General features: G+C 63.4%; 106 protein-coding genes and 3 tRNA genes (1 of these 109 cut by a window edge). 52 read left to right on the top strand and 57 right to left on the bottom strand.

The features are described 5' to 3' along the window. Nucleotides 1-125, top strand: the 3' portion of a protein-coding gene (locus JST30_08350; protein MBS1714333.1) for a hypothetical protein. Its footprint begins 79 nt before the window's first position; the window shows 125 of its 204 coding nt (coding positions 80-204); its start codon lies off the left edge, out of view; it ends in the stop codon at nt 123-125. 52 nt (nt 126-177) lie between these two features. Here the strand turns inward: JST30_08350 and trmFO are convergent, their stop codons facing one another. After that, nucleotides 178-1,572: a methylenetetrahydrofolate--tRNA-(uracil(54)-C(5))-methyltransferase (FADH(2)-oxidizing) TrmFO gene (gene trmFO / locus JST30_08345; protein MBS1714332.1), complete on the bottom strand. Its 1,395-nt coding sequence runs from the start codon at nt 1,570-1,572 to the stop codon at nt 178-180. A gap of 77 nt (nt 1,573-1,649) precedes the next feature. Between trmFO and JST30_08340 the strand changes: the two genes are divergently transcribed. After that, the gene (locus JST30_08340) at nt 1,650-2,882 is read left to right on the top strand and encodes a low temperature requirement protein A (GenBank protein ID MBS1714331.1); all 1,233 of its coding nucleotides are present in this window, start codon (nt 1,650-1,652) and stop codon (nt 2,880-2,882) included. Here the strand turns inward: JST30_08340 and leuB are convergent. Beyond that, complete coding sequence (gene leuB, locus JST30_08335) at nt 2,879-3,949, bottom strand: 3-isopropylmalate dehydrogenase (GenBank protein ID MBS1714330.1); 1,071 nt, start codon at nt 3,947-3,949, stop codon at nt 2,879-2,881. The two genes, JST30_08340 and leuB, sit on opposite strands and share 4 nt — an antisense overlap. A gap of 96 nt (nt 3,950-4,045) precedes the next feature. On the opposite strand from leuB, the gene JST30_08330 reads away from it, so the two are divergent. Next, a complete protein-coding gene (locus tag JST30_08330; protein ID MBS1714329.1) occupies nt 4,046-4,681 on the top strand; it encodes an HAD family phosphatase in 636 nt (211 codons plus the stop codon). A 3-nt stretch (nt 4,682-4,684) separates the two neighbouring features. Here JST30_08330 and JST30_08325 read toward each other — a convergent pair whose 3' ends face one another. Then, entirely contained in the window at nt 4,685-5,101 is a 417-nt protein-coding gene (locus JST30_08325) for a YjbQ family protein (protein ID MBS1714328.1), read from the bottom strand. A gap of 72 nt (nt 5,102-5,173) precedes the next feature. Here JST30_08325 and accD point away from each other — a divergent pair, with 72 nt between their 5' ends. Further along, a complete protein-coding gene (accD, locus tag JST30_08320) occupies nt 5,174-5,992 on the top strand; it encodes an acetyl-CoA carboxylase, carboxyltransferase subunit beta (protein ID MBS1714327.1) in 819 nt (272 codons plus the stop codon). 28 nt (nt 5,993-6,020) lie between these two features. Beyond that, nucleotides 6,021-6,959 (top strand): acetyl-CoA carboxylase carboxyltransferase subunit alpha, encoded by a 939-nt coding sequence (locus JST30_08315; GenBank protein ID MBS1714326.1) that lies wholly within the window; start codon nt 6,021-6,023, stop codon nt 6,957-6,959. Between the two features lie 3 nt (nt 6,960-6,962). On the opposite strand, the gene JST30_08310 is transcribed toward JST30_08315, so the two are convergent. After that, nucleotides 6,963-8,546 (bottom strand): MmgE/PrpD family protein, encoded by a 1,584-nt coding sequence (locus JST30_08310; GenBank protein ID MBS1714325.1) that lies wholly within the window; start codon nt 8,544-8,546, stop codon nt 6,963-6,965. 54 nt (nt 8,547-8,600) lie between these two features. After that, nucleotides 8,601-10,844: a beta-galactosidase gene (locus JST30_08305; protein MBS1714324.1), complete on the bottom strand. Its 2,244-nt coding sequence runs from the start codon at nt 10,842-10,844 to the stop codon at nt 8,601-8,603. A gap of 88 nt (nt 10,845-10,932) precedes the next feature. Between JST30_08305 and carB the strand changes: the two genes are divergently transcribed. From carB to JST30_08285, 4 genes are all read left to right on the top strand, one after another. Next, nucleotides 10,933-12,561: a carbamoyl-phosphate synthase large subunit gene (carB, locus tag JST30_08300; protein ID MBS1714323.1), complete on the top strand. Its 1,629-nt coding sequence runs from the start codon at nt 10,933-10,935 to the stop codon at nt 12,559-12,561. A gap of 57 nt (nt 12,562-12,618) precedes the next feature. Then, the gene (locus JST30_08295) at nt 12,619-13,122 is read left to right on the top strand and encodes a bifunctional nuclease family protein (GenBank protein ID MBS1714322.1); all 504 of its coding nucleotides are present in this window, start codon (nt 12,619-12,621) and stop codon (nt 13,120-13,122) included. A 34-nt stretch (nt 13,123-13,156) separates the two neighbouring features. Then, nucleotides 13,157-13,232 (top strand) — tRNA-Arg (locus tag JST30_08290). Between the two features lie 114 nt (nt 13,233-13,346). Beyond that, nucleotides 13,347-13,982, top strand: a complete 636-nt coding sequence (locus JST30_08285) for a hypothetical protein (protein MBS1714321.1) — start codon at nt 13,347-13,349, stop codon at nt 13,980-13,982. On the opposite strand, the gene JST30_08280 is transcribed toward JST30_08285, so the two are convergent. Continuing rightward, nucleotides 13,979-14,578, bottom strand: a complete 600-nt coding sequence (locus tag JST30_08280; protein ID MBS1714320.1) for a hypothetical protein — start codon at nt 14,576-14,578, stop codon at nt 13,979-13,981. The two genes, JST30_08285 and JST30_08280, sit on opposite strands and share 4 nt — an antisense overlap. A 45-nt stretch (nt 14,579-14,623) precedes the next feature. Between JST30_08280 and JST30_08275 the strand changes: the two genes are divergently transcribed. Then, a complete protein-coding gene (locus JST30_08275; GenBank protein ID MBS1714319.1) occupies nt 14,624-16,075 on the top strand; it encodes a DUF2779 domain-containing protein in 1,452 nt (483 codons plus the stop codon). Between the two features lie 4 nt (nt 16,076-16,079). Here JST30_08275 and JST30_08270 read toward each other — a convergent pair whose 3' ends face one another. Beyond that, nucleotides 16,080-17,513, bottom strand: coding sequence for a peptidase S10 (locus JST30_08270; protein MBS1714318.1), 1,434 nt, complete (start codon nt 17,511-17,513; stop codon nt 16,080-16,082). Between the two features lie 138 nt (nt 17,514-17,651). On the opposite strand from JST30_08270, the gene JST30_08265 reads away from it, so the two are divergent. Next, nucleotides 17,652-19,895 carry a fused MFS/spermidine synthase gene (locus JST30_08265; GenBank protein ID MBS1714317.1) on the top strand — a complete coding sequence of 748 codons (2,244 nt, stop codon included), beginning with the start codon at nt 17,652-17,654 and terminating at the stop codon, nt 19,893-19,895. Between the two features lie 7 nt (nt 19,896-19,902). Here the strand turns inward: JST30_08265 and JST30_08260 are convergent. The 5 genes from JST30_08260 to JST30_08240 form a co-directional block, all read right to left on the bottom strand. Further along, nucleotides 19,903-19,978: transfer RNA gene (locus JST30_08260), tRNA-Val, on the bottom strand. A gap of 13 nt (nt 19,979-19,991) precedes the next feature. Further along, complete coding sequence (locus JST30_08255) at nt 19,992-21,785, bottom strand: hypothetical protein (GenBank protein ID MBS1714316.1); 1,794 nt, start codon at nt 21,783-21,785, stop codon at nt 19,992-19,994. Continuing rightward, entirely contained in the window at nt 21,782-22,360 is a 579-nt protein-coding gene (gene thpR, locus JST30_08250; GenBank protein ID MBS1714315.1) for an RNA 2',3'-cyclic phosphodiesterase, read from the bottom strand. The genes JST30_08255 and thpR overlap by 4 nt, the downstream gene beginning before the upstream one ends. Before the next feature lie 3 nt (nt 22,361-22,363). Next, nucleotides 22,364-23,359 carry a BMP family protein gene (locus JST30_08245; GenBank protein ID MBS1714314.1) on the bottom strand — a complete coding sequence of 332 codons (996 nt, stop codon included), beginning with the start codon at nt 23,357-23,359 and terminating at the stop codon, nt 22,364-22,366. A gap of 26 nt (nt 23,360-23,385) precedes the next feature. Then, the gene (locus JST30_08240; protein MBS1714313.1) at nt 23,386-23,889 is read right to left on the bottom strand and encodes a hypothetical protein; all 504 of its coding nucleotides are present in this window, start codon (nt 23,887-23,889) and stop codon (nt 23,386-23,388) included. A 167-nt stretch (nt 23,890-24,056) separates the two neighbouring features. Between JST30_08240 and JST30_08235 the strand changes: the two genes are divergently transcribed. Beyond that, on the top strand, nt 24,057-24,491 hold the full coding sequence (locus JST30_08235; protein ID MBS1714312.1) for a zinc-ribbon domain-containing protein: 435 nt from the start codon (nt 24,057-24,059) through the stop codon (nt 24,489-24,491). Nucleotides 24,492-24,536: 45 nt separating this feature from the next. Beyond that, on the top strand, nt 24,537-26,210 hold the full coding sequence (locus JST30_08230; GenBank protein MBS1714311.1) for a protein kinase: 1,674 nt from the start codon (nt 24,537-24,539) through the stop codon (nt 26,208-26,210). Here JST30_08230 and JST30_08225 read toward each other — a convergent pair. Then, a complete protein-coding gene (locus JST30_08225) occupies nt 26,207-26,971 on the bottom strand; it encodes an SDR family oxidoreductase (protein ID MBS1714310.1) in 765 nt (254 codons plus the stop codon). The two genes, JST30_08230 and JST30_08225, sit on opposite strands and share 4 nt — an antisense overlap. 58 nt (nt 26,972-27,029) lie before the next feature. Between JST30_08225 and JST30_08220 the strand changes: the two genes are divergently transcribed. Beyond that, nucleotides 27,030-27,117: transfer RNA gene (locus tag JST30_08220), tRNA-Ser, on the top strand. 13 nt (nt 27,118-27,130) lie between these two features. After that, nucleotides 27,131-27,742: a septum formation protein Maf gene (maf, locus tag JST30_08215; protein MBS1714309.1), complete on the top strand. Its 612-nt coding sequence runs from the start codon at nt 27,131-27,133 to the stop codon at nt 27,740-27,742. 30 nt (nt 27,743-27,772) lie between these two features. Here maf and JST30_08210 read toward each other — a convergent pair whose 3' ends face one another. Genes JST30_08210 through mtnA form a run of 3 tightly spaced genes read right to left on the bottom strand, consistent with a single transcriptional unit; the run spans nt 27,773 to nt 30,292 of the window. Continuing rightward, nucleotides 27,773-29,119 carry a thymidine phosphorylase gene (locus JST30_08210; protein MBS1714308.1) on the bottom strand — a complete coding sequence of 449 codons (1,347 nt, stop codon included), beginning with the start codon at nt 29,117-29,119 and terminating at the stop codon, nt 27,773-27,775. 4 nt (nt 29,120-29,123) lie between these two features. Then, on the bottom strand, nt 29,124-29,312 hold the full coding sequence (locus JST30_08205) for a hypothetical protein (protein ID MBS1714307.1): 189 nt from the start codon (nt 29,310-29,312) through the stop codon (nt 29,124-29,126). 8 nt (nt 29,313-29,320) lie between these two features. Then, nucleotides 29,321-30,292: an S-methyl-5-thioribose-1-phosphate isomerase gene (gene mtnA, locus JST30_08200; protein ID MBS1714306.1), complete on the bottom strand. Its 972-nt coding sequence runs from the start codon at nt 30,290-30,292 to the stop codon at nt 29,321-29,323. A 205-nt stretch (nt 30,293-30,497) separates the two neighbouring features. Here mtnA and JST30_08195 point away from each other — a divergent pair, with 205 nt between their 5' ends. From JST30_08195 to JST30_08170, 6 genes are read left to right on the top strand one after another with little or no spacing between them, the layout of a single operon-like run. Then, nucleotides 30,498-31,046 (top strand): hypothetical protein, encoded by a 549-nt coding sequence (locus JST30_08195; GenBank protein MBS1714305.1) that lies wholly within the window; start codon nt 30,498-30,500, stop codon nt 31,044-31,046. Nucleotides 31,047-31,048: 2 nt separating this feature from the next. Continuing rightward, nucleotides 31,049-31,630 (top strand): flotillin family protein, encoded by a 582-nt coding sequence (locus JST30_08190; GenBank protein MBS1714304.1) that lies wholly within the window; start codon nt 31,049-31,051, stop codon nt 31,628-31,630. 39 nt (nt 31,631-31,669) lie between these two features. After that, nucleotides 31,670-32,584, top strand: coding sequence for a hypothetical protein (locus JST30_08185; protein ID MBS1714303.1), 915 nt, complete (start codon nt 31,670-31,672; stop codon nt 32,582-32,584). A gap of 4 nt (nt 32,585-32,588) precedes the next feature. Beyond that, the gene (locus JST30_08180; protein ID MBS1714302.1) at nt 32,589-32,921 is read left to right on the top strand and encodes a hypothetical protein; all 333 of its coding nucleotides are present in this window, start codon (nt 32,589-32,591) and stop codon (nt 32,919-32,921) included. Between the two features lie 26 nt (nt 32,922-32,947). Beyond that, complete coding sequence (locus JST30_08175) at nt 32,948-33,646, top strand: CoA transferase subunit A (protein MBS1714301.1); 699 nt, start codon at nt 32,948-32,950, stop codon at nt 33,644-33,646. A 24-nt stretch (nt 33,647-33,670) separates the two neighbouring features. Beyond that, the gene (locus tag JST30_08170; GenBank protein MBS1714300.1) at nt 33,671-34,330 is read left to right on the top strand and encodes a CoA transferase subunit B; all 660 of its coding nucleotides are present in this window, start codon (nt 33,671-33,673) and stop codon (nt 34,328-34,330) included. Here JST30_08170 and JST30_08165 read toward each other — a convergent pair. Next, nucleotides 34,327-34,797 carry a hypothetical protein gene (locus JST30_08165; GenBank protein MBS1714299.1) on the bottom strand — a complete coding sequence of 157 codons (471 nt, stop codon included), beginning with the start codon at nt 34,795-34,797 and terminating at the stop codon, nt 34,327-34,329. The genes JST30_08170 and JST30_08165 overlap by 4 nt on opposite strands. Before the next feature lie 92 nt (nt 34,798-34,889). On the opposite strand from JST30_08165, the gene JST30_08160 reads away from it, so the two are divergent. Beyond that, on the top strand, nt 34,890-35,393 hold the full coding sequence (locus JST30_08160) for an inorganic diphosphatase (protein ID MBS1714298.1): 504 nt from the start codon (nt 34,890-34,892) through the stop codon (nt 35,391-35,393). Here the strand turns inward: JST30_08160 and JST30_08155 are convergent. Then, complete coding sequence (locus JST30_08155) at nt 35,388-36,776, bottom strand: Sapep family Mn(2+)-dependent dipeptidase (GenBank protein MBS1714297.1); 1,389 nt, start codon at nt 36,774-36,776, stop codon at nt 35,388-35,390. The genes JST30_08160 and JST30_08155 overlap by 6 nt on opposite strands. A 155-nt stretch (nt 36,777-36,931) precedes the next feature. Here JST30_08155 and galK point away from each other — a divergent pair, with 155 nt between their 5' ends. Then, entirely contained in the window at nt 36,932-38,143 is a 1,212-nt protein-coding gene (galK, locus tag JST30_08150) for a galactokinase (GenBank protein ID MBS1714296.1), read from the top strand. 80 nt (nt 38,144-38,223) lie between these two features. Beyond that, a complete protein-coding gene (locus JST30_08145; protein MBS1714295.1) occupies nt 38,224-38,454 on the top strand; it encodes a helix-turn-helix transcriptional regulator in 231 nt (76 codons plus the stop codon). A gap of 62 nt (nt 38,455-38,516) precedes the next feature. Here the strand turns inward: JST30_08145 and JST30_08140 are convergent, their stop codons facing one another. Next, nucleotides 38,517-39,383, bottom strand: coding sequence for a hypothetical protein (locus JST30_08140; protein MBS1714294.1), 867 nt, complete (start codon nt 39,381-39,383; stop codon nt 38,517-38,519). Then, a complete protein-coding gene (locus JST30_08135; protein ID MBS1714293.1) occupies nt 39,380-40,351 on the bottom strand; it encodes a hypothetical protein in 972 nt (323 codons plus the stop codon). Before JST30_08135 ends, JST30_08140 begins: the two co-directional genes overlap by 4 nt. 139 nt (nt 40,352-40,490) lie before the next feature. Between JST30_08135 and JST30_08130 the strand changes: the two genes are divergently transcribed. The 6 genes from JST30_08130 (at nt 40,491) to JST30_08105 (ending at nt 46,699) form a co-directional block, all read left to right on the top strand. After that, nucleotides 40,491-41,162, top strand: a complete 672-nt coding sequence (locus JST30_08130) for a VWA domain-containing protein (protein MBS1714292.1) — start codon at nt 40,491-40,493, stop codon at nt 41,160-41,162. Nucleotides 41,163-41,184: 22 nt separating this feature from the next. Next, nucleotides 41,185-41,940, top strand: a complete 756-nt coding sequence (locus JST30_08125) for a protein phosphatase 2C domain-containing protein (GenBank protein ID MBS1714291.1) — start codon at nt 41,185-41,187, stop codon at nt 41,938-41,940. Beyond that, nucleotides 41,937-43,931 (top strand): hypothetical protein, encoded by a 1,995-nt coding sequence (locus tag JST30_08120; protein MBS1714290.1) that lies wholly within the window; start codon nt 41,937-41,939, stop codon nt 43,929-43,931. Before JST30_08125 ends, JST30_08120 begins: the two co-directional genes overlap by 4 nt. Before the next feature lie 120 nt (nt 43,932-44,051). Next, nucleotides 44,052-45,140: a 4-hydroxyphenylpyruvate dioxygenase gene (gene hppD, locus JST30_08115; GenBank protein MBS1714289.1), complete on the top strand. Its 1,089-nt coding sequence runs from the start codon at nt 44,052-44,054 to the stop codon at nt 45,138-45,140. 117 nt (nt 45,141-45,257) lie between these two features. After that, the gene (locus JST30_08110) at nt 45,258-46,109 is read left to right on the top strand and encodes a GNAT family N-acetyltransferase (protein ID MBS1714288.1); all 852 of its coding nucleotides are present in this window, start codon (nt 45,258-45,260) and stop codon (nt 46,107-46,109) included. 104 nt (nt 46,110-46,213) lie between these two features. Continuing rightward, entirely contained in the window at nt 46,214-46,699 is a 486-nt protein-coding gene (locus tag JST30_08105) for a hypothetical protein (GenBank protein MBS1714287.1), read from the top strand. A gap of 38 nt (nt 46,700-46,737) precedes the next feature. Here JST30_08105 and JST30_08100 read toward each other — a convergent pair whose 3' ends face one another. The 3 genes from JST30_08100 to JST30_08090 form a co-directional block, all read right to left on the bottom strand. Further along, nucleotides 46,738-47,427, bottom strand: coding sequence for a DUF4157 domain-containing protein (locus JST30_08100; protein ID MBS1714286.1), 690 nt, complete (start codon nt 47,425-47,427; stop codon nt 46,738-46,740). Between the two features lie 27 nt (nt 47,428-47,454). Next, nucleotides 47,455-48,753, bottom strand: coding sequence for an MFS transporter (locus tag JST30_08095; GenBank protein ID MBS1714285.1), 1,299 nt, complete (start codon nt 48,751-48,753; stop codon nt 47,455-47,457). A gap of 110 nt (nt 48,754-48,863) precedes the next feature. After that, nucleotides 48,864-51,326 carry a hypothetical protein gene (locus JST30_08090; GenBank protein ID MBS1714284.1) on the bottom strand — a complete coding sequence of 821 codons (2,463 nt, stop codon included), beginning with the start codon at nt 51,324-51,326 and terminating at the stop codon, nt 48,864-48,866. A 149-nt stretch (nt 51,327-51,475) separates the two neighbouring features. Here JST30_08090 and JST30_08085 point away from each other — a divergent pair, with 149 nt between their 5' ends. Beyond that, nucleotides 51,476-52,198 carry a GDSL family lipase gene (locus tag JST30_08085; GenBank protein MBS1714283.1) on the top strand — a complete coding sequence of 241 codons (723 nt, stop codon included), beginning with the start codon at nt 51,476-51,478 and terminating at the stop codon, nt 52,196-52,198. A gap of 100 nt (nt 52,199-52,298) precedes the next feature. Next, nucleotides 52,299-52,772: a PEP-CTERM sorting domain-containing protein gene (locus JST30_08080; GenBank protein MBS1714282.1), complete on the top strand. Its 474-nt coding sequence runs from the start codon at nt 52,299-52,301 to the stop codon at nt 52,770-52,772. An 85-nt stretch (nt 52,773-52,857) separates the two neighbouring features. On the opposite strand, the gene JST30_08075 is transcribed toward JST30_08080, so the two are convergent. Next, nucleotides 52,858-54,294 (bottom strand): DUF4139 domain-containing protein, encoded by a 1,437-nt coding sequence (locus tag JST30_08075; protein ID MBS1714281.1) that lies wholly within the window; start codon nt 54,292-54,294, stop codon nt 52,858-52,860. A gap of 189 nt (nt 54,295-54,483) precedes the next feature. Here JST30_08075 and JST30_08070 point away from each other — a divergent pair, with 189 nt between their 5' ends. From JST30_08070 to JST30_08060, 3 genes are all read left to right on the top strand, one after another. Next, nucleotides 54,484-55,485: a hypothetical protein gene (locus JST30_08070; GenBank protein MBS1714280.1), complete on the top strand. Its 1,002-nt coding sequence runs from the start codon at nt 54,484-54,486 to the stop codon at nt 55,483-55,485. Between the two features lie 76 nt (nt 55,486-55,561). After that, the gene (locus JST30_08065; GenBank protein ID MBS1714279.1) at nt 55,562-57,304 is read left to right on the top strand and encodes a hypothetical protein; all 1,743 of its coding nucleotides are present in this window, start codon (nt 55,562-55,564) and stop codon (nt 57,302-57,304) included. Between the two features lie 590 nt (nt 57,305-57,894). Continuing rightward, nucleotides 57,895-58,278: a DUF559 domain-containing protein gene (locus JST30_08060; protein ID MBS1714278.1), complete on the top strand. Its 384-nt coding sequence runs from the start codon at nt 57,895-57,897 to the stop codon at nt 58,276-58,278. A gap of 235 nt (nt 58,279-58,513) precedes the next feature. Here JST30_08060 and JST30_08055 read toward each other — a convergent pair whose 3' ends face one another. Further along, the gene (locus JST30_08055) at nt 58,514-59,902 is read right to left on the bottom strand and encodes a glycosyltransferase family 4 protein (GenBank protein MBS1714277.1); all 1,389 of its coding nucleotides are present in this window, start codon (nt 59,900-59,902) and stop codon (nt 58,514-58,516) included. 100 nt (nt 59,903-60,002) lie between these two features. Between JST30_08055 and JST30_08050 the strand changes: the two genes are divergently transcribed. Continuing rightward, a complete protein-coding gene (locus tag JST30_08050) occupies nt 60,003-60,317 on the top strand; it encodes a hypothetical protein (protein ID MBS1714276.1) in 315 nt (104 codons plus the stop codon). A 3-nt stretch (nt 60,318-60,320) separates the two neighbouring features. Next, a complete protein-coding gene (locus JST30_08045; protein MBS1714275.1) occupies nt 60,321-61,463 on the top strand; it encodes a glutathionylspermidine synthase family protein in 1,143 nt (380 codons plus the stop codon). Between the two features lie 8 nt (nt 61,464-61,471). Here the strand turns inward: JST30_08045 and JST30_08040 are convergent, their stop codons facing one another. Continuing rightward, on the bottom strand, nt 61,472-63,310 hold the full coding sequence (locus JST30_08040; GenBank protein ID MBS1714274.1) for a glycoside hydrolase family 15 protein: 1,839 nt from the start codon (nt 63,308-63,310) through the stop codon (nt 61,472-61,474). Nucleotides 63,311-63,333: 23 nt separating this feature from the next. Beyond that, entirely contained in the window at nt 63,334-64,647 is a 1,314-nt protein-coding gene (locus JST30_08035; GenBank protein MBS1714273.1) for an aminotransferase class III-fold pyridoxal phosphate-dependent enzyme, read from the bottom strand. A gap of 174 nt (nt 64,648-64,821) precedes the next feature. Here JST30_08035 and JST30_08030 point away from each other — a divergent pair, with 174 nt between their 5' ends. Beyond that, on the top strand, nt 64,822-65,877 hold the full coding sequence (locus tag JST30_08030) for a methylated-DNA--[protein]-cysteine S-methyltransferase (GenBank protein ID MBS1714272.1): 1,056 nt from the start codon (nt 64,822-64,824) through the stop codon (nt 65,875-65,877). Nucleotides 65,878-65,942: 65 nt separating this feature from the next. Here JST30_08030 and JST30_08025 read toward each other — a convergent pair whose 3' ends face one another. The 3 genes from JST30_08025 to JST30_08015 form a co-directional block, all read right to left on the bottom strand. Further along, nucleotides 65,943-66,470 (bottom strand): hypothetical protein, encoded by a 528-nt coding sequence (locus JST30_08025; protein ID MBS1714271.1) that lies wholly within the window; start codon nt 66,468-66,470, stop codon nt 65,943-65,945. 83 nt (nt 66,471-66,553) lie between these two features. Next, on the bottom strand, nt 66,554-67,675 hold the full coding sequence (locus tag JST30_08020) for a M20/M25/M40 family metallo-hydrolase (GenBank protein MBS1714270.1): 1,122 nt from the start codon (nt 67,673-67,675) through the stop codon (nt 66,554-66,556). A 55-nt stretch (nt 67,676-67,730) separates the two neighbouring features. Then, entirely contained in the window at nt 67,731-68,054 is a 324-nt protein-coding gene (locus JST30_08015) for a (2Fe-2S)-binding protein (protein MBS1714269.1), read from the bottom strand. On the opposite strand from JST30_08015, the gene JST30_08010 reads away from it, so the two are divergent. Then, nucleotides 68,053-69,210 (top strand): AAA family ATPase, encoded by a 1,158-nt coding sequence (locus JST30_08010; GenBank protein MBS1714268.1) that lies wholly within the window; start codon nt 68,053-68,055, stop codon nt 69,208-69,210. The two genes, JST30_08015 and JST30_08010, sit on opposite strands and share 2 nt — an antisense overlap. Nucleotides 69,211-69,301: 91 nt before the next feature. Then, the gene (locus JST30_08005; GenBank protein MBS1714267.1) at nt 69,302-69,694 is read left to right on the top strand and encodes a hypothetical protein; all 393 of its coding nucleotides are present in this window, start codon (nt 69,302-69,304) and stop codon (nt 69,692-69,694) included. Nucleotides 69,695-69,700: 6 nt separating this feature from the next. Here JST30_08005 and JST30_08000 read toward each other — a convergent pair whose 3' ends face one another. Genes JST30_08000 through JST30_07990 form a run of 3 tightly spaced genes read right to left on the bottom strand, consistent with a single transcriptional unit; the run spans nt 69,701 to nt 74,173 of the window. After that, nucleotides 69,701-70,885 (bottom strand): amidohydrolase, encoded by a 1,185-nt coding sequence (locus tag JST30_08000; protein MBS1714266.1) that lies wholly within the window; start codon nt 70,883-70,885, stop codon nt 69,701-69,703. A 13-nt stretch (nt 70,886-70,898) separates the two neighbouring features. Further along, nucleotides 70,899-72,122: a family 10 glycosylhydrolase gene (locus JST30_07995; protein MBS1714265.1), complete on the bottom strand. Its 1,224-nt coding sequence runs from the start codon at nt 72,120-72,122 to the stop codon at nt 70,899-70,901. 2 nt (nt 72,123-72,124) lie between these two features. Beyond that, nucleotides 72,125-74,173, bottom strand: a complete 2,049-nt coding sequence (locus JST30_07990) for an alpha-L-fucosidase (protein ID MBS1714264.1) — start codon at nt 74,171-74,173, stop codon at nt 72,125-72,127. Nucleotides 74,174-74,348: 175 nt separating this feature from the next. On the opposite strand from JST30_07990, the gene JST30_07985 reads away from it, so the two are divergent. The 3 genes from JST30_07985 (at nt 74,349) to JST30_07975 (ending at nt 79,174) form a co-directional block, all read left to right on the top strand. Beyond that, nucleotides 74,349-74,633: a hypothetical protein gene (locus tag JST30_07985; protein MBS1714263.1), complete on the top strand. Its 285-nt coding sequence runs from the start codon at nt 74,349-74,351 to the stop codon at nt 74,631-74,633. A 109-nt stretch (nt 74,634-74,742) separates the two neighbouring features. Next, entirely contained in the window at nt 74,743-77,865 is a 3,123-nt protein-coding gene (locus JST30_07980) for a hypothetical protein (GenBank protein ID MBS1714262.1), read from the top strand. Beyond that, on the top strand, nt 77,846-79,174 hold the full coding sequence (locus JST30_07975) for a hypothetical protein (GenBank protein MBS1714261.1): 1,329 nt from the start codon (nt 77,846-77,848) through the stop codon (nt 79,172-79,174). Before JST30_07980 ends, JST30_07975 begins: the two co-directional genes overlap by 20 nt. Before the next feature lie 2 nt (nt 79,175-79,176). Here the strand turns inward: JST30_07975 and JST30_07970 are convergent, their stop codons facing one another. After that, nucleotides 79,177-79,788, bottom strand: coding sequence for a hypothetical protein (locus JST30_07970; protein MBS1714260.1), 612 nt, complete (start codon nt 79,786-79,788; stop codon nt 79,177-79,179). 52 nt (nt 79,789-79,840) lie between these two features. Next, nucleotides 79,841-80,305: a hypothetical protein gene (locus JST30_07965; GenBank protein MBS1714259.1), complete on the bottom strand. Its 465-nt coding sequence runs from the start codon at nt 80,303-80,305 to the stop codon at nt 79,841-79,843. Nucleotides 80,306-80,354: 49 nt separating this feature from the next. Here JST30_07965 and JST30_07960 point away from each other — a divergent pair, with 49 nt between their 5' ends. The 6 genes from JST30_07960 to JST30_07935 all read left to right on the top strand — a co-directional run bounded on the left by JST30_07960 (nt 80,355) and on the right by JST30_07935 (nt 87,684). Beyond that, the gene (locus tag JST30_07960) at nt 80,355-81,557 is read left to right on the top strand and encodes a winged helix DNA-binding domain-containing protein (protein MBS1714258.1); all 1,203 of its coding nucleotides are present in this window, start codon (nt 80,355-80,357) and stop codon (nt 81,555-81,557) included. 11 nt (nt 81,558-81,568) lie between these two features. Beyond that, nucleotides 81,569-81,964, top strand: a complete 396-nt coding sequence (locus tag JST30_07955; protein MBS1714257.1) for a DUF302 domain-containing protein — start codon at nt 81,569-81,571, stop codon at nt 81,962-81,964. Beyond that, nucleotides 81,961-82,866, top strand: a complete 906-nt coding sequence (locus JST30_07950; protein ID MBS1714256.1) for an amidinotransferase — start codon at nt 81,961-81,963, stop codon at nt 82,864-82,866. Before JST30_07955 ends, JST30_07950 begins: the two co-directional genes overlap by 4 nt. Before the next feature lie 68 nt (nt 82,867-82,934). Next, entirely contained in the window at nt 82,935-84,236 is a 1,302-nt protein-coding gene (locus JST30_07945; GenBank protein ID MBS1714255.1) for an exo-alpha-sialidase, read from the top strand. A gap of 36 nt (nt 84,237-84,272) precedes the next feature. After that, nucleotides 84,273-87,047: a LamG domain-containing protein gene (locus JST30_07940; GenBank protein ID MBS1714254.1), complete on the top strand. Its 2,775-nt coding sequence runs from the start codon at nt 84,273-84,275 to the stop codon at nt 87,045-87,047. A gap of 16 nt (nt 87,048-87,063) precedes the next feature. Then, the gene (locus tag JST30_07935) at nt 87,064-87,684 is read left to right on the top strand and encodes a hypothetical protein (protein ID MBS1714253.1); all 621 of its coding nucleotides are present in this window, start codon (nt 87,064-87,066) and stop codon (nt 87,682-87,684) included. A gap of 47 nt (nt 87,685-87,731) precedes the next feature. Here JST30_07935 and JST30_07930 read toward each other — a convergent pair whose 3' ends face one another. The 19 genes from JST30_07930 to tadA form a co-directional block, all read right to left on the bottom strand. Next, complete coding sequence (locus JST30_07930) at nt 87,732-88,289, bottom strand: hypothetical protein (GenBank protein MBS1714252.1); 558 nt, start codon at nt 88,287-88,289, stop codon at nt 87,732-87,734. A 112-nt stretch (nt 88,290-88,401) separates the two neighbouring features. Next, complete coding sequence (locus JST30_07925; protein ID MBS1714251.1) at nt 88,402-90,825, bottom strand: right-handed parallel beta-helix repeat-containing protein; 2,424 nt, start codon at nt 90,823-90,825, stop codon at nt 88,402-88,404. 32 nt (nt 90,826-90,857) lie between these two features. Then, entirely contained in the window at nt 90,858-91,673 is an 816-nt protein-coding gene (locus tag JST30_07920) for a carbohydrate ABC transporter permease (protein MBS1714250.1), read from the bottom strand. Continuing rightward, a complete protein-coding gene (locus JST30_07915) occupies nt 91,670-92,545 on the bottom strand; it encodes a sugar ABC transporter permease (protein ID MBS1714249.1) in 876 nt (291 codons plus the stop codon). The genes JST30_07920 and JST30_07915 overlap by 4 nt, the downstream gene beginning before the upstream one ends. Next, nucleotides 92,542-93,828 carry an extracellular solute-binding protein gene (locus JST30_07910; protein MBS1714248.1) on the bottom strand — a complete coding sequence of 429 codons (1,287 nt, stop codon included), beginning with the start codon at nt 93,826-93,828 and terminating at the stop codon, nt 92,542-92,544. The genes JST30_07915 and JST30_07910 overlap by 4 nt, the downstream gene beginning before the upstream one ends. A 376-nt stretch (nt 93,829-94,204) precedes the next feature. After that, the gene (locus tag JST30_07905; GenBank protein ID MBS1714247.1) at nt 94,205-96,829 is read right to left on the bottom strand and encodes a hypothetical protein; all 2,625 of its coding nucleotides are present in this window, start codon (nt 96,827-96,829) and stop codon (nt 94,205-94,207) included. Between the two features lie 54 nt (nt 96,830-96,883). After that, nucleotides 96,884-98,242, bottom strand: a complete 1,359-nt coding sequence (locus tag JST30_07900) for a hypothetical protein (protein ID MBS1714246.1) — start codon at nt 98,240-98,242, stop codon at nt 96,884-96,886. Between the two features lie 191 nt (nt 98,243-98,433). After that, the gene (locus JST30_07895) at nt 98,434-99,102 is read right to left on the bottom strand and encodes a hypothetical protein (protein MBS1714245.1); all 669 of its coding nucleotides are present in this window, start codon (nt 99,100-99,102) and stop codon (nt 98,434-98,436) included. A 2-nt stretch (nt 99,103-99,104) separates the two neighbouring features. Continuing rightward, nucleotides 99,105-101,498, bottom strand: coding sequence for a hypothetical protein (locus tag JST30_07890; protein ID MBS1714244.1), 2,394 nt, complete (start codon nt 101,496-101,498; stop codon nt 99,105-99,107). Further along, nucleotides 101,495-102,205: a hypothetical protein gene (locus JST30_07885; GenBank protein MBS1714243.1), complete on the bottom strand. Its 711-nt coding sequence runs from the start codon at nt 102,203-102,205 to the stop codon at nt 101,495-101,497. Before JST30_07885 ends, JST30_07890 begins: the two co-directional genes overlap by 4 nt. Beyond that, nucleotides 102,192-102,731, bottom strand: coding sequence for a type 4a pilus biogenesis protein PilO (gene pilO / locus JST30_07880; protein MBS1714242.1), 540 nt, complete (start codon nt 102,729-102,731; stop codon nt 102,192-102,194). The genes JST30_07885 and pilO overlap by 14 nt, the downstream gene beginning before the upstream one ends. Continuing rightward, entirely contained in the window at nt 102,715-104,001 is a 1,287-nt protein-coding gene (locus tag JST30_07875; GenBank protein ID MBS1714241.1) for a PilN domain-containing protein, read from the bottom strand. The genes pilO and JST30_07875 overlap by 17 nt, the downstream gene beginning before the upstream one ends. After that, nucleotides 103,998-105,224 carry a general secretion pathway protein GspK gene (locus JST30_07870; GenBank protein MBS1714240.1) on the bottom strand — a complete coding sequence of 409 codons (1,227 nt, stop codon included), beginning with the start codon at nt 105,222-105,224 and terminating at the stop codon, nt 103,998-104,000. Before JST30_07870 ends, JST30_07875 begins: the two co-directional genes overlap by 4 nt. Next, nucleotides 105,221-105,910: a hypothetical protein gene (locus JST30_07865; protein MBS1714239.1), complete on the bottom strand. Its 690-nt coding sequence runs from the start codon at nt 105,908-105,910 to the stop codon at nt 105,221-105,223. Before JST30_07865 ends, JST30_07870 begins: the two co-directional genes overlap by 4 nt. Continuing rightward, a complete protein-coding gene (locus tag JST30_07860; GenBank protein MBS1714238.1) occupies nt 105,907-106,284 on the bottom strand; it encodes a type II secretion system protein in 378 nt (125 codons plus the stop codon). The genes JST30_07865 and JST30_07860 overlap by 4 nt, the downstream gene beginning before the upstream one ends. Continuing rightward, nucleotides 106,281-106,760, bottom strand: a complete 480-nt coding sequence (locus JST30_07855; GenBank protein MBS1714237.1) for a GspH/FimT family pseudopilin — start codon at nt 106,758-106,760, stop codon at nt 106,281-106,283. The genes JST30_07860 and JST30_07855 overlap by 4 nt, the downstream gene beginning before the upstream one ends. Before the next feature lie 39 nt (nt 106,761-106,799). Next, on the bottom strand, nt 106,800-107,225 hold the full coding sequence (gspG, locus tag JST30_07850; GenBank protein ID MBS1714236.1) for a type II secretion system major pseudopilin GspG: 426 nt from the start codon (nt 107,223-107,225) through the stop codon (nt 106,800-106,802). A 36-nt stretch (nt 107,226-107,261) separates the two neighbouring features. Further along, entirely contained in the window at nt 107,262-108,470 is a 1,209-nt protein-coding gene (locus tag JST30_07845) for a type II secretion system F family protein (GenBank protein ID MBS1714235.1), read from the bottom strand. Further along, on the bottom strand, nt 108,467-110,014 hold the full coding sequence (tadA, locus tag JST30_07840; GenBank protein ID MBS1714234.1) for a Flp pilus assembly complex ATPase component TadA: 1,548 nt from the start codon (nt 110,012-110,014) through the stop codon (nt 108,467-108,469). The genes JST30_07845 and tadA overlap by 4 nt, the downstream gene beginning before the upstream one ends. Before the next feature lie 314 nt (nt 110,015-110,328). Here tadA and JST30_07835 point away from each other — a divergent pair, with 314 nt between their 5' ends. After that, nucleotides 110,329-110,610, top strand: coding sequence for an HNH endonuclease (locus JST30_07835; GenBank protein ID MBS1714233.1), 282 nt, complete (start codon nt 110,329-110,331; stop codon nt 110,608-110,610). A 154-nt stretch (nt 110,611-110,764) separates the two neighbouring features. Here JST30_07835 and JST30_07830 read toward each other — a convergent pair whose 3' ends face one another. Genes JST30_07830 through JST30_07820 form a run of 3 tightly spaced genes read right to left on the bottom strand, consistent with a single transcriptional unit; the run spans nt 110,765 to nt 113,069 of the window. Further along, on the bottom strand, nt 110,765-111,670 hold the full coding sequence (locus tag JST30_07830) for a DMT family transporter (protein MBS1714232.1): 906 nt from the start codon (nt 111,668-111,670) through the stop codon (nt 110,765-110,767). 32 nt (nt 111,671-111,702) lie between these two features. Then, entirely contained in the window at nt 111,703-112,203 is a 501-nt protein-coding gene (locus JST30_07825; protein MBS1714231.1) for a DUF4339 domain-containing protein, read from the bottom strand. A gap of 41 nt (nt 112,204-112,244) precedes the next feature. After that, complete coding sequence (locus JST30_07820) at nt 112,245-113,069, bottom strand: phytanoyl-CoA dioxygenase family protein (protein MBS1714230.1); 825 nt, start codon at nt 113,067-113,069, stop codon at nt 112,245-112,247. Between the two features lie 578 nt (nt 113,070-113,647). On the opposite strand from JST30_07820, the gene JST30_07815 reads away from it, so the two are divergent. Continuing rightward, a complete protein-coding gene (locus JST30_07815; GenBank protein MBS1714229.1) occupies nt 113,648-114,394 on the top strand; it encodes a hypothetical protein in 747 nt (248 codons plus the stop codon). 24 nt (nt 114,395-114,418) lie between these two features. Next, a complete protein-coding gene (locus JST30_07810) occupies nt 114,419-115,003 on the top strand; it encodes a hypothetical protein (GenBank protein MBS1714228.1) in 585 nt (194 codons plus the stop codon). Nucleotides 115,004-115,343: the final 340 nt, after the last annotated feature.

Genomic DNA, 115,343 nt, shown 5'->3' with positions numbered 1-115,343 from the left:
CGGTCGAAATGAAGGACGGTACGGTTCAACGCATGATCCACTGTCGAAGGCTCGACTGCGACAACTGGGACTACAGCACGGCCGAGGCCGCGAAAGGCGTCCAGGTCGACGAAGACGCTGCCTGACCCCGAAATCCGATCGATCGGGCGCCTTGCTTTACGGCGGGCGCCCGTCCTTTTATCCGGGCGCGACGGTCGCCACTTGAGCTTCGGCCAACTTCGACGTCCAATCCTGGAACGCAGCCCGGGCCGCAGCCAGCTTCATCTCCCGCTTGACGCCCTTGTCACGGACCGGAACGCCCGGATCGGGCAACAACCCCCAATTGACGTTCATCGGGGCGAAATCCCTCTCGGTATCGTCGCTCAAATGGCTCAAGAGCGATCCGAAGGCCGTCTCCCGAGGGGGTTGCGGAGCGTCCGAACCTTGGATCCGGGCCAAGACCGAGAGCCCGGCCCAGATCCCCATCGCTGCGCTCTCAACGTAACCTTCGACGCCTGTCAATTGCCCTGCGACGAACACGCCGGCCCTGTCGCGTAGCTCGAGCCAAGGGGTCAGGACCCGTGGGGCGTCGAGGTACGTGTTCCGATGGATGACGCCGAAGCGCACGAATTCGGCTTCTTCGAGTCCGGGGACCATGCGGAACACGCGCTTCTGCTCCCCGAACCGGAGGCGGTTCTGACAAGCGACCAACGAATAGAGCGTCCGGTCCCGGTTCTCGGGCCGAAGCTGCAGGGCCGCATACGGCCGACGACCCGTTCGCGGGTCGGTCAATCCGACGGGCTTGAAGTTCCCGAACGCCAAGGACCGCTCGCCGCGCTCGGCGATCACCTCGATCGGCATACATCCCGAAAAGTAGGCGATCTTCTCCATAGCCGCCTCGTCCGAACCGCCCTCGCCCGCACGGACCCCGCCGGCCTCGAAGGCATGGAACGGCACCCGTTCAGCCGCGACAAGTTCCCGGACGAAGGCCTCGTACTGGGCTCGGTCCAAGGGGCAGTTGAGATAGTCGTCCCCGCCTTTGTCATAGCGGCTCTGAGCGAACGCCACGCTCCGGTCGATCGTCGAGGCGTCGACGGTCGGACTGACCGCATCATAAAAGTGAAGGTGGCGGCGGCCCGTGACCTGTGCCAGCCATTCGGAGACGTCGTCGGTCGACAGCGGCCCGGTCGCTAGGACGGTCGTCTCGCTTCCCAGGTCGGCGGGCGTCCACGGTCGGCGGACGGTCTCGATCGACGGGTGCGACCGTAGCTTCTCCGTGACCGCCCGTCCGAACGCCTCCCTGTCCACGGCCAGCGCCTGCCCTCCGGGGACTTCGTGTTCGAGCGCTGTGGCGATCACGACCGATCCGAGCGCGGACATCTCGTCCTTCAGGAGACCGGCTGGGGAGTCGGGAGACTTCGATTTCAGGCTGTTCGAACAGACGAGCTCGGCGAACCACTCCGTCGTATGGGCGGGCGTCGTCGCCTCGGGGCGCATTTCGAACAGCCGGACGGCCGTCCCCCGGCTTGCCAAAGCCCAAGCTGCTTCGACCCCCGCGAACCCGGCTCCGACGACCGTCACCACGACCTCGATTGTGCCCTTCTGCGGCCACGACCAGGGGGCCCCGTCGTTTCAGACGAAGCTTGACTCTCTCGCGTAGAATGGCCGACGTGAGGTTACGGAAGGACCTGGTTCGACGGGCTGTCCTGAGGACGGCGCCGGGGGTCTTCGAGGAACGTCATGCGACGTGGCTCGAGCTGTTCTACGACCTGGCGTTCGTCGCCGCGATCGGTCAGATGTCGCTCAGCCTTTCGGCCGACTTCACTTGGAACGGCGTGTCCCGCTTCATGCTCCTGTTCATCCCCCTTTGGTGGGCCTGGGTGGGGCAAGCGTACTTTTTGTCGCGCTTCGACTCGGACGATTTGGTCCACCGTTTGTTCGCGTTGCTCCAGATCATGATCGTGGCCGTCCTTGCGGTCTACGTCCCTTCGGCGTTCGAGGGCCATTATCACGGGTACCTCCTCGCCTATGTCGGACTCCGCGTCGTGCTCGTCGCCCAGTACGTGCTCGCCGGCATCCAAGTGAAGCCGGCGCGGCTCTTGGCTGCGACGTACGCCGGAGGGTTCGCCTTAGCTGCGGGCATCTGTGCTGCGTCGCTCTGGGTGCCGAACGAGATCGTGCCGTTGGTGTGGGGCGTCGGCCTCTTGATCGATCTGGCGACGCCGTTCGTCTTCGCCGAGCAGTCCTTGAAGATCCCGCCTGACTATTCCCACATTCCGGAGCGTCTCGGCCTCTTTACGATCATCGTTCTGGGCGAGGCGATTTTGGCCGCCGTCAGCGGCATGCGCTACGAAGGCCTCGGCCCCCAGGCCAAGGTCATCGGCCCGCTCGGCCTCGGGCTGGCGTTCGCGTTCTGGTGGATCTATTTCGACGGCGTCAAGGGCCATCAGGTCCAGATTCCGGTCGAACGTCGGGACGTCAAGCGTCTCATGCTTTGGCTCTTCAGCCACATGCCGCTCGCTGCGGGGATCGTCCTCACGGCGGTCGGGGTCAAGCACGCGATGACGGAACACCACGGGGCCGGGGGTTCGAGCCAGAGCGCGGCGATCCTCGTGACCGGCGTCGCGTTGACCCTTGTCCCGTTGCACATGATCTACTTCGCCAGCTTGAACCGCAAGTTGATCGCGATCGCCCAAAAGATCAGTTGGCCGCATCTCGCTACGACCTGCATGGTCGCCCCGATCGGTGCCGTGTCGTCCGGTCTCGATCCCTCCTGGCTCGTGACGGCCCTGTGCACGATCGGCCTCGTCCACGTGGTCCTGACGTTCCGCGACCTTCCCGAACTCGACGAGCTTCTGCGTCGCGTCGAATCGGCCCGGCATCAGACGGCGAGCAACGTCTAGACCATTTTTGCGACGACGGCGTCGCCCATTTCCCCGGTGCTCACCAGCTTGGTGTTGGACTCGAAAATGTCGGCCGTCCGGAGGCCCTCGTTGAGCGCCGACTCGACGGCGGCCTCGATCCTGTCCGCCGACTCCTTCTCGCCGAAAGCGTAGCGGAGCATCATCGCGCCGCTGAGAACGGCCGCGAGAGGATTGGCGCGGCCTTGACCGGCAATGTCCGGTGCCGAACCATGGATCGGCTCGAAGAGTCCGAACGTTTTGTCCGACTTCATATCGCCGAGACTGGCGCTCGGCAACAGTCCGAGCGACCCTGTGATCATGGAGGCTTCGTCGCTCAGGATGTCGCCGAACATGTTCTCGGTGAGGATGACGTCGAACTGGGCCGGGTCGCGGACGAGCTGCATCGCGCAGTTGTCGACGAGCATGTGCTGCACGCTGACGTCAGGGTTGTCCATCGCGATGCCGTCGACGACCTCGCGCCACAGCCTGGAAGTTTCAAGGACGTTGGCTTTGTCCACGCTCGTGATCTGGCGGTTCCTGGCCCGGGCGATATCGAACGCTCGATAGGTGATGCGTTCGATTTCGTGGCGGGTGTAGACGCACGAATCGACCGCGCGCGAGCCATCGGCCGCACGGTGGCGCGGTTCGCCGAAGTAGATCCCGCCCGTCAGTTCCCGGACGACGACGAGGTCCATCAGGTTACGGCCTTCCTTGAGCGGCGAAGCGTGCAAGAGCGGCCTTAACGTCTTGGCGGGCCGGATGTTGGCGTACAAGTCGAGCTCCCGTCGCAGCCGTAACAGACCGCCGATTTCGGGCCGCATCGCGACAGGCTCGATCTTGTCCCACTTCGGACCTCCGACAGCCCCCATCAGGACGGCGTCGCTCTCGCGGCACAGTTGCACCGTGTCGTCCGGCAACGGGTTGCCGGTTTCGTCATAGGCCACGCCCCCAAGGAGCCCTTGCTCGAATTCGAACTGGAGCCCGGTGGCCCGCAAGACCTTGACGGTCTCGTCGATCACTTCCGGGCCGATGCCGTCCCCCGGCAACACCGCGACCTTATAAGGCATGGAGGCATTATGCCGGACGGTGGCGGCCGCCGGCCGGAGGTCCGGCCCGGCCCCGAAAGTCGGTGCGATGTCCCGACCCCGACCCATAATCCCCGAGTGACCGCTCCCCTCCTTCTCGACCTCGACGGGACGCTGATCGATTCGGAGCCATGGTACAAAGGCACCGAAGTCGACATCCTCAACGACCTCGGCGTCCCGATCACCTTGCCGGAAATGGAGGAGTTCACGGGTCTGACGCTGCCTGTCTGGCTGATCCGTGTCGAGCAGAGGTTCGGCAAGGCCGTGGAGCCGGCGGCGTTCCTCGAAGCCTATCGGCCTCGCATGGTCGCCCACGTGCAGAACGATATCCGGCTCTTTCCTGACGCAGAGCGGTTTCTGGAGTCCCTGGACGGTCGGCCGGCGGTTCTCGTCACATCGTCGCTCAAATGGTATGTGGACGAAGTCCTCGAGCGGTTCCCCTTGATCGCCGACAGCGTCTCGGGCGTCGTGTGCGAAGCCGACGTGACGATCGGCAAGCCTGATCCCGAACCCTACGTCAAAGCGGCCCAAAGGCTCGGTGTCGATCCGGGGACGGCGTGGGTCGTCGAGGACGCTCCGAACGGCGTCAAGTCGGGCCTCGACGCCGGTTGCCAGGTCGCGTGGATGGACCGGAACGGCCACCCGATGCCCCACGACCCGCACCTGACGGTCCACACGTTCGAGGAGTTCAGCGAAGCGCTCGCAAAAGGCTGAACGTCAGACCACGATGCCCATGACTTTGACGACGACACGTTTCCGGCGTCGGCCGTCGAATTCGGCATAAAAGACCTGCTGCCACGGGCCCAGGTCGAGCGAGCCGTCCGTGACGGGCAACACCACCTGGTGGTGGATCAGAAGGTTCTTCAGGTGGGCCTCGCCGTTGTCCTCGCCGGTCCGATGGTGCCGATAGTCCTTGGTGGGGGCCAGTCCCTTCAGCCACTCATGGATGTCTTCGATCAGACCGCTCTCCCAATCGTTGACGTAGACCGCTGCGGTGATGTGCATGGCGCTGACAAGCACCATGCCGTCGGTGACTCCGGACCGCTGGACGATCTCCTCGATCTCGTCGGTGATCCGGACGAACTCCTCGCGGTTGCGCGTCTCGAACCAGAGGTATTCGGTATGGGCCTTCATGGAGCGATTATCTCCGGACCGCGCTCGCCGCCCGCTCCGTCCTTCCGGACCCCTGGTATCCTCATCAGCCCGATGCGAGCCGGACAGCCTTCTGCAGGACGATTCGTGCAGTGCTCCCACTGCAAGAAGACGCTCTTCGCAGCGGAGTTCGAAGCGAACCTGAAGGTCTGCCCCTACTGCAGCCACCATCACCGTCTGACGTGGCGCGAGCGCATCGATTGGACGTTCGACGAGGGCAGTTTCACCGAAACGGACACCGACCTCGTTTCGGGCGACCCGCTCCAGTTCCCCGATTACGAGCCGAAACGGTCTTCGGCCGAACAGAAGACGGGCCAAGCAGACAGCATCGTCTCGGGGCTTGCCCGGCTGACCGGGGTCGCTCTGAGCGTCGCGATATCCGACTTTCACTTTATGGGCGGTTCGATGGGTTCGGTCGCCGGAGAGAAGATCGCCCGAACGCTCGAACGCGGCTGTGAACAACGGTGTCCCGTAGTCATCTTCTGCGCAAGCGGCGGTGCGCGCATGCAAGAAGGACTGCTCAGCCTGATGCAGATGGCGAAGACGACCGCAGCCGTCGAACGGTGCCGCGCCGAGGGCGTCCCTTACATCAGCGTGTTCACCGATCCGACGATGGCGGGCGTGCTCGCGAGCTATGCCTCGGTCGCCGACGTGATCCTCGCCGAACCCAAAGCCTTGGTGGGGTTCGCAGGGGCGCGGGTCAGCAAACAGGCGCAGGTCGTCAAGGCGCCGGACAACTTCCAGCAGGCCGAATGGGTCTTGGAATGCGGCATGCTCGACCGGATCGTCGAGCGCCGGGACATGCGTCCGACCCTTGGCTCGCTCGTCCGGATGCTCGGCGCCCACTTGCAGGGTCCGGCGGAGGTGGCCTGACGTGGCGGCGAAATCGTGGCGCGAATGGATGAAACCGCTCCTAGAACTCGAGGAGCTGATCACGAAACTGAAGTCGGCTGCGGCCCGGGAGACGGACGCCGGCCGCCAGGACGACCTGAACGCTCAGATCGCCAAGTTCGAAGAGCGTCACGAACGGATCATCGACCTGATGTTCTCCCGGCTCGGCGCCTGGGAAGAGGTCTTGCTCGCCCGCGCCGACCCGAGACCGTACACGCTCGACTACGTCAATTCGATCTTCACCGACTTCCTTGAACTGGACGGCGACAGGCGGAACGGTGCGGACCATGCGATCGTCGCAGGGCCGGCGATGCTCGAGGGCCGACCGGTCGTCGTGGTGGGCCACCAGAAGGGCCGCAACATCCAAGAGCGGACGTTCCGGAACTTTGCCATGGCCAAACCGGAAGGGTATCGGAAGGCTGTCCGAATGTTCTCGATGGCCGAGCGGTTCCGGTTGCCCGTGGTGACGTTCGTCGACACGCCGGCGGCCGACCCCGGTGTCGAAAGCGAGAGCCGTGGGATCAGCGAGGCGATCGCGGCAAGCATGCTCGCGATGTTCGAACTGACCGTGCCCGTCGTGAGCGTCATCATCGGAGAGGGAGGCAGCGGCGGTGCGATCGGGATCGCCTGTGCGAACAAGCTGTTCATGCAAGAGCACGCGGTCTACTCCGTGATCCCGCCCGAAGGATGTGCGGCGATCTTATGGAGAGACCCGGCCAAGGGGCCCCAGGCTGCGGCCGCGCTCCGGTTGACGTCGCGTTCGGCCCTCGATCTGGGCCTCATCGACGCCATATTGCCGGAACCCAAGGGCAGTGCTTACCGGAACCCGTTGGAAGCGGCCGAAACGGTCCGGGCCGCGGTCACGGAGGCCTTGGCCGAACTTGACGCGATGTCCCCGGAGCAGGTCAAGCGCCACCGTTATGACCGCTTCCGGGCGATGGGCCGCTGAACCCTACTCGTATCCTGGCCGGGACGCGACTTCGAATTCGTACAACCCGGCCATGGCGTACGGCTCCATAGATCCGACGGTTTCCAACTTTTCGAGCGGTTCCGAGACATCGGCACCGTCCGGAAACGCGATGGCGCCGAGCATGCCCCACTTGTGCCGCAGGATCCCTTCCAGGTCGGCTGACGTGTTGCGTGCGTGCCCTGCCGGATACATGACGAGCCCGGAATCGTGGCCGTCGATTTTGACCGACGTCGGGATGCCGTCGGGGTACTTCGCGTCGTACTCCGGACCGCCGTGCGTGAACGTGATCTTGTCCATCAGCTTGCGTGTGACGGGATGGAAGACGGCCGAGTCGTCGACCTTGTAGTCGTAAGGCGAGAGCATCAGCGCCTTCCACCAATCGTCCGACGTGCTTTCGGTCATGAGCCCGGACTTGTGCTCGAGCGCCTTCCTGACGAGCGTGGAGACGATGTAGGCCATCGAGTGGTCGGCGCTTTGCCGGGTCGTGGGGTTCTTCTTCATCGGATTGCCGATGATCCCGAACGCGGGTTCGTACGCTACGATGACGATCTCGCCGATGGCGCCTCCTTGAGGATCGTCGAGCAGGGCCGGATTCGCGGCGAGAAGGTCAATCACCGCTTGAAGGGCGCCGGCGCTCTGATGCTCGTAAAGCCCGAGCTTGAAGTGCATGCCCATCACGGCGAAGTCGTCTCCGGTGTGGGACAGGACAAGGTCGAAGGGCGCGTCGCCCTGCTCTTTCCAGCGCTCGGCCCCCTGAGTCGTCGGCTCGAAGAACCGGAAGATCGCTTCTGGGTTCCGAAAGACGTCGCGCGGGCCGACGAAACCCGCCATGGACCGCTTCACGCTCAGGACGGCCGCTTCGGTCGAAAGGGCCGCGCTCGCCCCTTTGGAGTCGGACAACTGCTTTCCGGCCCGTATCGCCCGCCACGGCACGTAATGGGCCACGACCATACCGATCGCGCTCTCGATCTGTTCGGCGGTCGCCCCCATCAGGGCGCCATACGTCGCGGCCGAGGCGATGGCGCCGTGGACGACGTGGTCGATCTTATAGCTCTTGAGGCTGAACACCTCGGCCAGTCGCCCTCGGATCTCGTCGAGCAGCACCATGGCACGGAGGGCGGTCGCTCCGTCCAGTTCGCGTTGTTGGCATGCGGCGACCACGACCGGATAGAAGTCGTTGTGCCCGAATTCGCCGGCCGTGTGGCCCGTTTCCGGCCGGTAGCCGAAGTTCGTCCCGTTGCTGTCCCATTCACGCACGGCCGAGCAGTTGGCCGCGATCGCCTTTTCCGCCCAGACTTGTTGGTTGCTGCCGAACACGAAGGCGGACCGGCCCGGATCCGCACACCGATAGTCCAGAGCCTCGTTCCTGAGGACCGTGGGAGCGTTGGTCTGTAGGGCTAGAGCCGAAAGTCCGCAGAGAACCGAGTCGGTGTGGAACCACCTCGTCCGTTTCAGGACGGCCTCGCTCGGCCCTGGCCCCAGCTTTCCGGAAACGAAATCGAGGGCGAATTGGCCCAGTCCGAGGGCTTGGTTCGAATCGCGAGGCAGTGTGACCGACGTCGACATGGAAGGCGCGAGTTTACATTCCTCGGCCCTTCTGTAGCCTTACCGACGGGGGGCCTACCTGACGAGGAGGGCCAGGTCGATGAACTGGCCGCCCGTGTCCTGGTGACAGTGGACTGCGATCAGGTTGCCTCCGGTCCGCAGGGCACCTTTGACTGCGTCGGTGACGTCGAAACCCTGGTATCCGTCGTTCCAGGCCCCTCGTGCCGAAGCCCAGACCCGTTTTCCATTGACGTAAACCTCCGCCGCATTGTCGTAGTGGACGACGAGCAAGGCCTTATTGACCTTGGACGAAGGGGCCTTGAAAGCCTGTCGGAGCCAAATGTCCGGTGTCGTCCAAGCCGTGACGATGTCCTTTTCGAACCCCCCTTTACTGCCGAACCCTCCGGGCGAGACGTACCACGACGCGTCTGCGAACGACCGTCCGGCCCAGTCGGCCGGCGGCTTCTCGGTCGTCGATTTCCAAGCCGTTCCGCCTTCGTCGCGAGCCGACCTCACAAGGACTTTCCAATCGTCCTGGGACGGTCCGACGTCCGGTCCTTGCTTTTCGATGGCGGCAGGGCGCGACAAGATGCGGTGAAGCCATTTCACGTCGAACTTAGGTTTTCTGTCGAATGTGTAGACGCCGTTCCTCTCTTGCTCCACATCGGTCAATTGCGTGTAGCAGAAACCGAACATGTTGCGGTTGTCGAGAAGCGCGTCGCTCAGGCCCTTGAAGCGCGCATAGAACTGGCCCATGGATTTCGGCGAGTCGCCGTATCCCCACCCCGCACCGGTCGCCCAACCGATCCCGCCGTATTCGCTGACCATGAACGGTACGCCCTTCCCTGTTCCTGACCCGTATCGCGCGGGGAGTCCGCTGCTTCCGACGGCACTGTCCCAACGTTGCTTGAAGGTGACCGGGTTCTGATCATAGTCGTGGGCGTCGAGGACCTCGGGTTCGGGGAGTCCGTGAGCGTAGCCGCTGCTGTCGATGACGGGCCGAGTCGGGTCCAACGTCTTCGTCATGGCGACGATCGGGTTTTGGAGCCATACGGCTTCCCCGGGAGTCTCGTTGAACGGGCACCAACCGACGATGCTCGGGTGGTTGCGGTCGCGGACGACGATCTCTTTCCACTCGTCGGTGACGGGACGCTCGATCTCCTTCTTCTTGTAGTCCAGTCCCCAGTTCGGGAACTCGCCCCAGACCAGGTAGCCCAGCTTGTCGGCCCAGTACAGGAAGCGGGGTTCGAAGACCTTCTCGTGCAAACGCGCACCGTTGAACCCGGCCGCCATCGAAAGTTCGATGTCGCGCTTGAGGGCCGCGTCCGAAGGGGCCGTCCAGACACCGTCGGGATAAAAGCCCTGATCGAGCACGAGACGTTGGAAGACCCGCTTGCCGTTGATCAGGATGGCCCGACCGTCGACCTTGATGTCCCTAAGGCCGACGTACGTGTCGACGGATTCCAAGGCCTTTCCGTCCTTCCCGAAGACTGTGAACCGGACCGGATAGAGAAAAGCCCGTCCCGGCTCCCACGATCGGGGGCGAGGCACCCGGAGATCGACGACCGCTCGGCCGCCCGAGTCGACGGGGAACGACTTTGCCGCAACGGCGGTGCTTCCTTCAAAGATCTCGGCCACGACCCGTTGTCCGACTTCTGCACGGCTCAAGGTCAGGTCGTACTTGACACGCCCCGTTTTGGGGTCGCTCGTACGCAAGTGGGCCTGCGAGACAGAACTGGCACCGACCCCCTCCAGCCACACGCTTTGCCAGATGCCCGTTGTCCTCGTGTAGAGGCACCCGTAGCTGTTCAACTCCGGACACTGTTTTCCGAGTGCTTGCACGCCACTGCGCGTATCGTCGAAAACGTGGACGATCAGCGTGTTGTCACCGGCCTTCAGAGAGTCTGTGACGTCCATGTCGATCGGTGCCGAACCTCCCGTGTGAGTACCGACCTTCCGGCCGTTCAGCCATACCATCGTGCGCCAGTCAGAGGCCCCGATATGGAGGACGGTCCGAGCCGAGAGCCAATGCTCGGGCCGCCGGAAGGACCGCTTGTACCAGACGTTCTTGACGAACCCCCTCCGCCCCAACCCGCTCAAAGCACTTTCGCGGCAAAACGGGACCGAGACCGTATCCGGGAAGTCCTTATCGCCGAGCCAACTCTGGTCGCCGTTATCGTCCGTTTCGGCGAACTGCCAAAGACCGTTCAGACTGGTCCACTCTGGCCGTCGCCAGTCCGGGCGAGGGTGCTCGGACCGGGGTGGACCGACAAGGGTCGTCGCGCTCGCGGCGCAGAGCGTGAAAAGGACCGCGGACATGTCGGGAATGTACCTTTGGTCAGGGCCGGCCGGATAGCGCCATTCGAACTCCCTGGGACGGCGGCGGATGCCATAATCCGAGCGCCCCATGAAACCCACCGTCCTTGTCCTGGGCTCCGGCCCGATCCGCATCGGACAGGGGATCGAATTCGACTATTCGTGCGTCCACTGCGTCTGGGCGTTGCGGAAGGCGGGCTATCGCGCCGTGATCGTCAACAACAATCCGGAGACGGTCAGCACGGACTTCGACACGGGCGACGGCCTGTACTTCGAGCCCGTGACCCTTGAGGACGTCCTTCGGATCGTGGCCCACGAGAAGGCGGACGGCGTCGTCGTCCAGTTCGGCGGTCAGACAGCGATCAATCTGGCTGCCGGGATCGAAGCCGCCGGAGTCAAGGTGTTCGGCACTCAACCGGCTGCGATCGCGGCGGCCGAAGACAGGGACCAGTTCGAGCGCCTTTTGACGAAACTCGGCGTTCCGAAACCGGCGGGCCGGGCCGTCAGGTCTCTCGACGAAGCGCGGCTCGTCGCGGCGGAAGTCGGTTACCCCGTCCTCGTGCGTCCCAGCTTCGTCCTCGGCGGCCGCGCGATGGACATCGTCTTCGACGAGGGCCAGTTAAGCGGGTTCTATCAGGAGGCCGAAGACGCGAACCCGGGGCAGCCCGTGCTCGTGGACAAGTACGTCCTGGGCAAAGAGGCCGAAGTCGACGTCATCTCCGACGGCGAGGATACGCTCGTGCCCGGCATCATGGAGCACGTCGAACGGGCCGGGGTCCACAGCGGCGACTCGATGGCGGTCTTTCCGCCGGTCAGCCTCAGCCTGGACGTGCAGTGGCGCATGGTCGAAATCGCCTGCCTGACCGCCCGCGAACTGGGTGTCAAAGGCGTCATGAACATCCAGTTCGTCGTCGAAAACGACGAGGTTTCCGTGATCGAGGTGAATCCGCGCGCGAGCCGGACGGTGCCTTACTTGAGCAAAGTGACGGGCGTTCCGATGGTGGCCCTGGCGACCCGGACGATGATGGGCGGCACGCTCAAAGATCTGGGGTACGGGAGCGGTTTATGGTGCCGTGGCCCGGCCGACGGGGGCGGGCCGAGGGCGGTGGGCAAGGACGAGTTCCTTGCGGGACGGTGTCGCCAGTCGAACCTCTTCGCCGTAAAAGCGCCCGTCTTCAGTTTCCAGAAACTAGCGAAGGTCGAGCCCTCCCTCGGGCCGGAGATGAAGTCGACAGGCGAAGTCCTTGGTATCGATACGTCCTACGAGTCAGCCTTATACAAAGCGTTGGTCTCTAGCGGAGTGACCTTTAAACGCAAGGGTCAAGTGATCGTGACCGTGGCGGACGCCGACAAGGCGGCGATCGTCCCGATCGCCGCCGACCTGGCGGCACGCGGCTATTCCTTAGCGGCGACGGGCGGGACACACGACGCGTTGACGGCAGGCGGAGTCAAAGCCGAGCGGCTCAACAAGATCCAGCAAGGTTCGCCGAACATCCTGGAGAGGCTGTTCCACGGCGAAGTCAGCCTGATGATCAATACTCCCGGACCGGCCAACCTTGCAACGGCCGACGCGGCCCGGATCCGGAGGGCCTGCATCGAGACGGGCGTGGCCTGTGTCACGAGCATCGATACGGCGGCGGCCCTGGCCAAGGCCCTTGCCGTCTTCGAAGACCCGTCGCTGTCCGAATGCCGGACGGTCACGGAATATTTGGCCCTTTAGTTCCGGCGGCCGAGCGGCGTGACCGGTGCCCGGTCCCGCCTGGTATCTTGAAACCAGATGCCGGACGAGCAGCCCGACGATCAAGGTGAATTCGAAAACCCGCCGTCGTTCTTCCCTTATGACGAAGAGTCGATCGTCGAAGGGCACCATCCGGGCGATTACGGCGAACCTGTCTCCGTTCAGGTCGAGGCGGTCTTCCGGACGGTCGCTGGAGACACCGAACAGCACTTCGTCCTGCTCACCGATTCCGACCGGAAGCTACCGATCATGATCGGGCCGTTCGAGGCGGCCTCGATCGCCTACGCCCTTGAGGGCCAGCATCCGGACAGGCCGATGACCCACGACCTGTTCAAGAGCCTGTTGGTAAAGCTTGACGCGACACTGGACAGGATCGTCATCGACGACCTGTGGGGTTCGACCTACTACGCCAAGATCTATATCCGACAGGGCGAAGAGGAGGCCGAGATCGACAGCCGGCCTTCGGACGCGATCGCCCTGGCCGTCCGGCTGGACGCTCCGATCTTCGTCGCGGACGGGATCCTCGACCAGGCCCAGACGTGAGCCGCCCGGCCCTCCGGGTACAATCCCTCGACTCGCGCTCGTAGCTCAGTGGATAGAGCATCAGCTTGCGGAGCTGAGGGTCGGAGGTTCGAGTCCTCTCGAGCGCGCCACTCCCCATTCCGGTACCGTTGCCGGGTTCATCCTTCCTTGGGGCACCGATAAGTCTTGTAGGTTCAGCCATGCATTTGGTGAGAAATGGGAGACTGATCCTGCCTGGCGGGGACATGGTGGCAGGCCTGGTCAAGGACTTCTTGAACGGGCAGTACGACATTTCGGCGGAGGCGCCGGAACTGGTATTGGGCGCCCGCGTCCAGGTCCAGAGCATGACGGACCGGTTCTTCGCCGTCCGTTCCGACGAGGTCAACAACCTTCCTTTGCCTCCGATGACCTCGTGGGCCCTTAGCTACGGTCTGGACGGATCGAACGTGTCGCTGACGACCGTCTGCCTGGCCCGGCTCGATGACTGCAGGTTCGCCTTGGCGTACCCCGAAGACCTTGTCATCGGACCGGCGAGACGTCATTACCGGATCATGACCACCGGCGACGACTCGTTCCAGCTCTCCGTCAACACGAAAAAGGGCAGCTTCTTCGCCGACGTGGTCAACGTCAGCTTCAGCGGGATGAAAGTCAAACCGATCGACTCGTGGCAAACGGTCGGAGACGAAAAGGAAGTGATCGTCAAGGGCCGGCACCGGGGCATCCTGTTTTCAGAGGCTGCGACCGTCGCGTGGGACGGCGACGGTACGCTCGGTCTCGTCCTCAAGGCGCCCGCCGACCAGACTTCGACCGAGCACGCCTGGAACAACATCGTCCGGCGCATGGCCTATGACAAGTTCATGGGCAACGGGCGAGCGGCCTAAAGGCCGATCCCGTCGCCACGCTTGGGTTCGCCAGGCTTGAGTTTTCCTTCCAAGTCCATTCGCAGCGAGGCGAAGAACCGTGCGGCGGCGTCCCTGGCTTCTTGCGGCCCGAGACCTGACGCTTCGAGCAGCCATTGGTCCGTCCCCTGGCCGACGACCATCAGCCTTCGAGAGACGGCTTCCCCTTCCGGCCCCGTGTACTTGACCCAGGCGTAGACGTACGGGAAATCGGACTCCAGGATCTCCTTTTCCTGCTCGACCTTAAAGTCTGGAGCTCTTTCTTTGGGCACGGCCAATCGGGCGGCAAGCGTGTCCTTCGGGTTCAAGACCGTTCCGGGTTTGGCCTTCAAACGGGTAAGGGACAGTTCGGCGTCGCCGACGTTGAAGGCGATACCGACCGACTTTTCGGTCAGAGCCGCCATCTTTCCGGTCCACTCGACGACCTCCTCGACAGGTTCGCCCAGAGCCTCGAACGAGACCTTGAGGGTCTGACTGGCGTACCGTTGCCACTTCTCTTGCTCGACCTGGGCCGATGCGGCGGCTGCGGACAACGCCAGGGTCAGGGGTAAAAACGTCTTCAAGATCGCGCGCGCCATGGCTCTTCTTATTCTTGGACGTTCCTGGCCCGGTCACGAACCGTTATGGGCGAAGAACTCACCAAGAGCCTGTTCCTGACCGGCCTTCACTGCGTCAAACGGCTCTACTTGACCGTCCGAAGTCCAGGGGCGGCCGAGCCGCCGACAGAGGCGGACCGCTACCGGATGGAGCAAGGCCGAAGACTCGGCGAAACCGCTCGGGAAGCCTTCCCTGGAGGCGTCCTCGTAGGACCAGACCCTGGATTAGCCGTCGATGAGACGCGGAAGGCCCTTGAATCCGGGGCCGACGTCCTTTTTGAAGCCGCGTTCGTCAGCGATGGTTGCTTCGTACGCTGCGACGTCCTCCGGCGGACGCACGCCGGCTGGGACGTGATCGAAGTCAAGGCGAGCAGTAAAGTGAAGGACGAGCACATCACGGACCTCGCCTTCCAGGTCATGGTGGTCGAGAGTGCGGGCCTCACGGTTTCGAAGACGTTCGTGATGCATCTGGACCGTGAGAAGGGACGGGGCGACCCAGGATCGTTGTTCACCTTGACGGACGTGACCGGTCCTGTCCGTGACGAACTGGGGGCCGTCCGCGACCAAGCTGCCGCCTTGCGCCGTGTCTTGCAGTCGACGGTTCCGCCCGATGAAAGGACGAACACTCACTGCGAAAACCCTCCGTGCCCGTTCTATGCGCCGTGTCACGAAGGGCGGCCCGACGACGACCTCGTCTTCCTTCCTGGAATCCGGAGGACCGCCGTCGTCAGGTTTCGGGACGAGGGGATCGAGACGATCCGACAGATTCCTGCCGACGCGAAGTTGACTCCCGCGCAACACCGGGCCAGGCAGGTCGTCTCGAACGGGGCTCCTTTCCTTTCAGCGGGGCTACGCGAGGCGTTGGCGGCGGTCCGGTTCCCCGCCCACTTCGTCGACTTCGAGACCGCAGCCCCTGCGGTGCCGTTGCACACCGGACTCGGACCGTACGAGAGTTTTCCGTTCCAATGGTCCGACCACGTCCTCGTTTCGCCGGACTCCGAAGCCGTCGAGCGGTCGTACCTGCACGATGGGAAGGGCGATCCCCGCGAGGAGTTCGCTCGAACGTTGTTCGAGGCCACCGAAGACGCCCAGAAGGTCGTGTTCTACTCGCCCTATGAGCTTTCGACATTGAAGGCTTTGGCCGTTGCAGGCGTTCCTTTAGCGCGCGAGTTGGTCGAGCGGTTCACGCAGAAAGGGTTCGACCTTTTGACCGTCGTCCGAGAGCACGTGTACTTCGAAACGTTCCGCGGCTCGTTCTCGATCAAAGCGGTCCTGCCTGCCGTCGTGCCGGGGCTATCGTACCAAGGGTTGGCGATCAAGAGCGGGGAGACGGCCGCGATCAAGTACTTGGAACTCACGTCGGACGGCTTGAGCAGTGCGGCCCGTCAGGAGACGCGGCGCGCGCTCCTCGAGTACTGCGCGCTCGACACCCTCGCTATGGTCCGCCTCTATAAGCGGCTGACCGAACTCGCGCCGTAACGTTTCAGTCGTTCACAAAACTGCGAACGTCGTCCCTCAGTTGCGACAGGCACGGCAGGTTGATGTACATCATGTGCCCAGCCTCGTAGTACTTGGTCGAGACGTTGCACCGGATCTCGGGATCGAGCCCCATGTGGGCAAGGGTGTACTCGGTGGCGAAGTAAGGCGTAGCCAGGTCGTAGTAACCGCTCGCGACGAAGATCTGCATGTGGGGGTTCTTGGCCAAGGCGGAGCGGAGCGCTTCGCTGGTGTCGGGATGACCCTCGCCGGCGCTTCCCCAGTCCCACGGCTTCTTGATCCCCTTGAAGACTTCGTAGGGCAGGTCGGTCTCGTAACCGAGCTCTTGGCGGACGTATTGGTTGAAGGTCGACGTGTACGGCGGCATGAGCATCGACATGCTCGGATCGTGGTCCGGCTTTTCGGCGTGGCCTTTCGTCCAGTCGTCGATACCCTTCATACGGCTGTCGAGCCTGCCGACGGTCCGCCGTTCGCCGCGTAAGAGCTCCTTACAGAACGCGTGGATGTTGATCCGGAGGTCGCACTGGTCGACGAAGCCGTGCGACAAGCCGGTGAACCTGACAAGCTCGTCGATCGTTTGCGACCGGGCCTCCCGGTCGAGCGAGTCTCCCGCAAGTAAGGCTTTGGCGTACTGTCCGTTCGCGAAAGCCTCCACTTGTCGGAGCGTGGCGGTCAGACTGTGCCTCAGGTCACCGGACAGCTTGTTGTGGAACCAGGCGGTCGCGGTGTAGGTCGGAAGGAACAAGGGGTAAGGCAGGTCGTTGCCGCGCCCGAACCGGGCTGTCTGGAAATTGAGGATCGAGGACACAAGGACGATGCCATTGAAAGCGACGCCCATGTCGATCAAATGACCGGCCAACCCGGCAGCGCGGGTCGTCCCGTAACTCTCACCGACCATGTAGAGCGGCGACGTCCAGCGACCGTTCCGGGTCAAGTACAAGCGGATGAAGTCGGCGACGCTTTCGACGTCCCCTTTGAGACCCCAATACTTTTCAGCGTCTTCGGGCGTTTTGGCCCTGCTGAAGCCGGTTCCGATCGGATCGATGAAAACGAGGTCGGCGAATTCGAGCCAGTTCGCCTCGTTGTCGACAAGCTCGTAAGGGGGCGGAGGGAGCGCTCCGTCGTCGAGCATCTTGACGCGCTTGGGTCCCAATGCGCCTAAGTGCAGCCAAACGGAGGGCGAACCCGGACCACCGTTGAAAGAGAACATCAGGGGCCGGCCCGCGGGAGCGTCGTCGAGCGTATAGGCCATGAAGAAGACCTGGGCGACGATCTCTCCCTTTTCGTCCTTGAGCGGCATGCGGCCTGTCGTGACCGTATATTTCAAGCCCGGCCGTTGGTGGTGCGTGACGACGACCGGTTCCTCGGTCAGTTCGACGGGCTTCTTCGCCTCTTCGGCCGCCTTGGCCTTCTCTTCCATGCGGAGATTTTACTGAGTCGGGCCCCTGGCGTCTCGACCTTGAGCGTTTCCGCGGAACATGCCTTAGGGTCGGAACGGTCCTTAGTCCATGACAAATTGCGCCGGATCGCGCGTCGGGCCCGTCTAGAATCCCCAAAGGTGCAGACCATCGACGACGCAGCGCAGACCGATCCAGGCGGATCACCGGAAGCTCCCGCATCGTCGATCTGGCTCAAACCGCTGTTCACGTCAGCCGTCTTCGTCAGCGCGTTCCTTCTCTTCTTGATCCAGCCGATGTTCGGCCGCATGGCCCTTCCGTTGCTCGGCGGAGCGCCGTCTGTCTGGAACACGGCGCTCGTCTTCTATCAGGCGACGCTTCTCGGCGGCTACGCGTACGCGCACTGGGCGTCGAAGGCGCTCGCCAGGCCACCGCGGATCTGGATCCACGTCGGGCTCGCGCTTCTGGCGTTTCTGGCGCTTCCGATCCGGTTGCCGGGCATCGGCGACCCCCCGACCGATGCGAACCCGGTGCCATGGCTGCTCGGACTGCTCGCGATCGGCGTCGGACTGCCGTTCTTCTTCGTCTCGACGACAAGCCCGCTGGTGCAACGATGGTTCAGCCGGACCGGTCACAAGCAGGCGCAGAACCCGTACTTCCTTTACGCCGCTGGCAACGTTGGCAGTCTGGCCGCCCTGCTCCTGTACCCGGTGGTTTTCGAACGACAGTTGGACCTGCAGGTCCAGAGCACGGTCTGGTCGGCCGGTTACGGGCTTCTCGTCCTCTTGCTCGTCCTGTGCGCTTGGGCCGTCGGCCGCTCACCCTCGGTTTCCACCGTTCAGAAGGGTGACGACCTTGGACCCAAGCCGGAGGCGAAGCGAAAGTGGAGGTGGATCGCTCTGGCGTTCGTGCCGTCGAGCCTCTCGATGGGCGTCACGACGTACATTTCGACCGAAGTGGCGGCCGTCCCCCTTCTGTGGGTGCTCCCTCTTTCGCTGTACCTCTTGACCTTTGTCATGGCGTTCGCGGACCGTGGCCGCATCCCGACCCGGTGGATCCGGCCGTTAGTACCGTTCGCGGTCGTGCTGCCTTTGATCGTCACGGTCGGCCAGTTCAAAGAAAGCCGCCTCTTGGGGATCGGTGGCGGGATCCTGTGTTTCTTCGTCTGTTGCCTGTTCTGCCATTCTGAGCTGGCGGACGACCGTCCTCAGCCCGGGAGGCTGACCGAGTTCTTCCTGTGGGTGTCGTTCGGCGGCGTGCTGGGCGGGATCTTCTGCGGGATCCTCGCCCCCTTGCTCTTTAAGCAAGTCCTGGAGTATCCGCTCGCCTTGGCGTTGTGCGCGCTCCTCGTGCCCGCGTCGAACTGGAAGCTGGCGAACCTCTCCTGGGCGGCTCTGGCCTTGACGGTTGGCGCCTCGTTCCTGTGCTTGGTCTGGCTCAAGCAGTACGACTACTGGAACGAGCAACAGACCTGGAAGGCGATGCTCTTCCCTGCGGCCCTGAGCATCCTTACCGCTTTCAGGCCCGTCGCCTTGGCCATCGGGACGTTCGTGGTGGCGACCGTGCCCTTGTTCTTCGGACCCTATGCGGACGGGCGGGCGTACCAAGCGCGGGGATTCTTCGGGACCGTCTACGTGCGCGAATGGTCGGACGAGAACATCTTGCTCCACGGCACGACGATCCATGGCCGCCAGCCCAAGTTTCCGGCCGTTCGCGACCTGCCGACGTCCTACTATCACGAGACGGGGCCTGTCGGCGACTTTCTCGTCAAGCGACCGTTGCCGAAGGACGCTCGGGTCGGCGTCGTCGGCCTGGGCGTCGGCACCTTGTTGGCGTACTCGCGTCAAGGACAGGAGTGGACGGTCTACGAGATCGATCCCGAGGTCGTCAAAGTCGCCAGCGACCGTCGGTTCTTCAGCTACCTGCCCAACGCCAAGGGACAGGTCAAGATCGTCCTCGGAGACGCGAGGATCAGCCTGAAACGGTCGAACAAGCTGTTCGACGCTCTGCTTTTGGACGCCTACAGTTCTGACGCGGTGCCGGTCCATCTTATGACCTTGGAGGCGGTCGAGACGTATCTGGACCGCCTGGCACCGGGCGGGTTCATCGCGTTCCACATCAGCAACCGCTACATGGACCTCGGTCCGGTGCTGTCTTCGATCGGGACCAAGTTGGGCCTCGACGTGCGGCGTCGTGACGACAATGTGATGAACCTGTTGTTGTGGCCCGGGAAGTCCGGCTCCCATTGGGTGCTGCTCTCACGGAAGGCGTCCGACGTGGCGCCGCTCGACTCAGACCCTCAATGGATCAAGTCGCCGGCGACGTCCCGGGCGCTCTGGACCGACGGACGCTCGAGCATCTTGGACGTCCTGAACGGCTCGCCTTGGTTCGTCGGTTCGGACTGAACGGACTTGGTGGGCGGTGCAGGATTCGAACCCGCGACATCCTCGGTGTAAACGAGGCGCTCTACCAACTGAGCTAACCGCCCGGACCTGTGGATTCTACTTCGGCGGCGGGCCGGGGACGGGCGTAACGGTCACACTGGACCGGCTCGCGACGACGTCGTAGCGCCGGCCATTGAGCGTCATTCCCCGCACGGTGATCTTTGACCATGCCGACGGGAGGCGGGGCGTGCACGACACCCAGCCGTGGCGCAGCTTTGACTTCCAGCGTACTCCTTGCGGTTCTGACGGGTCGAACCGGAGTCCCAGGAAGCCGTAAAGCACGGAATCGAGAAATCCCGCCGCACCGGTCACAAAGTAGGCTTCGGCCTTCTTGGGCGATTCGGAGAACATCATGAACGGCCGCGACGTGGCGCGACGGACGCCCGCCCTCCACTCGTCATAGGCGCGGTCAGGGTCGCCGAACCGGGCCAAAAGGAGAGATTCGACCGAAGACGTCATCGACGGACCGTTCGGTGTCGCTTTCCCGACGAACCTCGCCAGCATCGGCCGTGCTTCCGTTTCGCAGACCGGGTCTTGTAACGGCCAAAGGGCCAACAGCGCAGCGGCCTGTTGGTAGCCCATCAGAGGGTCGTCGTCGTAGGTCAGAAACGTCTGCGTGTCCCTTGGGCGGCGGAACCTTCCGACCCACGATTCCCCGGGGCGGGCCGTCCGAAGGCACCACTCGGCCAACGCGTTCGTGTAGAGGTCGTTGTCGGCGATCTGATATTCATCGGGCGACCGGACGCCCATCAGGCCGAGTTTGCCTCCCGCCGCCGGACTGGCGCGCGCGAGGAAATACCGTGCGACGGCTCCGACGATGTTCTTGGCCGTCCCGTCATCGAGCAGTCCCAATTCAGCGGCAAGGTGAGACATCCTGGCGACGGCACCGGAGACGTGGATCTCGTCGCGGTTATCGGGCCGGGCGGCTTCGCGTCCGCCAGAGTCGGATTCCCACGGGAACCGGGCGGCACCTGTCACCGAAGGGAATTCGGCTGCGGCGGCGGCTCGGGCAGCTTCGAACCGCTCACCTGTCCTGAACGCGACGATGGCCCTGGCACGTTGTGGGGCCAACAGTGCGACGACCGGGAACACCCAGGCGTCCTGGTCCCAGAACACACGCCCGTCGTAGCGCGTATGCGTCGTACCGAACGGCCCGAGCCCGTCACCGGCGCCTCCGCAGACGAAATGGACCATTGAATTGACGGCCTGCCGGTCTTCGACCGGACCCTCGATTTCGATCGAGGCATGGGATTGTGAGAGCGCAGAAGGTCCGCATCCGACGATGTGTCTCGCGTTCACGACGCTGCCGGGGACCACCCGGGCCTCGACTCGCGGAGCCTGAGGGCCTAAGAGTGTCAACGGAGTTGCGACCTGCCCCCAAACGACCCTCAAGTCACCTTCCCTGACCGCCGTGACGGTGGCGTCGCAGACGACGCGGTCACGGTCTAGCCCGACAGCACAATCGACGACGACGGAAACCGCTTCCGACTTCCACTCCGTCCGGACCGCGCCCGTCCGCAAGTCGAGGGACTGACGATAGTCGCGCTCCGACGGTGATTGGACGACGCCGTCGAAGAGGACTTTGAGCTCGATCGGACTGGTGGTTTCGAGAAGCGGGCTTCCGTCGCGCTCCCAAACGAACGCTTTTTGCCCCGAGCCGCTTCCGTCACGCCCGATCCACACCGAGGCCCGGCCGCTCGAGAGGACGAGGGGACGGGGATCGGCCGGCGACGTCAGGACCAAGACCAAAGGATCGTCACCGTAGCCCGTCGTCGGACCTGCGGGGTCAGGCGGTCTGGGGGCCGAGCATCCTGCCACAAGCGCGAGCGCGATGACGACGGCCCGTTTCATGACCGCTTCAGCGGAACGGACAGCAACGTCTCGTACAGGGAGCCTTCAGGTCGAAGGTGGCTTTGGACAAGGTCGATGCGATCGACGATGAAACCTGATGACGAGGCTTCGTCACGGGTCGTTTCGATCTTCGGTACAGGGTGCGGAGCGTGCCCTCTTCGCGAACGACCGATCGAAACGTGCGGGCGGAAGGCGCGTTTGTCCGGTCTGACTGCGTCTCCAAGGGCCTCCCGTACGGCGCGCTCGAGGGTCGACCAAGCTTCCCAGTTCTCTGATTCTTTGACGGTAAAGGCCAGGACTCCCCTTCCTGGACCTTGTTGAAAGACGCGAAGGGACCTGGCACAAGCGTGGAACGGCCGCTGGTCGATCTGACCCAAACGACTCAACAGAGTCGGAACGAGTCTCGGTGACGTCGACCCAAGGAACACAAGGGTGACGTGCAGACTGTCCGGAGAGGTCCAACGGTAGGCTCCAGGGCGTTCTTCGTCGACGGCCCGACGTGCCGTGTCGAAAACCGGTCGGTCAGGAACTGGGACGCCGACGAACAACCTGAGTTCTGGAGGGCCGTCCGACATCGCTCAAAACGTGTCCATCGGGACTTTGAGCTTGCCCGACTTGATGTCGGACCTGGCGGCTTCCACCTTCGCTGCCACGTCGGCGGGCACCTTGTCCTTCAGTTTCGGGTTCCACACGTAGTCGATCGCGCCTTTGTCCATACCGATCGATTCGATCTCGCCCTTATAGGTCCCGTCCTTGACGCGCTTGGCCAGGCCGACGAACGCGGGTTCGGCCACGATCACGGCCGAAGCCAGGACGATTCCCGAGGGATTGTCGTTCTGATCCGCGTTGGACCCGAACGCCCACACTCCCTTTGACTTACAGGCCTCGAAGACGCCTTGGGCAGCGGCATTGGCTTGGTGGATGACGAAGTCGGCACCTTGGCCGAGGGCGGCCATGGTCGCTTGGTTCGCGGCGGTGACGTCGTCGTTCTTGCCCGTGAACGCTTCCAGGACCGTGATGCCCGGCTTAGCGGCCTCGGCTCCGGCTTTGAACGCTTTGAACGTCGACCGGATCGACGGCACGTCCGGCCCGCCGATCATCGCGACCTTTCCCGTTTTCGACATCAGCCCGGCTGTCATCCCGGCGAGATAAAAACCCTCTTCGAGCTGGAAGCGGAAGGCACCGGCGTTCGGCGAAGTCTCGCCACCTGAACTTGAGACGAAGACCGTGCCGGGGAAGTCTTTCGCCACTTCGTTGCCGATCGCGTTGTACTCGAAGCCGTGTCCGATGACGAGCTTATAACCCTTTTGGGCGTACGAGCGCATCGAGTCCTTGATCTGGGCGTCGGTCGCCTGCTGGTTGTTGACGGTGGCGCCGCACTCTTTCTCGATGGCTTGGAGACCCCTGTAGGCCATGGCGCTCCAACCCGCGTCGCTGACGGGCCCCGGTGTCAGAAGTGCGACTTTGAAACCCTCGTCATTGCCGGCGGTCGCCGGGCCGCCAGACGTCTGGGGCGTCCCACAGCCAAGAACGAGCGCGAAGAGGGCCGCACAAAGGACGGTAAAGGCCTTCATGGGGCCATTCTGACTGGACCGTCCACTTAAGGACGGACCTGGTCTTCGCCTTCCGACCCCATCGATTCGGGCGAATATTCCGGCCGTGCGACCTTCTTGGTCGGAACGGGCCGGATCCAGTGGACGAAGCGTGCTTTCTTCCCGATAAAGGCGTCGATCCCGTTGTCCCGGAAGACAAGGATGAACTTCTTGCTCAAACGGGCCTCGTCCATCTCCTTGACGGAGACGTCGATGACGCCGAGCCGCATCTCGGTCTCATCGGTGTTGATCTCGATGCTGTACGCCCCGATCGTCTCTTGCTGGAGCGGGACGACGGCGAATAGGGGGACCTCGACGTCGGACCGGGCCTTGAAGTAGCTCTCTTGGACGACGGTCGGCAACCGGAGCACGTTCGATAAGGGAAGGCCGATGTACCGGTCACGGACGAAACACTTGACCACGAGCTCCGCCTTCGTCCTGTTGTGCAACCGGACGACGACCGCATTCGGGTCCCGGACAGCGGCGACGGGCGGTTTCGCCGGTGGTTTCACCGGCCGACAGCCCGTTCCTAGGACCAGGAACACTCCAACCCATCTGATGTCGCGCATGCGCCGAACGTCTCAATTCTCGGTCATCCGGTCAGGATTTGGAGTCGAAAACCTGACAAGACCCTGGATTCGGGCCGATCGGCCGTATCTGAGCATAATCCACAGCGAGCATGAACTGCCCGAAGTGCGGCATTGAAAACCCGGACGGGGCCAACTTTTGCCTCCGGTGCGGCAAGGCCCTGGTCGACGAAGCCGTCCTTCAAGGGGAATCGGGCGAGTTGACCTGCTACCGTCACCCTAAGACTCCGACGCAGTTGACGTGCGGCCGGTGCGGGCGCCCCGTGTGCACCCGGTGCGTGGTCTTGGGTCCGGCGGGGCCGAGGTGTCCGGAGTGTGCCCATCAGCAGGTCACGGTCCGACCGGGAGCCGTGTTCCATTCGCTCAAGGTCGGAGTCCGGCGGTTGTTCCAGAGCGGCCCGTGGACGATCTACCTCTTCATCATTCTCATCGGGTTCGTCGCGAGCACCTTTCGCGGTTGTGCCGGGGCTATGGGGCCGCGCCACCCCGCCCAGGAGAGAAGGAGCGAATCGACCGATGATCCCTAAGACGGCCAACCTTCAGGCGTCGACTTTCGTCAGATACAAAGGCGCATGAGCCAGACGACCCTCGGCAAGTACCAGATCATCCGGGAGATCGCGCGCTCGAACGACATCGTTTACGAGGCGTACGACCCGGTGATGAACCGTCGCGTCGCGGTCAAGGAACTGGCCATGCCGGGCGGCGCGACCCAACAGCAGCGGGACGACCGGATCCAGAGGTTCCTGAGGGAAGCCCGCGCCGCAGGTTCGCTCGTCCATCCGAACATCGTCACGATCTACGAAGTCGGCGAAGAGGCCGGCCGCAGGTACATCGCGATGGAGTACCTGGACGGGCAGAACTTGAGGAACCTGCTCGACACGAAGGGTTTCATCGAGCCGGCTAAGGCCGTCGGTTATGCGGTCGAGGTCCTTAAGGGGCTGGAATTCGCCCACTCCAAGGGCGTCATCCACCGGGACGTGAAGCCGGACAACATCCAGCTCCTCGAGAACGGAGAGGTCAAGATCACCGACTTCGGAATCGCGAGGCTGACGTTCGAGCCGAACCTGACGATGGACGGACAAGTGTTCGGGACACCGAGTTACATGTCGCCGGAACAGATCAACGGCCGAGACATCGACGCCCGCAGCGACCTCTTCAGCGTCGGTGTGATCCTGTACGAAATGGTCGCAGGGCAGAAGCCGTTTTCCGGCGACAACGTCGTCGCGATCACGCACGCGATCATGAACGTCGACCCGCCTCAACCAGGGCAATGCGGGCCAGGTTTGTGGAACGTCGTTCGCCAGGCCATCGAAAAGAGCCCGCAGCTCCGATGGAGCAGCGCCCGGGAGATGGCGGACGCCCTCAAGAGCGTCCTCGCCCAAATGGCGTCCGGCCAAGTCGTCGTCGACCCCTATGTACCGGCGGCCGCCTTGCCGCCCGCTTATCCGACGCTCGGCCCCGTCAATCCCGGCCCCCCGCCGGTCCAGATCCCCGTCTACCAGCCACAAGCGAGTCCTTATGGGCCCGGCCTGACGCCGTACGGGACACCGATGCCTGGCACCGTGCAGCAGCCGTACCTGCCGTCGCAATACGGTCAACCTTATGGTGCGCCGTCCTATCCGCCACAGATGGGCGGTATGGGTCAACCTTATGGACAGCAGATGCCGATGGCCCAGGTCCCGGTCTACTATCCTCCGGCCGTCCGGCCTCCGATGTTCAGCCCCGAAACGCGGGTCTTTTTCGGCCGGTTGTTGAAGGTCTTCCTCCTGCTGGGGACGATTTCCGCCCTCGTCGTCGCCGCGGTCATCCAGGGCCCGAAAATCCTGGCGCCGAAAGCGACGTTCAAACCACGGTCCGCCGCACCGGGGGCGGCCGAGACGGTGGGAGACCGGGACAGACCCGGGTCTCAGGTCCCTCTCGACACGGCGAACGGAGGTTCTAGGACTTCGGCGACGGTGGAATCAGCCCGTGCTACGGTCGAATTGGCCGTCAACGAGCCCAATCCGGACGTCCGTCAACGGTTGATCGCCCAAGCGTCCACGATGTGGTCCGACCTGGCCCTCGAAGGCGACAAGGACAAGGTCTTCGACGAAGCGTTCGAGTCGTTCGTCAGTGCCGCGCAGTCGGCCGAGCAGAAGGGCGATCCGAACCTTGCCGCTCAAATGCTGGTTTCGGCAGGCGGCTACGCGCACACGCAGCAACAAAGCGACCGGGTCAATGAAGCGATGGCGCGATTGGGCCGTTAGCCGGCCCCCTTCGCCCCGCCGCCATCGACCAAAAGGTTCACGCCCGTCACGAACGACGCCTGGGACGAGCAAAGGAACGCCACCGCGGCCGCGATTTCTTCCGGCCTGCCGAGCCGTCCGACGGGCACGGTCCTTCCTTGGCGTTCGAGCACTTCCTCGAGGCTCGTGCCCCACTGCTCCGCCCGAAGTCCCGCCAGATGTCGCTGACGGTCCGTCAACGTGTGACCTGGCAAAACCGCGTTCACGGTGACGCCGTAAGGCGCCAGCTCTATGGCCTGGAGCCTGGTCAGCGAGCACAATCCTGACCGGACGGTCGACGAGACGGCCAGGAGCGGTTCAGGGTCCTTAGCGACAAGGCTCGTGATATGGACGATCCGCCCCCATCCCTTTTCCTTCATCTTCGGCGCGGCATGCCGGACGCACCGGACGACGTTCATGAGGGTCGTCTCGACCCCCGACGCCCACTGCGCGTCTGAAAGTTCGGGCCACGTCCCGGCCGGGGGTCCTCCCGTATTGGTGACGACGATGTCGGGCGGTCCGAACACGGCCTCCGTCTCATCGAACCACCTGGAGATGTCCTCGTCGCGGCCGACGTCGCAGGCCGTGAACGACCATCCGTCGGGAATCGGCGCTTCCGGCGCCTGTCTTGCGCAGACCGAGACGCGGCACCCTTCGTCGGCCAAGGCCCGGGCGCAGGCCAGGCCGATGCCCTTCGTAGCGGCAGCGACCATCGCCACCTTTCCTTGAAGCCCGAAGTCCATGGCCCGGAGTCTACAGGAACCGGGCCCGGCGGCGTCTGGAAGATAGAATAGGCGGACCGGAGGGGTGGCAGAGTGGTCGAATGCGGCGGTCTTGAAAACCGCTAGGGGGCAACTCCTCGTGGGTTCGAATCCCACCTCCTCCGCCAGGCCATCCTCAGCATGGACATCGACCGGCACCGCCAGTACAAGACCTTCTCGTTCCCGTTCCCTGTGATCCTGGCTTCGGCGTCACCCCGTCGACACGAGTTGCTCTCGCGCCTGGTCGAGGAGTTCTCAGTCGAGCCCGCCCATCTCGACGAAGACGGATTGACCGACCGCGATCCCTGGGTGACGGCGCAGCGACTCGCCCGTGAAAAGGCGCTGGCCGTCCGTGAGCGGTTCCCCATGGCCCTTGTGGTGGCCGGCGACACGGTGGTGGCCGTCGAAGAATGCGGCGAGTGGGCCCAATTGGCCAAGCCGGGAGACGACGCCGAGGCCCAGGCGATGCTCGGCCGTCTTTCGGGCCGCACGCACACGGTCGTTACGGGCGTCTGCCTCGTCTGGCCGGGCGGCATGAGCGCCTTCACCGATTCGACAAAGGTTACTTTCCGCCACCTTAAACCTACCGAAATCGAGGCCTACGTTGCTACCGGAGAGCCGTTCGACAAGGCGGGCGGATACGGTTGGCAAGGGGCGGCCAAGGCCTTCATCGACAAGACGGAAGGGAGCGTCACGAACGTCGTCGGCCTGCCCCTGGAACGGTTGGAAGAGGCGCTCGCCGGAGTGCAGTGACCTACCGCCGCCCGGAACACGCCTGTCCCTTCACGTCACGACTTTGAGGACCGGGTCCACGCCGTCCTCGGGTTCGCGCGAGACCGTGAACGCGCCTCGCAGGCCGTCGGCGACGCGTTGGCACCGCTCCGGGTCCGACCCTTGCACCATGAAGACGGGTTGCCCTTTGTTCACCCGGTGACCGACGGCTTGCACCACTGTCACGCCTGCCAAAGGGTCGATCGTCTGACCCTTCTCCTTCCGACCGCCGCCCAGTTCGATCACGGCCTCACCGACCGATCGGGCGTCGATCCGGTGCAGGAATCCCCACTCTCCTTCGTGGACGACCGTAGCCCCGGCTTTCGGCCGGTGCCACCCCTCTTCGCGGCCGAGGAGGGTTTCGAGGTCCACGTCCTGAGGTGCGGCCCCCTGCGCGACGAACCATTCGACGGCTTTCGCCTGTGCCCGGCCCGAGAGGACCGCCTTTCGCGCTGTCGTGCGGTCACCGGCGCCGACAGCTTCGAGAGCGTGGCCTGCGAGCTCGACACAAAGGTGCGCAAAGCGCGAGAGTCCGTCCGTCATGTTGGGCTCGGCAAGATGGATCGACCGGGACGGCGACAATGTCAAGAGCGCCTCGACCACTTCGTTAGCGTTGCCGACCGCCGTCCCCAGCGGCTGGTCCATGTCGGTGATCACCGCGCTGACCTTCAGCCCTGCCGCCGTCCCCACGTCCACCAGCGAGCGGGCCAACGCCTCCGCCTCGGGCAGCGCCTTCATGAAGGCGCCTGATCCGCACTTGACGTCGAGCACGACCGTTTCCGCTCCTCCCGCGATCTTCTTACTGAGGATGCTGGCCGTGATCAAGGGGACGCTCGCCACCGTGCCCGTCACATCGCGCAAGGCGTAAAGGGCCCTGTCGGCCGGAGCGAGTCGAGGGGTCTGGCCGCTCAGTGCGATCCCGATCCGTTTCGCCTGAGCGACCATCTCCTCCGGCGTGAGGTCGGTGCGAAAGCCTGGCACGCTCTCGAGCTTGTCGATCGTGCCGCCCGTGATGCCGAGCCCTCGGCCGCTCATCTTCACCATCGTCAGTCCGCACGCCGCCAGGATCGGGAGCACGACCAAGGTCGTCTTGTCCCCGACTCCGCCCGTGCTGTGCTTGTCCACCCACGGTTTCGGCACGCCGGACAGGTCAAGCCGCCCGCCGCTATGGGCCATGGCCATGGTCAACTCCGCCGTTTCCTTCGGGTCGAGACCGTTCAAGAAGGCGGCCATCAGCCAGGCGCTGAGCTGGTAGTCAGGGACGGTCCCGTCAGCGGCGCCGTTTGCGACCGCTGTGAGTTCCTCGCGCGTGTTGCGACGACCGTCGCGCTTGGCCGAGATCGCGTCAAGGATGGTCACGCCTCTATTGTGTCCGGAAGACCGCCAGGCTCAGGAACGACAGGACCGCCGATCCGACGGCCACAAAGAGGAGCGACACCGAAAAGCAGGAAATTCCGGAAAACAGGATCTCCGCGAGGCAACAGCCCAGTTCGGCGGCCGAACTGTCGTCGCTTCCGGCGACGGATCCTTTGCTGCGCCTCGTCCTTGGCATGGGCCGATTCAGAACCTGTAAGGACCGCGATGGACGCCCGTTTCGGTGACAATGGCCGAAATCAACGGACCGGGAGTCACGTCGAAACCCGGGTTGAACACGGGGCAACCGTTTGGTGCAATCCTCCCGCCTTCGCACTCCGTGATTTCCGACCCGCTCCGCTCCTCGATCGGGATGCCGGACCCGTCGGGTAAGGCGGGGTCCAAAGTCGAGCTGGGGGCCGCGATGACGAAAGGGACGTCGTGGTGGCGGGCGCACACGGCGAGCATGTACGTTCCGATCTTGTTCGCCGCGTCTCCGTTCGACGCGATCCGGTCCGCGCCTGCGACCACGAGATCGACCTTGCCCGCCGCCATGAGGGACGCGGCGGCCGAGTCCACGATGCTTTGGAACGGGATCCCGTCGTGAAGGAGTTCCCAGGCCGTGAGTCTCAAACCCTGCTGGCGCGGACGCGTCTCGCACGACCAGACTTGCGCGATCTTGCCTTCGGCATGGGCCGTGCGGACGATTCCAAGCGCCGTGCCGTGTCCGGCCGTCGCCAGGGCTCCGGTGTTGCAGATCGTCAATACCCGGGCGTTTTCAGGGACGAGGGCCGAGCCGAGCCGGCCGATCGCTTTGTTCATCTCGAGGTCTTCGCGTTCGATGGCCTGTGCTTCGGCCAGGACGTGTTCGAAGTCGAGCGCTTCGAGAGACATGATCCGGTCCAGGGCCCAGGCGAGGTTGACGGCCGTCGGACGGCTGGCGGCAAGGCCGTCACGAGCAGCGGCAAGCTCTTCCGGTCCTGGCGAGTCCAGCGCGGCCAAGGCCATGCCGTACGCGGCCGACACTCCGATCGCGGGTGCGCCTCGGACGGCCATGTCCCGTATGGCGTCGCGGACGCCCTGCCACGTCGTGAGTTCGAGCCATTCCTCACGGTTCGGAAGAGTCCGCTGGTCGAGCATCCTGAGCCGGTCGCCGGTCCACTCTTGCGGTCGGATCATGTCGAAAGGGTACCGGGACTCGGGAAGCCAGGGCGACCGCAAGGCCTTGAGAATTTCGGCCCAGCCCGGTGGTTTGGGACGAAAACCGCGATAAATTGGAACCGACAAACACTTCCCGCGCCCCATTCACTTTGGGCTGATCACCTGATCGACGGAGACCGAGGCGCACGAGCTGGCAAGCATGTCGGGCGGGAAGGAGCGCCACATGGGTCTCCCAGACCACCTGTCCGACCGACCGATCGTCGAAGCCTTCTTCATCGGTGCCATCGTCATCGGTGCCCTAATGGCTCTCGGAACGTCGGCGCCCCTGAGGGCGATCCGACCGCCCCGGCTAAGGATGCGCCTTGCCGACGGGTTCCGAAGTGCCAAGCCTTGGCTCGGCCCGACATTGACGCTGACCTTGACGGCCTTCGGACTCGCCGGTATGACCGCGAGCCGTTTTGGTGCCGGTTCAAGGACGGCCGTCGTCGTCGCCAGTCTCGCGACGCTCGTCAGTTCGCTGGCCGCTACCGCGGTGTTCAAGCGGCTGATGACCGACGCGGGCGAGCCTTTGAGGGGGCGGACTCTGATCGGATCGGTCGGTACGGTGTGCCTTTCGATCCCTCAGGACGGGGTCGGTCGGGTGACGTATCTCGCCGAGGGCCAACGCCGGGTCGTCCCGGCGAAGACCCCGGACGACGGGCCGGTGGACACCGGTCTCCGAGTGATCGTCATTGACGTCCAGTCCGGTGTCGCGATTGTCGAGGAACTGTAACTGTGAACGTATCCCAAATCTTGCCGTATCTTTGGCCACTCGTCGCCCTGTCGACGGTCCTCCTTGTCGCGGGCTTCGTCGCCGGACGATATGAGAAGGTCGGTCCGAACGAAGTCTTGATCGTGAGCGGCCGCCCAACGACGTATACGGGGCACGACGGTCACACCGCCACGAAGAACTTCCGGATCTTCCACGGCGGCGGAACCTTCGTATGGCCCGTCCGTGAGCGCGTCGACCGCTTGAGCCTCGAACTGATGACGCTCGAGATCTGTACGCCCGAGTTCTACACGAAGTTCGGCGTCCCGATCATCGTCGACGGCATCGCCCAGATCAAGGTCCGAAGCGACGATCCGACGTCGCTCATCACCGCCGCCGAGATGTTCCTGAGCAAGTCTCGGACGGAGATGAACGAGATCGCCCTTCAAATGATGTCGGGCCACTTGCGTTCGGTGATCAGCACGTTGCCGTTCGAGGAGATCCACAGTTCGCCCGAGACCTTCGCGCAAACGGTCCAGCGCCTGACGAGCGAAGACTTGGCGAACATGGGCATCCAGGTCATTTCTTTCACGATCCGGCAGATCTAAGACCCCCAGGGCTATCTGACCGCGATCGGCCGGCCGCAGATGGCCGAGGTCCGGAAGAGCGCGATCATCGGCGAGGCAGCGGCCAACCGCGACTCGACGATGGGCAAGGCCCTCGCCGACCGTGAAGCGACCGTCACGAGCAGCAAAGCCATGGAAGAGGCGCAGCTCGCGCGGCTCAGCGCAGACGTCGCCGTCGCCGAAGCCCAGAAGGACAAAGACCTTCGGTTAAGGGAGTTCGAAGCCGAAGTCGAGTCGGCCAAGGCTGATTCGGACATGGCGTACGACCTTCAGAGGGCGAAGCGGCAACAGGTCCTGTCCGAAGAAACGCTCGGCGTCTCCATTGTCGAAAAGAAGAAACAGATCGAGGTGGAAAACGCCGAAATCGAGCGACGTGAACGCGAACTCGTACACTCGGTCCTCAAGCCTGCGCAGGCCGAGCAGGAGCGGACGATGATCCTGGCCAAGGCCGAGACCGATCGTCGCCGCCTCCTTGCCGAAGCGGACGCCGCGGCGGCCAAAGCCCAGGGGCTCGCCGAAGCCGACGTCATCCGGGCCAAGGGCGAGGCCGAGGCCGAAGCGATCCGCTTACGGACGCTGGCTGAGGCCGAGGGGCTCAAAGCGAAGTACCTGGCCGAGGCCGAGGGCATGCAACAGAAGGCGAAGGCGTACCAGGAGTACAACGACGCGGCCGTCACGCAGATGTTGATGGACCGGCTCCCCGAAATCGCCGCAGCCGTCGCTTCGCCTCTCGGCCGGGTCGATAAGATCACGCTCGTGAACTCGGGCGGCGACGGCTCGGTGGGCGTTGAGAAGATCACTCGTGGAGTGACCGAAGTCTTGGCCCAGATCCCCGGCGTCGTCGAGACGATGTCCGGAATCAACCTTCCCGAGTTGGTCGCGAAAGTCGCCGAAGGCGGCAAGACTCAGGCGAAGAAGACACAGCCGGTAACCTGACACCATGACGGTCCTCCTCCTTGAGGACAACCTGCTATGGAGCGAGCGCCTCCGGAAGTCTCTGGAGGCGCTCGGTCACACCGTCCAGGTCGTCCCCCGTCCGTTGGACGTGGCCCCTTCTTGCGACGTGGCCATCGTCAACCTGGGATCCCGCGCGTTCCCGCCAGAAGAGTGGATCGGTCGGCTCCGCACTTCAGGGGTCAAGGTCGTCGCCCACGCCGGACACAAGGAAGTCCCCCTGCTCGACGTCGGACGGGATTGTGGGGCGGACCTCGTCGTCACGAACAGCGAACTGACCCACCGTCCGGCAGACGTCCTTGGACGCCTCGCGGTCTGACCAGACCTCTGGGTAACCTGCCCCTCATGGACAAGGTGCGGCGCAGCGCTGCGGACGCATTGGACGGCCTACTCTTCGACGGCATGACGATCATGTCGGGAGGGTTCGGCCTCTGCGGGATCCCAGAGAACCTCATCCTTGCGGTCCGGGACTCCGGGGTGAAGGACATCACCGTCATCAGTAACAACTGCGGCGTCGACGATTTCGGTATGGGCCTTCTGCTCCAGACCCGACAGATCAAGAAGATGATCAGCAGCTACGTCGGCGAAAACGCCGAGTTCGAACGGCAATACTTGAGCGGCGAGCTCGAACTGGAGTTCAACCCTCAAGGGACGTTGGCGGAACGCATCCGGGCGGGCGGAGCCGGGATTCCGGCGTTTTTCACCAAGACGGGGTACGGAACCTTGGTCGCAGAGGGCAAGGAGACCCGCCAATTCGAGGGCGAGTGGTACGTCATGGAATCCGGACTTCGCGCCGATCTGAGCATCGTTAAGGCGTGGAAGGGAGACAAATGGGGCAACCTGGTCTATCGCAAGACTGCCCGGAACTTCAACCCGATGATGGCTTCGGCGGGCAAAGTCTGCGTCGCCGAAGTCGAAGGTCTGGTGGAGGTCGGAGGTCTTGAGGGCGACGAGATCCACACGCCGAGCATCTTCGTCGACAGGATCGTCCAAGGACCGTCGTTCGAGAAGAGGATCGAACGCTTGACCACGCGGGAGCGCTAAGGGCAGGGCACAGGAGACACGAACATGGCTTGGACACGAGACGACTTAGCCCGCCGCGCGGCGAAGGAACTGCGCGACGGATATTACGTCAACCTCGGGATCGGCATCCCGACGCTGGTCGCGAACTTCATCCCGCCTGGGGTCGAAGTCGTGCTCCAGAGCGAGAACGGGATGCTCGGAATGGGGCCGTTCCCGTTTCCGGACGAAGCCGATCCGGATCTGATCAACGCAGGCAAGCAGACGATCACGGAAATACCGGGAACCTGCTACTTTTCGAGCGCGGACAGTTTTGGAATGATCCGTGGCGGCCACATCGATCTGTCCATCTTAGGGGCCATGGAGGTGTCCGAAAGGGGCGATTTGGCGAACTGGATGATCCCTGGGAAGATGGTCAAGGGGATGGGCGGGGCGATGGACCTTGTCGCCGGCGTCAAGCGGGTCGTCGTCGTCATGGAGCACACGAACAAGGCCGGCGAATCGAAGATCCTCAAGGAGTGCTCGCTGCCTCTCACGGGCAAAGAGTGTCTCGATCTGATCATCACCGACCTGGGCGTGATCGAAGTCGAGCGGGGAGTCGGACTCACCCTCATCGAGCTTGCACCGGACGTGACGGTCGACGAGGTCATGGCCAAGACTGCGGCCGGCCTTAAGGTCGCGCCCGGATTGGCGTCCGTCGTCGGTTAGTCCTTCCAGTCCTCGTTGGTCGAAACGACGTCGTCGGACAGCTTGTCCAAAGCGCGCCGTAAAACGGCGTTCGACATCGATCGGTTCTCGACCGGGATGGCCATCATCAGGCTTCCCTTCTCCGTCACGTAGAACTGCGACGGCTGCACTTTGAAGTTCCGCCGGATGAGCTTTCCGGCCTTGGCGTCGGTGACGTCCGTTCCGAGGAACACGGTCAGCCAAATGTAGTTGGTGCTCGGGCTGATCTCGGCTGCGATCGGCACGTCGAAGCCGTTTTTCGTGATCTTGATCTCGACCTTCTTCTCGTTCAAGTCCTTCGTCTCGTAGCCGAGGTCGGACAGGGACTTCTTGAGCGTGTCAGAGGTCAGTTTTCCCTCGCTTTGGACCTGGCCGGCGGCCACGACCGAATAAACGCCGATCCCAAGCGCCAAGCTCAAGACCGCGGCCGTCGTTCGTACTCTCGTCATCCTAAGGATAAGACGGTTTCGAGAGGAAAAGGTCTCAGTACGCCTGACGCTTGGCCCCGCCGGGAGGCCGGGCCGGACGGTACCCTCCGACCGTGAGTCTGCTCGAAGTCCCGACCGGGCCCAAGTCGCCAGACGAGGTGAACGTGATCATCGAGATCCCCCGCCTCAGCCAGAACAAGTACGAAATGGATCCCGAACTGGGCGTCATGCGGCTCGATCGGGTGCTGTATTCGCCGCTCCACTATCCGGCGGACTATGGGTTCATCCCTCAGACCAAGTACCTCGACGGAGACCCGGTCGACGCCCTTGTCTTGATCTCGCGCCCGACGTTCCCCGGAGTCGTCGTGGACGCAAGGCCCGTCGGCGTCCTCGAAATGCGCGACGGCGGCCAACCCGACGAGAAGATCCTGTGTATCGCGACGAAAGACCCCCGGTTCAACCAGCGCTTCACGATGAAGGACATGAACCCGCATACGTTGGCCGAGATCGTCCACTTCTTCGAAGTCTACAAAGCCCTAGAGAACAAAGAAGTCGAAATCCTGGGATGGAAAGACCGCGAGGAAGCCTGGCGGATCATTTCCAGCTACCGGTTATAGGGTCGCAAGCCTGTAAAACAGGTGAGCGTAGATCCGGCTCATCTTGTACAGGCTCTCGATCGCACACCGTTCATCTGTTTCGTGGGCGTCCCCGTCTCCGTCCCAGCCGGTTCCGATACTGACCGTGTTCGGTACCGCCCGCGCATAGGTGCCACCCCCCATCGTGCCCGGCTTCTTGTCGTCCCCAGTCTCCGCTCTGTAAACAGAGCACACCGTTTGGACCAATGGATGGTCGATGGGAAAGTAGAGGGGGGGCGAATCTGAGAACGCCAGTACCGTGAAGCCGGGCACGAGCTTGGCGAGATGGGCTTCGCAGGCGGCCTTGAGGTCGTTGCCGTTCCACGTGACGGGATAGCGGACGTTGACGGTCAGGCGCAGGCGGTCGCCTTCCGTACGGACGATCCCAAGGTTGGCCGTCAGAGAGCCGCTCTGTTCGTCGGAACCTGCGATACCGAGGCCGTCCCCGGCGTAGTGTCCGATTTCGGCCAGCTGCTCGTAGGCTTTCTGTTCCGGCAACGGGGCGATCTCTTTGAGGAAGCGGAACACGCGCACGGCGGCGTTGTCGCCGCCGAACGGGTACGCCCCATGGGCGGCCTTCCCGACGGCCTCGATCAGGAGCCGATCACCGTCCCACGTCGCCGTCACGTTCCTGTCCCAAGCGTCGGCGACTTTGCCTTCCACATGGGGCCGGGATCCGGGCGCGACCAAGGCGGTAGCCCGACAGGAGTCGACGACGATGTTCGGCCTCTGCCCCCCGTCGACCTCGACCAAAGACAGTCCGCCTTTCACGAGCGGAAAGCCGATTTCGAAGTTCGCGATCCCCTTTTCACCGTGGATGCAGGGCCATCCCGAGTCCGGAGCGACCCCGAACGTCGGTGTCTCCTCGGTTTCCATATAACGATGGACGCACTTGAACCCGGACTCCTCGTTGCACCCGAAGACGCTCCGGATCCGGCAGTCGAGGTTCGGGAAGCAGGCTTGCAGGGCCCGGCACGCGTAGAACGAAGCGATGGTCGGGCCCTTGTCGTCGACGGCGCCTCGGGCGTACACGTACCCATCGTCGATCTCGGCGCCGAAAGGTCCGTGCTTCCAGCCTGGCCCGACCGGAACGACGTCGACATGGCCGAGCGACATGACCATCCTCTCGCCCGATCCGAATTCGGCCCAACCGCAGTAGCCGTCGACGTCCTTCGTGGTCATACCGGACTTTTGGGCCAGACCGAGCATAAAGTCCAGAGCGTCCCGGTTAGCCTGGCCGAACGGAGCGTCGGGCTCAGGATCGGACTCGATGCTGGGAATCTGAAGGAGCGCCCGATAGTCGCTGAGAAGTTCCGCCTCGTGCTCTTGGAGCCATCCGCGCAGGCGGCTTACGGCCTCGTCCATGGGGCAGGAGCGTACCTTTCGGTCGGAGGTCGGACAGGCCGGGACCCTAGTGGCGGCGGTGGGCCCCGGGCCTGCCAAAGTGATCGTTCCGCTATCCCCTCGGCCTGCCCCTGTCACGGATACCAGAATCCCGGCTAAACTTGGGTCTGGTTTCCATGTATTTTGATGCTGTCAGGTCTTTCAGGGAAAAGTTTCACGTAGAACCCGAAGTCGTCTCGTTCGCCCCCGGACGTGTGAACCTGATCGGCGAGCACACCGACTATAACGACGGGTTCGTGTTCCCGGCTGCGATCGACCGAGGGGTTTGGGTCGCGATGTCTCGATGTGACGGGTCGTCGGAACTCTGGTCGGAGGAGGCGGGCGGACCGGTCCGCTTCACGTCCGACAGCCTGACTCCGGGGAGCGTTACGGGTTGGGGCGCCTATCCTGCCGGCGTCGCGTGGAGCCTCTCCGACGCCGGGACCGTGCCCGACGTCCGGGCCGTGGTCTTGAGCGACCTTCCGACGGGATCGGGACTGAGCAGCAGTGCAGCGATCGAACTCGCGTTCGCTTGTTCTTGGAACTCTCTGGAGGGTTTCGGGATTCCGCCCCAAGAGCTCGCCCTGAAGTGCCAGCGCGCCGAAAACGGGTTCGTAGGCATGGCTTGCGGCGTGATGGACCAGACGGCGAGCGCGCTGGGCCGACGTGGCCACGCCTTGCTCTTGGACACCAGGAGCCTAGAAACGGACTACCGGCCCTTACCGGAAGGGGTGTCCATCGTGGTCTGTCATACGGGTAAGAGCCGGGAACTCGCAGGGTCCAAGTACAACGAGAGGCGTGCCGAATGTACCGAGGCCGCCCGCCTGCTCGGGATTCCGAGCCTCAGAGAGGCGACGCCGAACCTCCTTGCGGAGAACAGCCAGAGCCTGCCCGGCGTCATTCTCCGTAGAGCGCTCCACGTCGTGACCGAGAACCAGCGGTGCCTCGAGTTCGCCAAAGCGCTCGGATCAGGGGATCTAAGACACCTCGGCGACCTGATGTCTGAATCTCAAATGAACTTGCGGAACAATTACGAAGTGAGTTGCATCGAACTAGACAGCATGGTCGAGGCAGCCGTACGGTCGGAAGGGTGCATCGGGGCTCGGATGACGGGAGCCGGGTTCGGAGGGGCGTGCGTGGCCCTGGTCCGGACCGGGTCCGTCCCGGCCTTCCTTTCCGACACTGAAGCCCGATACCGTGCCGAAGTGCCCGGGTTTGAGCCGTCGTTCCTTGTAACGGAGGCCGCCGACGGGGCACGGACCGTAACTGACTTGACCTTTCGTCAGGAATTTCTTGGGAATTCCGGACAGACCATCTCAAAACCGCCATCAGACATGGAAAGAGATTGACAGGCGGCAAGACAAACCGAAGCGAGGGATGGGAAATGGCAATGCCAGGAACGAGTAGATCTAGCGAATCACCCCGCGGTGTGAGGCTCACACCGACGGAGGTCAAGGTACTGAGCCTTATCGCTCAGGGCCATAGTAGCCAAGAAGCGGCCGACCGCATGGTCGTGTCCAAACGAACGGTGGACTTCCATCTGGCCAACATCTATCAGAAGTTGCAGGTGAACAACAGGGTACAGGCCCTCCGCGCGGCGACGCGCCTCGGCCTTATCCCGTTCGAACCGTTCTTCGGTCACACGCAAGGCGAGTCCTAAGCGGACCGGCTCCAGTGTGTTCGACGGCTCCGATCCCGCAAGGGTGAGGAGCCGTTTTCCGTTTAGGCGAAGGCTCCGACGACGTTCCCGTAGAAGCAGAACTGGTGGGCCCAACCGGCGTCGTCCCCAAGACGGTCCTGGAAGAGACCGGCCACGGCCTCGTACCGTGAGGACGTCAGGGACTTGCCCCTCCATTCCGGGAAGAACGTCCGGACAGCCACCTGCCAGACGTGGGTGTCGACCGGAACGCTCCGGTCTTGGCCCAGGCCGAAGAGGCAGACGCAATCGGCCAGTTTCGGCCCGACACCGGCCAGTTCCATGAGGGCCGTGCGTGCCTCTGCGTGAGGCCTTTCCTTCAGGCCCCGGAGCCAGTCGGCTCCGCCCCGATCCAGAGCCTGCCGTGCCGCCCGGGGGATCGTGGCCGCCCGGTAGCCAAAACCCTGGCGCCTCAGTTCGGCCTCTTCCAACCCTGCGATCGTTTCTAGGTCCGGGAAGCGGTGCAACGTGCCGAACGGAGTGGAAACGGAGGGCCCCCGTTCGGACAGCCTGTCGACCATCCCACGGATCCGGGACAGGTGGTTGTTGGACGTGCACAGGAAACAGAACAGCACCTCGACGGGATCGGAGGGCCGAAGGAGTCTGAGTCCGGGTAGGGCCTCGAGCGCAGGCCTGAGTTCGGGAAGGACCTCCCAGACCCTGCGCCGTCGGGCGACCCAGTCGCAACGCGTCTGGAACAGGCCGGCGAACGCAGCCTCGCCGCCTGACCCTTGGACGACGTGCCCTGAACCTCCGGGAGCGACGTGCCACCAATGATCGCCGTCCATACCCAGGCACGATCCGTCGGCGGAAACGGTCCAACGGAAGACCTGGCCGCAATTGACGGAAAGGGCCACGTCCAGACCTTCGGACCGGATGCGGAGCGGGGTCACTTCTTCTCGAGAAGTCGGAGCGTGGTGTGACCCTTGATCTTTTCCTGATAGACCGGTTCGTCCCGATCGGTGGTCACGATCGCGAAACCGCCTTCCGAAGCTCCTTCGGCCCTGAGCGTGGCCTTGCTGTCCTTGTCCAGATCAAAGGTCAGCAGCGCTTTCATCCGGAGGCGGAGCTCCTTCAGGCCGCTCTCTTCCGGTTTCGTCCCCATGGACTGGTTGATGAACTTGGCCGCGTCCGTGTCCAGATCGAGCTTGGCCGTGACCCGATGGACCTTCTTGCCGCCCGAATCCGCCAGCCCCTCGTAGGTGTACACATAGTCGAGCCGCTGGACGGCCTGCTTGTCCGTCCCCTTGATCTCCCGAGGCTGATAACTGACCGTCTTCTTCCAGGTCGCGCCAGGTTGGACGGAGTCGAACGGCAGCTTGGGCGAAAAGTCGAGGGAAGAGTCCAAGTTGCCGACGAACATCGCCAAACTGTTGAGTTCCTGGATCATGCGGCCGATTCCGCCGTCCTGGACCGATCGCGGCAGACGACCTACGGCGCGGAGCTGGCCGTTTCCGCCCTTTCCGTCCTTTCCGTCCTTGCCGTCCTTCTTCTTCTCCGAGAGGTCTTTCACGTCGGTGAGCTCGTTGATCGGCGAAAGCGTCAGTCTGAGCTTCCAGCCGATCTTCTCGACGGTCTGTTTCGGGGGTCGTTCCGCCGTCTCGCCGTCGATGAGGGTCATGGACGGCCGTTCGTACAGGACGGTCGCGAACCCGTCCGGCCTTGCGTTCTCGAAGGTCATCGAGAACTTGTAGTTGACGTCGAACTCTTGAGGAAGGAAGAACGACATGTCTCCGGCCTTGATCTCGGCCATCAGGTTCGACCGGACTTCATAGTCCAGTTTTTCTCCGGTCGTCATCTTCCTGGCGAGTTCGACTTCGTCTTGACCAGGCAAGAGGAGGAGGGCGATCAGGCTGATCATGTGATAGCCATTCTAACGCGTCCGAGGCGATCTCGGTTCACAGTTCCGTGACCTTTCGAGTCCGTATCCGAAGCATGGGCCTTGGAACCTGGCAGGAACGGTCGGCTCAAAGCGTGTGTACACTCTGATCAAGAACGTTATGTCCAACGGGCCAGAACTCGAGCCTCTCGGAGACGATATGTTCCTCAATACCGAGAGGCGTTGTCCCGTCGTCCTCTTGTTGGACACGTCGTCCTCGATGTCGCCCTTCATGTCGGTCGTGAACCAAGGGCTGACCGAGCTCAGGGACGACCTTCGGCGCGACGCCCTCGCCTCGCAACGCGTCGAACTTTGCGTCGTGACGTTCGGGCCCGTCGAGCTCGCCCAAGACTTCGTCACCGTCGACCAATGGGTGCCGCCGAAGCTGGTCGCCTCTGGCAACACTCCTCTCGGCGAAGCCCTGATGTTCGCGATCGAGCAGATCAAGGCCCGCAAATCAGCCTATCAGGAGGCAGGGATCCCGTACTACCGGCCATGGATCTGGCTTGTGACGGACGGCGCACCTACGGACCTCTGGCGCCGGGCCCTTCCTCAAGTCCATGCGGAAACCGACCGGGGAGGCATCGAAGTGTTCACCATCGGCACCGACAACGCCAACTTTGAAGTCTTGGCCGAAGTGGGGCGCCCCAGGGGGCCGGTCCGGTTGCGCCACGCCCATTATCGCGAGATGTTCGTATGGCTTTCGCGATCGCTCAAGCCCGTTTCGAGGAGCGAGCCAGGCACTTTGCCGAACCTGCCGGCCATCGAGGAGTGGGGCGATCCCGTCCCTTGAACGACGCAGGGCCGAGAGGTCCGTGAGGGCCTCACGGGCATCCGGTTGGAGCTTTGCCACGGCAGTAAGAAAAGGGGCCGTCCACGGCCTAGAAGAGGGCGGCCAGGACCGTGCGGCGGCCGAATCGTCGGGTCCGTTGTTGGCCGCCGTGGTGAGCGACGGAGCGGGGTCGGCCCCGTACGGCGCCATCGGTGCTGAAGCCGTCGTTGATGCGTTCTTGTCCGGCGTCCGATTGTTGGGCGACCGGCCGACCCTGGCAGGACGGAGCCGCGTGCTCAGCCTGTTCCGGTCGGTCTTGGCAGAGGTCGAAGCCCGGGCCGTCCAGATCGATGCCTCGGTCTCGGACTTGAGCTGTACATTGGTCGGGGTCGTCGCGACGCCCCACGGTTGTCTGGTCGTCCAAGTCGGGGACGGTGCGGCCGTCGTAGAGACCGGGGCCGGGTTTTTCATACCGGTCGCGCCGCTGCGGTCGGAGCACGTGAACGAGACCGTCTTCGTGACGTCGCCGGACGCCGAGTCCCGGCTTGCGACAGCAAAAGTCCGGGAAAGCGTGAGAAGCGTGACGCTTCTCTCGGACGGGTTGCAGGACAGCGTCATCTCACCAAAGGACGGCCGGCCTCACGACCCGTTCTTCCGATCGGTAACGGACAGGCTCACGGACAAGTCCGGGCCTGACGGACCGGCGTGCGAGTGGCTCGCCTCGGTCCTGGCCTCGCCACAAGTCACGACCCGGACCGATGACGACACGTCCTTGATCGTCGCGAGGGTCGTCCCATGACGCCTTCGATTTCGATCAATGTCCTTCGAGAGGACGGTCCGGCGAGCCTCGGACCCGTTCTCGGAGAGGGGGGAGAGGGCGCCGTCTACCGGGTCACGGACCGCCCGTCGCTTGCGGCCAAGGTGTACCGCCATCCGGACGACGACCGTGCGGCGAAGCTCTTGGAACTCGTCACGTTGGACGGCGACCGCCTCCGACAAGCGGGCGCCTGGCCCCAATCGGTCTTGCGGAACGAGGACGGCGCGATCGTGGGTTTCGAGATGGCGCTCCTCGACGAGTGGGTGCCGCTGTTCCGCGTCTATCAGTCGGGGTCAAGGATGCGACTCCTGCCCCGCGCCTCGTTCACCTTTCTCGTGCGGGCTGCACGCAACCTGGCGACGTGCGTCCATTACGTCCACGAGGCCGGTCTAGTGATCGGAGACTTGAACGAATCCAACGTCCTTGTCGACGCGCGGGGCATGGTCCGGATCATCGACGTCGACAGCTTTCAAGTCGGGGCGTTCTCGTGCCGGGTGGGCAAGAGCGAGCTGACTCCGCCCGAACTGCAAGACCGTTCGATGGCCGACGCTCCCAGGACGATCGAGTCCGACAGGTTCGCGCTGGCCGTCCTCCTTTTTCAGACGCTGGTGTTCGGACGCCATCCGTTTTCCGGTGCCTCTTCGGACGGTTCCGAAGCCACGCTCGAAGAAAGGATCGCCGCCGGCCACTACGCTTGGGCCCAAAGGCGCGACGTGCCTGTCCGCCCACCGCTGGGCTTGAACCTATCGTGGCTGCCACCGGAGATCGGAGCGTTGTTCGAAAGGGCGTTCGATCTGTCCGTCGCGGACCGTCCGTCGGCGCTGGAATGGTACGACGCGCTTCTGCGGCTCGAAGCCGAAACGGCCGAGTGCCCGGATCGATCGGGCCACGTGTTCTGGAGCGGTGCCGACGGGTGCCCTTGGTGCCGCCTGGAGGAAGCGTGGAAAGTCCCTCTTTTCTCTTCCGGCCGGCATGTCCGCGAACGCAAGTCCGCTCCGACTCCGGACGTAACCTCACTTTGGGCGGACGTCGCTTCCGTACGAGCCCCGTTCCTGGTGCCGCCTCCGGTCCTCCAGAACTACGACGAGACTCACCCGTCAAAACTGGCCTGGTTCGAAAATCAACGTTGGGCCAGCCTGCTAGGTGTGATCTTTATGTTCAACATTGGCGGATCGAGCATCGCGCGGGTCGCGGTATCCGTCGCAGTCATAGCTGTGGTATGCGGGCTGGTCATTTATGGCCATCAAAGGCGATTGAAATCTGGCCTCCCGGTTCCCAAGGCTCCAGAGTTCAAGGCTCTGGTCGAAGAACTGAACGCGCTCGTGCCAGAGTGGAGCGACGTCGCCCAGACGAACTATGCGGAGAAGATGCAAGAGCTCGCCGACGTCCGGTCTCGGCTCGCCGACCGCGCGGGAAGAGAGGCCCTTCTTCAATCCGAGGTTTACTTCGCCAGACGGCCGGGAGAGACCCAGGGTTACCTGTCGAAGTTCGCGGTCGTTTCTTCTGGTCTGGTCACCGAAAAGAACCGACCTGTCCTTGCCGCAGCCCAGATCCGCACGGCTGCGGACTTGGACGAACATCGGCTCGCCAAGGTCGCCGGACTCGACGCCAGGACCTGCAAGGGGCTTCTGGATTGGAAATCGACGCTGTGCGGACACTACTTTTCGACGTGCGCAAAGGAGCTGACCGACGAGGAGAACGAAGCCGTGGAGCGAAAACTCAGGTCTGAGGAGGCGATGCTCGCACAACGGCTCCGGAGCGCCCCGGCCGAACTTGAAGAACTCAAGGAACGTCTCGTGACGCGGCAACGGGAGCTGGCGACCGAAGTCCAACCGCTGCTCGACCGTTACGAAGCCCTCGCCCCCCGGTTCCACGCGTACGTCAAGGCAGGACTGATCAAGGTCGACAAGCCATGGACGTACTATGTCGACCACGGGCCTAAGACGCCCACCCTGCGCGTCTCGAAGCCCTGAAGCGGATCGTCGCGGTCCGCAAAAACGTCTGTCATAATACGACCGGCTCTTCGTTGCCCGATCGACCGTATTCCCCCGCCGGGAAATTGGGGCGTGCAACCAGAAGGCAAGGAACCAACGATGAGCACCGACACCTTTCCGATCCGACGGGTGGACCACGTCCGTCACTACGTCAACAACGCGCGGCAAGCGAGCTACTTCTATCAGCAGACGTTCGGCTTCAACATTTCGGCCTATCAAGGTCTTGAAACGGGCAGCCGCGACGAAGTCGGCTACGCGTTAAAGCAGAACGACGTCACCCTCTGTTTCAGCGCGCCTGTCAGGCCCGGACATCCGATGGCCGAAAAGCTCGCGTACCACGGAGACTTCGTCCAGGACATCGCCTTCGAGGTGGACGACGTCGATTGGGCGTTCAAGACGGCGACCGACCGTGGCGCGAAAGCGTGGCGCGAACCGTACACCATCGAAGACGACTTCGGAAGCGTCCGCATGGCCGCGGTCTGCACGTACGGCGACACCGTCCACAGTTTCATCAATCGCGACAAGTACAAAGGGCCGTTCCTGCCTGGGTTCGCCGCACGCAACGAGCCGGGCGACGGGATCGGCATCATCGAGATCGACCATTGCGTCGGGAACGTCGAGCTCGGCAAGATGAACACCTGGGTCAAGTGGTACGAGGACGTCCTCGGTTTCCACAACATGCTCAGTTTCGACGACAAAGACATCAGCACGGAGTACACGGCGCTGATGTCGAAGGTCATGTCCAACGGCAACGGTCGGGTCAAGTTCCCGATCAACGAGCCGGCCGAAGGCAAGAAGAAGTCTCAGATCGACGAGTTCCTCGAGTTCTTCGGCGGCCCGGGTTGCCAGCACGTCGCTTTGAGGACGGACGACATCGTCTACACCGTCTCGAGGCTCCGGGCGCGCGGCGTGGACTTCCTTTCGGTGCCGAAGACGTACTACGACATGTTGCCGCAACGCGTGGGTTCGATCGAGGAGGACATCGACGTGCTCGCCGACCTTGGAATCTTGGTCGACCGGGACGACGAGGGATATCTGTTGCAGATCTTTACAAAGCCCATCACCGACCGCCCGACCTTGTTCTACGAGATCATCCACCGGAAAGGCGCCCAGAGCTTCGGCAAGGGCAATTTCAAGGCGCTGTTCGAATCGATCGAGCGCGAGCAGGCCCTTCGCGGCACGCTCTAGACCTGTTCGGACGCCCTAGGCCCGCAAGGCCGCTCCACTTCTGGAGCGGCCTTGCGTTTTTCACACGGCCCCTTCTTCAGGGAGTCTCTGGCGCTGTCAGTCGGGTATTCCGAGGATATGGCCGGCTTTCGGGACTCAGGACTTCGACCGACGCCCGCGATCGATTGGTCGGCGACCGACCTCTGCGCGGCCCTGAACCACTGCTTCGAAGACTATGTCGTGCCGTTCACGTTGACGGCCCCACAGGCAGAGCGGAGGTTTCGCCGCGAAAGTCTCGACGTCGAAGCCAGCACGGTCTGGCTGGACGACGAGGGGCCGGCGGCGGTCGTCTTCGTCGCAAGAAGGGGATGGACCTCGCGCATCGCCGCAATGGCGGTGGCCCGGCGCCGTCGCGGTCAGGGCGTCGGCAAGCACGTGATGTCGGCCGCGATCTTGGAAGCCCGCTCCAGAGGCGAAAAGCGCGTGGTGTTGGAAGTCATCGAACAGAACCCGCCCGCGATCGCCCTCTACGAGTCCGTCGGAATGCGCAAGACGCGAAGGATCGTGGGGTGGGAGCGGGACGGTGTTCCAAGCCGGCCGGGTCCGTCCGGCTTGGAACCTCTGGACCCGTCTGAAGCGGTAAGACGGTTTCATGACCTGTGCCCGGCCGACCTGCCCTGGAACCTGCAAGCGACGACGCTCGCCCAGTTGGCCCCGCCCGTCGAAGCATGGACCTTGGACGGCCGTGCGGTGTCGCTCGTCTCCGACCTCGGTCCGGAGAGAGCGGTGCTCTGGCAGGTCGCGGTCGCGCGAGAACACCGCGGCCAAGGCGTCGGCCGGAGTTTGATCGAAGGCCTAGCGTCCGTTTATCCGGGACGGAGGATCTTCACGTCCGTCGACGTCCCCGACGACCTCGCCCGAGGGTTCTTCCAGAAGACCGGGTTCCGGGAGATGTCGGTCAGCCAGTTCGAGATGGCGGTGGACCTGTAACGGGCCGAGTGTGGAAAACTCGAACGTGAAGAATCGGTGAACTAGTAGACACCTGTTGCGTTCCAGGTTCCCTACGAGCTATCATAGGGAGGAGGATTATTCTTATGAGTAACGTTGCCGAGAGAATCGACGCGAGAGAGAACCTGGTCCAGTGGCTGGCCGGCCTGAAGGGAATGTACATCGCCGACCTGAACGCGATGCCTGAAGCGACCATCACCGAGTCTTCGGGCGGGGTCGCCCGTCCGGTGAACGTCCTGACGGGCGACGCGATCGGAATGTGCAAGTGGATGTCGGGCGTTTTGCGCGGCGAGACCCCGACGATGAGCGAAGGCGATTCCGAGGCCTTTCGGAGCCTGACGACGAAGGACCAGGTCGTGGCCGCGTTCACCGAAGCGGTCGACGAACTGTCGGCGGCGCTGTCCGCTGCGGACGAAGCGACGTTGACGAAGACGGTGATGGCGCCGTGGCAGATGGAGTCCACGGTCTTCATGCTCGCCACGATCGCGGTGAACCACATCTGGTACCACGACGGTCAGTTGAACCTGATCCAAGCCTTGAACGGCGACGGCGACGTCCACTGGATGGGTTGAGAGGAGCGGCGGTCGGGTGCGGGTCTCCGCACCCGCCGTCATTTTCGGCCTTCGATGAACTCCTTCCAGAGCGATTCGACGTCCTTTCCTGTCCGCTTTGAAAAGACGGGCAAGGGATCTTCGGCCTTTCTCAGGGCCAGATCGAGGTCAGGGACGAGCCTGCGGTCGTACTTCTGGGAAGCCCAGGCCAGGAACCATGCCGTCGTCCGGTAGGAGTCCGTGAACTTGGCTTTGGCCGGATCGATCTTCGAACGTGGCGCCTCGGGTTCATAGCGCCACCATCGGACATAATCGGCGATCCCTTCGACGAGCCAGCCTGTGTCGGTCCTCGAACGGGGATAGGCCTGGACGACGTGGGTCAATTCATGGACCACCATTCCGAGGTCTTCAGGGTGTTTCGCGATCCATTCACCGTTGATCGTGATCGTCCCTCCTGACGCATAGGCCGGCGCCGAGATCTTCTTCTTGAAAACGAGCCGGATCCTCTTCGGCGGCTTGTAGTCTTGAGTCGACAGTAAGGAGCAGATTTCGGGATACCACGACTCGACCAGGCTCTTCGCCGCCCTTGCCCAGTCTTCCGCCTCGGGTAAGTCCCGGGTGTCCGTCTCGACGGGAGGGCAGGCGAGTCGAGGCGCTAACGGATAGACGTACTTGAGCAGATCGTCTGAAGGGGCGTCGCCGGGGCGCGGTAACGACGCGAGGACGACAAGGGACAGCGCGACGGACATCGTCCGCTTGTACCCCGTTGTCCCGGCTTACGTCGCAGCCGTCGCGGGTACGGCGTCTGGAAGGTCCGATTCGACGTTGCGGAACTTCGGGCTGGCGAGTGCTATGAGTGACGCCATCACCGTCAGAACGCCCATGGTCACGAAGACCAGTCCGGCACCTCGCCCAGGCCCGGTCCCGAGAAAACCGCCCAAGGCCGGTGCCAACGCCCCTCCGGGCATCATGGCGGGGCCGACCACCTGGTCGACGAGCGGCCCGGAAATGATCATCGCGACCGGAACGGTCGCCTGCGCGATCATTCGACGGACGGAGAAGACACGACCTTGCAGTTCGTGCGGAACCTTGGTCTGCCAGATCGCTTGGCTCGGTCCGTTCATGAGGGGAACGGTCGCCATCATGAGGAACCCGAACGTCCCGATCACGAGCAGGTCCGGTCGCAACCCGACGCCGGCGATCATCGCTCCCGTCGCGATTCCGGCGACGGCGACCAGGACGGCGGAATTCCCTTTCGGCGGCTTGGCCGCCACGATCAAGCTTCCAGCCAGCATCCCTGCGCCCAAGACGGAACTGACCGTGCCAAACCCGTCCGGGCCGGCGATGCTCAGGATCAACGGGGCGAAGAGGACCCCGGCCATAGGAAGGAGGAAGTTCAGGGTCGCGAAATAGGCGAGCAGGATCAAGAGCCCGGGCCGTGAACGGATGAACCCGAGGCCCTCCTTGAACTCGGCCTTGAACGATGACGCTTCGGGTGTGCCTTCATCCGGCCGTTCGATTTTTGGGAAGCGGACGAACATCAAGGTCGCGATCGCAGCGAAGAAGCTTACGAAGTCGATGAAGATGAGGCCGTGAAGACCGACGCGGAGGAACAACAGGCCGCCCAGGATCGGAGCCGCGAGGTCGGCGACCGCCTGGCCCGCTTGGATCATGCTCGCGGTCCGGGCCAACTGCTCTTTGGGCACCAAGGTCGAAACGGCCGCTGCATAAGCCGGGACTTGAAAGGCGGCCGCGGTCGAAGTGACGAACGCCAGCACCATGACGTGCCAGACCTGGATCGTCCCGGACCAGGCCGCGACAGCGGCGAAAACGACGGCCAGAGCACAAGCGACGTCGCCTGCGAGCATGACCAGGCGCCTGTCGGTCCGGTCTACGATCACGCCGGCGAGGGGTGCTGCCAAAAGTCCGGGAAGGACGGCCAAGACCCCGATCATCGCGAACATCGTGGCCGAGCCCGTCTTCTGGTACACCCAGACGCCGAGACCGAAATTGGTCAGTCCCGAACCGAGCAACGAAACGAGCTGACCTGCCCAAACCGTCAGGAACGTCCTCATGCGGTTCCGTCCATCATTCCCTATCGGAAGCGGCGGGCGTCCGTTGCAGACAGGATGGAGTTTTGAGACGACGCCCGGCCCTGCCGAAGCAGGGCCGGGCGACTGACGCGTCAGGGACGCGTATCGAACACGCCGTAGTCGAACTCGCCGCACCACGAAGCCGAAGCGACGACCCCGTTGGGCTTGATCTTGACACGGGCGCGCATCTGCCTCGTCGTCTGGTTGACGAACCGGGTCAAGTCGCCGTTCGGGTTCAGGCTGCGGTTCGCGAAGGTCGTGTTGACCGCGTTCGTCACCGATTGAGCGTCGTACCCGTTCGTCTGCCAGTTGAAGAGTTCCAAGGTCTGGATGAACGCTCCGCCGACCGTGACGCGGGACCGGACTGTGAACACGACGTCGCTGACCGTCGTGGCACCGGAGCCGGACAACGTCGCGTCAAGCCGCACGGTGACCGGGTAGGCGTTCGCGTTCGGAACCACGAACTTGCACACCCGGACGACGATCCCGTCGCCGGATGCCGCGAAGCCGGTCACGTCACCGGAGTTCAACTTGCCGAGTTCCACGGTCATCGTCGCCGGTTTGAGCAGTTCGCCGACCCGTCCTTCGATCGTCCGGTTCAGCAGCGAGCCGGTGTAAGCGTTCTCGAACTGGAACGTATCACTGTAGACGCCAAAGTTCAGGTTCAAACCTGACGCGTCCGGCCCGATGAAGCAGTGGCCGGTGTTCGGAGTCGTGCCGACCTCGTCTTGCGACGGTGAAGCGGCGAGCCAGCTCGCCAGGCTGCGAACCCGGTAAAGGAAGCTCACGTCGCCCGAGTTCGTGACCGTATAGTCGACGTCCGGGCCGGACGCGGCTCCACGGTACCAGAACAGGCTCTGGTCGGCGGCCGGACTGACGCTCATGGAGCCGGCGGCTACGCCGATGGGCCGCGTGCAACCGACCCACGTGCCCCAGACGTTGCCCGTCTCCGCATACTCGGCATAGAACCACATCTTCTGGCGGCCTGAAGAGAGGCCGTTCAGATAGTAGTCGCCCCAGTCCGGTTCGCCTCCGAAGTAGTCGCCCCAACGGGAGAGCGTGTAAAGGCCTTCGCCAGCTTTGAGAACGACGCTCGTTCCCAGCCCTCCGGCCGGGTCCCACGTCACGAAGCGGGCTTCACCGAAGACGGTGCCCGCCCGAGCGAAGACCCACGTGCAGTTGTGGCCGTATTCGGCGCTCGGAGTCGGGAACCAGTAGTCGTTCGTCCCGTCTGTAAAGCTCGTGTCCAACGCCTTGGTTCCCGCGATCGGGTCCACGACGAACAACCTGGCTTCCGCCCTCGTCCCGTCCGCGCTCGCGTCGCTCAGTCCGGTATAGAGCGTGGAACTGGTGGTCTGACCGGGCGCCGCATCGTCGACGTACACGGGCATGAGCCGACAGTCGATCGTGTCGAGCGTCGAACCAGATCCCGGCTGGTTGGCGTTGGGCGGAAGCGTATAGGCGTTGACCGTGATCGTCGTTCGGTTGAACGCCAGGTTCCCGTCCGTGTTCAAGGGGTCCGTCAGCTTCCAGACCGAGAGGAAGTTGCCTCCGCCTCCCGCCGAGTTGACCAAGATCTGGTCCCAGCCGCTCCCGAACGAGCGCAGCATGTGCGCCGGACGGATCGTCGCCGCTTCCGTGCCGTTCGCATTGTTGAAGCCGACATAGATCAGCCAACCCGCCCCGCCCGAGGTGTAGATTTCGGCGGGATTGAACATGGCGATGGCTCCGGTCGAGAAACCCGTCCCGTCCCAGTTGAACATGTTCCCGGAGATCACGATCGCCTTGCTGCAGTAGCCAAGGTCGAAATAGTCCGGCTTCGTCCGTTTACCGGAGATCGTGATGTCGCTGTCGAACCGATGGACGTACCACGTGCCGACCGGGTTGCTGTCGTCGCTGCCGATGAGGACGAGCTGGGACTGCTGGTTGGCGTCGTCCCACCTGTGCCACAGCATGCAGAAGTTCGAACGCCACGGGTCGTAGATGACCTTGGGGTCGAAGTAGAAGCCGTTCGGATCGCTGAGCCAGTCGGGGATGTCAGCCTCGAAGATGGTGATACCGGCCTTGTCGCTGATCCGGAACCTGTCGTTCACCGTCTGTACGATGTGGTCCCGTCCTACCGCCATCGAACAGTCGGGCGGCCGCAAGGCGGTCTGACCGATGCCGATGAAATCGGTGGTCAAGGCGTTCGTAGCGATGCCGGGGTTGTCCAAGAAGACGGGCGGCAGTTCGTCGGCCTTTCGGACGTACTTCTTGCCTCCGTACATCTCCTCTTCCTTGCCTTCCCAGTCCGGGTTCGTCGGACGGGTCGGGTTGGGGTAGTCGACGACGGGCAGGAGGGTCGTGACCGACGTGCCGGGGACCCGCGCGAACGGCTTGCCCTTCATGTCGCCCCACCGGGCTTGGGGAACGGTACCGTCCCTTACCGTCGGAGGCGCCTGAGCCTTCTGTGCTCCTGCTGCCAGTGCGGTCGCCGCAAGTGCGGCGGCCAAGAGCGCTCGGGCTACTTGGCCCGGCGCGCGGCTCCTCTTGGGATGCGTGCTTCGAATCATCATGGATCGTCCTTCTGCCGGACAATGTGCCGGCGACGCTCCATTATCGTCTACTTATGTTCCGGATCGGTCGCCTTTTGGTGCAAGAAGGGCACGGTTTGCGTTAGGATTGCGGTCAGCGCGGAGGATCGGCCATTGACTAGAATCGAACCGTGCCGTTTCTACCGCTCCTCGCCGGACTCATGACCCTCGTCGACCCCGTCCAAGTCGCCGTCACTCCCGCCGAACGCTTGTCCGAAGACTGGTGGAAAGCCCGGCACGAGCAGTGTGTCGAGACCACGAAGAAGGGGGGCGTCGACCTCGTCTTCCTCGGTGATTCGATCACCCAGGGTTGGGAGGGCGAAGGCAAGGCCGTCTGGGACAGGGAGTTCGCCCCCTATAACGCCGCGAACTTCGGATTCAGCGGCGACCGGACCGAACACGTCCTCTGGAGGCTCGGTCACGGCGAGATCATCGGGCTCAAACCCAAGGCGATCGTGATCATGATCGGGACGAACAACATCGGCCACGGATCGTCCGGGCCGAAAGAGACGGCGGACGGTGTACGCGCGATCGTCGAGAAGCTCCTGAAAGACGTGCCCTCCGCCAAGATCCTGCTCCTCGGGATCTTTCCTCGGGGCCAAAGCACGGAGGACAAGATGAGGAAGGACGTGGCCGAGGCGACCCGGCTGTTCAAGCCGCTGGCCGACGACAAACGCGTCACGTTCCTCGACTTAGGGCCGTCGTTCTTGAAACCGGACGGCACGTTGCCCCAGGAGGTCTTCCCCGACTTCCTCCACCTCAACGCGACCGGCTACAAGCTGTGGGCCGAAGGGATCAAGGATACGCTACGAAAGTTACTAGAATCGAAGGCGAAGGAACAATCTGGCCGATAAATTGTCCTATAGTTGCTCGGCAATGCGGTTCAAAGTTCTTTCTGTTGGAGCGGTACTAGCGCTGGCGGTAGCGGGCCAGGCTCAGACAAGGAGTTCCTTCTTGTCGGTCGACAACCTCCAGGACGTTACGGTCACGCCGAGCAACGGCGGACTGTCCTATAACGTCGCTGTCGGGCAGAGCCCGAAGTTCCTTTATAACAGCACTTGGTACAACATCACCGACGTCATCGGCTTCTGGAACCTGTCCGACGACAACGACCTTGTGGCGAGCGGTGTCGACCAGGGCGACTTCAAGTGGAACGCCAGTAACGCGAGCACGGGCGGGATCGCCGGTTGGAAGTCCAATCCGAACCAGGGGCTGACCGCAGGTCAGAACACCACGCTGACTTACACGTCGCTCGACACGGCGTCGGTCGAAAGGGTCGGGTTCCATGTGCGGCTCGACACGGACTTCCCGGGCACGAGCGGCAATACGGGCTTCATCACGGTCGAGACCGTTCCGGAGCCGGCGAGCATCCTCGCCGTCGGTGCCGGCTTGATGGCGATCGTCCGCAGGCGCAAGGCTGCCCGCTGACCTTCCGGTCACACGGAAAGAAACGGCCCGGTCGACATCCGACCGGGCCGTTCTTCTTTTTCCGGGCTTGCCCTGAGGGCACTCCTTACCAGTACGTCTCGACGGTGTAGAGGACCTTCTTGACTTCGTTCGGTTTCAGGTTGACGACGAAGTCGATGGTCTCGGAATCGAGCTTCGTGAACTCCATGTTCTTCTCGGTGACCTTCCAGTCGCCCCAGTGCCGCTCGTAGACATGGACCGTCTCGGGCGTTTCCTTCCGGTTGCGGACTTCGACTTCGAACTTCTCGACGCAACCGCGCGACGACGTCCCCAGCCACCGGAAGTCCAAGCGCTTACGTTCCGCCACGACGTCGAACGACCGGCCCACGGCCAGCGACAGCGTCTCGTTCCGCGGCGTGTGCTCGATCCCGGCCTCGCCGACGAGCTGGAGCGAACCGCTCTTGTCGCGCTGGAACACCTTCACGTTCCCCGCCGGCAGCGGCATTCCGAGGTGGCTCGCCTCATCGTTCTTGAACACGACGAGGAAGAGCGGCTTGATCGGCCCCGTGCCGACGAGCCCCTCGCTCGGATAGAACCGCCCGTAGCCGCGCAACGCGTCCACGATCAGCTTCTTCGAGACGGGCACGTCCGTGGCCTCGAGCAGCGACAGTTGCTTCATCTCGTTGTTCCGGATCGTCGCGGGCCGCTGCATCGTGTAGAGGTGGTACTCGCTGAACGTCTCCTCTTGGAACGCATCGGCCGCCTTTTCCATTGCGCCGCGCGCCCCGCCGCCGAAGCCGCCCGGCATGTTCCGGTTCACGTTGCGGAAGACGTCGCCCGCCAGCAGCTTCAGCTTCGCGCCGGTGAAGGTCGCGCCGCTGTTGTTGGTCATCGTCACCCAGCCCTTCAGGTCGCCTTTCGTACCGCCGCCGTCCAGCGCCAGGACGTAGTCGCTCTTCCACGTCATCCCCTGCGTCAAGTAGCTGAGCTCGACGTTGTTCGCGCCCGTCCTCGAACTGTCCACCTCCCACATCAGAGTGGGTTTGGATATGAGGCCGTCGGGGATCGAGCCGACCTCGATCTCGCCGCTCGGGTTCAAGAGGATCCGTCCGTCGGAGGTCTTGACGACCATGCCGTTCCACGTATAGTTCTGGCCGCCGTCGCCCGTGCTGATGACGTTGGTCGGGGCGACCATGAGCGTCCCGACGATCCGCTCCTTCTTGCCGTCCGGCAGCACGCGGTTGAAGACGATCTCCTTGCCGACGGCCTTGTTCAGGATCGCCTGGACGCTAATGAGGTCGTACTGATAGTTCTGTTCGAGGACGCTGAACGAGCCCGGATCGGTCAGGCTCTTGATGCCGACGCTGTTCGACTCGATCATCTGCGCGACGTCCTCCACCGCGATCTTCTGCACCCCTTGTCGAAGCTGGAGCGTCCGCTGCTCTTTGACGAGCGCGAAGCCTTGGTTGTAAACGGTGAGTTCGGCGTTCTGCGCAGCGAGCGGCCCCAGCACCGCCCCGAGGGCCATGGTTGAAATCAACATTCGAGTCTCCGGGGGAATGGACGGTCTAGCCCGGTGTGCTGTTACGGAGGCCTAGGGAGCCGGGGAGCCGGGGTTCGAGGATGCCGGGTTCAGCCGTGGAGCGCCATGCTCCGTCTTGCCCGCCCTGCCAGCTACCGGGTTTCCACCGGTTGAGTCCGGAAGACGGTTCCAGTGTCGTAGACTAGGGGCATGAAGCGCACGGCCCTGCTCTCCCTCCTCCTTCTAGGCCCCGTCGCCCACGCCGTCCGGTACCGTTGCATCGACCTCGGCGGCCCGGGCGGGCCGTGGGGTTCGACGGCTTGGGCTCTGAACGACTCCAACATGGTCGTCGGGGCGACCCACTCCATTTCGGAGCTCATGGTCTGGACGGAGCAGACGGGGATGTTCAAGCCAGGCCCGTCTCCCTTCGCCTGGACCCCCGGGCTTTGTATGGACGTGAACTCCTCAAGCACCGTCGTCGGCTACACGGACCTGATGAGGGCCGGCAAGAGGATGTGGCAGGTCCCCTTCGTCTGGAAGCCGGGACAAGGCCTGAGGCTGTTGGACCTTGTCGGCCGCACTCAAGGCTTGGCATTCGCCGTGAACGACGTTGGAGTGGCCTGTGGCTACGTCTTCACGTCGCCGGAGGACGCCTGCGTCTGGGACGCCTCGGGCAAGGCGACGCTCATCGGCCGCCTGCATCCCGACTGGGGTTCGACGGCCAGGGACATCAACGGGTCCGGAATCGTCTGCGGGTCGGCTAGGCTCGGAACGGGCGCGAGCCGTGCGTTCCGGTGGAAGGCGGGTGAGGGGATGACCGACCTCGGCGTCCTCTTCGGCGACACGGAAAGCCGTGCGTTCGGCGTCAACGGTCTGGGATATATCGTCGGCTACTCCAGCAACGTCAGCACCGGCTCGCAGGGGTTCATCGTCCCCCCGGGCGGGCAAATGCAGCCCTATGGCGTCTTCCATACCGAACTTGAGGACATCAACGACTCCCTTCAGGCCGTGGGGGTCCTGTTCGCCGACCCGGCCCGGGCTTGTCTCGTCGAGCCGGGCATGGGGACCATCGACCTTAACACCGTCACCGAGGACATACCGGCGGGCTGGAGGCTCGATCGCGCTAGGTCGATCAACAGCCGAGGGGATATCGTGGGTGTTGCAGCCCTAGGAAGCGACACACGGGCATTCCTCCTGATAAGGTTGGACTAAGGCACAACCGGACGACGATTCCCTCGGATATGGTCGTTAAAGGGGAGGGTCAAGACGGTTCTCCCCTGGAAAGCACATGAAACACATCCTCGTGCTCGCGGCAGCACTGGCCGCTGGCATCTCTTCGGCACAACCCGCCGACTTTCCAGGAAGCACTTGGCGCTATACGTTCATCGACCTGCCAACGGTCTCGCCTTACGTCCGGTCGGAGGCAGGCGGCATCAACGACTACAAACATGTCGCGAGGACGGACTTTAAGAGCGACAACACCCCTCGCGCCCACTACTTCAACGAAAACCTCAACAGCGGCGTCCCGATCGCCCTGAGCGAAGCCGGTGCCACGAACACGCACGCGAACGACATCGCATCTTACGACGAAGAGAATTCGGGAGAGCACGCCAACACGGTTCACGACGAGTATGTCGTCGGATCAGGAATCGTCGAAGACGTCCGCCAACCCGTCTTTTGGGTTAGGCTGCACGGGCAACCAGGTTTTGGCAGTTCATTCGCCGTTCCCCACGTAACATTTCGGTGGGGTTGGTTCAACCGGGCCGACCCTTATGTGTTTGACTACGAAGCAAAGGCGTGGAGGATGCTCGCTGTGGGCCGCGCGAATGAAACGGAGACCTCGCCTCCCATTCCGATCTATTGGCAGCCAGGTCTTGACAACTCACAACCGTTGCCGCTGCCACAGGGATACACTACGGGCGAGGCGTATTCGTGTAACGCGAAGGCTTATGTCGTCGGCTATATCGCGACCTCCACCTCGGGCCTCAAGCTGCCCTGCATCTGGAAACCGAGCGGGTTCTATGCTAACGGCAACGTCGCGGGTTGGAGCATCACGCTCTTGAACGGCTGGCCAGGGAACACCTCCGGGTGGGCCTATGACATCAAGTCATACGAACTGAGCCAGAACGGCTCTAGCATCACCATCATCGCGGGGACTAAGGAAGGGACCGCCCAGGCGTTCACGTGGGACGAAAACGAAAGTGCGGGGACCTTCTTTTTTCACAACTACTCTGTCCAAGGAGTCCGGGCCGTCGACAAATACACGATGCTTTCGAACCTTGATTCCCAAGCTACGTCGTACTTCATCGTCAACCAGTTCCTTACCGAGGGCCAGGGCAGGCTCGGAAAGTTCTACAACGACGTGGACGGACTCCGGGCGCACGCGAAGAACGGCGAGCTGTCCTCGAGGATGCAGATCCTCTACGACACGGCCATACAACCAGGAACGGAACTCACCTATCCCTATCTTCTCATGAGGTCCGATCCGACGAGCCCAAGGCTGGCCATCGGCTACCAAGTCAGCCGGCCCGCCCTCATTCCGACCACAGATTCCGACTTTCAAATTACGCGGGGTCTCTACGGCATACCCTTCAACTATTCGATATGGGCCGACTCCCTGATGTTCTATGACAATCTCTACTTCCCTATCGGTAAGGTGCACTCTTCGCCGCCGACCCCCAACGTCCAGTTCGACTTTTCCGCGGACTTCACAGTGGATGGAGACCAGGCCTTCACTGCGACCGTCTCGGCGAGGTTGAACACAGGCACGACGTGCGACCTCTGGATGGAGGTATGGGACTACGTGAACGAAGTCTGGGAGGACTTTGACATCCCGCACGACCAGGAGAAGATCAAGAACAACTGGAAGTCGTTCCGGTTGGCCGTGCCTTACGAAGCCCGTTTCTTCGGCAAAGAAGGCACGACCCACCACCCACAGATCCGGGTGAACATCAAGGACACCGTGGCGAACCTGACGTTCTGGAGCGTCCAGGTCGACCATCTCCGGTTCGACCTGACAGGCGGAAGTTAGATTCGGAAGGGGGCCCGCTCCGGGAGCTTCGGCCCTCTTCTCGCTTCCTCTTGCCAGAGTCCCAAAGTTCACTCGGAGCGATCCAGTAGGGCCTCATTGCGGTGGGCGGGTCACTCGGGCCGTTCCAGTAAGCGCTGGGCGTGTTCCAGTGAGCGCTGGGCGTGCTCCAGTGAAGGCTTGGAGTGATCCAGTGAGTGCTTGGCGTGCGTCATTCGCGAAGAAGGACCTCGACAAGGACCGGAAAGCACGCGGCAAGGACCGGAAGACACACCGCCGGTTCCGGAAAAGACACGACAAGGACCGAAACTCCTCCAGACAGGGGCAGCAAAGGCACGGGCTTCCCGGAGATCCCTCGATATCGCTCGGGATGACGTGACCACCTCTGATGCACGGGCCGTCGCCAGCACACAAGGAAGGGGCTGGGGGTGAGGGGTGATACTACTGGCCCGGCACGGACAACCCTCATCCCCTCCCCCTTCTCCCTCCCGTCACGGACCATCCCCTGCACACGAGGAAGGGGCTCCGGCTCCCCCTCGCCCCTCCGGGGGAGAGGGGGTCGGGGGGTGAGGGGCGGTAACCTCGGCAGACCGATGCCGAGGAACCGGGGCGAGGCGGCCAAGAACCGGGCCAGAAAGGCGAGGAAGGGACCCTCGGTCGTCGAGCGGCAGGTCTGGGAGAGCCTGCGCGACGGCCGGCTGGGCTTCAAATTCCGCCGTGAGCACCCCGTCGGCCCCTACCGCCTCGACTTCTTCTGCCGCGAGGCCATGCTCTGCGTCGAGCTCGATGGTGAGCAGCACGAGCCCTCGCGCGACGCGGTGCGGGACCGGGCCCTGCAAGACCTCGGGATCGCGACCTATCGGATCCCGAACCGCCGCTACTTCATGATGTTCGGGGAAGTCTTCGCGAACGACCTCCTGCAGGTGCAGCGGCAGTGTGAGGAGCGGACCGGCCGCAAGGCGTTCCCCGACCCCTGACCCCTCACCCTCCTCCTCATCTTCGGGGCACGGCCATCCCCTGCAGACGAGTAGGCGGCTTTCCGGACCCCTCACCCCCCGCCCCCTCTCCCCCGGAGGGGCGAGGGGGAGTCCGGAGCCCGTCTGTTCCGGGGTGAGAGTGGGGGCTCCGGACCGCTCCACCCCCGACCCCCTCCTCATCTTCGGGGCACGAACCATCCCCTGCAGACGGGTAGGGGGCTTTCCGGACCTACTCTTACTCCTGTTCCTCTTCTTCCGATTCGCCCGCCGAGATGGCGTGGTCGGGGGTGAGAAGGGCGGCGGGGACGGAGACCGAAGGCTGCGGGCGGGCCACATAGGCGCCGGTGACGGCCTTGTCCCGGACCCCGAGGCGTTCGGCGCGCTCTTCGGCGCCCGGTGTGACGGGCCAAAGGGTCTTGTCGGCCCAGTAGCTTTGGAGGAACTCGTCCCACACCCGTTCGTAGACCTTGATCGTCTGGGCCGCGATGGCCTTCCAGTGAAAGTCGGTACGCAGGCGCTCTCGGGCGGCGGCCTTCAAGCGCTCGGCCCGATCGGGATCGCGGAGGACGCGGAGCACCCCCCAGGCGAGCGAGCCTGGATCACCGGCGAAGGTCGACGTGCCCGTGACGTCGTGTTCGACGACTTCGCGGAGTCCGCCGGCGTCGGAGGCGACGACGGCACATCCGGCCGCCATGCCCTCGAGCGCGACGATGCCGAACGGTTCATAGAGCGAGGGGAAAACGGCGACGTCGGCGGCGCGGTAGAGCTGGTGCAAAGCTCGGCCGCGCATGAACCCGGTGAAGAGGACGCGGTCGTCGAGCCCGAACCACCGGACGAACCGCTCGAGGTTCTCACGGTTGCCTCCGCCGACGATGACGAACTTGACGTCGGGCTCCTCGGCGAGAACGCAGCTCGCGGCGTTGAGGAGGACGTGGATCCCCTTTTCACGGACGAAGCGGCCGACATAGAGGACGATTTTCTCGTCGGGCTTGGCGAGCCTCGCCCGCCATTCGGCTTCTTCTTCGGGCGTCGCCTGGAACTCGAACTTCTCGGCGTCGACGCCGTTGTAGACGATGTCGACTTTATCGGGCGGGCAGTTGAAGAACCGTCCGACCTCGTCGCGCATGAAGGTGCTGCAGACGATGACGCGCCAGGCCTCATAGGTGAGCCAGTACTCCTGTTCGTGGATGTAGCGGCTCATGTCCGTGTGCAGCCCGTTGTTGCGGCCTTGCTCGGTGGCGTGGACGGTCGCGATGACGGGGAGTTGGTACTCGTACTTGAGGTCGCGGGCGGCGTCGAGCGAAAGCCAGTCGTGAGCGTGGAAGATCGTGGGCTGTCCGCCGGGGCGCCAATCTTCCAGGAGGCGCCGGACGCGGATATCGGTCGCCTGGTTGAGGAGCTGGATCTCGTGGACAAAGTTGTGGGGCTCGGAAGCGAGGGGGACGCGGTGGACGTGGACGCCGCTGGGTTCGGTCTCTTCGTCAGGCGCGGCGGGAGTGGCCTTGGTGACGACGTGGACTTCGACTCCGGCCTTGACGAGTTCTTGCGACAGGTCGTGGACGTGCGGGCTGATGCCGCCGACGATCCGGGGCGGATACTCCCACGAGAGCATGATCACGCGCACGGCCTCATTGTGGAGCTTGCCGGTACCAGGTTGCGCGCGGATTTAGGCCGTAATCCGCAACCTCTGTGTCATCATTGGCGTCATCCGCATGGCGAAATCGATGAAACGCTCGGAAAATGTGACGGCGGCGCTCGTCGCGACGGTCGCAGCCATCGTGTCGGTCGGATGTGGGCGAAGCCGGTCGTGCCAGGACAGCATGGGACGACGGATCCCGGACGTCGAATGCACGACGAACTCGGGGCGTTACACCTACCCGCACTGGGTCTATTCCGGAGGCGGCGGTTACTACGGCGGCAGCGGGTATCGGTCCGGGTTTACGACCGGCGGGGGAGGCTTGACGACGACCGGTGGTGGGACGACGGGCGGATCGGTCTCGCGGGGCGGTTTCGGCGGTTCTTCCTCGTCCGGTGGCTGAGGGTTGAAGCGGTTCTCCCATCCACCCCGGCCCGATTGGGAGGCCAAGGTCGAAGAGTGGGGGCTCACGTTCCACACGCACGAAGGGAAGCCCTACTGGAACGAGTCGGCGCACTACGCGTTCTACGAGCGCGAGATCGACGAGCTGGAAGAAGCGACGAACGCGCTCTACCGGATGTGCCTGCAGGCGGTGCAGTTCGTCATCGACGAGGACCGATTCGACCAGATGGCCGTTCCGCCGGAGGCGGTCAACGCGATCAAGAAGTCGTGGCACGACCGACCGCCGACGGTCTACGGCCGCTTCGACTTCGGTTATGACGGGGACGGTCCGCCGAAGCTTTTCGAGTTCAACGCCGACACGCCGACGTCGCTGCTCGAGGCGGCGGTCGTGCAGTGGCAGTGGCTCCAAGAGTTCGCTCCCGAGGCCGACCAGTTCAACTCGCTTTGGGAGGGCCTCATCGAGGTGTGGAAGGGTCTCAAATCGAAGCGGGGCGCTTTAAAGGGCGACACCGTCTACTTCGCCCATGAAGCGCACATGGAGGACCTGATGACGGTGACGGTCCTTCGCGACACCGCCCAAGAGGCAGGACTGCGCACTGAGGCGCTCCACATGAAGGACATCGGCTGGCACAGCGCGCGGCACACGTTCGTCGACCTTCAAGAGCGGGACATCGAGACGGTCTTCAAACTCTATCCTTGGGAGTGGATCTTGACGGACAAGTTCGGCCAATACGCGCTGGCGACGTACGGCAAAACGCAGTGGATCGAGCCGGTCTGGAAACTGCTCCTGGCGAACAAAGGGATCCTCGCGGTCCTGTGGGAGATGTTCCCTGGTCATCCGAACCTGTTGCCCGCTTACATCGGGAGGTCGCAGACGTTGACCGAGTACGTCAAAAAGCCGCTCTACTCCCGCGAGGGGGCGAACGTCATGATGAAAGCGGACGGCCGCATCGTCCGGACACCGGGCGCGTACGGGGACAAGGGCTACGTTTTCCAGGGCCTTTACCGGCTCCCGGACTTCGAGGGTAACCGCCCTGTGATCGGAAGCTGGGTCATCGGCGGCGAGGCGCGCGGCATGGGGATCCGAGAAAGCGACGGGCCCGTCACGGACGACTTCGCCCGATTCGTCCCTCACCTCTTCGCCTGACCGTCTGGTCAGGACGCGCCGAGCAATGCGGCGGTCTCGAGAAACTCCGTATGCGACCAGGTCAAGGGGCTGACGCTCAACGGCGCGCCGGTTTCGGGATGGTACTGCTCGGCCAAGACGCCGGTCGTTTCGGCCCTGTCCACGACCCATTCCAACTTCTTCCACGCCGACCCCGTGTCCCCGAACCGCGCGGACATCCGGGCCGACCACATGGTGGAGATGACCCACGGGTTTCCCGGGTACAGGTCGGTCTGCCGGAAGTAGTAGTCGCCTTCGTATCGGGCCAGCCCACCGATCGGGGAGCGGACGGTGAGGCCTTCCTCCAGTCGTTCGAACGTCGCCCTTTGCCGGTCCGGGTCAAGGCCGCCGCAGAGCAGCATCCCGCCGAGGACGGCCGAGTCCAGAGTCGCGTCGCCAATCATCCGATCGTAAGACGTGCCGTTCCAGAACACGGTTTCGAGCGCTTCGAGCGTTCCGCGAGCGGCCTCTGCGTAGGCCGCTTCCGACCAAACGGTGGACGCGGCGAGCAAGGCCGCCACGGCCGTGCACGCGGTAAAGAAGTGGACGCCGTGCCGCTCTTCCCACAGGTCCCAACTCGGGAGCGGCGTCCCGTCGGGCGCCCGGTGGGCCACGATCGCGTCGGCCAGCTTCCTCCCGAACGGCTCCCAGTCTCCGGACAGCGTCGCGGCCTGCTCCGCAAGGAGCAACAGCACCAGGGCGGTCTCATCTTCTTGGAACGGGATTTCCGGCCGGCCGTTCACGATCCACGGGTGCCACGACGCTCCGAGGTTGCCGTCGCTCCGATACTTTTGTAGGAAGAACGGTTGGTCTCTCGGTTCGATGCGGCGGCAGTACTGGAGAAAGCCCTCTGCGATTTCGGGCGATCCGAGCGACGCCATGACCCGCGACACGCACGCCCCGTCCCGCGGCCAACAATAGCTGTACGTCGCACGGTTCGTCGCCAGGATGTCGGAATCGTTGGCGGCGACGATCGCGCCTTCATGATCGATCTGGGAACGCACGAGCAACAGGCTCCGCTCCACGAGGGCACCGATGCGCTCGGAAAGCTCCAGGGCCGGGGCCTTCGAGACATAGATTTGACCGGACGTCCGCGTCCGCTCGAACACCTCGTCCCATCCCGCCGCCTCGGACCGCTCCAAGAGACCGACGACCTCGTCCAGCCGCGATCCGCAGACGAACGCCAAGTCGAGCGTTTCCAGACCGTCGGCGGCCAGTCCGACGCCGATCGTAGAGTCCACGGATCCCTGGGCGATCGGGTTCGCGCTCAAACGTCCGTCCTCGGCGTCGCGCCAGGTCCCCTCGAGATCGCCGAAGCCGGTCAAACCCGTCGCATACTGGGGCGGGCCCCCATGGGAGGCCCGGGCGGCGACGAGCGTGCAGTACGGACCCCGGTAATGGACCAAAGCTTGGCAGAACGGGTTCCAGAACGCGGTGTTGCCGACGTCGCTCTGTCCATGGATCAGGTTTTGCGTCGAGAACAGGGTGACGTTCCGTGCGAGGCCGCGGAGGTCGGTCACCCGGAACCGGCGCACGAACAGCGCTTCTTCCGGGTGTGCCGCCTCCTGGACGTCGATCTCGAAGCCGGCTTTCCACGAACGCCACAGCGAACGCCCGACGAGGCACGACCGTTCGTAGTCCTGACGAATGTCCCAGTCGTCGGCGTCGCACCACCCGAATTCGCCGTCCGACCAGATCCCCGTTTTGACCGTGTGCCCAAGGAGATGGTTCGGATACCCGACGTTCGGGAAGAACAGGTCCCTGGCGCGGTGCCTACGGTCGAACGCGATGAGGAAGCGTCCGTTCCCGTAGACGAGCGGCCGTGGCATATCGGGATTCTAGCCGGACGTCGTCAGGACACGCTGGTCAGGGCCGCGTCGAGTTTCCCGGCCAGCAGACCGACGTCGGCCACGGTCACGCTGAGGTTCGGCCGCAGTCGGATCGACCGCTCTCCGCCCCCGAGAAGAAGAAGGTCGTGCTCTTCCCTTGCGACCCGGACAAGTGCGGACTTTCTTGCGTTGGAGTCGAGCGAGAACCCTTGGTACAGTCCCATGCCGCGGACGTTGGACATGACGGCCCGGTGCTTGTCCCGGAGACCTTTGAGCGCCTCGACGATCACGGCTCCCGTGGACTCGGCCCTTGCGACCAACCCCTCGCTCTCGACGATCTCGATCTCCCGGACGACGCGCACCATATCGGCCAGGGTCCCGCCCCAGGTGGAGTCGAGGACGCCGATCTCTTGAAGCGGCTCGTGCATGTAGACGACACCGGCGCCGAACTTCTTTCCGCTCGCGACGGCGAGCGGCGGACGAGGCAGGTCGAAATGGTCGATCGCGAAGACCTTTCCTGTCGGGCCGAGCCCGGTCTGGACTTCGTCGAACGCCAAGTAGACGCCGTACTTGTGGGCGATGTCGCTGAGTCCCCGGAAGAAGCTGGGGTAGCCCACGCGTTGACCACCTGCGCCTTGGATCGGTTCGACGATGATGCCGACGATCTCGTCCGCCATTTGGGCGACGACCGTCTCGGCCATCTCCAGGCAGTTCTGGGTCGTCCGTAGGTTCTCGGCTTCGCTCTTGTCGGTGTCGATCGACGGGAACGGCAGCCGGATGTTCCCACCGGCAGTAAGGCCGTGGAAGTCCTTCGTCGCCACCGGGTCCAGGGTCTGCGTGACGCCGAGCGCGAACACCGTCCGTCCGTGGAACGCCTTGTCGAAGTAGACGAAGCGGCGGTTCGTGGCCGACCGTCCTTCGGCGAGCCGCTTGGAGTTGAAGCGGCTGACCATGTACTTCATCATGTTCTCGACCGCTTCCGCTCCCGAATTCACTACGTACACCTCAAGATCAGGGTTCCTCATGACTTCGGGTGCGAGGCGATGGACCGTCCGGTAATAGTCCAGGCATTCTTGGGTCAAGAAGTCGGGGTTCGCGACCTTGTTGTTGGCGGCCCGGACGAGCCTCTCGGTGTAGTCCGGGTCGTACAGCCCGGGGTGGTTGTGACCGATCAGTTTGGAGCCGTAGTATCCCGCCCAGTCGAACAACCGGCGGCCGTCGACGGTCGCCAGCCACATGCCTTCGCAATTCGCAAGGTCGACGGCGAAGGGCTGCGGGTCACAAACGACGTACCGCCCAAGTTCGTCCAACATCCTAGCGGACACAGGTCCAGGCATGACGGCGGGTCGGTCCAAAACGAGGGGCATAAGGAGATTGTGAAGGCCCCTGAGCGGAGCCCGACGGGCTCCCATGAGAAGGAATGCCCACCCAGGGCCTACGCAACACCGCGGGGACATCCGCGTCGCGTTTTCGGCGGCAGGCCACGAGGGCGACCAGGTACACGTCCGGACATGAACCGTTTGCCGCCCTTCCAGACCATGTACGAAGCGGTCGAGCGCCGCGACGAGTCGTACACGGGCGTGTTCTTCGTGGCCGTCAAGTCCACCGGGATCTTTTGCCGGCCAGGTTGTCCGGCGCGGACCCCGCTCGCAAAAAACGTCGAGTTCTTCGCCACGGCGTCAGCCGCCCTGCATGCCGGTTACAGGCCGTGCAAGCGGTGCCGGCCCATGGACGCCGGAGGCAAGTCTCCCGACTGGGCGACGAAGCTTTTCGAGGTCGTCGACGAAGAACCGTCACGGCGTCTGACCAACGCCGACCTCAAGGGTCTCGGTTTCGACCCCGACCGGGCCCGCCGTTACTTCTTGAAGAACTACGGGATGACGTTCCAGGCGTACAGCCGTTCGCGCAGAATGGGGCAGGCCTTGAAGCGCGTGCGAGAAGGCCAAGACGTGGTGACGGCAGGAATGGACGCAGGATACGGTTCGGACAGTGGGTTCCGTGAGGCGTTCGAGAACATCATCGGGACTACGCCGAGCCGCAACGGTTCGGCAAGGACGCTCGATTGCCGATGGTTGGAGACGCCGCTCGGCCCGATGCTGGCCTGTTCGGACGACGAGGGGCTCTGCCTGCTCGAGTTCGTCGACCGACGGATGCTCGCCACACAGCTCGAGACGCTCCGGCGGAGGTTCACGGCCACCCTGGTGCCCGGAAGCTCGCCTGTGCTCGAACAGACGGCCCGCGAGTTGGACGAGTACTTCGAGGGCAGGCGGACGGAGTTCGACGTGCCGATCGTCCTCAAAGGATCCCCCTTCCAAGAACGGGTCTGGAGGGAACTCTTGAAAGTCGGTTACGGCCGGACGTGTTCGTACCAGGACATTGCGGCCCGAATCGAGAACACCGGTGCCGTCCGAGCGGTCGGGAAAGCCAACGGCGACAACCGCATCGCGATCATCGTTCCGTGCCACCGCGTGATCGCGGCCAACGGCGCGCTCCAGGGTTACGGGGGAGGCAAGTGGCGCAAACAGCGGCTTCTGGAACTCGAGTCGGGCCAAACGCGCCTGGTCTGACCTATTAGAAGCGACGAAGGGCAGGGGCCGTACGGCCCCTGCCCTTCCCATTTTCAGTCAACGCGTCAGAACCGGACGCCGCCGTAGACGCCGAAGCCGGTCAAGCGGCTCTCGGAGCTCCCGAAGTACTTCAGTTCGACGAAGAACGGGGTCGCCATTTTCACGAAGTCGTAACCGACGCCCAGTTGGAACGCGAACTCCGTGTCGCTCGTCGATCCGCCGCCCGTTTTGGCGACGTGTCCGAAGCCGACGCCCGCACCGGCGGTGTAGTACACCTGGTCCATCCGGCCGACGTAGTTCAGAAGCAGCGGCGCGTTGCTATAGCTGCCCTTTCCGTAATAGTCGAGCGACGCCGTCCACATCGCGCTGTACTTGGCGTTCGTGCCCGTCCCGAACTTAAGGTCGCCACCCTTGTACTCGATTCCGCCGGCGAACCAACCCTGGCCTTCCACGTCGCGGGCTTCGCCGTTCGACGGATAGAAGAGACCGATGCGGACGCTGAGTCCGAGCGGCTTGGAATATTGGGCTTGGGCCGTACCGGCAGCGCCGAGGGCCAGGATCGTCACGAGGGCGAGGGTTGCGGTCTTGGTCATCCTTGATTCCCTATCATGCTGGGGCCGTGTCCGGCCTTGGACAGCATCATAGCATTCCAGACGGTCGAAGCCGGGACGGTGCTTCAGTCCCGGGCGGCTTCGACGACTAATTCGTACGCCAACCGGGCCGTCGCGACGAGATCGGCCCGCGAAACCCGCTCATCGTGGGTATGGATGTACTCCATGCCTGTCCCGACGACGGCGGTCGGAACGCCTTTGCGGTTGTAGACGTTGGCGTCGCTTCCGCCTAACGTCGTCCGCAAGTCGCCGGAGTGGCCGAGGTTCCGTGCGGCCCGTTGGGCGACTTGGACGACTTTCGAGGAGTCCGGAAGGCTGTACGCGTCGTAATGGCGCTCGTGGTCGACTTCGACGGAAGCGCCCCATTTCTCGCCTGCAGAACGAAAGGCCTTGATCATCTCTTCGACGCACGCGTCGAGTTCGGCGACGGACGTCGAGCGGGCTTCGCCTTTGACCTTCACGAAAGGACAGACGACGTTGACGGCCGTACCGCCTTCGACGATCCCAAGGTTGGACGTCGTCTCGGGGCCGATGCGGCCGACTTTGAGACCGGACACGGCGTCGGCGAGGACGCTGATCGCGTTGATACCGTGCTCCGGGTCTTTGCCGGCATGGGCCGGCTTCCCCTTGATCAGGAAGTCGATCTTGTCGTGCGTCGCAGTGCGCGTGACGAAGGTGCCGACGGGAGGCCCGGTGTCCAAGACGTAGCCGAAGTCGAGGCCGAGACTCTCGATGTCCAAGGCGGCCGCACCCAGCAATCCGATCTCTTCCGCGCACGAGAACAACAGGTACACGTCTCCGTGTTCTGCTCCCGTCTCGATGAGACAGCGGACCGCTTCGATCGCAGGGGCCATGCCCGCCTTATCGTCGGCGCCGAGGATCGTGTCGCCGGACGAATAGAACGTCCCGTCCCGCTCCTGGACGACGAGGCCGGCGGTCGGCTCGACCGTATCGAAGTGTGCGCTCAGAAAGACCTTAGGCGCCCCCGGCCTGTTCCCTCTTAAGACCGCGATCAGGTTGTTCGCGTTTCCGCCGATCTTGGCTCCCGCGTCGTCTTCCCAGACATCGAGTCCGATCGACTCGAGGGTCTTGCGGGTCGCGTCGACGACGGCCCGCTCTTGGAGCGCAGGGGCGTCGATGAGCACCAGCTCTTGAAAGAGCGATACGAGGCGTTGTTCGTTGATCATGGTGCCACGTCGTGAGAGCGTCCGCCCATTTTGGCACCTGTCCGAGGAGGGTGCCTCAGTCTTCGACTTCGATCCCTGGATCCCAACCTTGCTCGCTGGCCCGCATCAGGACGGCGACGTTCATGTCGCGGTCGACGCGGCTTTGGCAGCTCAGTCGGAACTCGCCCAAGACGCCGTCCTCTTCGAGACAATCTTGCTCTTTCTGACCCATCGGAGGTTCTTCCGAAAGAAAACGGACACGGCACGTCGTACACCGGGCGTTGCCTCCGCACCGGTGGCTGACGTCCACGCCGTTGCGTTCCATCGCCAGGACGAGTTTCGTGCCTCCTTCGACCTCGAACGTCCCGAACCCTTCGACTGTGACCTTGTGTACCGGCATGAAGTCGGCCATGGTACCGGAGCGGCCGCACTTCGGTCAAACGGCGGGCCTGGCCGGTACTATCGGTGCCGTGACGGGCCAGGTGCAGTCCCTGACGGTCGAAGGCTTCCGCTCGATCCGGGGCCTTGAAATCCGGTTCGGGAACGTCAACCTCATCACAGGCCCGAACGGTTGTGGGAAGAGCAACCTCTTCAATGCGTTCCGGCTCCTGAAAAGCGCGGTCGAGGGTCGCCTCGCACAGTCCCTTGCCGACGAAGGCGGCCTCGATTCGGTGCTTTGGGCCGGCCCTCGCAGCTCGGGGCCCGTGAGGCTGAAGTTGTCCGTGGTGACGGACCCCTTCGAATACACGCTCGAGTTGGGCCTCCGTCCTGCTTCGGAACTCCCTTTGTTCCCGCTCGACCCTCAGATCAAGTCCGAAGTCGTCAAGCTGGCCGGAAGGGTCATGGTCGACCGCAAGTCGTCCGTCGCCACCATGCGGGGCCTTGCCGGGGACAGCGAGCTCCGGACCGATTTGGTGGACTCCGAGTCCGTCTTCGCCCAGGTGCGCGACCCCGAGAAGTACGGCTACCTCTACCTGTTCCGCGAATCCGTGGAGCGCTGGACGTTCTATCACGAGTTCCGGACCGACAAAGACTCGCCCGTCCGCCGTCCGGCCTTGGCCACGTTCTCGCCCCGTCTCCACGAGGACGGCTCGAACCTTGGACCGGCGATGTACGTGACGTCGGAACGGGGAGAAGGGGACACGTTGTGGCCGATCCTTCGGGCCGCCTTCCCCACCATGTCCTTGACGGCCACGCCTGAGAGCCTCGTCGTCCACAGCGACGGTATCGAGCGGGCGATGTCCGGCCGCGAACTCTCGGACGGGACGCTGAAGTTCCTGTGTCTTGCCGCGGCCTGTTTCCCGTTCCGGCCGTCACCTCTCATCGCGTTCAACGAGCCTGAGACCAGCCTGAACCCCTCGGTCTTGGCGCCCCTGGCCGACATGTTCGCCCACGCTTCTCAGTACAGCCAACTTTGGATCACGACGCATTCAGAAGAGTTGACGAAGCACTTGGTCGACCGGCTGGCCTGCAAGCCGATCCGTCTTGACAAAACCGATGGCGAAACGGTCTTGGAGGGACGTTCCCTCAGGCGCGGCCAAGTCTTCGACGAGTGACCGACTCGGGCACGTATTGGGCCCAAGATGTCACTTTGCCGTCTGACCGGCGTTCTAGGAAAAACCTTGTCGAACGACTAGGAGCACAGCCATGAACGAAATCCGGGAAGTCCACTACGTCGAGAGCGACTCACGCTCGAACACTCTCATTGTCGTATTTTTCGTGGTCTGCATCGCCGCATTGATCGGCATCGTCGCTGTCGCTTGGCATCCCTGGGCACCGACCGCACCGTCGACCACGATCATCCGTGACCAGGCGCCGCCCGTCGTCACACCACCGACCACGACGATCGTCACTCCGCCCGCCCCCGAGTCGCGGACCGACATCCACATCGACGCCTCGAAAGGTTCGACAGAAGCCGGAGGTTCGACAAAGGGAGACGACCAGGGATCCGACGAACGCTCGGACAACGCTGACGGCGCTACGGGCGACACGGGCACGACGGGAACGGCCGGTGACCCCAGGCCCGACTCGGCCCGCTAGCCGAGATCAGACGGACTCGAGGGCGAGGCGGCAAAAGGTCTCGACGCAGTCGGGGATGACAGCGTCGTTGAAGTCGAACCTCGGTGTATGAAGACCGGCAGGGTCGATGTCACCGTCCCTCTTAAGACCGGCATAAAAGAAGCAGGCGGGGACGACCTTTCCATAGAAGGAAAAGTCCTCGCCTCCCATCGTGGGTTCCTCCTCCTCTTTGACGCGACCGCCCCAAAGTCCTCTCGCTATCGACCGGAACCGGTCCGTGGCCCAAGGATCGTTGGCCGTTACCGGATATCCGACCCGCCATTCGATTTCGCAGGTGCAACCCATGGCTTGGGCGACTCCGGTCACGATCTCCTCGAACCGTCGCTCCCCAAGTTCCCTGGTCTCCGGTAGGAGCGTCCTCATCGTGCCGGCGAAGACGGCGGTCTCGGGGATCACGTTGTGGGCGTGGCCCGCTTCCAAAACGGTGACGCTGAAGACGATGGCGTCGAGCGGCGAAACGTTGCGGCTTGCGACCGTCTGAAGGGCGCCCACCACTTGGACGAGGGCCATGACGGGATCGACGGTGCGGTGCGGCATCGCGGCATGGCCCCCTTTTCCGGCGATCGTCACGCGGAATTCGTCCGTGGCGGCCATCATCGGCCCGTTACGTACAGAGAAGTCTCCGGCACCGATCCAAGGGTTTCCATGATGGCCGTAAACGACGTCCACGCGCTTGCCGACGAGGCGCCCGTCCAAGACGCCGTCCGAGATCATCCGGTCGGCACCGGCTCCCCCTTCTTCGGCGGGTTGGAACAGGAAAAGGACGTCGTTCCGGCGGACGGGTTCGTCCTTCAAAGCCCGCGCCGCACCGAGGAGGACGGTCGTATGCCCGTCATGGCCGCATGCGTGCATCTTGCCCGGGACGGTGCTCGCATAGTCCAGACCCGTTTCTTCGTGGATCGGCAGAGCGTCCATGTCGGCCCGAAGGGCGACGGTCTGACCGCCTGGCTCGGTCGCAGGGAGGTAGGCGAGAACCCCCGTCCCGCCCGCGAGCCCCTTGACGTATTGGATCTCGGCCTTGTCCAACTCTTCGCAGACCCGGCGGCTTGTGCGGGTCTCCTGGTACATGAGTTCAGGGTGTCGGTGAAGGTCGCGCCGGAAATCGGACAGGTAATCGTGATCGGCGGCGATGCGGGCCCGCAAGTCGGACATGTCGCCCCGAATGCTACCGGAGGGCGGCCGCAGCGCGCTCCCAAAGTCCATAGCGGGACAAGTCGCCTGCACAGAAGATACAGCACCCGTCAGCGTTGTTCTCGGCGATCAACCGGATCGTTTCCACCATATGGTCTCCCCGCTTCGACTCGTCTTCGACGCCCCGGATCAGGGACCAAAGGGCGAAACCTGTCAGGTAGCGACGGCACCCTGCCGACCAAAGCTTTTGTCGGTCGATCGCCTCGGCGAGCAATCCGAGGTAGTGGTCGAAGGTGCCTGGAAAATGATCGCGGTAGTCCATGGGGATCATGGTGTCGACCCAAGGAACGAACTCCCTCCAGTCCTGCCCGATAAAGCGTCCGCTGTGGACCGGGTTCTTGAAGACGGCGGCCGACACGCCCATTTGGGGGCGGGCCGCGGTCACGGCCTCGTGCGAAAGTCTGACGAAATCGCGGACGGCCTCCTTCCGGTACTGATAGAAGAACGTGTCCAAGTCGGCCCGTCCGTAGCGGAAGAACGAACCTTCGAGCAAGAACCGCGACTTTTCAGTCCGGTTCAGTTTTGCCCAAGACGCGGGAAGGACGCGGGGCGACTGCTCCCAGTGGGCTTCGAGATACTCCCGGTCATAGAGGTCGTGGTCGAACGGCTCTTCGGGGAACGCCTGGTTGACGTAGCCCGCCCAGCGAGGAAGGTCGTCGAGACACGCGTCGCAGAAGCAATACTGGTCCGGAGCCAGGTCGCCCGGATACCGCACATAGTCGTGGTGGACGGCGTCGAAATCGTAGCGTTCTGCGAACTCGCGGTACAAGGGAACGAGCCACTGGTCGGTGTAGCCCGGACGGCGGCCAGGGCACATCCAGAGTCCCGTGAACCGCTCACCCCGAAGCATTTCCTCGTTCGTGGGACGACCACGGGCGTCCAGGGCGGCCCACTCCGGGCGCGCCGTGACCGCCGGTCCGTTCTCGCCTTCAAAGAAATCGATGAACCATACGTGGAGCTCGATCCCCCGCTTCCGGCATTCCTCCAAAAGGTGGGCAGGTAGGTCGAGTTCGTCATAGGGCTTCTCGACCGCTTGTGGGAAGAGCTTGGACGGGTAGCGGAGGAGTCCGTGACCGCCTTTCAACTCCGGAAGGAGGAGGTTGAATCCGGCATCGGCGACGCGGGCGGCGAACTCGGCGACCTCGCTACGGGACGTCCCACAATCGGACGCCCCGCACCACAATCCTCGTGTCTGCATGCCTACTTCGTCTTCCGAAGGAGCGACGACTTTCCGACCACTTGCGGAGCCCCGCCGACCTGGGCCCATTTGAGCTGCAGTTCGGCTCCACCGGACGCGTTGAACCACTCGACGCGCACATGGTGGAAGCCCTTAGCCAGTCCGACGACGCCCGTTTTCTCTAGGGGAGAGTGGAGGCCGTCATTGTCCACGACGAGTTGACCGTCGATCCAGAGTTTCGAGCCGTCGTCAGACAGGAGCCAGAACTTATAGGCGTCGTCTTCCGGGGCGTTGATGTAGCCCGTATAGAGCCGGGCCACGAACTCGCGCTTAGGATCGTCGGCCAAGGTCACCAGATCGAGTTTCTTCGTCTCTTCAGGACGCAGGGTCTCGAACTTCGGCATCGACTCGAACTTGCCAGGATAGACCCCGACTTTGATGCCGGGTTCGGTATCGCCCAACCGGGCTCCGAGCTGTGCGGGCAACGGCTGGATCTTCGTGAACGTCTGGGCCACGGTCGGCGTCACGGCCTTTCCGTTGCGGAATCCTCGGGCTTTGACGATGCCAGAAGACTTGACGGCGACCGCACCCGCATACAGCGCGGATTTGGCGGTCGGTTCCGATCCGTCCAACGTGTAGCGGGCCTGGATCTCCTTGGATCCGGTCTGAATCTTGAATTTGCCCGACGAGACGAAGACCGCAGACTCGGTCAGGATCTCCGGCGCATTGTAGACGATCGGTGCGCCTTTGACCTTGAGTTCGACGACGCTCACGTCCGCGTCCGGAGCCGACTTCGGGACGGAGACGATCACGCCGTCGACCGTCGACGACACCGAAAGTTTGGACTTGGACGCCATCAGGCGGGCGCTCACCACTTGGTTACCGAGGCCCGGGACCATGAGCTTTCCGTTCGAGGGCCAGTCGAACACGTGGAGGTACAGCGTCGAGCCCGTCGGCGCGGTCTTGACCGTGCACCGCCCCCACGGCAACGACTTGAAGACGCTGGCATGCGTACCGTAGACCGCGTCGCCGTTGACCTTCATCCAGGCCCCGATCTCTTTGAGGCGTTGAACCGATTCAGCGGGGATCTCGCCTTCGGGAGTCGGCCCGACGTTGAGAAGATAGTTGCCGCCTTTCGAAGCGATGTCGCTCAGCATGCGGAGGATCTGCCGGGTCGTCTTGTAGTTTTTGTCCTCGCGGCAGTAGCCCCAGTGGTCGTTCATCGTCATGCAGGTCTCCCAGTCGACCCCAGGCATGCCTGTCGCAGGGATCTCCTGTTCGGGCGTGCCATAGTCGCCGGCGAAACCTGCGTCGGACATCCCGCCCATGCCACCGCGACCGACGTCGACGCGGTTGTTCACGATCACGTTCGGTTGAAGCTTGCGACACAGGTCGTACAGCTTTTGTCCGCGCTCGTGGTTCCACGTCGACTCCCACTCCCCGTCGAACCACATCACGCCGATCTTCCCGTAGCGGGTCAGGAGTTCGGTCACTTGGTTATGGAGGAACTCGCAGTAACGGTCCATATCGGCGCCTGCCGCGGGTCTGTCGCCCGTCTCCCACGAACGCCGGGGCAGGTAGTCGGGATGGTGCCAGTCCATGATCGAGTGGTACCAACACATCGTCACGCCTTGCCGGGCGCAAGCGTCCGCCAGTTCCTTCATGATGTCGCGCTTGAACGGCGTGCCCATCACGTCATAGTCGCTGAACTTCGAGTCGAACAGCGCGAAGCCCTCATGGTGCTTCGACGTGATCGTGATGTAGCGCATCCCCGCTCCTTTGGCGAGCGACACCCACTTCTCCGCGTCGAACTTGACCGGGTTGAACCGGTCTTTCACCTTGTCGTACTCGGTCAGCGGGATGTGCGCCTCTTCGCGGATCCACTCGCCGTAGGTTTTTCGGCCGTTCCACTCTCCGGCCAGGACCGAATAGGTGCCCCAATGGATGAACATGCCGAAGCGGGCTTCGCGCCACCACTTCATGCGGGCGTCCTTCTGGACTTTCGTCTCTTGGGCGTGTCCCAAGAGGGGGAGGGCGGCCAAAGTCAAGAGCAGGAGCGAACGGGCGAACATGGCGTGACGCGACTATACCGGTAGAGCACAGGGGCCTGAATCGTGTCCGGAGTGCGCACGGGAGGGACTTTGGGGCCGCGCGCAGCCCGCGACCGGTGCCGCACAGGGCGTCCGGCGTCCTAGCTGATGAACGGCCCGGTCGGGAGAGCACGACCCCCGGGCCAGGAGGAAGACGATGAAAAGAAAACTCACATCCCTGGCGGTGACCGCCGGGCTCGTGGGGGCGATCTTCATACCGTCCGTCGCACTGGGACAGTCCGTGCGGGCCGCTTCGGCGAACGCCCGGTTCGTGAACCCTTCGATGGTGCGGTCGGTCTCTCCCGTCGCCGTCGACTCACGGAACTGGTACTGGGGCGGAGGCAACGTCGAGTACACGGTCTACTACGTGTTCCGAAACGGCCGGGTCTACCCTGTCGTCCAGGAACGCCGGTTACCGGACACTTGGACGTACTGGCCTTAACCCGTGTCAGACCGCAAGCGTCGGTCGACGTCACAGGCCGTCCGGGAGACCGGGCGGCCCGTCCTTCGTTCGCTGCGAAGGACAGTCTCGACCAAGCTAGAATAGTGGCATGCGCTTACGGGCCATGGCCCTCGCTGCCGGTCTCCTCGCGGTCTTTCCTTCGGCGTGGGGCCAGGCCCTCCTTAAGCTCCAGGGATCGCAGTTCGCACCGATCCGGCAAAAGTCGTTAGACCTTCGCGCGACGTTGAACGGGCCCGTTGCGACGACGGTCCTGAACATGACCTATTTCAACCCGGCACATGCGCAGACCGAAGCCGATTTCGTGTTCACCGTTCCCGAAGGATCTGTCGTCATCGGTTTCGCCTATTGGTACAAGCGAGAGAGAGTCGTCGCACGCATCGTCGATAAAGAACGGGCTGCGCAGATCTACTCGGCGATCAAGACCGTCCGTCGCGATCCTGCACTCGTCGAACTGATCGGCAAACGGACGTTCCGGGCCAGGATCTTCCCGGTGGAACAACGGTCCGACTTGAAGATCGAGATGACGGTGGTGTGCACCGCGCGCGACGGATCGTTCACGTTACCGGTCAAAGTCGCCAAGGACCAGCCGATCGAAAGCGCCGTCGTCACCGTCGAGGGCGCCGCACCGGCGGGGGTCACCCAGATCGTGAACAACTATGGAGCCCCGTCGACGTTTGAAAACGGACGTTATCGGCTGCGCATCGAAGGGAAGCAGTGGCGCCCGGACAAGGACCTTAAAGTCGGACTGCAGTCGCGGAACAGCGCCGTCAAGGTGATGTCGAGCGGTTCGTCCGGTACAGGCGCTGGATACTTTGCGTTGCTCGTATCCAGCGGTTCCGCGATCAGCAGGCCTCAAGTCGCGCTATCGGGCGTACGGACGTCAGGGATCCACGTCGAAAGAAGGGCCAACCTTCAAGCCGGGCAGACGCTTCTTGTGACCGGCCGTGCCCAGGGGCCTGGAAAACTGAACGTCCGGCTGACGGGCCAGAAGTTCAAGGGAGACGCGGCCGTGAGTCTGGAGTTCCGCGGCGAGAAGGCCGCCTTGAGCAAACTTTGGGCGCAAGACGAGATCGAGAGGCTCGGTAAGGCCAAGGCCAATGAAGCCCGGGTCAGAGCGTTGAGCAAGCGATATCTCTTGCCCAGTCCGTACACCAGTTGGTTAGCGATCCCAGAATCCGAGCGAAAAAGGTTCGAACTGGACATCAGGGCGGCCAACGCCGTCATCGAAGCGAACCGACTTTCCGCGACGTTGCAGAAGGGAGCTTCGTACCGTGCCGTCAGAGCCCGGCTCATGGCCAGGATCTCGAAGGAGCCGAAGGACGTCCAGGACCAAGCCGTAGGAGTGCTCCAAGAAGCGGCCTACCGGATCATGGACGGCGAGACCGAGAAAATCTCGACGGCCTGGAGCAAGCGGGTCGCGGCGGGCGCGTCGCCTGGTCTTCGGGAGAGAGGCGAACTTCGCAGGCTCATGGCCTTGGCCCGTTCTATGGACATCGGTCGCGGGCAACTGTGGCTCGACGCCGACAGCGAGGTCCGGACCCAGGTCACGAAGCTGGAAGGACATATCGGGAAAGGCGCCATCGACGAATCCGCCGCACGCAAGGAGGCCGAGCGCTTGAAAGCCTGGTTCCAGTTAGGAGACCGGAACGGATCTTGGAACCACGTTGTGACCTGGGCGACGCAACAAGGCGCTACGGAATACGAACAGGAAGTTCTGGGCCAAGGGCGGGAGACCGACCGGGCGCTGACCTTGAAGGCCCACGTCCTTCGTGCGACGGACTGGATGTCCGGTGACGTCCGGACGGCGTTCGGCCCCTATGTCCTTTACGATGCGCAGGAGATCGCCAAAACCCTCGCCATCGCCCAATTGGACGGACAATCCGGTTCCGAACACGTCCAGGCCGTTCAGCGACGCCTGGACGGTTTCGACCAAGTCTTCGGTTGGTTCGACGCTCCGTCCTCGGTCAAGCAACAGGTCAAGCAGGTCGCAAGGGCCCGGATGTTCGAAGCCATCCCCGATCTTGGCCGCGCCGTCCGAAAGTCCGGATTCCAGGACGAAGGCGTCCAAGCGAAACTCCGCAGCGCTGAGAGGTACCGTGAACTCTCCGAAAGCACGGTCTACGTCGGAGACGCAGAGCACTACCTTTGGAGCCAGCCCGCAGAGGAGATCGTCGACGAAGCCCGTAGCCGGCTGCTCGGAGGCGAATCCGTGGAATCGGTCAGGGCCGATCTGGAGCGCCAACGCAAGCGGATCGAAGAGGCCAAGTTCCGCTCGATGCTGAAGGAGGTCGACGACCGTTTATTGCGGCAGCTCGACGAAGAAGCGATGGCGATCTCCGGGCAGCGGTGGCGGCCCGATCCGGACGACGCCATGATCGCCGAACACGAACGGGCGATCCGGGCCTTCGCCGCTCTCCTGCAGCGGGATCCGGACGAAACCCTAAAAAGGGCCCAGGAAGACAATTACTGGGGTGAAGACGCAAGGTGGAAGTTCTTGATGGAACTCCGGAACCCCGAGCCCGACCCGGACCGGGTCTCGAAACTCCGGGAGGACTTCCGTGACGCTAACCCGGACTGGCGGGGCCAAGAGTGGATCGGCTGGCGGATCGAGCGGATCGAGACCGAAGCCCTCATCGACAAACTCGAAAAGCGCGAACTGACCCCAGAGCTCGAAAAGCAGATCGCAGAGCTGCGCAAAAAGGCTGAGGAACTTCATGCCCGGATGGGCGACCCGGTCCTCTCCGTCGGACTACCGCCCGCTACCGTCCGAGCGTTCGCCAGGTTCCCTTGGAACCATGACCAGGAGTTGACGTTCAACGCCCAATCCGGACGATGGGAAGCCAAATTCGACGTACCGCTCTTTGCGACGGCCGGTCTGCAGACCGTCCACGTCATCGGTATCGACCGGAACGGGAAGACGTCTTCGACGGACTGGACGTTCCAAGTCGACCTCTCCGCTCCGGTCGTATCGGCCAAAGCGGTTTGGACGGACGGCAAGCTCCGGATCACCGTGGAAGGAACCCAAGATTTGGCCCGGGTCAAGGTCGTCGTCCCATGGGGCGCTCCGGTCCCGTTGCTCCTTGTCCGTCCCGGGCTTTACGCCACTGTACTGGAGACCCCGCCAGGTTGGTGGGGAAAGGTGACGGTCGTCGCGTTCGACAAAGCCCACAACCGGGTCGAAACGGTCGCCGATGTTCCTCCTCGTCCTTAGCCTCGTGCGACCGGATCCGGAATCGGCCCGCGCTGAGGTCCTGACCTCCACGCGCTGGGTCAAAGCGGTCGCGAGCAAACCGGACGGTTCGTTCGCAGTCGCCACTTCCGGAGGGCTCTTGAGGCGAGGTCCGGACGGCCGATGGACGAAAGCCACGGTCGCCGACGGACTGCCCGACAACGAACTCGAAGACGTGTCGTACGTTCAAGGGCGAACGGTCGTCCTCTCGCGAGGCACTTGGTACGTCGAAAGCGAAGGAGCGTGGGCCGTGTCGCCACGGCCTAAGGGACTTCCGTCCGAAAAGAAACCGGTCCAAGCCGATCGGTCATCGGGACTGACGGTCGAAGGCCGGCCGTTCGCACCGCCGCTTCCTCCAGAAGCGGGCGCACCCACGTCGACCGCGGCGGCAAAAGGAACCAGGCTCGTCGGGACGGCCGGCTCAGGTTTGTACGAACTGAAAGGCAAGGCTTGGTCGCGAGTCCCCTTTGACGAACCTCCCGGAAACTCCGTCCAGGCATTGACCTTCTTCCAGGGCCATGTGGTCGTATCGACGCTTCAAGAGGGTCTGTCCTTCTTGACGACTCAGGGCTGGAGCCCTCAAGATCCTGGATCAAAGTCTCCCCGGGAAGCGGCCGTGTTCCGAAGCGCGCTCTACGTCCGGCAGGCGGACGGGACGGTCGACCGTCTCCAGGACGGAACCTGGTCGAGAGACGTCTTGACACCGTCGTTACCGCGTAAGCAGGCCAGGTCCATCGTCTCGGCCCCGGACGGGAGCAGGCTGTTCGTCGCCCAATGGGCGGGTTGGAGCAGTTGGTCGGGAGACACCTGGGACCACCGATTGCAGGACTCGGAGTTGTCCGGATGCGCGACGACCTGCCTCCTGCCGACCGGCCGCGGCGTTTGGCTCGGGACGCAGGGCCGTTGCGCCGCCCTTGTCGAGGGACAGTCCGTCCGGTGGGTCGACGAGCGCCACGGCTTTCCAGACGACTGGGTGACATGCCTCGCCCGCGTCGGCGAGAGCGTCTATGCCGGGACGTTCGTCGGCGGACTCGTCAGAGTCGACTCGGCTTCGGCGGTCACGGTCGGCGGAACTCTCGGTGAAAACGTGACGTGTATCGGATCGGTGGACGGCCAGGTCGTGTTCGGTTCGCGGACAGGACTGTACCGGGTCACGGGCCACAAGGCAGAGCGGATCACGACCCCGTTCCCGATCCGCGAGGTGCAAGCCCTCGCGGTCGGACCGGACGCAGTGTGGATCGGGACGCGGACAGGACTGGCCCGCATCCCATTGTCCCGTTTTGGACGGTGACCTTAGCCGCCTCGGCGGCCGGTGCCGACTTTGTGCAGGTCGCGTTCCTGTTTCGGCCTAGGGTCGTCGATCCGTCCGATCGACCGCCGGACATCGTCCAGGGCCATGTCGATGAGTCGCCGCGCCATCCCGAGGCGGCCGCTCGGATCGTTCTTGATCTTTGAAAGCGAATCCCTGGCGTCCAGGAGGGACAAGCCCGCCGCGTTGATGGCCTGGTCGCTCGTTTTGATCTGGCTGCTCAAAAAGTCTTGTCGCGACTGTTCGCGCACGGCCGGGATTTTTCGGAGCCGGTCGGAAAGCGGCTCGAGTCGGTGTGCGCGGCCGGCGGGCCGACCGCCGACGTTCTTCAATGCGGCCAAGTCTTCGAGGGCGAACACGATCTTGTACTTGATCTGCTGTCTCCTGCCTCCGTAGACCGGCAAGGCAGACTCCACTTGTCGTCCCGCCGACGTCAAGTCCCGCATCGCCGCGCTCAGAGCCTGCGAGGCCCGTGCATCGGTCAGCGTCGGCTCCTCTCTGTGCCGACCGTCGTCTTGGACCTGTGCCGCCGCGAACGCGACCGTCATCAGTGCAAGCCCGGTTGCGATGCTCTTCTTTACCTTTTTCGTGTTCACGGTCATCTCTCCCATACTGTTTGACGAGCCGCCCCTGTGACCGATCCCGGTCCTATCGCGAACCCCACTCCCAAAGTCCGTAACTGACCTTGTCGGAAACGGGACGTCCGACCTGTCGCAAGGTCAGCTCGAGCATGCCGCGGTGGTGGGCTTCGTGGGCCGTCAGATAGGCGACGAAGGCGGCGGCGGACGGTTTGAACCCTTTGACCCGCTGACCTTCGTCGAGGGCGGAACGAAGGAGCAAGGTCACCAGTTCTCCGCTCGACCGTAGGGACTCGGCCAAAGACGCCTTGTCGGCCGAGTCCTTGTCCACCGGTGCGAAACTCGCGAAAATCTCCGGCGCTGCCGCCTTCAGCCACATGCCGCGGACGGAGGCCATGTGCGCGAACTGGGAACGGACGGTCTTGGACTTATCGGACTTGAGGCCAAGGTCGGCTTCGTCGATCGCGTCAAGCAAGTAAAGACCGATGCGGACATTGACTTCCCACGCCTCGATGAGATCCTCTTTCAGAGCCATCGCGACATCTTACGGAACTTTGGCCCCCGACGTCCGTTCCGATATGGATATGGAACTGCAAAAGTTGCGGGCTTGGTGGGCGCACAAGCAGGCACTGGACGGTTCGCTCATGGGAAGTCCGCCGGAGACCGTCTTGGAGAAGACCGGTTGGTCGCGCTCCGTCGGGGGCGCCAACCCGTACCTGGCTCTCTGGGCCCGGTGCGGCTGTAGCCGCGAAGAGGTCGATCGGTCCGTGGCCGCGCTCCGGCTCCATGAACTCCCGAGCGCGCGAGGATGCACGTACGTCCTTCCCTCGTCGCACTTCGCGATCGGACTTTCGGCAGGTCAAGGCTTCGGCGAGGAGGCAGCGATCGGAACGGCGGTCCGGCACTTGGGAGCGACAATGGAGGAACTGCAGGCGCTCCAAGCGTCCGTCCTCGGGGCCTTGAAGGACGGTCCGCTCGACCCCGTCGGGCTCAAGGCGAGACTTGGAGACCAAGTCCGGAACTTTGGGCCGGAAGGCAAGAAGCGCGGGATCACGACAAGCCTGCCTCTGGCGCTCGGAAAACTCCAGGCGTCGGGCGAGATCCGAAGGGTCCCGCTCACCGGAAGGATCGACGGTCAACGCTACGCCTACGCTCTTTGGGCGTCCGGGCCGCGCCCTTCACTTGACGGCCGGCCGGACGCATTGAAGCGACTCGCTACGGAGTACTTCGAGTGGACAGGGCCGGCAAGGTTCAAGGAGTTCCAGTGGTTCTCGGGTCTCGGGGTCCAGGCGTCCAAGGACGCCGTAGCAGGACTCGACCTTGTCGACGTCGGAGACGGCCTGCTCCTTCACCGTCATGACTTGAAGGCCTTCCAAGGGTTCGAGGCGCCCCAGGCTCCGACCTGCGTGTTCGTCGGGCCGATCGACAACGTCTCGCACCTACGCGCCGGGCTGGCCGATTTGATCGATCCGGCCGACGGCGATCTTGCGGTCATGGGTGCGAAGTCCTCCGAAAAGCTCTCGAGTGTGACCGAACTCTCGAACCACGCCATCTACGATCGGGGCCGATTGATCGGCGTGTGGGATTTCGACCCGTCGTCTCAAGAGCTCGTCTACGCCGCGTGGTCGGGCGACCGAGACTTTGTCGCCCACCGTGCGCAAGAGACCAGGGCCTTCGTCGCCGGCCAGATCGGTGACGCCCGGACTTTCAGCCTTGACAGTCCTGTCAGCCGGAAACACAGGATCGAGGGTATCAAGGCTCTGCGAGCGGAACTGACTCCCTCATAATTCGGGACGTCATGCTCGAATTCGCGATCGTCGAACGGACTGAAAAGCCGTTCTCGGAGGCCGTCGTCGCCCTTCGAAGGGCCGTCGAGGCGAACAAGTGGGGCATTCTCGGCTCCCATGATTTCGGTGAGATCCTCGCTGGAAAAGGGCTTCCCCAAAGGGAACAGTACAAGACCCTTGAGATCTGTGCTCCCGCCCACGCCGATGCAATGTTGGCTTGGAACCCGCTCGTGGCCCTCTGCATGCCGTGCTCGGTCCTCGTTTACACGGAGAACGGAAGCACGTACATCGCTGCGCTTCGGCCAGGCAAGATCGTCCCGACCTTGTTCGGCGGAGGCGACGTGCCGACGGCGTCAGCCGACGTCATCGACGGAGAACTGCGCACCATCGTCGACGCGGCCAAGTGAAACAGTGCTCGGACAGGCTCCTCATGGTGCGTCCGGCCCACTTCGGCGTCAATCCGGAGACGGTCGAAAGCAACGTGTTCCAGGCCCGGTCGCCTGACCCTAGGACTTCGGAGGCCGCGATCAGAGAGTTCGACCGTGCGGTCGAGACTTTGGCGAGGGCAGGGGTTTCGGTGACGGTCCTTGACGACACGGCCGAACCTCGAAAGCCGGACGCGGTCTTTCCGAACAACTGGTTCTCGACGCACGAGGACGGAACGCTCGTTCTCTATCCGATGGCGTCGTCGTCCCGGCGCGCCGAACGGCGGGCACAAGACCTCGTATCACGGTTCGACGTGCAGAGGATCGTCGATCTGAGCCATTGGGAGTCGGCCGGCCGCTATTTGGAGGGGACGGGAAGCTTGGTGCTGGACCGCATCGCCCGGACAGCCTATGCGGGGCTCTCGTCGAGGACCGACCTGGCCGTCTTAGAGGACATCGCCGGACGGCTAGGGTTCACGGCCCATGTCTTTCCCACTTCCTTCCGAGGGTCGCCCGTCTACCACACGAACGTGCTGCTCTCGATCGGAGAGTCGTTCGCCGTCGTCGGGCCGACGACCGTTTCCGACCCAGCCTCGAGGGAGGCTCTGATGCGTTCGCTCCTGGAGACGGGCCGGGACGTGATCGAGCTCGATGCCGGTCAAATTGCCAGTTTTGGAGCGAACATCCTTCACGTATCATTAAAATCTGGCGGATTTGGAATCGTTTGCTCCCGATCGAGCCTCAACTGTTATCGGGCGGAACAACGTCGCGCTTTGGAACGGCACGGGAACCTGATCCCGCTCGCGATCGAGACGATCGAAAGCGTCGGAGGCGGTTCGGCCCGGTGCATGGCCGCCGAAGTGTTCCTGTCCGAGCGGACCTGAATCGGCCTCAACGCTCGTAGATTTCATTAAGTGCGGAATGTTTAGGAATTGAACAATAGACATGTACTATGCGATTAGCAAGGATTCTCTTGCTGCTGTGTTTGTCGCCCGCCGCACAGGCTCAATGGGCCGACGTCAAGAGTCTCGGATTCGGGGGAGAGCCTTCCTTGGCCGTCGATGGCAACGGAAAGGTCTTCCTGACCTGCCACATCTCGTCGCGGTTGTTCGTCAGCCCTGATTGGGGCGCGACGTTCGCCGAGAAGCAAGCCTTTATGGACGCTTGTTGCGACGTCGCCGTCGCCGCCCGTCCGAACGGCGACCTCGCCGTTTCCTACATGTCGTCCGCCTTGGACGGGATCAAGGTCTGGTCGTCGACGGACGGAGGTACGTCGATGGTCAGGGGCAACGCCTTGTCCGGCCCCTTGGACAGGGAGTGGATCGCTTACGACCGCCTGGACGGCGCCGTCCACATGGTGTATTCGAACGGGTACATCGGCGGCCCGTTGTCCCAGGGCGTTTACCATGCGAAGTCCGTCGACAACGGCCTGAACTACGTCCAAACGGGTCGGATCGACCTCTCCGTAGCACCGGACAGGGCCGTCGACCCTCACGTGGCCATCGGGGACACCGGCCGCGTCTATGCCCTTTGGGGCGTAACGAGCGACACCGACACCATCGACCGGATCGACTTTGCCTACAGCGACGACGGCGGCCTCTCGTTCACCGGTCATAAGACCCTTGGTGCGATCCAAAAGTCGCTCGGAGACTCGCAAGAACGCTGGATGTACACGTGCCTGGTCTCGGTCGGCAAGGACACCGTCTACGCGTTCTTCCATAACTATTCGGAAGTCACGGTCGCAGGATCGACCTATCGTCCGCTCCTGTTGAAGTACTGCAAGAGCACGGACGGCGGTGTCACCTTCGGTCCTGCCGTTAACGTCTTGTCCGATTTGGAGTTGACGGCTGCGATCACGAGCTATGAGTCCAAGAAACTCGGGACCTCGAACCATGCCATGTACATCCAGACGCTCGGATGGGCGTGCGCCGACCCCTTTGGCAGGGTTCATGTCGTCTGGCAGGACGATCGTGCGGGACAAGGGCTGTTCCAAGGACAAGCCTTGAACTATTGGCACGTCCGACACTCCGTCACGGCATCGGACACGTTCCTTCCATCGGACCGTGTCTCCAAGAACGTCCTCATGATGCGGCCGCCTTTGGACTTCATCAGCATGGCGGCGGACAAGCGCCACGTTTACGTTTCCTGGGTCGAGTCTCCGAACGATACGCTCGAGTGGGTGTTCAACGGAGGTCTCTTTATCGGTAAGGCGAAGAACGACGCCTTGTCCTGGACGCTTGGCCAAAGGGCTTGACAGGTTCCGACCCGAAAGGTCCGCGCACAATGAGACATGCAACACCGTCCGTCGGGCCGTCCCAAGCTGGAGGCGGCCCCCGCGGATCCGCTCGACAGGCTGAGCGAATTCAACGTCGTCTGGGAATCACCGAGCGATAGCGCGGCGGGATCGATGCCGATCGGGAACGGCGAGACAGGGGCCAACCTTTGGGTCGCTCCAGACGGCGAACTCCGACTGCTCCTCTCCCGCACCGATGCCTGGAGCGAGGCGTCGCGACTCCTGAAACTCGGAGAGGTCAGGATCCGGATCCTGCCCGCGCCCTACGCTCCGGGCGTGCCGTTTTCCCATGAACTTCGTCTGCGGGAGGGACGGGTCGACCTCCGCATGGGGCGAAGCCGACTGACGGTCTTCGTCGACTCCGGTTCCGACACCGTCCACGTTTCCGTCGAGTCCGAAGACCCGGTGACCGTCACCGCTGAACTCCGGGTCTGGCGGACAGAGCGCAAGGTCCTTAAGGGCGAAGAATTGAAGTCGAGCTGGACGATGCACTCGGCTCCAGAGTCCGTCGAAGTCTGGGAGTCCGCAGACACCGTCCTCGTTCAGGACGGACACCTTGATTGGTACCACCGGAACGAGACGTCGGTCGTGCCGTTGACGCTCGAGCATCAGGGTCTCAAAGGCGTCGAAGGTTCCGACCACGACCCTCTCCAGGGCCGGACTTTCGGGGGGACTGTCTGGGGCCGTGGCTTCACGAAGGCTTCTGAGAGGTCGATCGTCTCTGGACAGGCCCGTACGCACGCCGTGCATATCGCCACCGCCTGCATGCAGTGCGACGACCCCGCCCCGTTCCTCAAAGTCCTAGAAACCGCCCGACACCGTTCGATCGATACGAAGGCGGCCCAGGACCGTACGGCGCGATGGTGGACGTCGTTCTGGAGCAGGAGCCACGTCTTCATCGATGGGGACTCCCGATGGTCGGTGCCCGAGAACGCTCATTCGTTCCGCGCCGGCTCCGATTCCGGCGGAGGGAGCGGGTTCCACGGCCTCATGAGCGCGCTTCTCGTCCTGCCGACGGACTGGCCCGCCGTCCAGGTCAAAGCCGCAGCTGGACAGGGTGCGGTCCAAGAGTCTGCGTCCCCGCTCGATCCGACAAGCGTGACGTCCAAGGTGGATCCGGCGTCTGGACGGACTTGCTTGGTCTTCGAAGGTCGCGGAACCGTCCTCTCCGTCCCTTCGACGTTTCCGGACGGTCTGACCCTTGCGGCTTGGATCCGGCCCGACGCCTTAGGCGGTCGGATCTTCGACAAGGTCACTCCAGGAGGGTCTGACGGCTTCTTGTTCGACACCCACGGTGGCCGACTCAGAGGCATCGTTGGCGACAAGACCATCGTGGGCCCGGAATTGAAAGTCGGGACTTGGCAACACGTCGCGATGACGTACAGCGCGGAAACCGGCGCCTTGTCCCTGTTCCTCGACGGCGAGCGTGTCGCCGGGGACGGCCCGAACACCGGGACCTCGAGCTTCGTCACACAGGCCTACGTGCTGCAGAGGTACGTGACGGCCTGCGCCGGGCGTGGCCGGTACCCGATCAAGTTCAATGGTTCGATCTTTACGGTCGAACCAGGACTGAGCGGCGGCCCGGAGTTTAACGAGGACTGGCGCCGTTGGGGCGACTGTTTTTGGTGGCAGAACACGAGGTTCCCTTACGCGTCGATGCCTGCGCGGGGCGACCGCGAGATGATGGAACCGCTGTACCGGATGTTCGAAGACGTGTCCGTCCTTTGCCGCTCCCGCGCAAAGTCGTATTACGGAGCCGAGGGCGTCTACTTCCCCGAGACGATGTCCTTCTTCGGCACCTATTCGAACGGAGACTACGGTTGGGACCGGTCCGGCCACACTCCCGGCGAAGTCCTGTGCCCCTGGTGGCAATGGGCGTGGCAGCAAGGGCTAGAACTCGTCTCGCTCATGCTCGACGACTACGACGTGACTCAAGACCGGAGCTTCTTGACGCAGCGGCTCCTACCGATGGCCCGTGGAGTCTTGGCGTACTATGAGTCGCGGTTCCTCAAGGGAGCGGACGGCACCTTCGTCATCACGCCCACCCAGTCTGCCGAAACCTACTGGCACGACGTCGTGAACGACACGCCCAGCGTCGCGGGCCTGTGCACCGTATCGGCCCGGATCGCCGCGCTCGGTGCAGCGCCGGCCGAGGACCGCGAGCGGTTCGCCGCGGCATCGCGGGCGTGCCCTACCGTGCCCCGTACGGTCCGGAACGGCAAGACGGTGCTCGGCCCCGCAGAAAAGTACAAGGACGAGAGGTCCAACGTCGAGAACACGGAGTTCTATGCGATCTGGCCGTTCCGCATCTTCGGGACGGGTCGCGAGGATCTCGAAACCGCCCGCGAGACGTTCCGACAACGGATCGAGAAAGCCCGATCCGGTTGGCAATACGACGCGCAGGTCGCCGCGATCGCGGGCCTCGTCGACGATGCGAAAGCGTCCCTTTTGTCAAAAGCCGCCAATTCGAACCCGTCCCATCGGTTTCCCGCCGTGTGGGGACCGAACTACGATTGGCTCCCTGACCAGTGTCACGGAGGCAACATCTTGATCGCGGTACAGGAGATGTTGATGCAGTGCGTCGGAAAGGAGATTAGGATCCTGCCCGCTTGGCCCAAGGATTGGGACGTCTCTTTCAAGTTGCACGCACCGTTCCGGACGACCGTCGAGTGCGACGTCAAGGACGGCAAAGTCGTCAAACTGAAGGTCGAACCTTCGGCAAGGCGCCAAGACGTGGTCTCAGAACACTTTGAGATCGTCGCGAAATCGTGAACGGTAAGATATGGCCGTGAAGCGGTCGCTTATCGGTCTTTGCCTGGCGGTAGGAACAGCGTCGCTCTTCGGCTGTGCTTCTCCTTCGAACTCGACGCCCGAGTTCGACGTCCGGTCGGGTGACGGAGCACCTGAGTTCGGATCCTCGGAGGCTTTGAAATCGTACAGCGGGTTCGTCGTCGGACACTGGGCGCTGACGGACTATGTCGATCCTGAATTCGCCAAGCAGCTCGGTATCGGAGCCCTGTCCCAACAAATGGCCGATCAGCCCGTCTCGAACGTCTTCGACTTCGCTTCGGACGGAACGTTCGTCTATCGAAGGATGAAAGCGGAATGGAAGGTCGCCGGAAAATGGGCCGAAAACGGACAGGGCCTGACGCTCACCTACGAATCGTTCAACGGAAAACCGCTGCAGCAAGCGCAGGAAGAGTCCCGAAAGGCGGCTGAAGGAGGCACCCAAGCCGGTGTCGCCCAAGACCTGTTCATGGACCAACTGACGGCCGAGATGCAAAAGCTCACCGTCCTGCGGCTCGCGTCGAACAAGCGGATGCTCGTCTTCACGGCGCCGGAAGGCGGACAAGTCCAACTGGCGGCCGGAACCGCCCTTGAGAGACTCCAGCAGTCCGCAACGAAATAGGCGCGCCCGATCCGGGCGCGCCACACTTCTGACAGCGTTGAACGGGATTACTTGACGAGGCCGCTGATGGCTTCGCACATTTCGCCGCAAGCCTTGTCGTCGAGCTTCACGTTCACGAACTTGTTGGCGACGGTCCAATCCCTGTAGAGCAAGAACGTGTTCTTGACCGAGCTATCGGTGTTGATCTTGTAGGCTTTGATCGCTTCATGGTTCGGTGCGATCAGGCTGATCGCCACGTCCTTGACCTTCCCGAGGTCGAGGGCCTTGCCGATCTGCATCTTCGTGGCAGCCTTGTCGTTCGTGAGGACGACGATCATCGCCTTGAACTCCTGGGCCTTGTGCGAATCGATGTTGGCCTGCAGGCTTTCTGCGATCTTGGCGACGTTCTTCATGTCGTCGTTGTTGACCCAGACTTGGATCGCGGGCCGTTTTCCGAACGTGCAGGGGAAGCACTTGTCGGTTCCCTTAAGCGGGCCGTTGATATGGTCCGGATGGAACGGGGTCACGCTTTCGCCTTTGGCGAGGCCGGATTCGACTCCGTTCAGGGCCATGACGGGCAGGGCGACAATGGCGGCGACTGCCGCGACGAGAACGACTTTAGTCATAGAACCAATCCTCGGGCACGGACGTCCGGCCCACTAAGACAAATACCACGGACTTGACGAAAAGTTCCCCTTGGACGTCCAGAACGGCCCCTTAGACCCCTCTAAGAATGTGTCAAACCCGCTTCTTGGGCTTGACCTCGACCTTCAGGGCGGTATAGCCGTCGATCTCGAAGTGATCGACCCTGATCGTGTGACGCCCCTTCGCCAAGTTCAGATCGCGCGTGTACTGGGTGGGTGCCTGCCAGTGCCATTCGTCGATCACCTGCTTCCCGTCGACCCAGACCCGGACGCCGTCGTCGGCGGTCACGTTCAACGTGAAGGGCCCGGCTCCCGTCTCGAACGTGCCTTCGGCCTTCGTCGCGAACCTGTCGGCTGGAACCCCCTGGCGTGGCGATCCGCCGGTCGCGAAACTGAGTTCTGTGTCCGCATATGTCGCGACCGGCCCACCCTCCAAGGTTTTGGCAAAGGCCTCCGGCTCCGTGCGAGGGTCGCTTCCCTGCGCCCATGTCCAGAAGCGGACCGTCCAGGCGATCGGAAGGAAAGACTTCGACCAACCGAACGTCACCGGTCGACCCTTAGGCGTAAAGACGCCTCGGTGGTCGACCGTCGCTCCTCCGACGTACGCCAGTTCGATGTCGATGTCCTGGGACGTGGCAGGCCATTGGGCCGTGACTTTGCCAGGGACCGAGCCGGAACGCGCGGTCAACGTGACTCCTGGAGTCGCCGACTTCAGCTTCCAAGTCCCCGTCGGGCCCAGGATCTCGAACGTCCTGCCCTCGGTGGCGGAGGACGTCTGGCGACCGTCCGGCTCGATCGCCGTCGAGCTGGCTGCGACCTTGCCGCGTGGCCAGAGGAGCGGTCGGCGGAAATCATAGGGCCCCCATTCGTCGACAAGGATGTAGCGCCGTCCGCGGATGGAGCCTTGCGGAATGAAGGGGTCTTGGCCGTCGTCAAGCGGCTCGACGTGGTACTTGGCGACCGCTTTGAGGTCTTCCAACCCCTCTTTCAACCCTTCTTCCTGGGCTTCTTCGATCGCGTGCTCCAAGTCGCGCATCCCGAACCACACGCCGAACGAAGCCAGGTACGCCTTCAACCCTTCGGGTTCGCTGGAGACGTTGGCGTTGCCGCCCCGGGTCATCCATGGCGCCTTGACGGTCGTGTCGTTCTTCGAGAAGACGTTGTCGCGGAACGCGACGCCCACGTACGTCGGCTCCGTGTCGTCGCCGAACACGCTGTTCGAACCGACGATCGTCCCGTTTTGCTCGCCGCTGAAGACGAACGCCTTTTTCGACTGGTTGACGGTGTTCTTTTGGACTTTCACGTCCGTTCCCGAACCGAGGACGACGGCTGCTTCCGTCAGGCCGTTGAAGTTGTTCTGAAGGACGACCGAGCCGAAGTTCCGCGTGTCCTTATGCTTCGGATAGCCCCAGTTCGGATCCGGCTTCCCGGCGTTCTGCCACAGGTAGACGCCCAGCGTGTCTCCGTCGAAGGAGTTCAGCCAGAGCGTGTTCTTCTGCCCGTGCTCGATCGCGACGGCCTCGCCGTTCAAAGCGAAGACGTTGGCAATGATCTTGGTGTCGTAGCTGTACCCTCCCCAGATCCCGTGCCAGCAATCGATCAGCCGGTTCATGACGAAGGCGTTGCGGCTGAAGGTCGCTTCGATGGCGTTCGCCGGCGAATGGCTGAAGTCGTTGCCGTACAGCAGGTTGTCGTTACACCCGCCCTCGCCCGTGTCCATCGTATGCTGCCCGGCCCAAAGGAAGAAGCCGTCGCCGCCGTGGGTCGCCGAGTTGTAGGCGAAAACGTTGCGCATGCACTGCTCGAAGACCAGGATGCCGGCCGAGTCCTGGCCTCTGTTATAGACGCCGTGCGAGTAACCACGCACGCACCAGTCCATCTTGTTGTGCATGACTTTGTTGTCGGAAGACCTGTACATTCCTAGGCCCAGACCGGAGTTGAACGAGAGGTCGCAGTTCCAGACCTTGCCGAAGTCGCACCGGGTCAGCATCAGTCCGCACTGTCCACCCGTCACGCGTAAGTTCTTGACTTCGAACTTATCGCAATCCTCGAGATAAGCGCCCGCTCCATAACGGAACCACTCGCGATTCTCGTTCTTGTGAAAGCTCATCCAGTCCGCAGTGTCCTCCTTCTCGGTATCGCTGAGGAGGTGCTGCTTCCAGTTATAGGAAAAGTCGCAGTCGATCAGCCGCAGACCTTGACAACCCTTCGCGAAGAGGCCGACTTTGTACCCGCGGATCCGAAGGTTCTTGATGGTGACGTTCTCTCCCGTCACCAAGACCCCGAGGCCTTTTCGGGCGTCCGGTTCGACGGACGGATCCGCCCCTTGTAGCGTGGCGCCGCGAAAATCGACCGTGATCCCCTTTCCCTTGACCGTGATCGCGGCCTTCGACCAAGATTCGTCCGCGTTCGGCAACCGATAAACGCGGGGCGCGACGACCGTCGTGCGGCTGATGACGGTGCCTGTCTTGAGGGCGGTCTGAGGTGCCGGCGACACGAGCGCCGCGAGGAAGGGCATGACCCCATTCTGGCACCTTCGGGTGACCGGCCCTACTTGATGCTGCCGATCGTCACGCCCTTGACAAAGTGTCGCTGAAGGAGCAAGAACACGATCAGGCACGGCAGTAGCGTGACGACCGCGGCCGTCATTTGAAGCGGCCAGTTCTGTCCTTGGTAGGAGTCCTTGAAGATGCTCAGGCCGACTTCGAGGGTCCTCATTTCCAACGACGACGTCGCGATCAAAGGCCAGAAGAAGTCTGTCCATGTGGCGATGAAGGCGAAAGCGCCCAGAGTCGCAAGCGCGGCCCGGCTCATCGGCACGGTCAGCCGCGAGTAGATCGTCCAATCGCCGGCCCCATCGATCCGAGCCGCTTCGTCCAGTTCGAACGGGATCTGGCTGAAGAACTGCCGGAGGAGGAAGACCCCGAACGCGCTGCCGACCCCGGGAACGATCAGTGCGGCATAGGTATCGAGCCACCCCATGCCACGTAGCATCAGAAAGACGGGGATCTGGGTCACCGTCCCCGAGAACATCATGCTCAGCAGGAAGAGCGTGAAGAGGGGTTCCTTGAACCGGAACTTGAGCCTGGCGAACGCATAGGCCGCCATCGAGCACACCACGAGCTGGCCGAGGACGACACCGCCCGCCACGAGCACCGAATTCAAAAAGAACCGGAAGACGGGGACCTGGGGAGAGAGGACGACCGTGCGGTAGTTCTCCCAATGCGGTTTCTCAGGGATTAGCTTGGAGACCTCAGGGATCGCAGACTTGCTCTCCTGAAGGCTCACGAGGACCATCCAGACGAACGGCGCCATCAGGAACAGGGCGATCAGCGTGAGCACCGCATAGCGAAGGACCGTTTTCATCCCGCCGAGTACCCCTCCAACTGCCGCCGCATCATGCGGTACTGGACAAGCGCGACCGAGCCGACGACGACCAACAACAGGAACGACTGGGCCGACGCGGTCGAGACGTGGAACTTCTTCCAGGCTTCCACGAACACGTGGTAGCCGACGACGTCGGTCGAGTCGAGCGGCCCGCCTTTGGTCATCATGTAAACGGGCGTGAAAAGCTGGAAGGCCGTGATCGTGCCCGTGACAAGCACGAACACGTTCGTCGGCGCGAGCATCGGCCACGTCACGTTCCAGAACCGTGACCAAGCACCCGCACCGTCCAGCTCGGCCGCCTCGTACAGCGAAGGCGGGACGCCGAGCAACCCGGCGACATAGATGATCATCCTGGGGCCGAGCCCCGTCCAGACGCTCATGAACGCGAGCGCCGGCATCGCCCAGCCTGTCTCGTTGAGAAAGTCCACGCTCTTGACCCCGAACAGCGAGGTCGTCGCGTTGATCAGACCGTTCCCGGGCAGGAACATGTAGATCCACAGCATCGAGACCGCGACCATGCTGCTGATCGCAGGGATGTAATAGAGCGTCCGGAACAGCCCCATCCCCTTGAGCTGCGACGCGAGCGGCATCGCGACCAAGAGCGCTACGGCCATGCCGGCAGGCACACTGAGCGCAGCGAACTTCGCGGAGTTCAACATCGCGTTCCAGAACGGCGGGTCTTGAAGCACTTCCTGGTACTTGCCGAACCCGACGAACGGCATCGTCCCCTTGAGGATCCGCCAATCGAAGAGGCTGACGACGAAGGCGTAGACGATCGGCACCACCGCGAAGACGAGCAGGTGCAAGGCCGCAGGCGCGACGAAGGCCCAGGCCGAACGCGACCTTCTCACCGCCGTGAGAACTCCAGGTCGATGTCCCGCGCCGCTTTCGCGAACGCCTCCTTCACAGGCACGCCGTTCTTCAGCACCGCGTCCATCGCCTTTTGACAGTTGTCCTCGACGCGGTCGTACCCCTCGACCCTCGAACCCCACGGCGGGCGCGCCGAAGGCACGATCCGCTGGAACGCACGGTTCCGCTCGACCGCACGCGGCGACAGAGTCTTGTCCGCGAGCTTCGCCTCCTCCACGTCCTTTCTCGCGCTCACCGCGATGCCGCTCGTGTTGTACTTCGACTGCACCCCGTGCCCGGTCCAATACTTGATGAACTCCCAGGCCTTCTGCGGGTGCTTGCACGACCCTCCGATACCGAGCCCCGCCTCGTACATCACCGTCTCGGAGCGGTCGAGTTCCGTCGGCAGCTCGACCACGACCACGTCTTCCAGGTCCACCTCCTGCGAGGCGGCGAGCCCGACCAGGAACCAGTGCCCCACGACCTTCATCGACGCCCGCCCCGTCGCGAAATAGTCCACCCCGGCCGCCGCCGTCTGGCTGAGCGACGGCGACACCTTGTGCTTCGAGACCAGGTCCGCGACGAAACCGATCGCCTCGATGCTCTTCTCCGAGTCCAAAAACCCGCTCGCCCGAGCGCCGTCCGGCGAGAGCACATCGGCGCCGTGGTTCCACAGGAACGTGACCCACCCCGGCATCCAGTTCGCGAACTCGAAGCCGAACCGATCGGCCGTGGTCAGGGCCTTCGCCTTCTCAAGGAACTCCGCGTGCGACCACTTTCCCTCCGGCAAGGGCACGCCGGCCTCGCGGAAGTGGCGCGCGTTGCAATAGAGGACCATCGGAGTGAAGTCGATCGGCACCGCGAAGAGCCCCTTCCCGCGTCGGGCGATGTCGACCACGTTCGGGAAGAAACCGTCGAGGTCGAACGTTGGGTCCGATTCGGCGAAGGGCGTCAGGTCGGCGAGGAGACCGTTATCGATGAAGACGGCGGCGCTGCTCGCGTCGATCGTGACGACATCGGGCATCGCCCCCGCGATGTGGTCGAGCAACAGCTTGCTGACGTACTCCTGGCTGCCCGGAACGAGTTCGACACGGACCCGTGAGGTGGGGTCGTGGTCGGAATATCTGTCATAGAGCGACCGGACCATCTTGAAATAATCGCTGTCGTCCCCGGCCCCGCCCCAGTTCGCGACACGGATCACGGTCCGACCGTCGTCGGAGGCCCGGCAGCCGAGCGGCAGCGTCGCAGCGGCCGTCATCCAGGCGAGGGCCTGGCGTCGCGTCATGTCCGAGGTTGTACCTGCCCGATGCGTCATCGGCCCACCTGCCGTCGGCCGGCCCTGCTCGCCCAGACAGGATCTTGGGTACGTGAGGTCACCAGGGCCGGTCACTTTCACTCCGGGAGCGGTCCGTAGCACTCCGAGAGCGGTCCGTAGCACTCCAGGAGCGGTCCGTAGCACTCCGGTAGCGGTCCGTAGCACTCCGAGAGCGGTCCGTAACACTCCGGGAGCGGTCCGTAGCACTCCGGAAGCGGTCCGTAGCACTCTGGCCCGTGATTTCCTCACTCATCGAGAGGATGGTCAGGCGATAAGCCCGGTCCTTTTCGATCCCAACGTTGTCCCGCGGGAGCGGATTGGGGCCGGATTGGGAGCCGGACAGGCGCTACCGGTGCACGGTCGCCCAGACTTCGCGCTTGGAATCGAGGTCGCGCACCTGTTTCCTGCCCGGAACGATGTCGAGATAAAGCGTCGCGATCTCGTGCGGCCGCATGGTGAAGGTCAATCGGGCGGCTTCGATCCCGAACCGACTCAGCCCGTCGGCGTCGGAACTCAAGAGTCGGTCATCCCCTCTCTCGGGCCGCAGCTCCTCCTGGATTTCGCCCATGAGATCGGTCTTGAAGGCCCCTTCGACGGGCCCGGCGACGTTGAGGACGACGGTGGTCCCCAGACCGTCGAATTCGACGAGCCGGAGGACGTACGGGTAGCCCATGCCCCGGCCCGCATACCTTTCGAGTCCCCTCCCGGAGGGGTCTTCGGACTCCCGGTACAAGGCGGTCGCGACAACGTTGGGCGTCGAAACTTGACAAAAGCTGAAGTCGCTCGGGATCGGGCGGTCTGCTAGTCCAGAGGCGACGCGCGGCCGCTTCTGCAACGGATGGTCGTCCCTCGCATGGTCTTGCCTGCCCGACAACAGCCATCCGAGGCGGATCCGCTCACTGTCCACAAGCGGCCCGTGGAGCGTGAGGCGGTAGGCGGCCCGGCTTTCGAGGACGGCCTCGTCCCCGTCCCAGGGGTCGCGGACGAGCAAGACGTTTTCAAAACCTTCGTCCGTGCGGAACCATTGTTGCGAGCCGTCGTGGGACACGAGGAGGCCGTCGCCGTTCTCGTCGACGAAGTCGACGAAGCTCGAGGACGTGAAGGCGCCCTCGACCTGTTCGAACCATTGCGGGCTCGTCATCCAGTCGCCCTCCGGGTACTTGCGACGGCCGGACGATCCCTTTCCGACTTCCGCGACGCTGTAAGGCGAATCGGCGAACACCTTGTGGACGGGGAACGGGGGACGCCACCGGCACTTCACTCCGCCTGCATATCCCGGGTCGATCGTCATTGGGTCTCCTGGCATCAAATCGGAGCCAGGCTCGACGCTGACGACGACCTCGAGGCTTCCCGATTCGGGGCGTGGAAGGTACCAAACGCCGAAGTCGCCCTGGCTTCCGAACATGACGAAGAGCTCGTTCCCGGGACCGTTGTGTTCCATGGGACGGTAGAGCCCTTGTGCGACTCGCGCTTCTCCGTTTTCGCCCCATGAAAAGTGCGGCCAAGCCCCGTCTTCGAACGTGAGGGCGTGTTCGCCTCTCCGGAGGCGGAGGAGCCCGCCCGTCTTGCGAGATACGGCGCATTCGAACTCGCCCGAGCGGAAGACCGCTGCGTCCCCTTCCGTCGTCCAAGCCGCACGTTCGGGCCCGCTTGGTCCGAAATCCACGGAGTAGCCCCAGGCCGGGACTGGAGGGGCCTGACCGGTTCGAGGGACAGGTCGCGCGAGCCCGTTAAAGGTCAGGCCCGTGGCGCCCGCCGGTAGCCTAGCGCCGAGGTGGCCGACCGGATCGTTCGTGTCCAAGGCGGTCTCGACGTACCCCATTTGAGCTTCCGCGACGTGACCGCACAGGCCCTCACACTCGTGGTTGTCGTGGTGTTGTGCGGCGAGGAGCATCCTCCAGCACTCCTCGAGTTCCCAGACCGGATAGACGTCCCAGGGCTTATAGGGTCGGCCGAACAGTCCGAGGATCGCCCAAGCGGCCTCTGACGTCAGGATTCGGCGTTCCAGTGCGGCCGACTTTCGGACGTGCCTGTCCCCGTTTTTCCCGAGCGTCATGCCGTGCCAGACGTCTTCGAGACCGTAGCGACGCACGGGAACCTCGCCCGCCGCCGGTCTGACGCCGTCCAGATACTCTCCCAGAGTCGCGAAGGTGACGTCGAACCGGTCGTCCTTCAGTCCGAGCAGCTTCGGCAGCATGATTTCGGACCGGCACATCCAGTCCGGCGACGGCATGAGTTCCAGCCATTGGAGGATGAGGGGTTCCGGAGCCCCCTCCTCGTGTGCAGGGGATGGTTCGTGCCCCGAACATGAGGAGGGGGTCGGGGGTGGAGCGGCGCCCGAACCGCGCCTCGGCGCGTCCCTTGGATCTTCCGCCAGCTCGTCCAAGAGGATCTGGAAGTCCTCCGGCCATTGGTGGAGGTTCATTCGGTTCCGAGTGGCAGTCAGAAGGCGCGTGCCGTCGACGCCTTCCCACCAGACCACGGGCCCGTCCTCGAACGGGACTTCGGGCGTGTGCCAGGTCCACTGGAAGTAGAGCGACGCTCCCGACATCCCGACGCCCGACAACATTTGCGGCAATTGGGGGAAAAAGTCGAACTCCTCTTCCCAGAACGTCTTCGGCCGGACGCCGAGCAGCCGCATCACGGTCCGGACGCCATAGACCCGTTGTCGGACGTTCGACTCGCCACCATGGAAGAGCCCGTACGGTTGGCCGTAAGAACACCCGACCGGTTCGACGACGCCGTCCTGGACCGCCTCGCACAAGGCCCGCAGGGCCTCCGGTGCTTCTGCCGCGAGTTTCTCGTAGCCGATCCCGTCGAAATTGACGCACCCTTTGGCGCCGGTCTCGTGGCAGTACCGGAGCATGTCGGCCACAGAGCCGGGCAAGACACGGTAGCCCCACAGCCACTCCATGTCCACCCAATGCATGTGGTTGCCGAAGGTGTACGTCAGAGGGATCTTGTCGGGCACGAAATCAGTTTGAAGGATCGGGGCCGCCAGAGGCGACGGCCCCAATCTGGAGGACTAGGATCCGACCTGGACGGCCCAGCGGCTCCCATCGAGAGCTGTCGCCGTGAACACTTTGTGGGCCGGGATCGAAATCGCGCCGTTGGCCGGTCCGCCGTTGATGGAGCCTCCGCTTGCGGGCCAAAGGACAACGGCGCTGTTCCCGTCCGCGTACCCACGGACGACCAGTCCGGACGACGCGACCGGGAGGGTCACACCTTTCGTGCCGTTCGCCCCGAGGATGTCTGAGAACGGGCTCGTCAACGTGACCGATCCTTGGCCGGTCCCTGCGTTCACGGTCCCGACCTTGATCCGCATGTTCCCGTTGGTGTCGACCGAAAAGACCTCGCCCTTGTTCGTGGACGGGTCTGCGTTCGACGAATCGACGAGCCGCAATAAGGGCGCCGCCTGCCCGGCGATCCCTTTGCCTACGATGCTGGGCCGGTTCGTGGAACTGCTACTGACCACGATTCCCGCCATGTTGCCCGCGTTCGAAGAGTTGATCGAAACGGCCCCTCCACCGTTCGAACCCGTGTCGTAGAGCCGGAGGAAATCGCTGGCCGTCGCGACGCTCATGGCGCACTGCATGGGACTGAGCGTGGCCCACCTCCCGACGCCTGTGATCCCCCGTGACCCGATTTGGATCACAGAGTTTTGGGCGCCTTGCGCTTGGATGTCGATGAGGGTGTTCTCGGTGGAGTTGCCCGAGTGCTGGAACCCGTTGATGGCGCCCCCGCCGGAGCCGCTCCAGCCGATCTGGGCAAACCTCGTCCCTGCGATCCCACCGACCGGAGCGACGAACTCGAAGTTCGCTCCCCATGGTTGCGATGCGGCGCTGATCGACGATCCCGTGACTTGACCGAAGTCCGGTGCGTAGTTGATGTTGATCGGCCTGTATTCCTGTCCAGGATTGCCTTGGGTCGTCCGGAACGACAAGTACCACTCCATTTGGCGGTAATAGGTCGGCGGTACGAGGTAGTTGGTCTCAAGGACGACGCCTGCCGTCGGCTCATTGGCCATCAGCTTAAGGCCCGCCGTGTTCCCGAGGTTGTACGCGCCGACGGCCACGATCGGGTCGAGGTTCGGATGGTCCGGATCGGTGAACGCTGAGACGCCGGTCAGGAAAGGCACGAGCATCGACCAGGACGGAACGTGATAGTCGCCCTTCGCCAAGATCCTGACGCCACAGTAAGGATAGGCGTGCGTCATGTCCTGCAACTGTCCGTTAAGAAACTGGTCTTGATAGGGGAACGTAAAAATGTAAGGGACCAGCGGTTGGCCGCCGACGGACTGTGACAGTGCCGGAGCGGGCAGGGAGGCGAAGACGCCCCACATCACGGGGGCCAGGGCGCGGCGCGCGACGTTACGAATCTTCATAGAACAGTCCCTGAAACGAGAATCGTCATGCGAACCAATCGTTCGCGTGAACGTTCGTTAGATTACTCCAGGTGCGCCGTCCGGCGCAGGCACGTTCGCCCTTTGCGACAAAACCGGCAATTCGATCACTTGAGGCATAAAAAGGGCCGGATCATTGTGATCCGGCCCTGCCGTTCGACGGTCGTCCGGCTTTAGCCGATGCCGCCGTTACCCTCTTCGAACTTGAAGGGGGCGCCTTCCATCTTCTTGAGTTGGGCCTTCTGTTCGTCGGTGAGGACGCCGTTCAGCTTTTCCTTCAAGGTTTCCTGGTTCTTCGTCATGATCGTGCGCATCTCATCACGGTCGATTTCTTGGTTGCGCATTTTTTCCATGAGGCCCTGCTGGGCTTCAGCCTGAGCCGCCATGATCTCTTTGACCTTCGCCTTCTGGTCGTCGGTCATGTTGAGGTCTTTCTGCACGTCCGCGTTCGTGATCGAACGGGCGCCTTCGCGTTGGATCCAGAGTTCCTTGAGCCGCTTCTGCTGGTCGGCGGTCAGGACCGCATTGGTCTGCTTGTCCGACTCGGCCCGCATCTTCTGCATCTCGGCCATCATGGCTTCACGGTCACCGCCGCCACCGCCGTTCTGGAACATCTCGCGCATCTTTTCCTGCATGGCTTGACGCATCTCGTCCAGCTTGGACTTCTGCTCGCTCGTGAGCTTGATCTCCTTCTGGACGTCTTCGCGCATCAACAGCATCGTCGGGCCGCCGCCACCGGGGCCGCCCATTCGCATTCCGCGGCCACCGCCGCCCTGCGCCATCGAGAGAGCAGCCGCGCCGATCATGGCTGCGACCGCAAGGGTTCGAATGATCTTGTTCATGTTCACCTGTCTCCGGAACTGGAGTCGCCGCCCTTTTTACCCTTGCCATCGTCGATGACCTTTTTGAGGTCGCCTTGGGTGGACTTGGAGAGCTTTTCTTGTTCGTTCTTCCTCAGCTTGGCGGCATCGTCCGGGTTTCGGACGACGCGCGGGCTAAGGAAGACGAGCAATTCTGTTCTGTTCTTGCTCCGGTCGGTCGACCGGAAGATGTTGCCGAGGATCGGGATGTCGCCCAGCAGAGGGATCTTTTTGACCGTGGACGTCACCGTGTTGCGGATGATGCCGCCGAGGATGATCGTCTCGCCGTCCTTCACCGCGACCGTCGTCTCCGCCTGACGCTGGTTGACGATCGGTGCGTTGAAGCTCGTGAAGCCCTGAAGGTCGTTCGCGGTCTGGAGCACGTCCATGGTCACGTAGCCGTTGGCCGTGATCCTGGGGGTCACGGTCAGCACGATGCCGACGTCCTCGAAATCGTACGTGTATGTGATGTTGCCGTTCACGTCCGTCCGTTGGCTCGTCACGTAAGGGACGCGCTGGCTGATGTTGATCTCGGCTTCGACGTTGTTGCTGGTAAAGATCTTCGGCGTTGAGAGCACTTGGAACTTCGTGTCCGTCTTCAGCGCGTTGATGAAGCCTGTCAGGTTCCCGCCTGTCAGGGTGTACCTGAAGCCTTGGCCGTTCGCCGTCTGGAGCCCGAAGTTCCCTTCGGCCGTACCGCCCGTCCCCGGGTTCCCGAACGCCGGCGTCTGTGCGAACTTCCATTCGACGCCGAGTTTGTCTTCCGATCCGAGGGTCGCTTCGACGATGATCGTTTCGATCATGACCTGCTCGGGGATGCGGTCGAGCTGGGCGACGATGTTCCGGATCAGGTCGGCGTTGCCGGGGGTCGTGACGATGATCAGGCTGTTCGTGTTCTGATCGGGGATGACCGTGACCTGATTCGTCAAGTCTTGGACCGGAACGACCCGTCCCTGGGCGTCACGTCCCACGGTCTGACCCGTGTTCTGGTTCGTCCGGTTCTGGTTGTTCTGGCCGCCTCCACCGAACTGACCGCCGAAAAACTGGGCCATCAGTTCACTGTTGACGTCGATGCTCGTCCGGAGTTGTCCGTCCTCGCCGACCTCCAGCGCCAACGTGTCTTCGTTGCCGACGTTCCCGCCCAATTGGTTGCCGTTTCCGAGCCGGTTACCGCCGTTGTTGTTGCGGTTGTTCCGGTTCTGCGTCCCGTTTTGAGTGCTCGTCCGGCCCGTGTTGTTCGACCGCCCGTTGGCGCCCGTCCGCGTGCCGAAGGCTTGTTGCATCAGTTGCGCGACCTGGTCGGCTCGCGCGTTGTCGAGCGGCAGGACGAACGTCGTGGACTGGATCTTGATCTCGGTATCAAGGTCTTTCAACACCTTGGTGACCAGTTCGTGGTTGCCTTCGGTGGTCGTGACGATGAGCGAGTTCGTCCTTGGTTCGGACACGACCGCCGAATTGTTCGAGTTCTGCCTGTTGCCGAACAGCCCGCCGAACGGGAATCCGGAGAACTGCCGGTCCACCGGGGTGTTGGAGGTCGAGCCGCCCTTACCTCGCGGAGCGTTGGCGACGAGAACGTTGTTGATGACAGGCTGAAGTTCGTCCGACGTCGCAAACTCGAGCCGGTAGACCTTGGGCTTCTGGGCTTCTTCGGCCGGCGTGTCGATCTCTTTGATCAGGTCTTCGACCTGCCTTTGGTTCTTGCTCGGCGCGTTCACGATCACGGTGTTGGAGTAGTCGTCCGAAGACGCCCGGATGGTTTGCTGCTGGCCGAAGCCGCCGAACGAGAACCCTCGGCCCTGCGTCCGTCCGCCCCGGTTCCCGAATGCGCCCCCTGGGGCCATCGTGAACTGGGGGCCGCCGCCGCCGGTGCCGGCGAAGACGTCGTTCACGACCCGCGCCACGGTCGAGGCGTTCGCGAAGTTGACGCGGTAGACCTTGAGGACGCTCTGATCCTGCCCTGCGCCCGCCAGCATCGACGGGTCGAACGACGCCCCTCCCGTCATGTCGCGCCCGCCCCGGTTGTTCTGAGGCTTCGCTTTGACGACGAGGACCTTGCCGTCCTTCTTGATCTCATAGTTCCGGAGACCAAGGGCGGTGTTCAAGATCGAGAACGCTTCGTTGAGCGGCACCGCGTTAGCCGTCGAGAGCGTCAACGGTTGCGTCAACGAAGGATCCTTGATGATCGTGATCCCGGACGCCTTGGAAAAGTACTGGATGACGGCGTCGACGCTCGCCCCCTTAAAGTCCAGCTTGACGGACTTTTTCGGCAGCTTCAAGCTGTCCCATGGCTTGGCGGAGTCCCCAGAGTCGAAGTCCTGCGCGAAGAGGACGGCGGGCTGAAGGGTCAGCAACGCCAAAAGGGCCAGTGTGCGTTTCATTCGTTGTCTCCTGGGAACACGATTTCTTGCGGGACTTGGCCGGCCGGCGCGGCTTCAGGCACGACGCTCAGGCCGTTCGGCATCGCGTTGCCTCCACCGTTCCCGATCGGGCCTCTGAAATTGCGCGGGACGTCCACGTTCATGGGCGCTACCGGTGTAGACGCTCGCCCACCCCCGCCGGTTCTGGCGATCGAGGCGGGGGCGTCGACGAGGCCAAGGGCTTTTTCGCCCGAAGGGCCCCGCATGACGACCGAATCTTCCGTAATGTCGACGACGTACGAGCTCTTCCAACGTTCGCCGCGCTTCAAGTACACGGCGTCTCCGGTCGCACGGTTCTCGATCAGGGCCATCATCACGCCGTCCGTTTCCACGGACCCCGTGTAGACCCAGCTTCCGTCGCCGCCCGTAAAGTCTCCTGGAAGCACGTTCGCCATCCCGTCGGCTCCTCCGAAGCGGCCCGACTTCGCCACGATGGGCCGGAAGGAGTTCTTGACCTGGTCTTTGACCGGAGAAAACGTGGCCGTCGTGTCCTCCTTCGTGAACACTTCCTCCTTAGCGGCGGTCGTGGACTTCTTTTTGGGCCGGGAGGACGTCGTCTTTGGCGCCTTGGACTGTTCCGGCTCGGTCATGACGTAGCCGGCGATGCCCAAGGCCGCCAGCGCGACCCATGTGAGCGGCCGGGCGAAAAACGGCTTAGTTTGTTTCACGTTCGTTGTTTCCTCCCTCGGTCTTCAGCGCGACGATCCCGATCGTCGCCGTAACTGTGTCCGTGGCTCCGTCCGCCCCAGACATTTGTACTCCGCTCACGGCCAGTTTCGTTCCTGTTGTTTCAATATCCCTAACAAACCCTACGACCTGCTGGAACGGGCCTTGTAGGACCACGAGGTACGGAAACCTCGTGACCCCTGAGACCGTTATCGGCTTCTGGGGCCGAAATCCCTGGATTTTTAAGGCCTTTCCGGCGACGGCCTTGTCGACGACCCCCATCACCGCCGCGCCCAGTTCGTCGACGGGAACGTCCCACAGGTTCGGGGCGATCTCGGTCTTGATCCGGGCCACTTCCTCTCGAAGGGACTTGGTCTCGGCTTCCGTTTTGATCTCTTCGGCCCGATGCCGCTTGGTCGTCTGAGCCGCGCTCGGCATGGGAGCCAGAAGGTGGAACGCCAAGAGGCCGACCGTCAGCACCATCGCCGCGATCCCGGCCGTCTGCCAAGGGTCACGAACGCCGCGCAACCGCCCCTCCTGCCGCCTTTTCGGGAAGCGGAAAATTGCCGACGACGTGCATCGAGACCGAGAAGTTGACGACCGGTGTCTTTTCGATCAGCGCATTGTTCGCGAATACGAGCTTAATGTCCCTCAACCGTGATTGCCTGCCCAGCGACGTCAAGTAGGCCGAGACGGCCTGCCCGTTGGTCGCCGTCCCTCTCACCGTGGCCCGTTTCCCACGTTCGACCGAGACGCCCGTCAGCCAAAGGCTAGGCGGCGAAAGGTTCGAGAGGACCGTCGTAACGTCGGACAGCGGCTGTTTCGGTGCGAACGCGACGTCCACCACGCCCTTCACCGACCGCAGTTCGGTCGCGCGGGACTGAGCGAGCGAATTGTCCGAACGGATCGTCTTGAGGCGCCCGGCCCACTTCTTGTCCGCCTTCTTCACCGTCTCCGCCTCGCTGCTCCGGATGTCGTACACCACGGCCCCGACCCCTAGGGCCGCGACCCACAGGAGGAGGGCCAGGTTCTTTCGCTTGTGCTCTTCCTTTTTGGCCTTGGCCAATTTGGCTTCGGGCAGTTCAAGGAAGAGCTCGAACGGCCCGTTGGACAGGGCCGCCAAAGGCTCATCGTCCCATTTCCGGCCGCCCGGATAGGGCACTCCCGGAGCGCACAAAACCTCGACGTCCGACATTTGGGCCGCTTCCAAGCTCTGGGCGACCTCGGAGGCGACCGCCGTCGCGGACTCTTGAGCGGGAACGGTACGGGACTGGACGACCGCGCCGCCTTGGACGAGGTCGATGGTCAATCCCTCCGGACCGTGTCCGACAACGGCGCAGTCGGAGAGTCCGGCAGAACGGGCGATCCTGGCCGACGACCAAGCGGCCGGAAGGACCGCCGCCGTCCCGATCCCCGCCTCCTTCAAGGCGGCCAGGGCCTCGGACAGCAGTTCGGTCTTGACGGCCGCGATCGTGGCCAGTCGCCCTTCCGTGTTCTTGTCCTCGGCGGGCGCCGCATCGAACGCCAGGTCCGACGGCGCGAGCGGGAACAGTTGGCCGACTTGAAGCCCCAGGATCGCGGACAAGGCCCCCTTGTCCACGTCGGGCAACCGCGTCGACCGTACGAACGAACTGCGCCGCGACAAGGCGAGGACGACCGTCCGGTTCGGCCCGAGTTCGGCCAGCACCTCGTGCGGCCTTCGTGCCGAAACGACCCGGCCCGTGGAGGGCGTGTAAAGGCGCACGGTGTCGCGCGCGTACTCGAGGACGGGATAAGTGACGCCGTCTCCGGGCCTCATGGCCGCACCTCGCTCAATACGGTGTCGTTGATCGAGTCGTTCGACCATGTCCAAACGGAAAGCATGTCTTTCTCTGGTGTCTCACTGATCTTTACGAGGGTCGGAGACGTCCCCTCCATCCTGACCACGGCTTCGACGCAGGTCACCGTCGAACCTGCCGTCGCCCGGACTCGGATCAGAAACGTGTCGGAACCGACCGAGAGGAGGTCGGCAGTCTGGCCCAACAACTGTGTGGTGACGCCAGGGATCTGCGCCAGTTCACTCAATTGCTGAAAGCCTGCGTCTTGGCGGGAAACGATCGAGGACGCGACGTCCTGGGTCATGCCAGGCAACGTCATGATGGCCTCCTCGGACGCCGTGTTCAGGTTCAGTTGGCCCTCGATCCGGGTCGATCCGTCCGTCCAGAACCTGTCCATGATGATCCCGGCAGCGTTCACGTCCACTCCGGGAGCACTGACAGCCTGATTGATCGAGGTGAACGTCCCAAGGCCGTTGCGCCGGGCGATGATCGCGGCAGCGGCCTGCTGGCCGATGCCGGCCTGGACAAGCTGCTGGACCTGGACTGTGTTGATGTTCTGCCGTTGCGTCCCAGAGCCGTCCGTGTTCGGGGCACCGCTTTCCACGGTGCACAGTTCGTACAGCGGCACCGTCACGATGCCCGTGTTCGTCGTGTTGTCCATCGAGAACACGGTCGAAGGGACCCAATCTTTGACCAGGAGCACGTCTTTGATGTCGTGGAGCCGGCCTTTGGCCGCCGAGTAGGGCTGCGGAAGGTTCTGATAGAACTCGTCCTTCGCCCCTTCGGTCCGGGCCGTCTCCCCCTCTTCCCGCCAGTCGAGGAGGGAATCGATCTGGGCCGTCGTCAGGTTCATGTTCTGCAGCTGCGCTTCCGATGCCCGGTTCAAGTTGACTAAGGACGCCGCGTCGATGATCTGGACGCGGAAGGCCACGTCGTTGACGACGTACTGCATGAGGCCCTCGTCCCCGAAGGTCGACCATGTACCGAGCCGGTCGACCGTCGACGTCGATGTGAGGTTGGCCAGTTCGGCCATGGCCGCTTGCACACCGGCCTCGGCCGCCATTCGGGCGCGCCGCGCTTCGAGCCTGTTCACGGTCGCCTTAAGGTTCACCCGTTCGCGGGATGCGGTCAGGGCCAGGATGGACGTTACGGCCACGATCACCATCAGCGCCATGACGAACGCGCTACCGCGCTTCCTTCTCACGGCGACACCGCCTGGGACGTCGCGTTCCGGAGTCTGACGACGAAGCTTCTGACCGTGTCAGGATCGTCGAGCAAGGTGTACGAGACTTTGACCCCTGTCGGCAGGGTCCGGGAGGTCGACGAGTCCCACGAGGCCGTCCAGTTACCTGTCTCGTCGAGGACTTCGAACGACACCGACGCGACCTGGTCGTCTAAGACCTGCTCATAGCCACCCTGTTCATGGTCGGAATCGGCCGGGGTCTGGGATCGGACGAACAGACCGGTTCGGGACCCGGCCTCGCCTTGCGCGGTCGTGCCGATACTGACTTCGGTCAGGCCTCCGACCGGCCCCCAGGTCTCGTTACGGCTTTCGAAATCGGTACTCGAGTCGTCCATCGCGCCGTAGTTCCACCTTTGACCCTCGATGGTGAACGTCAACCGGTCTGAGGCACCGTCGCCTTGACTGTCGGTGTCCGTTCTGAAAACGGTGACGGTGTCGGCGTCGTCAGGGCTCAGCAGGGCCCGTGACACAAGGGCCCGAATCCGGTCCTCGAAGTACGTCCGGAGTTCCGCTTCGACCCTGGGCCTTGCGTACGTCTGCTGGTGCTTGGCCGCCACCGAGAAGGCCATTGAAAGCGCCGAGGTGATCGCCGCTGCCAGGATGGACGACACCAGGAGTTCCAGTAGCGTCACGCCCCGACGTTTCACGGTGCCGCCCCCGTCGTCGTCGGCCGGTAGACGAGCGTGCCGAGCGACTGTGACATCGTCGAATCGGTGTCCTTCGTGACGGTCACGGTCACTGAATCCACGTCCGGGAGTTGCGTCGTATCGAGAGTCATCGTCCAGGAGTATCCGGAGACGCCAAGGTCCTCAAAGTTCCCCTCCGTCTGGTCGTACGTCCCTACGGCCATGACTTCGTCGATCTTGTCTTGGGCCAAAGCCTGCACTTTCTCGCGTTCAAGCGCCCGCGCCTCCGACTTCGACATGTATCCGAGCGTGCCGACGAGCCCGGCGACGGCGATCCCCGTCATCGCCACTGCGACGAGCACTTCGATCAGCGAGAAGCCATTCGACCGCTTCACCACGTCCCGACCTCCCATTTCGTCTCGTCGTTCGCGTTGTCGCTGACCGGCCCGCTCGTGACCGTCATCCGTCCGTCGGCCCTGCGTATCCTGACCGTGACCGAAGACGACCCTTCGTCCAGTTGGAACGCTCCGCCTTCGCTCGATCCGTCGGGGAAGAAGCGCGTCGACCATTCGGCGTCCGTCGAGGCCGTCGAGAACGACTCGAACCCGGATGCGGTCACGTCACCGCCCTCGCGCGTCTCCTTGATCGTCGCGTCGCCGTCCTCGCCTGCTTGAGTCAGGCTGAAAACTCCCGACTCTTCGCCCTTCAAAGTGACGGTCGTCCCCCTTGTGACCGCCTCTTCCCGGCCTTGCCGCACGATGTCGAACACCGACTGTCGGTAAACCTTGACCTGCCCGCCCCTCAGCGACGTGACCAGGTTCGGCACGATCAGGGCCGCCATCATGGCCAAGACCACGATGACGACGCTCAATTCGATCAGTGTGAACCCACGACGCATCAGGACGTGCGGCTAGCCCCCGCCGGAGTCGTCTTCTCCGCCGACGTCCATTCCGTCGCCTTCTCCACCCGGTGCACCGTCGGCACCATAGGACATGACGACAAAGTTATCGTTACCCGTGTTCTCGTAGTAGTACTCGTTGCCCCAGGGGTCGGGAGGAAGCGGTTTGTCCAAATACGGGCCGCGCCATCCGGGAACGTCGGCGGGTTGGCTCCGTAAGGCGGCCAGGCCTTCTTCGGACGTCGGGAAGCGGTCACAGTCCAACCTGAAATTGTTCAGGGCCGTGTGGAGGGACGAAATGTCGCTGGCGGCCTTCGAGCGCTTCGCGTCCGACGTCTTGTTCACGACCCGCGGCACGATCAGGGCCGCCAGGATCGCGAGGATCAAGATGACGACGAGCAGCTCGATGAGCGTAAACGCTTTCTTTCGCCGTTTCATGGTCTGATACGCCTCGCAAGGAGATTCTTTGTCATTTCATTTCACCAGTTCTTGAGCTTGATAGATCGGTAGGATGACGGAAAGCACGACGAATCCGACGAAGAACCCCATGGTCAGGACGATGACCGGCTCGACCATCGCTGTGAGCCGCTTCATCCCGTGTTCGACCTCGAAGTCCAAGCTCCCCGCGACACGGGACAGCATCTTGGGAAGGTCGCCCGTCTCTTCGCCGATCGCGACCATATGGGTCAGCACCGGAGGGAACGACCCCGCGTCCCGCATGGAGGCCGCGATCGAGCGGCCCTCTCGCACGTCGCCCGCCACTTGGTTGCTGGTGTCGCGGAACACCCTGTTCCCCGCCGACATCCCGGCGATCTGTAGCGCTTCTAGGATCGGCACGCCGCCGAAGACCAGCGTCCCAAGGACATGGGAGAACCGGGCGACGACGGCCTTGGTCCACACCTTGCCGACCAAGGGCAGCTTCAGCACGATCGTGTCCCTGGCCCTCGCCCCGGCTTCCGTCGCCGCCCACATCCTGTACCCCACGATCGCGGCGACGATTCCGACGACGATCGCGATCCAGTTCGTCGTGATGAAGTCGGTGACGCCGAGGAGGATCTTCGTGGTCACGGGCAAATCGTTGCCCAGGTCGCGGAACACGCCGGACAGCCGTGGCACGACGAAGGTCAGCAGGAAGATGACGACGAACGCGGCCGTCGCGCTGAGGATCGCCGGATAGATCAGCGCGTTCGTGATCTGGCTCCGGCGCGCGACTTCGGTCTCGAGAAAGTCCGCCAGACGCGTCGCGACGCTCGGTAGCTGGCCGCTCGCCTCGCCGGCACGCAACGTTTCGGTGTAGACGCTATTGAAGACTTTGGGGTGTTTGGCCAGAGCTTGGGACACGCTGAGGCCCGCTTTGACGTCGACCAAGGCCTGTTCGGCGACGTCCACCAGAACTTTGCTTTCCGACTGTTCGCCCACGACTTGGAGGACGCGGTCCAAGGGAAGCCCGGCCGCCGAGAGGTCGGCGAGCCGGCGCGTGAAGATGGCGATGTCGCTACGGGACACGCGCCCAGGCTTCGACGCCTGGACCATCTGTTTCACCCCGGCTTCCGGGCGGATGTCGACGACGAAGAGCCCGCCCGACAAGAGTTGGGCGACGGCCGACTCGCGGTCTGAAGCGTCGACGATGCCGTTGCGACGTCGTCCCGACGCCTCGACGGCCGTATAGGCGAACGACGTCACAGACCCTCCCTCTGGCAGACACGGAGGACTTCGTCCGGCGTGGAACGGCCGTTCAGGACGGCGACCCGGCCGTCCCCGAGGAGGGTCCGCATTTTCTGGACGCCCGTCGCGTGCTCCTTGATCACGCCCGCCGATGCGCGCTCGACGGTGAGGTGCCGGATGGTCTCGTCGACCATCAAGAGTTCGTACACGCCTTGGCGGCCTTTAAAGCCCGTCCCTTGGCACTTGTCGCAACCCTTGCCTTTGCGGAAGTCGCCGGTTTCGCCCTTGGAGACGCCGATCGCGGCCAACGCGTCCGCGTCAAAGGAGGTCGGCTCCGCGCAGAACGGACAGTTGCGCCGGACGAGCCGCTGGGCCACGACGCCGATGACCGAACTCGCAGCAAGGTACGGCTCGACGCCCATGTCGAGCAACCGTGTCAGTGCGCCGGGAGCGTCGTTCGTGTGCAGGGTGCTGAAGACGAGGTGGCCCGTCAAAGCGGCGTGGATCGCGATCTCGGCCGTCTCGTGGTCGCGGATTTCACCGACCATGATGACGTCCGGGTCTTGCCGTAAGAAGGAGCGCAGACCCGAGGCGAAGGAGAGGCCAATGTTAGGCCGGACTTGGACCTGTCCGATCCCAGGGACCTGGTATTCGACCGGGTCCTCGATCGTCAGGATGTTCTTGCTCGGGTCGTAGATCTCCTGTAGGGACGCGTACAGCGTCGTGGATTTGCCCGAACCCGTGGGCCCTGTCGCAAGGATGATGCCGTACGGGATCGAAATGAGCCGTCGGAACTTCTCCAGGACGTCCGGCTGCATACCCAACTCTTCCAGCCCGAGCATGGCCGTCCCCTTGTCGAGGATCCTCATGACCGCGCGTTCTCCGAACACCGTCGGCACGATCGAGACGCGAACGTCGACGGCCCGGCCGGCGATCGTCAGTTTGATGCGCCCGTCTTGGGGCAGCCGCCGCTCGGCGATGTTCATCTCGCCGAGGATCTTCAGTCGGGAGACGATCGCGGCGTGCATCCGCTTCGGCGGCCGAAGCATGTCGTGAAGCATGCCGTCGATGCGGTACCGGACCTTGACCTCGCGCTCGTACGGCTCGATGTGGATGTCGCTGGCATTGTCGCGCACGGCCTGTGCGAACAGGAGGTTGACCATCTGGACGACGGCCGTCTCACCGGCCATCTTTTGGAGGTCGGCCAGATCCGTCGAATCGTCGATCTCCGTCGACGGGCCCTCGTCGCCGGGAAGCTGGGAGAGGATGCCTTCGAGGAACCGCTCTTCGATGCGGTCACGGATGAGTTGCGGGTTGGCCTGGACGGCTTTGACCGGCCGTTCGATGAGGACGCCGAGGTCGGCGACGGCCTGCAACGACTGGAGCCCGCCGATCGCGACGACGAGCACGTCGCCTTCGAACGCGACGGGCAAGATCTGGTGTTTGAGGGCGAACTCGCCCGGGACGAGTTCGATCGCCTCCGGATCCGGTTTCTGTTCCGAGAGGTCGAAGACGGGCAACTTGCCGCCGGTTTCGGTAGCCGTACCGTTCGCCCCGTTCATTCCTTAAAGGTTCCCAAGCCCAGACAGGCGGTGACGTCCGCTGTCGGACATTGTTCAGTGCGCCGACCGAAAGTCACAAGGGAATGTACGGTCGCGACGGGGCGAGAGTGTCCGGAGTTTTGCAGACGCAGGACTTCTTCAGGGATCGGCTCTTCGATGAGACGTTTCGAACCTCGTCGACGTTTCCGACGACACGTGTCGGGCGTTCGTCCCGCCGACGATCACTTCAGAGACCGACGTGATACAGTGAACCTGACGCTGGACCGTCCGGCGTCCGGAGTGCGGACCGTGCCGAACGGTCGCAAGCGAAAGACTTGCCGTCCCGCACGATGTTCTCCGAGACCACGAAGAAAGCCGCGCTCGAGCGGAGCGGTGGGCGGTGCGAGTGCAAGCGCTCCGGCTGCTCCCTCCACTACATGACCCGTTGCCAGTCCAGGCTCAAAATGACGACGGCGACGTTCCATCACATCAAAGAGCACCCGCTGCACGGAGAGGACGACCTCTCGAACTGCGAAGTGCTCTGTCCCGATTGCGCCCATCAGGCCGACATGGAGGCGCTGACGCCGCCGGACATGGGAGCGTACGCCGGGTTCTGATCCCTGACGGCGGATCCGCCATAAAGCTCATACCTATGGCCGTGAGCCGGTCCAGGTGAGGGAGCCAAGGTGGGTCTGGCCCGTCCGGCGACGGCGGTTGGGCTCAAGACGGCGAACGGGCGCGACGTGACATCTCGCACGGATCTCTCCGCGCTCAGTCTATGCCGACTTGTCCCGGATCTTCGGTTCCGACGGGATCCTGTTTCTTGACTCCGGGCTGGGAACCGCCGGCCGTCAGAGCGAGCGCGACGCCACCGACGACAAGAACGGTCGCCACGGCGAGACGTACGGTCATCGACTCCTGAAGGAAGAGGACTCCGGCGAGTCCGGCCAGCACCGGGACGCTCAGTTGAACGATGGCCGCCCTTGGGCCCGACAGTCGGCGGAGGGCCGCGTACCACGCGACGTACCCAAGGCCCGACGTCACGGCTCCTGACGTTGCGGCCAAGGAAAGTCCGGAAGCCGTGCCGTGAAGGGACGCGCCGGGAACCGCGAGTAACGGTAAGGAAAGGAGCGCGGCCCGGACGAAATTTCCGGCCGTGGTCGCGACGGCGTCCGTCGACCGACGGCCTCTCAACGTGTAGACACCCCACGCCACGCCTGCGAGGACCATGAGAAACGCGGGACCGAGAGGCGGGGCGGTCAGGCCCGGAAACAAAAGCCAAACGAGGCCGCCCAAACCGACCGCGAGCCCGGCCCACTCCCGTGGCACGGGACGCTCGCTCCGGACCATTCCGACGCCCAACATCGTCGCTTGGACGGCGCCGAACAGCAAGAGGGCCCCGGTTCCCGCAGAGAGGCCGAGGTAGGCAAAGGAAAAAGCGGCGGCATAGATCCCCAGGAAGGCCGCCGAGGCCCAGTCGCCGTGCTTCCACGTGGCGCGGCCCGCGAACACGGTGAGGAGGACCGATCCGGCGACGAGCCGGACGACGGTGAACGTCGCCGGATCGATCGTGCCGCCCCTGAGCGCCGAACGGCACAGGAGCGAGTTCGCCGCGAAGGAGCACAGCGCGACGCCCGTCAGCAGGCCGACACGGGAACCCGGGGCCTCACGGCTCATGAGTGCCGGGTTTACCCGCCGCGGGACTCCTCTCAGTCGAAGATGTCGAACACCTCGCCGAAGAGGTTTTTCTTTCTTTTGCCGTCGCGACGTCCGGTCTTCCAACCGTCGTCGTCGTCGTCGTCCCGGCTCCGCCCGTAGCCGTCGTCTTCCCGGTCGATCAGTTTCTCCAGTTCTCCGTGATCGAGCCAGACACCCCGGCACGCCGGGCACGTGTCGATGTCGATCCCGGTCCGTTGGACGCGGCGGAGGGCCGTGCCGTCGACGGGGCACGTGCGGCTCCGCCCGGGACCGGGGGGCGCCCCGTGTCCTGGCACGTTCTGCGGCGGTGGAGGAGGCGTCCAGACCGGACGTAGCCGTTCGGCCAATCGTGGGACCGAACCGGCCGCCGTCCACGCCTCCATCCCGACTTTCCAGACCATCGTGTCCCGTGTCAGGACGGCGCTATCGGCCAGTTCCAAGAGCTGCTCTTCGCTCATCGGCCCCATCTGGCCGGACGACCCTAGGTAGTACCACTCGAACCGTTCATTCATGAAAGGCGGACTCCATCCGACCTTCCTACGATAAGAGTCCCCTAATGTGGTGCAGAGGGCCCAGGCATATGGGACGCGACCATCTCGATCCCGGCTTCGGTCACCACCCCGCACTGGCCCCCTTCCGGCGAATCGGCCAAGTCCACGACGGTGCCGTCGAACCGGAGCAGGGGATGGTAGAAGTGCGAGGCCTGTTCCGCGTCGCCCGTCACATAGTGGGCGATGAGCGCCCTGCGAAACCTCGTGTCGGACGCGTTCGGGCCGCTGCCGTGGATCAGGTTGCCGTGGAAGAACAAGACGTCGCCCGCCTCCATGACGGCCGAGACCGGTTCATAGCCTTCGGGGACAGGGATGGTCTGGCTCGTGAAGCTCCGTTCCGTATCGGCGGGGACGTGGCACAGCAAGGGGAGTCTGTGCGACCTCGGGACGACCTGCATGCACCCGTTGTCGTCGTCGCAGGCGTCCACCGCGAGCCACGCTGCGACGCACGTGCCAGGTTCGGCCCTCAGGTAGTGCTGGTCTTGGTGCAACGCCTGTCCTCGGGCTCCGGGCGGCTTGAAGTAGAACATCGTCTGAGCGGCGAAGGGCTCCTCGTCGAGGAACGTGGCTAAGGCCGTCTTGATCCTCTCATCGAGCAGGAAGTCGAGGCTGATCCGGTCTTTCCGGTGCGGATGGATGATCCTGGGGAACTGGGCGAGAGGGTCTTGGCCCGTCGGGTCGATCCTGTCGAAGTCTTCTTTCCGGTCGCTTGCGTTCCACTCCATGAAGTGGTCCCGGATCTGGTCGGTCTCCGCGACCGAGAAGAGCCCTTTGACGAGGACGTAACCTTCGTCGTCCCATTGCTTGCGTACGTCCACGGCGTCCATCGTCTTCCGAGTTCATTATTGCCGAGGTGTGGACTCCCAGGAGACACGAGGCCTTAAGGAAGTGCGGGACAAAGACCGGCGTTTCACGTCCAAGAGGCGGACGAGGAGCGATGAATTCCTGGAGCCGATGACCAGATTCGAACTGGTGACCTGTTCTTTATATCTACAATGGGGCGGGGCGGGGCAAGAAGGTCGTAGACCTGAGCGGGACGGACACGAACCTGATATACGACAATGACGGCGATTCCACCACCATGACCGACTTGGCCGGCCGACTGACCGAGATGGAGCGACCAAGCGGCGCGCCCCAGTACGACGACGACGACCGCCTCGTCACGATGACGGGCGGCTTCGGCACTCGCACCTTCGGCTACAACGGTCGCGTGCCAGGGTGGCGGTGGGCGACGGTTCGACGACGCTCGACTATCTCCGCGCGGGCACGTCGGTGCTCTCGCCCGTCCTCGCCGACGACAATGCCTCGTACACGCCTGGAGTCAGCGAGCGCCGCTCGTCGACGACCACCTATCTCCACGGCGGGCTGAAGTCTATAGGACGCACAGAGCGGTTCCGGCCAAACAGTGGCGGCATCGCGGAGTTACGACGCGTTCGGGGCGGTCGTCGGCAGTTCAGGCACGTGGAAGGGGGCCTCGGGCTTCGGCGGCTTCTTCGGCTACGGCGAGGAGGACACCGGACTCCAGCACGTGGGGCACCGCTACTACGACCCGAGCACGGGGCGGTTCCTCACACGGGATCCTGCGTACGACGGGCCGAACTGGTACGCCTACTGCCTCGGCGACCCGGTGAACTCGGCCGACCCGAGCGGGCTCTTGCCTATCGAAACGATTGCCGACATCGCGGGCATCGCCATGGATATCGGTGACATTGTCCAGGATCCTGGAAACGGATGGAAGTGGCTCGGGCTAGGTTGGAGCATTGCGGCGACCGTCATTCCATATGCTCCAGGGAGTTGGGTCGCCCGGGGCGCTAAACTAGTGAAGCACGGCACTGAGGCAGTCGACAGTGCTTCCGACGCCACGAGGGGAGGAGTGTATTTGTTGAGGAACTTGGAAACAGGCGAACATTATGTCGGTCGTACCAAGAACTTCCTTATGCGGTCTAAACATTGGGAGGAAGATCCGGTTCGTGGAGGCTGGAGTTTTGAGAAACTTCGGGAAACGGACGACTATGCAGAACAACGGTATTGGGATCAGTTCTTCCTAGAGGGCCGAGACGCCAACATAAAAGGACTTGGCGCACCTGGAAATGTGAACAAAATCAACGGTATACGAGGCGGCTCCACAAGGTATGCCGATTACCTAAAGTAGCTAGAGTTGCCTAGGTGACATGACATGAGGACCAAGAAGCAAAGGTTTGGGCCCGGCGACGTCTTCCTCATCGAGACCGGCCCGGGCCACCATGCGGTGATGTTCGTCTGGTTCGCGTTTCCGAGAGGTTCGCGTCAGCTAATAGGGCGGTTTAGGCTGATTCGGCCCAACGAGGCCGTGGACGATTGGCCGCTTATCGTCCGGAAAGAGCCAGACTTTGTAATCCGGACGATCCCCCGGGCGATCGACCAGGAAAAGTGGATGCGGTTGGGTTCTGATAGTTCGAACCCGATCCTGGACGAACCAGTGCCGATGGTGGTCAATTCTACCCCCCTCAGAAGGAGCCTGGGTGAGGAGCACATATTGTGCCGGCTCGTGCCATACGAAAAGGAGGGGGCTCACGTAGACTCCTTTCTTCGACCTGCTACAGCGGTAGAAATACTCAGATATCCGAAGGCAACCCTGTATGGAGAGGTCGCGGCCGAGATCCTCCTTCGAAGGCTTAGAAGCTTTAAGGAAGCGCAGGGAGACTGGGATTTCAAGCCCGACTGGTACGATCTTGAGGCTCCGTCTGCGGGGCCTCCGCGGCCCGTTCGCGACCTCCTGTAGCCGGGCGGCTGAATATACTGCGATGCATAGCAAGACGAAGGGTGCCTCATCCTGGTGGCCTGCTTCTCGCGCGCTCTGACACGGCGGATGGCAGAACTAAGGCTGACCTCTCGCTTGGGTGGCCAGGACAAGGGCGATGATCGTGCGGCTTTGTCCTGGTTCCGCAGGAATAAGGGCTCCCAGGCGTGTGCGCTCGATAGATATCGGCCGGATACACGCTCTTCCTCGCCCTACGTCCGGCCCAAGGTTCTCGGCTGGGTGGCCCGACGATGGGTGGCCTCTCGACGGGTGGCACGATGACGGGCTCGCCTCTTCGGACCGGCTCTCGACAGCCGCCACT

The organism is Armatimonadota bacterium (genome assembly GCA_018268395.1).
GTDB lineage: Bacteria > Armatimonadota > Fimbriimonadia > Fimbriimonadales > Fimbriimonadaceae > JAEURO01.
This window is presented reverse-complemented; position numbering and strand designations above follow the sequence as displayed.

What these genes read in the sequence shown, in the direction of transcription:
- JST30_08280 (MBS1714320.1), bottom strand. Translation starts at nt 14,578, where the DNA reads ATGGCGCGCGCGATCTTGAAGACGTTTTTACCCCTGACCCTGGCGTTG.
- JST30_07960 (MBS1714258.1), top strand. Translation starts at nt 80,355, where the DNA reads ATGGAACTGCAAAAGTTGCGGGCTTGGTGGGCGCACAAGCAGGCACTG.
- gspG (MBS1714236.1), bottom strand. Translation starts at nt 107,225, where the DNA reads ATGAAACGGCGAAAGAAAGCGTTTACGCTCATCGAGCTGCTCGTCGTC.
- mtnA (MBS1714306.1), bottom strand. Translation starts at nt 30,292, where the DNA reads ATGATCCGACCGCAAGAGTGGACCGGCGACCGGCTCAGGATGCTCGAC.
- JST30_08225 (MBS1714310.1), bottom strand. Translation starts at nt 26,971, where the DNA reads ATGGACTTCGGGCTTCAAGGAAAGGTGGCGATGGTCGCTGCCGCTACG.
- JST30_07830 (MBS1714232.1), bottom strand. Translation starts at nt 111,670, where the DNA reads ATGAGCCGTGAGGCCCCGGGTTCCCGTGTCGGCCTGCTGACGGGCGTC.
- JST30_07930 (MBS1714252.1), bottom strand. Translation starts at nt 88,289, where the DNA reads ATGACTAAAGTCGTTCTCGTCGCGGCAGTCGCCGCCATTGTCGCCCTG.
- JST30_08155 (MBS1714297.1), bottom strand. Translation starts at nt 36,776, where the DNA reads ATGGACGAGGCCGTAAGCCGCCTGCGCGGATGGCTCCAAGAGCACGAG.
- JST30_08005 (MBS1714267.1), top strand. Translation starts at nt 69,302, where the DNA reads ATGAACGAAATCCGGGAAGTCCACTACGTCGAGAGCGACTCACGCTCG.
- JST30_07910 (MBS1714248.1), bottom strand. Translation starts at nt 93,828, where the DNA reads ATGACGCGACGCCAGGCCCTCGCCTGGATGACGGCCGCTGCGACGCTG.
- JST30_07920 (MBS1714250.1), bottom strand. Translation starts at nt 91,673, where the DNA reads ATGAAAACGGTCCTTCGCTATGCGGTGCTCACGCTGATCGCCCTGTTC.
- JST30_08235 (MBS1714312.1), top strand. Translation starts at nt 24,057, where the DNA reads ATGAACTGCCCGAAGTGCGGCATTGAAAACCCGGACGGGGCCAACTTT.
- JST30_08105 (MBS1714287.1), top strand. Translation starts at nt 46,214, where the DNA reads ATGAGTAACGTTGCCGAGAGAATCGACGCGAGAGAGAACCTGGTCCAG.
- JST30_08130 (MBS1714292.1), top strand. Translation starts at nt 40,491, where the DNA reads ATGTCCAACGGGCCAGAACTCGAGCCTCTCGGAGACGATATGTTCCTC.
- JST30_07875 (MBS1714241.1), bottom strand. Translation starts at nt 104,001, where the DNA reads ATGAGGCCCGGAGACGGCGTCACTTATCCCGTCCTCGAGTACGCGCGC.
- JST30_08030 (MBS1714272.1), top strand. Translation starts at nt 64,822, where the DNA reads ATGAACCGTTTGCCGCCCTTCCAGACCATGTACGAAGCGGTCGAGCGC.
- JST30_08310 (MBS1714325.1), bottom strand. Translation starts at nt 8,546, where the DNA reads ATGTCGACGTCGGTCACACTGCCTCGCGATTCGAACCAAGCCCTCGGA.
- JST30_08255 (MBS1714316.1), bottom strand. Translation starts at nt 21,785, where the DNA reads ATGAAACGGGCCGTCGTCATCGCGCTCGCGCTTGTGGCAGGATGCTCG.
- JST30_08070 (MBS1714280.1), top strand. Translation starts at nt 54,484, where the DNA reads ATGAAGCGCACGGCCCTGCTCTCCCTCCTCCTTCTAGGCCCCGTCGCC.
- JST30_08295 (MBS1714322.1), top strand. Translation starts at nt 12,619, where the DNA reads ATGCCGGACGAGCAGCCCGACGATCAAGGTGAATTCGAAAACCCGCCG.
- JST30_07890 (MBS1714244.1), bottom strand. Translation starts at nt 101,498, where the DNA reads ATGAAACGCACACTGGCCCTTTTGGCGTTGCTGACCCTTCAGCCCGCC.
- JST30_08015 (MBS1714269.1), bottom strand. Translation starts at nt 68,054, where the DNA reads ATGCCGGTACACAAGGTCACAGTCGAAGGGTTCGGGACGTTCGAGGTC.
- JST30_08175 (MBS1714301.1), top strand. Translation starts at nt 32,948, where the DNA reads ATGGACAAGGTGCGGCGCAGCGCTGCGGACGCATTGGACGGCCTACTC.
- JST30_07995 (MBS1714265.1), bottom strand. Translation starts at nt 72,122, where the DNA reads ATGCAGACACGAGGATTGTGGTGCGGGGCGTCCGATTGTGGGACGTCC.
- JST30_07820 (MBS1714230.1), bottom strand. Translation starts at nt 113,069, where the DNA reads ATGGACGCCGTGGACGTACGCAAGCAATGGGACGACGAAGGTTACGTC.
- JST30_08065 (MBS1714279.1), top strand. Translation starts at nt 55,562, where the DNA reads ATGAAACACATCCTCGTGCTCGCGGCAGCACTGGCCGCTGGCATCTCT.
- JST30_08035 (MBS1714273.1), bottom strand. Translation starts at nt 64,647, where the DNA reads ATGCCTGGACCTGTGTCCGCTAGGATGTTGGACGAACTTGGGCGGTAC.
- JST30_08325 (MBS1714328.1), bottom strand. Translation starts at nt 5,101, where the DNA reads ATGAAGGCCCATACCGAATACCTCTGGTTCGAGACGCGCAACCGCGAG.
- JST30_07955 (MBS1714257.1), top strand. Translation starts at nt 81,569, where the DNA reads ATGCTCGAATTCGCGATCGTCGAACGGACTGAAAAGCCGTTCTCGGAG.
- JST30_08010 (MBS1714268.1), top strand. Translation starts at nt 68,053, where the DNA reads ATGAAGTCGGCCATGGTACCGGAGCGGCCGCACTTCGGTCAAACGGCG.
- JST30_08245 (MBS1714314.1), bottom strand. Translation starts at nt 23,359, where the DNA reads ATGAAGGCCTTTACCGTCCTTTGTGCGGCCCTCTTCGCGCTCGTTCTT.
- JST30_08090 (MBS1714284.1), bottom strand. Translation starts at nt 51,326, where the DNA reads ATGATGATTCGAAGCACGCATCCCAAGAGGAGCCGCGCGCCGGGCCAA.
- JST30_07945 (MBS1714255.1), top strand. Translation starts at nt 82,935, where the DNA reads ATGCGATTAGCAAGGATTCTCTTGCTGCTGTGTTTGTCGCCCGCCGCA.
- JST30_07965 (MBS1714259.1), bottom strand. Translation starts at nt 80,305, where the DNA reads ATGGCTCTGAAAGAGGATCTCATCGAGGCGTGGGAAGTCAATGTCCGC.
- JST30_08020 (MBS1714270.1), bottom strand. Translation starts at nt 67,675, where the DNA reads ATGATCAACGAACAACGCCTCGTATCGCTCTTTCAAGAGCTGGTGCTC.
- JST30_07985 (MBS1714263.1), top strand. Translation starts at nt 74,349, where the DNA reads ATGAAAAGAAAACTCACATCCCTGGCGGTGACCGCCGGGCTCGTGGGG.
- JST30_08180 (MBS1714302.1), top strand. Translation starts at nt 32,589, where the DNA reads ATGACGGTCCTCCTCCTTGAGGACAACCTGCTATGGAGCGAGCGCCTC.
- leuB (MBS1714330.1), bottom strand. Translation starts at nt 3,949, where the DNA reads ATGCCTTATAAGGTCGCGGTGTTGCCGGGGGACGGCATCGGCCCGGAA.
- JST30_08095 (MBS1714285.1), bottom strand. Translation starts at nt 48,753, where the DNA reads ATGAGGACGTTCCTGACGGTTTGGGCAGGTCAGCTCGTTTCGTTGCTC.
- JST30_08270 (MBS1714318.1), bottom strand. Translation starts at nt 17,513, where the DNA reads ATGGAAGAGAAGGCCAAGGCGGCCGAAGAGGCGAAGAAGCCCGTCGAA.
- JST30_08195 (MBS1714305.1), top strand. Translation starts at nt 30,498, where the DNA reads ATGGGTCTCCCAGACCACCTGTCCGACCGACCGATCGTCGAAGCCTTC.
- JST30_08315 (MBS1714326.1), top strand. Translation starts at nt 6,021, where the DNA reads ATGAAACCGCTCCTAGAACTCGAGGAGCTGATCACGAAACTGAAGTCG.
- JST30_07990 (MBS1714264.1), bottom strand. Translation starts at nt 74,173, where the DNA reads ATGTTCGCCCGTTCGCTCCTGCTCTTGACTTTGGCCGCCCTCCCCCTC.
- JST30_08000 (MBS1714266.1), bottom strand. Translation starts at nt 70,885, where the DNA reads ATGTCCGACTTGCGGGCCCGCATCGCCGCCGATCACGATTACCTGTCC.
- JST30_07810 (MBS1714228.1), top strand. Translation starts at nt 114,419, where the DNA reads ATGAGGACCAAGAAGCAAAGGTTTGGGCCCGGCGACGTCTTCCTCATC.
- JST30_07980 (MBS1714262.1), top strand. Translation starts at nt 74,743, where the DNA reads ATGCGCTTACGGGCCATGGCCCTCGCTGCCGGTCTCCTCGCGGTCTTT.
- JST30_08110 (MBS1714288.1), top strand. Translation starts at nt 45,258, where the DNA reads ATGGCCGGCTTTCGGGACTCAGGACTTCGACCGACGCCCGCGATCGAT.
- galK (MBS1714296.1), top strand. Translation starts at nt 36,932, where the DNA reads ATGTATTTTGATGCTGTCAGGTCTTTCAGGGAAAAGTTTCACGTAGAA.
- tadA (MBS1714234.1), bottom strand. Translation starts at nt 110,014, where the DNA reads ATGAACGGGGCGAACGGTACGGCTACCGAAACCGGCGGCAAGTTGCCC.
- hppD (MBS1714289.1), top strand. Translation starts at nt 44,052, where the DNA reads ATGAGCACCGACACCTTTCCGATCCGACGGGTGGACCACGTCCGTCAC.
- JST30_07900 (MBS1714246.1), bottom strand. Translation starts at nt 98,242, where the DNA reads ATGAAGATTCGTAACGTCGCGCGCCGCGCCCTGGCCCCCGTGATGTGG.
- maf (MBS1714309.1), top strand. Translation starts at nt 27,131, where the DNA reads ATGGACATCGACCGGCACCGCCAGTACAAGACCTTCTCGTTCCCGTTC.
- thpR (MBS1714315.1), bottom strand. Translation starts at nt 22,360, where the DNA reads ATGTCGGACGGCCCTCCAGAACTCAGGTTGTTCGTCGGCGTCCCAGTT.
- JST30_07940 (MBS1714254.1), top strand. Translation starts at nt 84,273, where the DNA reads ATGCAACACCGTCCGTCGGGCCGTCCCAAGCTGGAGGCGGCCCCCGCG.
- JST30_08040 (MBS1714274.1), bottom strand. Translation starts at nt 63,310, where the DNA reads ATGCCACGGCCGCTCGTCTACGGGAACGGACGCTTCCTCATCGCGTTC.
- JST30_08060 (MBS1714278.1), top strand. Translation starts at nt 57,895, where the DNA reads ATGCCGAGGAACCGGGGCGAGGCGGCCAAGAACCGGGCCAGAAAGGCG.
- JST30_07925 (MBS1714251.1), bottom strand. Translation starts at nt 90,825, where the DNA reads ATGCCCTTCCTCGCGGCGCTCGTGTCGCCGGCACCTCAGACCGCCCTC.
- JST30_08025 (MBS1714271.1), bottom strand. Translation starts at nt 66,470, where the DNA reads ATGACCAAGACCGCAACCCTCGCCCTCGTGACGATCCTGGCCCTCGGC.
- JST30_08185 (MBS1714303.1), top strand. Translation starts at nt 31,670, where the DNA reads ATGGCCGAGGTCCGGAAGAGCGCGATCATCGGCGAGGCAGCGGCCAAC.
- JST30_08120 (MBS1714290.1), top strand. Translation starts at nt 41,937, where the DNA reads ATGACGCCTTCGATTTCGATCAATGTCCTTCGAGAGGACGGTCCGGCG.
- JST30_08170 (MBS1714300.1), top strand. Translation starts at nt 33,671, where the DNA reads ATGGCTTGGACACGAGACGACTTAGCCCGCCGCGCGGCGAAGGAACTG.
- JST30_07895 (MBS1714245.1), bottom strand. Translation starts at nt 99,102, where the DNA reads ATGAACAAGATCATTCGAACCCTTGCGGTCGCAGCCATGATCGGCGCG.
- JST30_08230 (MBS1714311.1), top strand. Translation starts at nt 24,537, where the DNA reads ATGAGCCAGACGACCCTCGGCAAGTACCAGATCATCCGGGAGATCGCG.
- JST30_08165 (MBS1714299.1), bottom strand. Translation starts at nt 34,797, where the DNA reads ATGACGAGAGTACGAACGACGGCCGCGGTCTTGAGCTTGGCGCTTGGG.
- carB (MBS1714323.1), top strand. Translation starts at nt 10,933, where the DNA reads ATGAAACCCACCGTCCTTGTCCTGGGCTCCGGCCCGATCCGCATCGGA.
- JST30_08275 (MBS1714319.1), top strand. Translation starts at nt 14,624, where the DNA reads ATGGGCGAAGAACTCACCAAGAGCCTGTTCCTGACCGGCCTTCACTGC.
- JST30_08285 (MBS1714321.1), top strand. Translation starts at nt 13,347, where the DNA reads ATGGTGGCAGGCCTGGTCAAGGACTTCTTGAACGGGCAGTACGACATT.
- JST30_08100 (MBS1714286.1), bottom strand. Translation starts at nt 47,427, where the DNA reads ATGTCCGTCGCGCTGTCCCTTGTCGTCCTCGCGTCGTTACCGCGCCCC.
- JST30_08305 (MBS1714324.1), bottom strand. Translation starts at nt 10,844, where the DNA reads ATGTCCGCGGTCCTTTTCACGCTCTGCGCCGCGAGCGCGACGACCCTT.
- JST30_08135 (MBS1714293.1), bottom strand. Translation starts at nt 40,351, where the DNA reads ATGATCAGCCTGATCGCCCTCCTCCTCTTGCCTGGTCAAGACGAAGTC.
- accD (MBS1714327.1), top strand. Translation starts at nt 5,174, where the DNA reads ATGCGAGCCGGACAGCCTTCTGCAGGACGATTCGTGCAGTGCTCCCAC.
- JST30_07975 (MBS1714261.1), top strand. Translation starts at nt 77,846, where the DNA reads ATGTTCCTCCTCGTCCTTAGCCTCGTGCGACCGGATCCGGAATCGGCC.
- JST30_08075 (MBS1714281.1), bottom strand. Translation starts at nt 54,294, where the DNA reads ATGTTGATTTCAACCATGGCCCTCGGGGCGGTGCTGGGGCCGCTCGCT.
- JST30_08205 (MBS1714307.1), bottom strand. Translation starts at nt 29,312, where the DNA reads ATGCCAAGGACGAGGCGCAGCAAAGGATCCGTCGCCGGAAGCGACGAC.
- JST30_07825 (MBS1714231.1), bottom strand. Translation starts at nt 112,203, where the DNA reads ATGAATGAACGGTTCGAGTGGTACTACCTAGGGTCGTCCGGCCAGATG.
- JST30_08050 (MBS1714276.1), top strand. Translation starts at nt 60,003, where the DNA reads ATGAAACGCTCGGAAAATGTGACGGCGGCGCTCGTCGCGACGGTCGCA.